Raw genomic sequence first — 115,343 nt, forward strand, 5'->3', positions numbered from 1 at the left:
CTCTCCATCCCAGCACGCTCCACTCCAACCGCGCGCCCTCATCGGAACGCCGGTTGGCTGCGTGTCACTCCATCCCGATCGCCGCATGACGATCGGTCGACGGGGCACTCTCGCGAACCACACCTCAGTTGTCAAGGTGCTCGCCTCACGGCGCTCGGGTCTTTCGTCGAACCCATCGTCATAGTATAGCGATGGGCGTGCCACGTTGTCAAGACCCGCTTCTCCAAGCCGCGTCATTCCCACGCGGCGAAGGTACATATTACTCGTCTCACCCTTCCCTGTCAAGGGCTACAGCGGGCGTCACTTCGCTCGCGTCTCTGCTTCGTCGAGCAGCCCCGCCTACCCAGCGCCTCAGGCCGAAAAGAGAGCTCCGGGCACGGGATCACCTACCGACCGCGACTGCCGCGGAATACCCCTCTCTCCGCAGAGAACAACACGATGACGGTTCCGCCACCACGCCGTCCACTCGCGACTTCTCCGCAAACGCGTCACCCGCACCTCGAGACGTGCCCAAACACGCCCACCTTTTGTGTCCCCAGCGACTACAGATAGCCGAAGCGTCACCGCGCTCGGCGCGCCATCCCCGATAAGACACGGAGTGTCAGCTTCTCGCTGATACCCCAACTTGCACACCCTCCGCACGTGTCAGCGTCCCTCGGAACAAGAACGCTGTCTGCCGATTCGCTGCCTCCATATCGAAGGGATGTAATGCCGACGTCGCATCCACAGGAATGATCACGTGATACCACCGGAGCGCCGCACTCGCCGCCGTATAGTGCACGCAGATCGAGGCGACCGTACCGCAGATGATCAAGTGTTCAATCCGCCGTAGCCGGAGCTCGTGGTCAAGCGGTGTACCATAGAAAGCGTCGTACCGCCGCTTCTGGAGGACAAGTTCACCGTCCTGGGGCGCAAGCTCGTCGACGAACTGCCAGCCCCATGTCCCCGCCAGGCAGTGCTCACCCCAGATCGGAAACTCGGGATCCCCTGGATAGTGGGTATCTTGGGTGAACACCGTGAACATTCGGTGCTCACGCGCCAGCGCGAGGAGATGCTGAATCTTGGGGATCGTGGCTGGAGCATCGGGGACAAACAGTTTCCCCTCCGGTTTCACGAAATCGTTCTGCATGTCAACGACAATCAACGCAGTTGTCACCGGGTCGATGAGAACTTCGGGCACAAGCTCATAGGCCGGGACTTCCACCGTGCGGCTCATGTGTCACCCTCCCTGTCTCGATCACACTGGCATTCCTCAGTCTCCGAGGCTCGGATCGTAATCTGCACTCCACTCGTGGAGCGTGCCAGACGGTCCCTCCCAGTACAGATTCCCAGCTTCATCCTGCCAGGTCGGCTCCGGATTCTCGCCGCTCAGCATTTGGCTCCACTCCTCGGCCATCCACGTGTTGAATGCGTCGTGGTCACTGTCGTAGGGGACTCCACCCCCGACATCTGGCAGATCCGACCAAAGATCGCTCGCCGAACCATCCCATGTCGCTCCTGCATAGGGATCTTGGAAATCTGCCAGCGGAACATCAGTCTCAAGATCACTCCAGTTCCAGGCCGCGGGCACACCAAAATCGTTCTTGCCCTGCCAGTACTCCTCCGTCCACACCTCGGGCACCGGACCACCTTCCAACGGTCCTGGCGAGGCAAAAAGTTCGCTTGTCACCTCCGGCAACACCGCTGAAATGTCTTGCACATAAAGCGCAAGCGCCCCATACGGTGCCACAAAACTCATGACGTACCCATTCCAACCATCAGTGACGATCCAGAGCACTCCTTCGTACGGCTGCCCCTGCTGCACCGCCGCGTACGCCAGTTGCACCGCCGGCCAACCATCCAAGGCGACCCAGCGGACGTCATAGGCCACGAGCGCCTCGTTCTGCTGCTGAAGCCTGAGATAGATGATCCCTGCATACTGCAACGGGTTCATCGGTTGCGGCAGCGGCTCTTGGAACCAAAACAAACCCGGTTGGAACGGCACTTCTTCGTTCGTATCTACAACAAGTGCCGATTGCCCCTGGGCTGTTTGCACCGTTCGCCAGTTGCTTGCCTGGATTCGAGTCGGCGTTGGAGTCGATGAGACGGAACGCCCAAGATACCAGAGACCTGCGGCTGCAAGAACACCCAGACATGTGCAGACGACAGCAAGCACAGCCCCAGCACTGAGAAACAGCCAACCGCGGCGCGACACCGCTACCCTCCCTTCCGGCTCTTCCTCCCTCAAGACGTGGGCGGTCAGCCAGCAGTATACTCTCGAGAAATCGCGGAGGTGACCATCGTGACAACCAAAAGTGACACTTCCGTGAAGGTCATCGAGGTCGGACCGCGCGACGGCCTGCAGAACGAACCACTCCCCGTCCCCACCGAGGTGAAGGTCGCCTTTATCGATGCACTGAGCGAGGCCGGTTTTCCTATCATCGAGTGCACGAGTTTTGTGTCGCCGGCTGCTGTCCCTCAACTCGCCGATGCTGAAGAGGTCATGCGTCGCATTCGCCGTCGCGCCGGAACACGCTATCTAGTCCTCGTCCCAAATGAGCGCGGACTCGAGCGCGCACTCGCCGTCGGCTGTGACGCGGTGGCACTCTTTGCCGCCGCAACGGAAGCGTTCTCGCAGGCCAACCTGCGGGCCTCAATCGCTGACACGCTCGCCCGGTACGCCACGGTTACGGTCCGCGCCCAGGCTGCTGGCTGCTGGGTGCGCGGATACGTCTCTGTTGCCTTCCACTGTCCGTATAGTGGCCCCGTCGCGCCTGAGCAAGCGATCACTGTGGCGCTTCGGCTCCTGGAGTTCGGCTGTGATGAACTCGCGATCGCCGATACCATCGGCCGAGCGACACCCGACGACGTTGCGCGCCTACTGGAAAAACTCCTCCGGGAAGTCCCCGCAGAGCGTGTGGCGGTGCACCTTCACGATACCACTGGGAAAGCCCTGGACAACGTGGCGGTCGCGCTCTCCGCTGGCATCCGCGCCGTTGATGCCGCTCTCGGCGGCCTCGGTGGTTGCCCCTTCGCCCCCGGCGCGCCCGGCAACTTAGCAACAGAAGCGTTGCTCGACTTCCTCGACACCTTGGGTTACGCTCATGGCATCGACCGACGAGCACTGCGAGACGCCTGGTTGACACTCCAGCAGGGCGCCCCAGAACTGGTCCAGCGCGGAGCAGCGCGAGCCAGCGCACGGTCGGTCGACCCAACTGTCGCGGAAGAACTACGGGAGGGCGGTGCGTGATGTCAAACTTTCCGCCATCAGTCGAGCGACAACTGCGGGATGAACCAGTCATCTGGCTTGCGACGGTACGGCAGGATGGTCAGCCCCAGGTTGTCCCGGTTTGGTTTCTCTGGGAGGGCCAGCATGTGCTGATCTACTCACTGCCACGGAGCCAGAAGGTTCGCAACATCCAGAGCAACCCACGCGTTTCTCTTCACTTTACCAGTGACCGGTGGGCGAGCCATGTGACGCGCTTCGATGGCTCGGCCGAGCTTGTGCCCGATCCTCCACCAGTGACCGCTGTTCCCGCATACCTCGCAAAGTACAGCGAGGCAATCACCCGACTGGGAATGACCGCACCCCAGTTCGCAGCTGAGTACAGTGCGCTGATCCGTGTCCGTCTAGAGCATTTGGTGCACTGGTAAGTATCTCAGTAGGGCCAAACGACAGGTTGTCCCGTCGCCGACTCTGCTCCCAATTGCTTGGCTGGGCAGTGTTCACTGGTGCTCCTGACCGGAGAAGCCCACGGGCATCGCTGGCGAGTCTTCCTGTGTGCGTGATCTCTCAAAGAGGGCGCTCGTCGGTCGTTTCGCTTGGCACGACGAAGAGGGGGACGCGCGTGGCAGTCACAAGTCGCTCTGTCACACTGCCCAGAAGCCAGCGGGTCATCCCGCCTCGCCCGCGTGTCGTCAGCACCACGAGGTCCGGCCGCTCGCGTTCCACCGCAGCGACGAGTTCCCTTTTCGGCTCCCCGCTCAACATTTGGATTCGTACGTCGAGATGGCCTGGCACCCGAGTCCGCACGTCCTCGAGATAGGCAAGCGCTTCCTGTTCCAGCTGGCGTACCATTTCTTGCGCCGCTGCTGCGATCGGTCGCCCACGCCATTCCAGCAGCACTTCGCGATAGGTCTCCGCAACTCGGACAAGGGTCATACGAGCCTGCGCACGCTCCGCGAGTGCGCACGCGTACGGTAACGCCCGTTCAGCACGCTCCGAACCGTCAAGTGGTACCAGCACGTGTTCTAAGCGCTCGAGTGGAGCACCACCCACACGGACCACCAGCACTGGACAAGGCGCCGTCCGAAGCACGCGATCGGCAATGCTCCCCAGCACTGCGCGGCCAAGTCCACCTCGACCATGACTTGCGACGACAAGCACGGGTGCTGGCCAGCGCGTTGCCTCCGCGACGAGTTCCTCTTCCGCTCGCCCCAGACGCACAACGGCACGCGCCGGTAGACCGAGTTGCTCAAGCACCGCCAGTTGCTCGGCAAGAAACTCTTCAGCTGCGACGTCAAGACGTGACTCTTCAGGGGAGAGCCAAACCACCTCACCCCGCATCGGGTCGTAGAAGGGGCGCATCGTCTCAAGCACGCGGACAACGACCACTGGTGCGAGAAAGAGCCGTGCGAGGAGCGCCGAGGCAGGTAACACCGCGTCCGCCGCCGTCGAGCCGTCATGAGCTGCAAGAACCGTTTCGATCATCTACGTTCCTCATTCCATCCTCACTCCGAAGAATAGGAGGTCCGCCGTCCAAAGGCAAAGGAGACGCTTCCCAACGAGCGCACATGGTCGTATGCTGGCAGTGGATCGCGTCTTTCACGGGGAAGGAGGGGAACCATGGTCCAGCAGCGGCGGATTGAAATCGATCCTCTGCGGCCACTTGCGACGCAACCTGGTAAGGGCCATAACCGCTGGCACGAGGCGATTCCACCTGCACTGGAAGTCGAACCGGGCGAACCGGTCGCACTAGAGACCTGGGACGCTTTCGACGCACAACTGTCGCCCCGCTCAACCATTCACGATGTCGCCAAAGCTGACCTGGGGCGCGTACACCCGCTCACCGGCCCGGTGTACGTCAAAGGCGCGCAACCAGGCGACCTCCTTGAAGTCAAGATCCTCGACATCGAAGCTGATCCATGGCGGCACTGGGGCTACACTGTACAGGTCCCTGGATTCGGTTTTCTCCGCGATCAGTTTCCGCAGCCTTATATCATCCACTGGCACCTTTACCCAAACTATGCTGAATCACCTCAGCTGCCGGGTGTGCGCATCCCTCGCTGCCCGCACCCAGGGACAATCGGCGTCGCACCGTCACGCGAACTCCGTGAGGAAGCAACGCGACGGGAGGCGGAACTCGCCGCGCGCGGTGGTTTCGCGCTTCCACCTGATCCGCAGGGGGCCGTTCCCTCAAGCGAGCCGATCGCGTCGGAGGGGCTTCGCACGATCCCACCGCGAGAGAATGCGGGGAATGTCGATATCAAGCAGCTGACTCCTGGGGCGAGTCTCTTCATTCCCGTTTGGGTTGAAGGCGCCCTCTTCTCGGTCGGTGATGTTCATTTTGCTCAAGGCGATGGCGAAGTCTGTGGTACCGCGATTGAAATGTGCTCGGTTGTCCACGTAGAGTTCCGCATTCACAAAGGAGAAGCACGCCGACGCGGTATCCGGACACTCCAGTTCCTGCGCGATGGCTACTTCACGGCACCAGAGATGGCGGCACCACGCCGCTTCTACGCAACAACCGGTATCTGTGTCCGCAATGGTCGTAATGAATCGGAAGATCTGACGCTCGCTGCACGCGACGCCTTGTTCCGGATGATCGAATATCTCCAGCGTCGCGGGTTCACCGCACAGCAGGCCTATGCGCTCTGCAGCGTCGCCGTGGACCTGCGCGTCTCGGAGACGGTCGATGTGCCCAACGTCATGGTGACGGCCCTCTTGCCGCTCGATATCTTTGTAGGGTAACCCATCGAGCGGTGCCTCACCTGCACCAGAGCGGAGGATGCAGCGCGGGGAGCCCCCCCGCGCTGCACACGGCCCGTGCCCCACCGGCGCCATAAGAATAGGTGGTGCAGTGGGGACTCAACTCACGAGACGCGCCGTCACGACGATTTCCCCAACACCGCCGAGTGCCTTTCCGACCGGGCACCACGTCTTGGTCTGCTCCGCGATCTCGCGAAACTTGGCCTCGTCGATGCCGGGGACTCTGCCCTCAGTCTCCAGCTCGATGCGGTCGATGGCAAACCCGCCCTCGACCTGCTGGATCCGCACCCGTGCGGTGGTTCGGATGTGCTCAGGGGTGTAACCGTGCTGCCCGAGGAGTGCCGAGAGCGCCATGCTGTAGCACCCGGCATACGCGGCCCCGATCAACTCCTCCGGGTTCGTTCCCGACTCGTCACCGAAGCGGGTTCCGACAGAGAAGGGAACCGAGAAGGCACCGCTTCCGACAGCCATTGTCCCCTTGCCGGTCTGCAGCGCCCCTTCCCACGTCGCCGTCGCCGTCCGCACCGGCATTGTCTTCCCCCTTTCAGTCGGCAGATTTCCAAACGCGAGCGGAGTATAACCTGCTCGCCGGCACTCCGCAACGTCACCGGAACAGGTCGCGCTCTGGGGGCATGACGAGCTCTCGAGCAGTGCCATCGCCCGGTTCATAGGCAAAGCCACGGATGATCGCCGCCGGACATCCCTCGGTCTTGCCCATCACCAGCTCCGCTGCCGCGGCAAGTTCGTCAGCAACCGCGATGACGGTGACCCGGAGCTCGTTGCCATGTGGGTCGCGCAGTCCCCGGTAGTCGCGCAGCGGCCGCAGACCGGCTACCCCAATAGCCACGTTCACGATCCCGTTCCGCCAGGCTCGACCGAAGGTGTCGGAGATGATGACCGCCGGTTCCCATCCCGTGAGCTCACACAGCTCACGCCGGATGGTAGCCGCCGACCGGTCCGGATCCAGGGGGAGGAGTGCGGCGTAGCCGGGGGTGACGTTCGAAAGATCGACGCCGGCATTCGCACAGACGAAGCCGTGACGCGTCTCGGCGATGATGAGACCGCGATCCATCCGCACGATCCGTACACTTTCGCGGAGCACGAGTTCGACCTGACGCGGATCACGCTCCCACCGTGCCGCGTACTCAATGGCCAGTGGTGAAGGCTCGACGTCAGCTAACCGGACAAGGCGACCCTCTGCCTTGGAGACGACCTTCTGGGTGACAACGAGAACATCGCCAGGTTCGCCAGCAAGGCTGCTCGCCGCCATTCCAGCCAGCACCAGCTCGGCAACGGAGTCCCCCGGACGGGCCTCCGGGATGCCTTGGATCGGGATGATGCGCAGTTCACCCGACCCCATCGCCTCAGTCCTGAGGGAAGCCGTGAGCGAGCACCCGCTCGATGTGAAGGAGCAGCGTGACCCGCCGCTGCGACCGGAATTGGGGAATCCACGACTCGGCTTCTCGCTCACCCACATACCGAACGGCCAGGCGCGCTATATCCGCCTGAGATCGTTCCGCATCGTCCACCAGCGTAACCCGACCGATGAGCGTCACATAACGATAGCCGTCCGCGACACAGAGGGAGGCACGTGGGTCACGAGCCAGGTCAGCAAGCTTGGCTCGCCCCTCCGCGGTATTCATCAGGATCGTCTCCTCGTCCACGAGCGCATACCACATCACCGACTGACGCGGGGTACCGTCTGGTGCAATCGTCGCCAGGATGCCAAAGCGCGGGGCGGTGAGAAACTCACGGAGTGTGGAACCGAGTTTGGACATCGCGCGCTCGTCCTTCCGCGTCGGACCATGCTCGCCAGCTCCGGAGGATGACACGATGGGGCCGTCAACGGCAACCCTGATCGGTGCTCATCAAAGGAGCGTCCATCACTGCGGAACGACGGGCGTTCTAACGGTACTGCCTGCTCACTCCTGACGTAGGCAGGAGGAACCCTCACGCAGTTCCACCTCGGCCGCAGCGGTTGGACGCTCGGGCGACCCGATTGTGGTCCAGTAACACTTGCACGCGACCACACGCTCAGCCATCATCCTGAGCGAAGGAGGACGCGTGGCGGATCACCTCCACCCCACCATCATCACACTCGACGGACTTCCCCTCTTCGTTCTGGCAGCCGGCGAGAACCGCCTGCCAGTGGTGATCTTGCACGGCTTCGCCTCGAGCGCCATCGCGTGGCAGCCGGTCATCCGGGCACTCGCCGCCGACCGCCTGGTCGTCGCCTACGATCGGCCAGGCTTCGGGCTCACGCGTGTCCCCATCGACCGCTGGCATGGCCTGGATCCGTATGCACCCTCAACGCAGGTGCCTATCGCGCTGGCGCTACTCGATCACCTCGGTATCGAGCGTTGCGTCGTGCTCGGCCACTCGATGGGTGGTCGGTTCGCCGCTGCACTCGCCCAGGCAGTGCCCGAGCGAGTGGCTGGGCTGGTTCTCGTGGCACCGGCGTGGGAGAGCCCGAGTGCACCCCGTCTTGCCCCGCTCGTCCGCAGCCCTGTCAGCTCCGCGCTTGGCCGTAGACTCCTCCGGCTAATCAGTCCACTTGCCCTCCGACTGGCTCAGCGAGCGATCTGGGCTGGTCCTCCCCCGGCAGGAGGCATCGATCAGAGCTCTGTGGCAGCGAGCCTGGTCGGATGGGATACAGCACTCTGGCGACTGACCGCAGCGACCCTCGCAGAAGCGCACGCGACGCCACCAGAAGCGCTGGTAGTCCCAACGCTCGTCATGCTGGGTGCGCGCGATCGCATCGTCCCCCCGTCACTGACACTTCAGCTAGTGGAACGGTGGCGCTTGCGGGGCTGCTCGGCGCGGGTGGAACACTTTGAGCGGAGCGGCCATCTCCCACACATTGAAGAATTCGAGCGGTTCATCGCGGTCCTCCGGACCTTCCTTGCGGAGGTGGAAGATGAGACGACTCCACATCGGTGAGCAGGCGCCGGAGTGGGAGGGAACGACTACGGCCGGCCAACGCATCGGTCGTGAGACGCTGCGAGGCCAGCCGGTCGTGATCGTACTCATGCGCGGGCTCCGTTGACCGTACTGCCGGCGGCATCTGGCGCAGTTGCGCCAGGACTATTCCAAGTTTCGGCAGCAGGGTGTCGAGATTGTGGCAATCGCCCCCGATGGTCCGCGCGCCCTCGTCCGCTACTGGGAGCAAGAGGGAATCCCGTTTCCGGGCGTCCCGGATCCGGAGCACCGGATCGCGGAGCGCTTCGGACAGGAAGTCAAGTTGACTCGCCTCGGGCGGCTACCGGCGGTCATCGTCGTCGACGCCGAGAGTATCGTCCGCGCCGCCTGGTACGGCGAGTCAATGCGCGACATTCCGGGAAACGATGAGCTGCTCGTGGCACTGTGTTCACTAGCCCAATAAGGGTTGGAGCTGACGCCCTACACGAGCACGATCGTGGACACCCCAGGCTGCTCATCGCACTTGCTCGGATACGCTGCGACGGCACGCGAGTGCTCTCCGAAGCGAGGTGCGCACGGGCCTGTGGGCTCCAGCAACCACGCTTGCGTTTCACAACCCCGGCCGCACGAGTGACCTGCCCCCACCGATCTCGGTGCCGAGGGGTGCTTCCTCCGCGCCTCCTCAAAAGGCCAAGTGCACTCCGCACCGGACATCTGCTCCGGAGGGTGACACAGCAGCGACTGCTCCAGACACTCAAACGCAGAGCACCTCTCCCGTTCCCAATAGTGAAATGCCGAGATTGACAAGTTCCACTGAGAGCACAACGCTGCATAATACGTGTGCTTCATGCCTAAATCAGGTTTCGGGACTAGTTGCCAGAGAGGAGTGCGGCTCAGCCCGTACGTATGGGGAGCGTAAAGAGTGGCCAAGGGCAGGAGGCAACGGACGATTCCCGGTACCGGCACGAGGCACAGAAGCTTGGCAGCTCTCCGACATTGGCCAGGTTGTTGGGAGGTAGCGGATGCGACGTCTTCGAAGTGCGTTGCCTGAAGGAAGCCCACGTTGGGCGGCACGCCTCGCCCATTGGCGCGTACTGGGTCTGGAGCCAGATGCGCTCGAGAAGCCGAAGATTGCCGTCGTGAACTCGTCAGCAGAACTCGCCGTGTGCTACAGCCACCTCGACACCGTCGCGCAGCGGGTCAAAGCGGCGATCCGCCGCGCCGGGGGTATTCCGTTTGAGATCCGCACGGTGGCTCCCAGTGATTTCATCACGAGCGTTGGCGCCGCTGGGGGATACATCCTTTCGGCCCGCGACCTCATCGCCTTCGACATCGAGGTGATGGTCGAGGGTGCGATGCTCGATGGGATGATCTGCCTCTCCTCGTGCGACAAAACGCTCCCCGGTCACCTGATCGCCGCAGCGCGACTGGACATCCCAACGCTGATCCTCCCCTGCGGTTACCAGCCCCACGGTCACTGTGCCGGTGAGCCCGTCGATGTCGAAGACATCTTCATCCGCGCATCACAGTACCTGATTGCCCCCGATCCAGACTTGCTTTCCTGGATCCGCGCTTGCGCGCCGTGCTCAATTGCAGGGCCTGGCGTCTGCTCCGGCCTGGGTACAGCCAACACGATGCACATGCTCGCCGAGGCCTTGGGAATGGCACTCTTTGGCACAACCCCGGTTCGTGCGCTCAGCCCCAAATTCTGGGAGACGGTCGAGCGTGCCGGATCACGTATCGTGGAGCTGGTGATGCACGATGTCCGACCGAGCCGCATACTGAGCCCGTCCGCTTTCCGCAACGCGATTGCAGTGCTTCTGGCGATCGGAGGATCCCTCAACGCAGTTAAACACTTGCAAGCTATCGCCACGGCGGGGAACATCGACATCGATGTGTTCGCAGAACTACAGGCGCTCTACGAGCGGGTACCGCTGCTCACCGAAGTGCGTCCGAACGGAACGACCTCGATTGAGGACCTCGAACGGGCCGGTGGCACCGCTGCAGTCCTCCGCGAACTCAGCCCGCTCCTCGACCTCCGCTGCGACACTATCGACGGCCGCTCCCTCGGGGAACTCGTGGGAAGCATGGAGTCGATCGATCCGCACGTTATCGGCTCACTGGCGTACCCGAAGCGTCCACGTAGCACCCTCATGCCGGTCGAGGGTTCGCTCGCTCCCCGTGGGGCGCTCGTCCGCTCGACCGCGTGGGTACAGGAGCGGCGTGACCGACGCTTCATCGGTCAGGCCATGCTATTCGACGATCAAAGCAGCGTTCTCGCCGCTCTAAAGGCACAACGCATTCCGCCGGGTACAGCAATCATCCTCCGCGGCCTCGGACCCCGCGGTCAGGCCGGCATGGGCATGGCGGGAACAGCGGCGCTGGCTCTGGCGAGTTCCCCCCTCGTTGAGAGCTGCATCCTCATCACCGACGGTCAGATCTCGGGGCTGATCAATCGCGGCCTCGTCGTGGCGGAGGTCACCCCTGAGGCCGTCAGCGAAGCGTCACCGCTCGGTCGACTGCGCGATGGAGACCGCATCGCGGTCGATCTCGAACAGCGGCGGGTCGATGTCCTCGTTGACGACACAATCTTGTGGCAACGCGAGCCATTTCAACAGAACGAGCCACCACCACGCGGATGGCTAGCGGTGTACGCGACGCTCGTGCGTGACGTCCGGGACGGGGCACTCGTCGATGGAAGGCGAGAGAGGAGGGAGTCATAGCTGCACGTTCGGTGGATCGCAATCCTGGTACCACCCTGCTGAAGGAGGATCGACCATGGCGATCTTGAGCCGTTGGCCACGAGCAATCTTCTACGACTCTAAGACGACGCTGTTCGACTGGGCGTGGAGCTGGCGGACCGCTGCTCGGCAGTACATTGATCAATACGGCCTCTCGCTGTCCGTTGACGACTTCGTGGAACAATGGGTCAAGTCCTTTGAGGGCTTTCAGCGAACCGCGGCATTCGGCAAGTACACGCCGATCACGCATGTCTCCATCAAGAACGCGCTAGCGATGACCTATCGCCTGCTCGGCATCGACGGCGACGCGGAGCGGGATATGGAGGTCTTCAAGGCTTTGCAATACGATGTCCCACTCTTTCCTGACACAGAGGAAGCGCTTACCGCCCAACAGGCACTCGGGGTCAAGATCATCATCTACTCTGACGTGGAAAGCGAGTATCTCGAGACGTACGTCCGCAAGTTCCAGCGATTTCGGCCGGACTTTGTCGGCACGACGGAACAGGCCGGTGTACACAAGCCGAACCCCCGCACCTACCGCTGGGTCTTGCACCAGATGAATCTCGAACCCCGCGACGTGATCTATTGCGCTGCGCCCGAGTTCGATATCCAAGGCGCCATGGCGACCGGAATGATCGCAGCAAAACTGTTCCGAAAGGAGGGACGGTTGTCAAAGGTGACCCATGCGCCCAGCGATCTTCTGCCCGATTTCGAGATCGAAAGCTTGTACGATCTCACAACGCTCATCGAGCTCAATCGCTACCCAGAGCGGTATCACCGAACCGATTAGGGAGATCCCGCATCATGCGTGATCTTTGGCGAGCCTGTTTCAAACGACTTGGAGGACACCTTGAGGGTCCGCGTGCCAAAGCTCGAACTGCGGCTCGGATCGTCGCTCCGTCAGTCGCAACGCCTGTGACGCTGTCCCGGATATGGATGTGCTGCTATCTGCAGAGACACTGAGCGAGCATCGTTCGTAGGACACGAGGGATGATGTGCGCCTGTACTTGCCCCCGTTACGATCCGCATGCGCGTTGCGCTGAACAACGCCCAGTGTGGGATGGGCGGATGCGACCTTGTACGCAAAAAGCGTCGGGCGATCTCCAACTTCGTAGCCAACGACCCGCCCAAAATGATGCTGAAACCTATCAGAACGCGGCGTGATCGCGGGCAGTACGGTGTTCCCAATGCGTTCCTTGAGAGTGATCTCCGTGCTGGTTCTGCTCAGCACGGTTAGTCTGAGGAAGGAGCGGACATGACGAACACCTCACATTTCGCGGTGATTCGGCGCGATATGCCGGACCGTCCGACCCTCCAAGCCGACGTCTGTGTCGTCGGGGCCGGGATGAGCGGTGTCACCTGCGCGACGCTGTTGGGTCGCCACGGTCGCACAGTAGTACTGGTCGACGCCTGCCCCTGGGTGGGCGGTCAAGCTGTGGGGGTCCCGATTGGGACGATCGGTGGGCTCTTTTCCTGCGGGCCGGATTCCTACCTCCTTACGACGATCTTTGCCACCGAATTGCTCGAGGAACTCGACCAACGCGACGCCGTCTTTTACCAGCGCTCGCGACGCGCGAGGACGGTCAATGTCGTCTACGACGACGTGGAGCTGATGCGCATTTTCGAGCGAAAACTCCGCCATGCAGGGGTGAGGATGATTCTCGGCGGCGTACTCGCCGCGGTAGAGCGCGAGGGACGCTTGATCCGTAAGGTCCGTCTTGAGACCCGGTTCGGTCCCTGCGACGTCGAGGCACGCGCCTTCGTCGATACGTCCGGTGACGCCGCCCTCACCTGGCTAGCCGGACTTTCCTGTCGGACGGCCATATTCCCAATCTTTGGAACGCAGATCGTCATCGTAGAGGGAGTCAATTACGACCATGTCCGTGAGCCTCATGAGGTGCAGTGGGAGGCTGAACGCCTTCTCAACGAGCGGGGACGGGACTACGGCCTCACCCGCGAGAAGGGGGTCATCTTTCCTCTGCCGAGCCGCAAGATGGCGGTGTTGAACGTGACGCATCTTGCCACCCCGCTGGATCCGGTTGCGTTCTGGGAGGCAGCGGCACCGGCTCGCGACGAGGGAGAGCAGGCCTTTCAACTCCTCGCGAAGGAGTATCCCGCAGCCTTCGGGCAAGCGCGCATCCGGAGTATGGGGCACCCTGGCATTCGGCAAACGCGCTCCATCGTCGGACGGTACATGCTCACGGCCGAAGACGTGGTAGCGGGGACACGTTTCGAGGACGCAGTCGCCCGCGTCGCCTGGCCGATTGAACTGCACGACACGGCATCCGGCTACCGGTGGGAGCCGTTTCCTGACGGTCATGTCCACTATGTCCCGCTGCGTTCGCTCATCCACAATGAAGCGGACAACCTGATCGCAGCAGGTCGTTGCGTCGATGCGGATCCCTACGCGTTATCCAGTATCCGCGTGATGGGGCCCTGCATCGCCATGGGTGCCGCAGCAGCAGAGGCCGTGGACCTTTTCCTCAATGGAATTCCATCCCTGCACGAGGTTCCCCCAACAGCCGTTCAGGAACGCGTGCGCCCTAACCTCGAAGGACAGATGGAGTGGCCCACTGAAGTCGCCACTCGGCCACGCGCGAGCGAGCTCGCGTGACGAAGCGACGGTGATGCACGTCTGGCCGTTGGACGGAATCGGAAATGGCCGCCGCTGAGCAGCGCCCTAGGAGCCTTCAGGACCTTCTCGACCAAACGCCCAAGTTCGTGGACTCCCTTTTCGCGAATCCGAAGGGGGTGCTCCGCGCGATCTTCCGCAGCTTCCCACCTGACCAATTACCGCCAGAATACACGAATTGGCGGGATGAGCAGCGAGCCCGCCGCCAGTCAGTCGCACTCCTCGACCAATCGTTCCATATGACACATTTGTGGCTCCGTGGACCGGATGCCCGAGCGTTAGCAGAATTTCTCGGGGTCAACACGTTCCGTCATTTCGGGCCTGGTCGAGCGAAGAACCTCGTTGCCTGTACGCCAGACGGGTATGTCATCGGCGATAATGTGCTCTATGGTCTCACCGACGAAGAACTGCTCTTCGTCGCTGGTGAGCCGGTTCTCAACTGGATCGAATACCATGCGCGAGCGGGAGGGTTTCAAGTCAACCTCGACCGTGACCCCTTGTGGACACTGAATTCGACCGGTCGTCGCTCCGTCTATCGCTTTCAGTTGGAAGGCCCTCGGGCACCGGAGTTCCTCGCATCACTTTGCATACATCCGTTCCCGGAACTCGGCCTCTTTCGCCACGCAGAAGTTCTCCTCGCAGGCTACCGGGTCCGCATTCTGCGACATAGTATGGCGGGTGTTCCGGGGCTCGAACTTTCAGGGCCGTGGGACGAGCGTGAGGGGGTGCGTAGTGCAATTGTCGAGGCTGGCCGGAAATTCGGCCTTCGCCTCGTCGGCTCCTTCTCCTACCTTTCGAACGGTGGGCTCGAGTCCGGTTGGATCCCACGCCCGCTCCCAGCGATCTACACGAGTTCAGCACTACGCCCGTATCGTGAGTGGCTTCCAGCGACCAGTTTTGAGGCAACGAGTGCGTTAGGTGGAAGCTTCTCATCGCCAACTCTCGAGGACTACTATCTTACCCCCTTCGAACTCGGATTAGGACATCTCGTGAAATTCGATCACGACTTTGTTGGCCGCCAAGCATTAGAAGCACAGGCCGCATCGCACTAAGGTCACTTTGGTTTGGAACCCGGACGATGCACTGCGAATTCTCCGCTCCTGGTGCGAGAACGGGCCAACAGGCAAATACCTCGATCTTCCTTGGCTACACTACGCGACGTGGCAATACGACGAGGTGCTCGACCTTCGCGGGAGCCGTATCGGCTTGGCTCTTTATGCTGGTTATAGCGCGAATGAACGAGCGATCCTGGCACTTGCGATTGTCGACGAGTCCTTCAGCCGCCCCGGAACCGAGGTCGTCCTCTCATGGGGGGACAGCGCTCCAGGGACGCCGCGCAACGCATGGATCGAGCAACATGACGTTCTACCGGTTCGGGCAACAGTCCATCCCGCCCCAATAAGTCAGGCAACTCGCAAGTACCGCACTCGTCTGCCAGGATCTTAAGAACGGTCGGTTCCTTTAGAGCTGCACTCCAGTAAGAGGCTCTCAGGCCATCCTTGAACTGGAGGCTACCTGTGTACGCAGCCACTGGCTCGAGATGATCGGGGTCACCGGCCTAGCGTGTGAGGATGCGCCTCCTCTCGGCTGCTGGTAGTGCCACCACTCCCCAGCACCTTTGATCCGGCAATCTACTATGGGCGTCGTGGCCCACTCGCAACCAGCCGACCTACGCTTGGCGAGCGCTGTTCCGACGACGTTCGCAACGCGGTACAACAGCAGGGCTTCGCTGCGGTCTCGTCGACACCAACACTGTCTTCGAAAATTCCACTGCTGCCGCGCCAGACAGACATGTACAAACGTCATGCGAGGGGCAGTAACGCCCGGGGTAAATGGATGCAGCTACGGTTTCAAGGACCTCGCACAACGACTGGAGTCACAGCTGGAGCTGCATTTGACTTCTCTTGGTCTCGCGACCCTTCCCCTGGTAGGCCGGGTGGGACTCGAACCCACAGCCCGCGGATTAAAAGTCCGCTGCTCTGCCAGTTGAGCTACCAGCCCCTACGTCTCCGGCAGACTGCCCGCCGGACTCATCCTAAGTGTAGCCGATCTCGGCCCCTGTGTGCATCCCTTCTCTCATCTCCGCGAGCACCGCACGCCAAGAGTTCTGCTGCTCTCGCCGCTCCTGTCGCTCACTTCACGACGTTGGAACTTAGACTAAAGAGCTCGCACGATGCCCGCCCGACGAGCACCTCTCGCACTTACTCAGCTGGCAGTCCGGCGCACGGATCCGTCACAGTCGCCGAACAGGGCAGGTCTTGCATCTGCTGTGGTCGACGCCGTAGAGCGCTACCCACATCACGCACTGCTTGTCGCCGCTACGGCGACACAACCGCTCCGCTTCGGGTAGTCTTGAGAAAGCCAAGGAAGGAGCCAGTGATGATGCCGCTCAATGAAACCCAGGCCCGCGCTCTCGCACTAGAGGCTCTCGATCAGCTCGGTGGACCACGCACCGTCTATCGATCACCCCGTCACCCATTTTCGCCAGCGGGTACCCGCACACTCCGGATCGGTGCATACGATATCCGCATCCGATACGGCGAAATCAGCTCACCAGCCGTGGTTGAACTGGCTGGATACGTCTTTGAGATCCGTGACGACGACCTTATCCTTTTATTCGCGCCCCCACAGCCATGAACCACCACCTGACGCGATTGCCGCTACGTCTTGCTCTTGGTGGGGGTCTCGCGACTCTCGTTGGGCTGCTCGCCTATCGATACCGTGCCCTCGACGGCGGCGGTGCACTAGCCGCAGCTGGGACCGGAACACTCGTCTTCGCCGCTGGTGGTCTGTCCTGGTCGGCTTCGATGTTCGGTTTTTTCATCGCCGCCAGCACGCTCACTCGTCTCGGTGGGACACGCAAGCGCTCCCTCGCCGCCCTCCGTCGCGAGGCGAGTCGACCACGGACCGCGACGCAAGTCTTGGCCAACGGCGGGGTTGCCGCCACACTTGCCGCGCTCCAAATCCTTCACCCCGGTGACCGCGACTACACGCTGCCCTATCTCGCTGCTCTCGCGGCCGCTTCCGCCGATACGTGGGCAACTGAGCTTGGTGTGCTGAGTCCCAGCCCACCACGCTCGCTTCGTACCGGACGTCCCGTCCCACCAGGTACCTCCGGTGCCATCTCCCCTCTCGGATCCCTTGCCATGGTCGCTGGTGCCTTCTTCGTCGCCCTCCTCGCCCCGCGCAGACTCCCACGCTGGCCAGTGGTCACGGCCGGGAGTCTCGGGGCCATCCTCGATAGCCTCCTTGGGGCAATGCTCCAAGCTCGCTACCACTGCCCGCACTGCCAATGCATCCTGGAAAATCCACAGCATGACTGCACCGGCCGTGTCCGACGTGTCAGTGGACTGCCTGGTATGACCAACGACCTCGTCAACGCGCTTGCGACGTTCGCCGCCGCACTCCTTGCGCTTTTGCTCACTCCAGGTCAAGAGAGGAGCCGCCGGAGCGCCTCCACTGGCTCGTAGCGCTTTCCGAGGAAGATCGGGGTGTCCAGCTGCGTATACTTCCGTACCTCGGCTGCCCGAAGACGCTGCACCATCGTGATTAACGTCCCAACGTCATCGTCCTCGAGAGCCACGATGAACTCCTGATCCTGAACACCAAAGGAATTGACCGTGTTGGTCAGCACACTCGGAAACTCGTCACCGAGCCGCCCATGCTCGGCCATAAGACGCCGTCGCTCCTCAAACGGCAAGAGATACCACTCTGGCGTCTTCACGAAGGGATAGACGCTGAGATACCGCTTCGGCGGTACTCCACGGAGAAACGCCGGGCCATGGGTCGGATCATACTGCGAGGATCCTGCCATACCGAAGTAGGCATAGCGGAGCTGCAGCGCTCGGCCAACCGCTGTTCGCCGCAGCGCAAGGGCGAGCTCCTGGACATCGGCTGGATCGTGCCCTAGGACCCACAAAATGAGATCGACATCCGGGCGGAAGCCCACCGAGAGATATGCTCCGCGGAGCTGCGTCCCCTCACTGCGTTCAAAGAACTGCACATAGTCGGCGATCGCCGACTCCACATCGCTCGGGACACGCTCGCGGTCCAGCGCGGCCAGCCAGAAGACGGTATAGCGTGGCGTCTTGCCCATCTTGTCGCTCCTCGCTCCGTCCCATTCCACGCAACGCGACTCCGCCACCTCGGGCAGATTCTGCCAAATCTCCCGAAATTGGTCGAGCCTCGAATTGATTCAGCGGACACGCTGTGCCCTTCGCCTCACAGGAGAGACGGAGACGGCCACCCCCCACCGTGGCGGGCAAGCGACCTCCAGAGGCCGCATGAAGCCAGCCGTCGCCCTGCAGACCATGCCGCCCCTTGTGTCGCCCTGCCAGGAGCGCAAGTGTCACAAGCGTTTCCCCTCCGCCTGCGCGGAGAAGCTTTGCAGCCTTTTCGTTGTCACTGTAACGGTGAGATTGGCCACACCGCAGGTGTTACCGCTGCGGCTCCGAGGCCGAGAGCACGGTCTCCTGGCTCGGGCCAACGACGACGATGTGTAGACGCTTTGGATCGAAGTAACGCAGCGCCGCGTCACGGACCATTGTCTCGTCGATACCAGCAAGGAGCTCGGGCAACCGCTCCAAATAGTCTAACCCCAGCCCATAGAACGCGAGGTCAAGCAGTGCCCCAGCCACTCCGCCGGCTGTCGCGAGCCCGAGCACAATCGTTCCAGCGAGCGCCGTCTTGGCGTCGGCAAGCTCTCGTGCTTCCGGCCCCTCGTCACGGAATCGCTCAATTTCTTCCACAATCTCCGCAATGACGCGCTCCACATGGACCGGCGCAACTCCTGCGTAGGCGCTCCAGTAGCCGGGTCCCACACCCGTCTCCAACGTGCTCGCCGCATAATACGCCAGGCCAGAGCGTTCACGCACCCGCGCACCAATCCGGCCCATAAGGCCAAGCCGTCCCAAGACAACATTGGCGAGGCGGAGTGCCTCAAAGTCCGGATGCTGCCGTGGCACCGCGACAATACCGAGCGCCACATCCGCCTGCTGCTTCGCTGGCAGCGACTCACTGCGACGCTGCCCCGTTACCGACGCTTCCACAGGCGGGATCGTCAGGCGCGGTGCCTCTCCCTGCCAAGACACCAGCGCCTGCTCAATCGACGCCCGCACCCGGCCAAGGTTTACCCCACCTGCCACCGCAACCACTGCCCCTGCCGGACGATAGAACGTCTCGTGAAAGGCCCGCACCTCTTCAGATGAGAGCGTCTCCAGCGTTTCCGCGGTTCCGAGCACCCGATGGTGATACGGATGACCAGGTGGGTAAATCAAAGCGCGCAACAGCGCATCGGCTCGCGCACGCGTGCTTTGTTCCGCTTGCCGTAAGGCAGTGAGCGCCTGCTGTCGAACGCTCTCCAACTGCTCGGCCGGGAATGCTGGCTCCAACAGCACTTCGGCAAAGAGCGGCAACGCCGCATCGAGCGCCTCGACGAGGCAGCTCAGGCTCACGTCAACAGCGTCCCGACCGACCCCGACTGTCAGCGTGGCACCCAGCCGATCCAGCTCCTCGTTCAGTGATGCCTCGTTGCGTCGCCGCGTTCCACGCGACAAGAGCTGCCCAGTCACAGAGGCGAGCCCCGGTCGTTTCTCATCGCGCGCGGCACCGGCTGGTATGCGGACGCTGACGACCGCCAGACGGCTCGCTGAGACCTCCTGCCCAACGAAGTACGCTCCGTTCGCCAAGTAGTCGGCAGTTGGTGCCAGCTGCACCCGTGGAAGCACAACCGGTTCGGCAGGATTGTCAGGTACCTCACGGAACCAGGACCGCGGCGCCACTGTCTCCGGCTCTGCCAGCGGGACGCATCGCGCTCCTACAACGCTTGCTTGTCCCAGGCTCCCCTCGTCTTCTGGGCTCGGCTCAAGCCAACCGACGGTGCGGTGCTCCGGTCGCAGATAGGTGTTTGCGACACGCAGGAGGTCGTCGCTCGTCACCGCCTCGATCTCCCACCACAGCTGTTCTGGTGAGCGCTCGGGACACACGACTGCGAGCGACCCGAGAAGTGCCGCGCGGCTCTGCGCGCTCTCATTTGCCGCAGCGAACTGGACCGCAAGCTGGCGCTTCGCGCGTGCGAGCTCCTCCTCACTGACCGGATCCTCTCGGATACGCCGCACCACGTCATCGACGAGCTGCTCGACGTGCCGCGGTTCAACCAGCGGGGTCAACGTCGCTGAAATCGTGAAGAGGAAAGGATCCAGAGTGAGCGACATACTCGAGACAGCGGCAGTACAGAGCCCTGGGGCGACAAGTGCACGGTAAAGGCGTGCGCTCCGTCCCATCCCACTACCGCCGAAGGCGACCGGCTTCCCACCCGAAAGCACCGCATCGAGCACAAGCAGCGCCGGAATGTCGGGATGCGATGCTGCTGGCACACGCCAGGCCATGAGTAGCTGCGCTGTCGGAGCTGGGCGGCGTACTGTCACCCGCCGCTCGCCCCACTGCTCCGGCTCAGTCACCCGCAGTGCTGGCGGCAGCCTGCCGGCTGGTATCCCACCAAAGTGGTGCTCGACTGCTTGGAGCGCAGCGACAGGCTCGACGTCACCGACGACAACCAGGATCGCGTTATTCGGCTGATAAAACGTGCGATAGTGCTGATACAGCTCATCACGGGTGATGTGGAGCAAGTCTTCCCGGTAGCCGATCACCGGATGCCCATACGGATGGGCACGGAAAGCTGCCGCGACAACTTCTTCGCGGAGATACGTACCAGGTTGGTTCTCGCTTCCGGCACGCTCAGAGAGAATGACCGTCCGTTCGCGTTCCACTTCCGCCGGATCGAAGCTCGCCGCGACCATACGGTCCGCTTCGATCTCGAGTGCGAGTTCCCATCCTGGCGTCGGCAGTGTCTCAAAGTAGGCCGTGTAGTCCAGCCAGGTGAAGCCATTCAGTATCCCACCCCAGCGGTTCACCTGCCGGAAGATCGAGCCGGGTGGGAAGCGCGGGGTCCCCTTGAAGAGCATGTGCTCAACCCAATGGGAGACTCCAGTCAGCCCCGGCGGCTCGTTTCGGCTCCCCACCCGGTACCAAATCCAGCACGAGACGACCGGCGCGTGCCGCAGCGACTGGACAAGAACGGTTAATCCGTTCTCAAGCCGCGTTGCGACAACGGGGGATCCTTCTTGCATCGCCTCGTACCTTCCATCTACTCCCGGCTGACGTCTTGCGCACTCGTCTTAGGCCTCCGCACGGAGTAACCGTCGCAAGACGTAGGTGAGAATCCCCCCATGGCAGTAGTACTCGATCTCCATCTCGGTATCGAGCCGAGCGATCGCCTGGAACTCAATGACCTTGCCGTCGTCGCGTTCAGCGCGCACTGTCAGGAGCTTGCGCGGCTCAAGTCCATCCGCAATACCCGTGATCGTGAAGCGCTCACTCCCGTTCAGGCCGAGCGACTCCGCGTTCTGCCCCGGCAGATACTGCAACGGCAGGACGCCCATGCCAACCAGGTTGCTGCGGTGGATCCGCTCAAAGCTCTCGGCAAGCACTGCCCGCACACCGAGCAGCATTGGCCCCTTCGCCGCCCAGTCACGCGAACTCCCGCTCCCGTACTCTTTCCCGGCAATGACGAGGAGTGGCGTTCCTGCCATCTGATAGCGCATCGCCGCCTCGTAAATCGTTACCAACTCCCCACTCGGGAAATGGGTCGTCCAGCCGCCCTCGCGCCCCTGAGCAAGCCGGTTGCGCAAGCGGATATTCGCAAACGTGCCACGCACCATCACCTCGTGGTTCCCGCGTCGCGCACCGTAACTGTTGAAGTCCTTCGGCTGCACGCCCCGCGCGATGAGGTATTGCCCGGCTGGGCTATTGACAGGGATCGAACCAGCCGGCGAGATGTGGTCAGTGGTCACCGAATCTCCCAGCCACGCCAGGACGCGCGCACGCTCGATGTCATGCAGCGGCGGTGGCTCAAGGGCAAGATCCTGGAAGAAAGGTGGCTCCTGGATGTAGGTCGAGTTCGGATCCCATTCGTAGAGGTCCCCAGTTGGCACCGGAAGGGAACGCCAGCGCTCGTCGCCGGTGAACACTTCCCGATACCGTTCGACGAAGAGCTCCGGTCCGATCGCTTTCTCCATTGCTTCGCGGATCTCCTCCGGCGTCGGCCAGACGTCGCGGAGATACACTGGTTCCCCGTTGGGGTCATAGCCGAGCGGCTCAGTCGTGAGGTCGATGTCCACGCGCCCAGCGATGGCGAAGGCGACAACCAGTGGTGGCGAGGCCAGATAGGCTGCCCGCACTTGTGGGTGGATGCGTCCCTCGAAGTTGCGGTTCCCGCTCAGGACCGCCGCGACGACCAGTTCATGCTCCTGCACTGCCTTCGCGATCGGCTCGGGCAGCGGCCCACTGTTCCCGATACAGGTCGTGCATCCGTACCCGACGAGATGAAAGCGCAATGCCTCCAGATAGGGCATGAGACCAGCCCGCTCCAGATAGGCTGTCACCACTCCAGAACCCGGGGCAAGGCTTGTCTTCACCGCCGGATTAGTATCCAGTCCACGCTCGACTGCCTTCTTCGCCAGGATGCCCGCCCCCAGCATCACTTCAGGATTCGAGGTGTTCGTACAGCTCGTGATTGCCGCGATCACCACCGAGCCATGGGTGAGTTCCACATGCCGCCCATCCAGATGGACATCGACCACCTTGCGTTGCTGGCCGACCGGCACAACCGGCTCGCTCGGCTCTTCCGCTTCGTTCACCGTCCCACCCTCCCAGTCGAACCGCTCCTGATCCGTCTGAGACTGGGAGAACTGTTCCGGGAAGGCCGCCCGCAGACTTGCTGGGAGCTCGGAGAGCCGGACACGGTCCTGCGGTCGACGTGGTCCAGCGAGGCTCGGCTCCAACATCGCAAGATCCAGCTCAACCACCTGATCGAACACCGGTTCAGGCCCATCGGCAGTGCGGAAGAGGCCTTGCTCCTTCGCGTAGGCTTCGACCAACCGAACGTGCCCCTCGCTCCGCCCAGTGAGCTTCAGGTAGCCGAGCGTCTCATCGTCAATCGGGAACATGACCGCGGTCGCACCCATCTCTGGAGCCATGTTGGAGATCGTCGCCCGATCCGGGAGGCTCAGGTGCCGCAGACCCGGCCCAAAGACCTCGACGAACTTACCAACGACTCCCACTTGCCGCAGAAGCTGCGTGATGGTGAGCACAAGGTCGGTCGCCGTCACCCCACCTGGCGGCTCATTGACGAGACGGAGCCCGACGACTTCTGGGAGGAGCAGATAGATTGGCTGGCCGAGGAGTACCGCTTCAGCCTCGATCCCACCGACTCCCCAGCCCAACACCCCAAGGGCATTGATCATTGTCGTGTGGGAATCCGTCCCAACAAGCGTATCTGGGAATGCAACCGCTTCTCCGTCATGCTGCCGCACCGCGACGACTGATGCCAGGTACTCCAGGTTGACCTGATGCACAATACCTGTTCCCGGCGGGACCACACGGAAATTGCGGAACGCCTGCTGTGCCCAGCGCAGGAGCGCGTAGCGTTCGCGGTTTCGCTCGTACTCTCTCTCGACGTTCCGCTGGAACGCCACCGTTGTCCCGAAGACATCGACCTGCACCGAGTGGTCAATCACCAGGTCGACTGGAACCAGTGGGTTAATACGCGCCGGATCACCACCAAGTCGAGCAACAGCGGTTCGCATCGCCGCGAGGTCAACGACCGCTGGCACACCAGTAAAGTCCTGGAGGAGCACACGGGCTGGCAAGAACGGGAATTCTCGGGCTGCCTTCTCACCCGGCCGCCAACTCGCCACGAGCGCCACATCCTCCTCACTGAATGGCGGCGTTCCCGCGTAGCGGAGAACGTTCTCAAGGAGGACTTTCACAGTGAACGGCAACTGCTCCAGCGGCACCGCGAGCCGGTCCGCGATCGCTGCCAGCCGGAAATAGGTCACACGCCCTTCTGGCGTCTCTAGCATGCCCCTCGCCCCAAACGGATCGTTCCCTCGCGTCACCATCGCCGCTCTCCCTCTACCGCTCCCGTCGATTCACTTACGACGTGAGGCCGCTCCTTGTCTTTCCTAACTCTACTCCGGATCGTCACCGCACGGCAGTCTCACAGCCACCGAACTGTCGAGGTCGATGTCTAAGTTTTCCCGACAGACACGGCGACCATGTTGCGTTACACTGACGTTCGCAGCGCCAGGCACGAACGGCTTCATGCCGAGAGGTGATCGGTGCGCTGCACTGAATTGCCGGCTCGGTCTTCCTCTCGAGTCGGTACACGAATACCCTCTCTGCACCTCCAGTTTCCCCCTCTCTACCCCTCTCTTCGGGGCGGTACCCACCAGGCCGCCCCGCCCTCATGCTTGGCATGCGCCATCACACCGTTAGCCACAGCGGGCTGCAACCCTCTTCACCCTCCGATACAGTGGTGTTCTTCCCTCTCTTGCCAAGGGAGGGTGACTCCCTCACCTCTCCTGCGCACAGTCAACGTCCCGCGAGCGGCAGAGACCGAGCGATCACCGCTGCGATGAGCGTCATCTCACGCCTCCATGGTCTGTTTTGCGAACAGATCACCGGAGAGGAGTACAGCGGCGTTCGGCCGCCCACATCTCCGTCTCACAGTTGGCGCCGACCGCCAGCAGTACGAGCTCCGGCACGTGCACTGAATGGAGAGAGGGAGAAGTCTCCGGAGTTGGGCGATCAGACCCGACTAGCGGGGTGTCGACGCAAGATATGACTCTGGATCCGTTTCAAAGAGCCGTCGACAGGCTGGGCAACAGAAGTAGTAGCGCTGGCCGCGATATTCAGCAACGTGACGTGTCGTACGCGGATCGACAGTCATCCCGCACACCGGATCGATTGCCTCGGCAGCTGCCTCTTCCGGCACGGCTGCGACTGCACCCTCGGGGCGCCAGGCACTGCGCCAATCCTGCTTGCGCGCAATAAGTTCCGCAAGCACACTGACCGCAATCTCCTCCGGGCTCGTCGCACCGATATCAAGTCCGGCTGGCGCCTTCACTCGCTCGAGCAACTCGCCAGGCACGGTCGACGCAAGTGCTGCGCGGATGGCCGCGAAGCGCTTCCGACTGGCGACAAGTTCTACCAGTGGTACCCCGGCGCGGAGTGCCGCTTCGATCGCGTCCTCATCGTAGGCCCCCAAGCTGGCGACGATCGCGACACTTGGTCGCCGTCGCGGTCGCTCGCCGGGGTCGAGGCCATCGACCCACTCGTTGGCCTCCGCCGGGGCACCTGGCGCCCCGGGCCGGAAGGCAACAACGTAGTACCCCATTGCACTGCCAAGGCGCAGGAGGGCATCAGCGACGGGACTTTCGCCGTAGATCAACAGTTGCGCCGCAGGAAGGAACGGTTCCAAGAAAATCTCCAAGGCTCCTTCGCTGTGGCAGGTCATCGGTGCCACCACCACTCCTGGTCGGATGGGCGCGCCTTCAGCTCCTGCCGGGTCGATGCGGAGGATTCGTGCCTGCCCATCATGCAGCGCAGCAATCGCTTCCCGCATCACCGCTGGCTGGGCACAGCTTCCACCAACCCATCCAAAGAGTGCACCGTCTGCGGTGACGATTCCCTTCGCCCCTGGTTTGGCTGACGTCGGGCTTTGACTCCACACGACGGTCGCAAGGACGAAGGGAATACCTCGCTCACGGAGCTCCACCGCGAGCATGAAAAGATCGCGCCCCAGTTGTGTCCGGTCACCACTTGAACGCGTCATCGCACACTGTTACTCGCTCGCCACCAAAAGTGGACAGTGGGAGGGAGCGGGAGACCACCCGCACCCTCCCTTCGGTCTTACTCCGCCACGCCCTTTTCCTGGAGGATACGGTAGACCTTCGCCGGCGTGATCGGGATATCGATGTGCCGCACGCCCAGATGGCTCAGTGCATCGACGACCGCGTTGACGATGGCCGGCGGCGCGCCAATCGTCGGACTCTCACCAACGCCCTTCGCCCCCAACGGGTGATGCGGTGAGGGCGTGACCGTCTTTGCCGTCTTCCAGTGCGGCGTCTCCACCGCCGTCGGCAGGAGGTAGTCCATAAAGGTACCGGTGAGCATCGTCCCGTTCTCGTCGTAGACAATCTCCTCGAAGAGCGCTGGCGCCATACCCATCGTCAGCCCACCATGGATCTGCCCTTCGACAATCATCGGGTTGATGATTGTCCCGCAGTCATCGACGGCGAGGAACTCGCGAATCTTGACTTGTCCTGTCCCGCGGTCAATGTCCACGACGCAGACATAGGCACCAAAGGGGAAGGTCAGATTGGGCGGATCATAGTAGCACTCCGCCTCGAGCCCCGGCTCAAGACCAAACGGGAAGTTGGTATAGGCTGCAAAAGCGATCTCCTGCATCGTCTTATAGCGGTCGGGTGCGCCCTTGACCCGGAAGGCGTAGTCTTTCCATTCCAGGTCATCCGGGCTGACCTCGAGGAGATGCGCTGCGATGAGTCGCGCCTTTTCGCGGATCTTGCGCGCTGCCACCGCTGTCGCTGCACCGGCCGTCGGGGTGCTCCGGCTGGCATAGGTACCTAGTCCGTAGGGCGCCGTATCCGTGTCTCCGTGCTCGACAGTGATGTACTCAACCGGAATCCCGAGCTCCTCGGCGACAATCTGTGCGAACGTCGTCTCGTGCCCCTGCCCTTGCGTCTGGACACCGATCCGCACGATGACGGCGCCGGTCGGATGCACCCGGATCTCGGCACTGTCAAACATCTTGATGCCGAGAATGTCGAAGGTATGCGATGGGCCGGCACCGACGATTTCGGTAAAGGTCGAGATTCCAATTCCCATCAGCTCGCCGCGAGCACGGCGCTCAGCCTGTTCCCGCCGGAGCTCCTGGTACCCGATCATATCCAGTGCTTTCTGCAGCGCGGCCGGATAATTGCCGCTGTCGTACTCCCAGCCGGTCGGCGACTTGTACGGGAACTGGTGTGGCTGGATGAAATTCTTGAAGCGGATCTCGGCCGGATCCATGCCAAGCTCATGAGCCAAGAGATCAACCATTCGTTCAATCGTGTGCACTGCTTCGGTCACGCGGAACGAGCAGCGGTAGGCAACACCTCCGGGCGGCTTGGTCGTATACACCCCGTCGACCTGAATGTGTGCCGCCTCCATGTCATAAGACCCAGTACAGACGCTGAAGAGGCCAGCCGGGAAACGCGAGGGATTCGCTGCTGCATCGAACGCGCCGTGGTCGGCCACCACGTGGACACGCAACCCACGGATCTTCCCATCACGGGTCGCAGCGAGTTCGGCGTGGATGTGGTAGTCTCGCGCAAAGGAATCGGCCTGCAGGTTTTCGGAGCGATCCTCGATCCACTTGATTGGCTTCTTGTGCTTCAACGTCGCATACGTGGCGATAACATACCCCGGATAGACCGGCACCTTCCCACCAAATCCACCGCCGATATCCGGCGAGATGATGCGGATCTTGTGCTCCGGAATGCCGGTCACGAGTGAAAAGACGGTGCGATGCGCATGCGGTGCCTGCGAGGTCATCCAGATCGTCAACTTATCGGTTGCCGGATCGTAGTTCGCCACACACCCACAGGTTTCAATCGAGGCCACATGGATGCGCGGGATGTACAGATCCTGCGCGACGACAACTTCGGCCTCTTGGAAGGCACGATCCGTCTTCTCTTTGTCGCCGGCCTCCCAATGCCAGATATGGTTCGACTTCTGCTCGCGATCCGGGCGGACCAACGGTGCATCAGGCTTCAACGCCTCGAATGGGTTGAGCACCGGCGGAAGCGGCTCATACTCCACCTCGACGGCCAGCACGGCATCCGCCGCAGTATAACGATCGGTCGCGATGACCGCAGCCACCTCCTGGGCGTAGTACACGACCCGGTCGGTCGGCAGCACCATTTGCCGGTCACCCATGAGTGTCGGCATCCAAGCGAGGTTCGCCTTCGCGAGTTCCTCGCCAGTAATCACATCAATGACACCCGGCATCGCTAACGCTTTGGAGACATCGATCCGCTTGATCCGGGCATGTGCGTGTGGGCTCCGCACGATATCCATGAAGAGCATGCCGGGCAACTTGATATCGTCCACGTAGGTGCCCTTACCCCGGATGAAGCGCGGATCTTCCTTGCGCTTTACGGGCATCCCGATCCCACGAACTGCTGTCGCTGTCATCGCTTCACGCTCCTCCCACATGGACGGTCGCGCCTTCGCGCATTTTGCGGGCTGCATACTGGATGGCTTTGACAATGTTGACGTACCCAGTACATCGACAGAGATTGCCGGAAATGGCCTTGCGGATCTCTTCTTCCGTTGGATCCGGATTCTCGTTGAGCAGTGCGACGGCGGTCATCATCATCCCGGGTGTACAGAAGCCACACTGGAGCCCATGCTCTTCCCAGAAGCCCTCTTGCACCGGATGCAGCTGTCCGTCGCGTTCCAAACCCTCGACGGTGAGAATTTCGCCACCGTCGACCTGCACCGCGAAGACCGTGCAGGACTTGACCGGCCGACCGTTCCAGAGCACCGTGCAAGCGCCGCAACTCGTCGTATCGCAACCGATATGTGTCCCGGTCAGATTCAGCACGTCGCGCAGGAAGTGCACCAGCAGCAACCGAGGCTCGACCTCGGCAGTATAGGTACGACCATTCACTGTTACCTGGATCGGCAACGTTTCCACCTTTTCCCCCTTTCAGGCATTCGCCTGAGCGCGTTCCAGAGCCCGGCGCAAGGCGCGCAGCGTCATCGTCCGAGCAACTGCACGCTTATAGTCCGCTGGCCCGCGCAAGTCGCTGACTGGATCGGTCGCCTGGGCCGCCAGTTCCGCAGCATGTCGGAAGAGTTCCTCGCTTGGTTGCTGGCCAAGCAGCGCACGCTCCGCATCGAGTGCCCGCAATGGCTTGTACGCCAGATTCGTAAGCCCGATGCCGGCCTGCGTGATCCGCCCCGCTTCGTCAAGCGCGAGGAACACCGCTGCCGCGGCGATCGCATAGTCGCCGACCTTGCGCTCAAACTTGAGATATGCTCCGCCCGATCGCGGCGGTGGGGCCGGGATGCGAATCTCCGTCAAGAGTTCGTCCGGTTGGAGCGCAGTCACGAACGTGTCAACGAAGAAGTCATCGATTGGGATAATACGCTCTCCGTTCGGTCCACGCGCGACCACCTGCGCGCGCAGCGCGAGCATCGTTGCCGGATGGTCATTCGCTGGATCGCCATGGGCCAAGTTACCACCGACTGTCGCGAGATTGCGGACCAGCGGGTCCGCGATCACTTCAGCCGTGTCGTGCAGGATGGGATAGCGTTGACGCACAAGCGACGAGCGCTCGAGCGTGGACTCCCGCACCAGTGCACCGAGATGGAGCATCCCGTCGCGCTCCTCAATGAAGTCGAGTCCAGGAATCGCATTGATATCAAGAAGATAAGTCGGCTCAGCAAGCCGAAACTTCATCATCGGGATCAGACTCTGCCCCCCACTCAAAATCTTCGCATCGGTTCCCAGTTGGGAGAGCAGTGCAACAGCCTCGTCCACGGAGCGAACCCTGCGGTACCGGAATGGCCCCGGAATCATCGTTCGGCTCCTTTCGTTCCGGATCGATCGCCGTGTCCTCGCGCTCCCGAGCGCAGCCACCAGCTGGGCCGACAGATGATCGGCCAGCGTACTAGAGACGCACGAACCTTTAGGGCTCGGCCACAACTGTGTTACTGGGTTCCTCTCCTCACAAGAGGAGTGTAACAGGCAGGCGCCGAGTGGGGAAACAGTCCGATCAGTGGTCTTCTCACCCTCCGTTCGGAGGGTAAGATCACCGGATCGGAGGAGGTCAGCGTCTCAAGGCGCAGGGTGAGGACGCATAAGTGTACTAGCCCTCTTGGTGTCTCGTGTCGAATCTTCCTCTTTCCGCGTGCGACACAGTGCCTGACGATACCGGTCATCACCAGCGCTGGCGCGCAACACAGCGAGAATCACACAATGAGGCGGTGATCCTACCCACCGCACCTAGCGTCCGCTTACTGCGCCGCAAGCGACACCGGCGCGGCAGTTCGCTCCGGCGCTGGGAAGTCAAGATGCTCTGCGAACCAGGCAAGAATGCGCGTCAAGAGGTCGCGCTGATGCTGCCGCTCTTCAAACCCGTGCTTCTCTCGGGGATAGGTGACCAGGGTGGCCGGCTTCCCGAGCAACTGCAGCGCTCGATAGAACTGGATACTCTCGCAGACACTGACGCGCTCGTCCTCTTCACCATGCGCGATGAGTATCGGCGTCGACACGCGCGATACATAGCGGATAGGTGACCGTTCCCAGTACGGTTCCGGATCCTCAGACGGAGTCTGCGCAAAATATGAGAGATTGGCAGAAGGAATATCACCCAAATTATTGTCGCTGATCAGATTACAGAGTCCGGCACCCATAAATGCGGCCCGAAAGCGATTCGTCTGTGTGACTGTCCAAGCGGTCAAGTAGCCTCCCCAGCTCCAACCGGAGACACCCAACCGCTGAGGATCAGCCAGGCCCTGTGCGACCAGAAAGTCCACCCCCGCGAGAACATCACGGAATTCTCCCCCGGCGACGTCACCGAAGAGCGCATTCACCCACTCCGTCCCTCGCCCGGTGCTCCCGCGCGGGTTCGGGAGCAGAACGGCACAACCGCGCGAGGCGAGTGGCTGGGCCCAGTCATGCCAAGAAGCGGCGAATTCATTGGCCCACAGGCTCGTTGGACCACCGTGGATCTGAACGACAAGCGGGTACGGGGGCTTTACTTCGCCCCGCGGCAAAACCAGCAGCCCCTGCACCTGGACGCCGGGGTCACTCTGCCACTCAATCACGCGTACAGGGCACAGCTTGGCTTCAATCTCAGCATGAAGCTGGGTAAGACGATGAAATTCTTCAGAATCAGACCCCTTCAGTGGATCAAACTGGGATATGTCGTGCGGAGCGCGCCACCCCCACACATCCGGCACGTGCTCCCCGTCCGACCATACCCCAGCCCACCGCTCACCATCCGCACTCCCGCTTACCGGCCCGTGCCAACTCCCTTCAACCCGCGGACACAGCAACTGCCGCTCTCCGTCCCACCCCAGGCGATAAACCCGCGCGTTCACCCCTTCATACCCAACCATGACCAGCTGCTCTCCACCACGGTAGGGGCCCAGATGTTCTACCGTTCCTGGATAGCTGGGTGTAAGGCACTCCGCCTCTCCTCCATCAACACGCCGCCGAAACACATACTCACCGTGCACCACTCGCCCAGCCGGCCCCCGATAGGCCAGCCACTCTCCGTCCGCTGACCACACGAGATCCTCTGCAAGCCCTCGCACCCGGAACAGCTCCCGGAAGCTGCCCCCCTCGACTTCTAGCTCGGCAACTGCGGTTTCCCGATTCAGGTCATCCACTCGCGGCGACCAGCTGATCGCGAGCGCCACACGCCGACTGTCCGGCGCCCACGCATACCCCCACACCTGGACCCGTTCCGGGGAGACCAGACACGCCTGCCTCGTCGCAAGGTCCAGAATCCAGAGACGCCGATACTTCCAATTGGTATCCCAGACCCACGCATCGTCGCGCCGCTCTCGACGCTGTTTTTCTTCCTCCGTCTCCGGCTCCACCATCAGGAAGGAGAGATACCGACCATCAGGCGCCCAGCGCAGTTCGGCGATTTCACCAGATTGCTCAAAAACGCGAATCGCCTCCCCACCGTCGCGCGGCATGACGTAGACACTCGCCTTCCCGCGCTCGGCACGGTCTGAAAGGAACGCCAGAAGCCGCCCGTCTGGAGACCAGCGCGGTTGCTCGTCGTGCCACAACCTACTGGTGAACTGCCGTGGCTCACCACCATCGAACGGCACTATCCAAATACTGCTCTCCCAGTGCTCTCCCTCTCGACTCACTGGCCGCACCACGTAGGCGACAAGCCCCCCATCAGGGGACATGTGCACGTCCGATGGCCGTCGCATTGTCACTAGTTCATCAACGGTGAGCAGATCACTCCGCATTTCCTTCTCGCCTGTCACCGACCCCTCCCTTCTCACGTTCCGGCAACCGGGTAAGGAGACACCCCTCCGTGCGGGCTCGGCCCTCCCAGGCCTCCCGTACGGCACGATAGTCCTCTTCCGTATCGATGTCTCGTGGCATTGGCTCGTCGAATTCCACCCACAGCACCCGATCCCGGTACCGATCCACCAGTTTCCACGCTGCCTTCTCCCCGCGGAGGGCTACCAGTTCCCCGAACAGCTCCTTCCCAAAGACGAGCGGATGTCCCTCCCCATCCCGGTACCGCGTCGCCGCGAGCGGCGCACCTGACGCAGACCAAACCTTCACCACCTGCTCTATCGTCTCTGCCCTCAGTCCTGGTTGGTCCCCTAGGACAATCACGACGCCGTCCAGCCGAGAGTCCCCCAGTGCCGTCAACCCGCTCCGGTACGATGCAGCGCAGCCCTCATTCTCAGCCTCCGGGAGCACCACGCGCGCACAACCGAGTGACTCACCTGGCTGCACACCCAATTGCTCCGCAACCTCGAGGCGCAGAACCACCACAACCGCCGTCAGGCTCGGCGTGCGACACACCTCGTCAATGACTGTCTCGATCAGCGTTCGGCTATCCCACGGCAAGAGCTGCTTTGGTCGGCCCAAACGCTCCGAACGGCCTCCAGCAAGGACAACTGCACCAATCCGCACAATCACCACACCTTTAGCTCAGCCAACCACGCCGGTTCGCGATCATCACCGCCTCGAGGCGATTCCGAGCTCCCAAGCGGCGCAACACCTCTTGGACGTATCCTTTCACAGTGTTCTCGCTCAGGAATAACCGTTCAGCAATCTCGCGGTTGGAAAGCCCTTGCGCCATCAGACGCAACACTGAGAACTGGTGCGGCGAGAGGGGTACCTCGCTCGGAGTTTCACGGCTTCGTAGCCGTTCGATGACAGCTGTCGCCACGCGCGGATCGAGCACTGCCTCGCCGCGAGCGATCGCCTTGAGGCTCTCCTTTAAGTCAAAGTGCACAATATCCTTCAAAACGTACCCTTGTGCCCCTGACACCAGACACCGGTAAACCAGTTCGTCCTCACCAAAGGCGCTCAAGATCAGGATGCGCACGCCGGGAACGCGTTCTCGAATGAGACGGCACACGTCATCACCCTGCATCGAAGGCAAGCGCACGTCGACGATCACGACGTCAGGCCGCAGCGTATCCACCATCGCCACTCCGCTCGGCCCATCCGCCGCCTCGCCGACGACCTCGAACTCTGGGTCTCCTTCCAGGATATGCTTGACCCCGCTGCGCACAATCTCGTGATCGTCAATGATCGCGATGCGGAGCGGTCTCTCCTTCATGTTTGCTCACCTACCATCGTGGTTCCGCCGGTATCACCACCCGGACCACAAAACCACCGTCTTCACCGTTTTGCAGGTGCAGCTCACCCCCCACTGACTCAGCCCGGCGCCGCATCGATCGTAGCCCCACATGCCCAAGCTGATTGGCGCATTGGGTGAGCAACGTTGGGGGCACGCCTCGTCCGTTGTCCTGGACCACCAGCGTCACCGTGTGGTCAGTGAAGTGCAGGCTCAAGATCGCCAGATCCGCTTCGGAATGACGCCGGACATTGGTGAGTGCCTCGCTCGCGATCAGGAGGATCGTATCCTCCAGAGTGTGTGGGAGACGTCGCGGCTTCCCTTCGAGGACCAGCTCGACCTGCAACTCCTCGCTCCGGTACGCCTCCACAAGCCGCCGGAGCTCTTCGACCAGTTCCCGCCCACTCTCCGGGAACTCCGCCAGGTCGTACACCACCCGGCGCACTTCGGCCGCTCCGCGGGCCGCGAGCTCGCGGATACGATCGAGGCTCCGTCGCACAGGCTCTGGTACACCTGGCTGCTCGCGACACCAAGTCGCCTCGATCCCGATTCCGAACATCATCTGTGCCACCCGGTCATGGAGTTCCGCTGCGATCCGGTTGCGCTCCTGGTGGAGCAGCGCTTCCACCCGAGCTGCATCGAGCCGCGCGTGCAGCTGTTGGAGATCCGCGATCATTTGCCGTTGCCGCTCGTAGAGACGCGCATTTTCGATCGCAACCGCTACTTGATTCGCGAAGGTACTCAAAAGACGCTCGTGCCCTGCATCGTATCCACCCGGACGATTGGCAACCCCAATCATTCCGATCGTCTGCTCCCGCACTCTCAGCGGTACGCCAAGAAACGTCTCTACCGGCGGATGACCGCGCGGTGCGCCACGATGCAACGGATCGTTCCGTACATCGTTGGAAATATTCGGCCGGCCTTCGAGGATCACGATGCCGAAGATCGTTCGCCGAATCGGAATTTTCCGAAATCGCTCATAAAAATCTGGTCGATCTGGCACGAAGCCGCGGATTGCGGCCACATCCATCGTCTCGGGTCCGTCGACGAGCCCCACAAAGCCGAAGGTGGACGCGGTCAGTGCCAAGCAATACTCGAGCGCCCGGTCCATGACTGCGCCGAGCTCCCGCAATCCGGCAATTTCGACCGAGATGGCGTAGAGCGACTCCAGTTGCGCTTGCCAATCGTCACGGTCGGCCAGGGGGACTCGACCCTGCGAGCGCTCGATCATTGGCCACCTCCAGCACCCCGCAGTGTACCATGAGGTCGGCGAAATGCTGCCGTGCTCCGGACATTACTTGCGGAACACGCTGCGCAGTGAGATGCGCGGGACGGGAAGGGAGTTGGGATATGTCCGCACGCGATTGGCTCCACGAGCGGCTAGCCGATCGACCTCTCTTCGATCACTCCTGCACCCCGCCCCAGCGGCTTGCTTCCCGCATCCCTGCCGGATATTTCCACCGTTGCTTCCTGCCTGACGCTCTGCCGGACGCACAGCGCTCGGCTCCTTTTACGCTTCCCTATCGCCTCGCACTTCGCTGGCTCGCTGAACTCCTTGGTTGCGACCCAACCGAACAAGCTGTCCTTGCCGCCCGTGCTGAACGCTCTCTTGATGAGTACGAACGGGTCCTCGCGGATGACGCGCGCCTTGGCCCTTGTTGTGCCATCGTTGCCGAAGACGAAATGACCCGCTCCCCTACCGAGTGGGCAGCGATCATCCAACGCCCCGTCGGATCTCTCGTTCCGATCGAGTCGCTTGCCGAACGGCTCCTCCCGCACTGCTCCTCCTGGGACGAACTCCGTACCCTTTTCGCGCAATCCCTCGCCGAGGCAGTCGGTCGCGGCGCGCTCGGCTTTGTCAGCGACTTCCCGCAGCGAACGTCGCTCGCCATCCAGCCGGTGGATGTCGCCACGGCCGACCGCTCGTTTCACGAAGTCCGCGCCGAGATCGACGCCGGTTCATTTGGGCAGCTGCAGCATCGGAGACTCCTCTCCGCACTGTTCTGGGTCGCGCTCGAGGTCGCCGCAGAACTGAGCCTTCCCTTCCAGATTCTTCTGGCTCAGGGATCAGCCCGAGATCCCCACGCAGACGATCCGTCGCTCTTTCAGATCGTTCTCGATGAACCACGCTATCAGCACGTCCCGCTTGTCTTCGTGAGTGCCGTTCGCCTGCATCCGCACGCACTCGTCCTCGCCCGCCGCTATCCGCACCTGTACCTTGATCCTGGTCCAGCATTCTTGAGCCGTCCTAGCGAGGCACCTGTGCTGCTGCGCGAACTCCTCGCGAGTGTCCCCACGACCAAGCTGCTCGCCTCTACGGGTGGCCAGTTCCTTCCAGAGCGCCAATGGTTCGTCGCGCGGATCTGGCGCCACGCGATCGTCCGTGCCTTCGGCGCATTGATCGATGAGGGGCTCTTAACGCTCGCCGACGCTGAGACGGATGCCACCTTGCTCCTTTACGGGAATGCCCAGCGCATCTATCGTTTCCCATCGTAGAAGCAGGGGGTCATGTATGCGCACTGAACTTGAGCACCGGCTCGCCCGCTCACGCTCGCTCCTTGCCGAGCATGGCATCGATGCCGCGCTCATCGGTCCCTCCGCAGACTTCCGGTATCTCACTGGGCAACCAGCAAGCCCGAGTGAGCGACTGCTCGCGCTCGTGCTTCCCTGCGACGGTGAGCCGGTTCTCGTCGTTCCAGAACTCGAAGCGCCACGATTCGCAGAGGTGGGTGTTGGCACCGTACTGCGTTGGAAGGACGGCGAAGATCCTCTTCAACTTCTCGCGTCTCAGCTCGAACGATTCGCTGCGCACACAATCGGCATCAACGATGAGTTTTGGGCCGCATTTCTCCTCCCTCTTCAGGAGCAGCTGCCGAATCGCCGCTTCGTCCGTGTCAGCCCTCTGCTCCAGACCCTCCGCATCGTCAAGAGCCCTGCTGAACTGGTCCTCCTCCGCGAGGCCGTCGCTCGCGTCGACGCCGCCTGGGCACGCTTCTGCGCGAGCGAGCAGCTCGTCGGGAGAACAGAACAGCAGATCGCGTGGCGTCTGACCGAACGGCTACTCGAAGCGGGACTTGACCACGTCGAATTCTGTATCGTCGCCAGCGGCCCGAACGCCGCCTCACCGCACCATTCGACCAGTGATCGCATCGTCCAACCTGGTGATCCTGTGGTCATCGACATTGGAGGTCCATACCAAGGCTACTACGCAGACATGACGCGGACGCCGGTCGCTGGTTCGCTCCGCGACCCCGATTTCGCAGCCGCGTACGAGGCCGTGCTTGAAGCACAACAGGCTGCCTTCGCAGCCATGCGTCCTGGCGTGCCCTGCGAGGAGATCGACCAGATCGCCCGTGAGGTGCTCGCCCAACACGGCCTCGCCGAAGCGTTCATTCACCGCCTCGGGCATGGACTGGGGCTCAGCGTTCACGAGCCTCCGTATCTCGTCCAAGGCAACCGGGACATGCTGCAGCCCGGGATGGTCGTGACCGACGAGCCCGGCGTCTACTTTCCAAACCGCTGGGGACTCCGCATTGAAGACGTCGTTATCATCACAGAAGAAGGCGCAGAGCGACTTACCGCCTCTCCCCATGAGTTGCTTGAGCTGCCGTGACACATTAACGCGCCGTATGCTTGTCAGCGACCGCAACCGCATTCCCGCCGCGCCGCTTGGCAGCATACAGCGCTTCGTCGGCCGCACGGAGCAGCATGTCTGGCGTATCGCCATGCTGTGGAGAGACGGCAATGCCCAACGAGATTGTGAGATGAACAAGCTCATCACGAACCTGGAACGGCAAACCGGCTATCGCGTGACGCAGTCGCTCCGCAACTTCTTCCGCCACCTCGAGATTCACGTCAGCGAGCACCACTGCGAACTCGTCACCCCCGTAGCGCGCGACGAGATCACTCGGGCGCAGCGACTGCGCGAGGCGTTGCGCCACCGCTTGTAGCATCGAGTCTCCAAAGAGATGCCCCTTCTCGTCGTTGAGGGTCTTGAATCCGTCAAAATCAATGAGGATCACCACTACGCTCTCCACCCGGCGATCGCGGAGTGCACGTCGCAGGTGCTCAAGCAGTGCACGCCGGTTCGGCAATCCAGTCAGCGGATCACTCAGTGCCTGGCGCTCTAGCTGCTCCGTCAGTTCCACTTGACGCATCAGGAGCTCCAGATGTACGGCAATATTCAGTGCCAACCGGAGATCCTCCTGGTCAAGCCGGTGTCCCCTCCTGCTCTCGATGTTAAGGACACCAATCGGCTTACCATTCCGGCGGAGCACTGCCACCACTTCGCTCTCCATCGGGAGATCCGGCTGCGGATCGAAGTAGTCCGGATCCTGGCGCACATCCACCACCAACTGGGCCCGGTTCTCCCGCACTGCTCGACCCGTTACTCCTCGATCGGCCCGCCATTCGTTGTAGGTCAGGCCACCTTCGACACGAACTGCCCGCCCCACGAAGCGCGACCCATCCGGGCTGAGCAAGGCTAAGCCGACCAGCCCATATCCGAACTCCCGTTGTAATCGATCAGCCACTATCTGAAAGGCCGCATCGAGATTGCGGTCCTCACTAACCATCCGCGTCAAATCGTGCAGCAGCTCAAGCTCCATCAGGCGACGCCGTTCCAGTGTCACGTCCTGAAGGACAAGCTGTACCTGCGGCTCCCACCGAGCACCGGTTCCAGGAAGTTCGACAATCCGCGCATGAAACTCAAGAATCCGAAGCCGCTTGTCAAGGGACAGCACCGGGATGACCGCCCCAACAGATGGTGCCCCCACTGGACGCTGACACCACTCGTCCCATGGTAGTGGAGCAAGAGTTCGGACCACCTCTGGCAGTCGTACACCAAGAAGGCGCTCCGGACGCTCATAACCGAGGAGCCGAGCCGCCGAACCATTCGCCAGCCGCACACTTCCATCCATTGCGCACAGGAGATTCCCAACCGGTTGCTCCTCAACAAGCGCACGATACAGTTGCTGGTTCAAGAGGAGTTCCCGGCGAGTTTCAGCGACCGTCCAGGCCACTGCCAACGCTTCGGCTGCCGAGTCGTACAATTGCATATCAGCACGGTCGAAATCTTCCATCCGCCGAAGATAGACTGAGAACAAGGCAACGACCCGTCCGGCGCGCCGGATCGGCACTACGATCCCTGCCTCGAGCCCGGTCTCGCGGCGGATTTCTGGGGCTGTGACCACTCGCTCATCACTGGATCCTTCCCGCATATCGACAGGTCGGACAGCTGACTCCAATACTCGGTGCACGAGCTCCGCCGCTCGCCCATGCGCCTGCCGCTCGACCTCACGTAGAAACGCCGCTGGGAGCCCGATGGCACCCGCATTGAGAAGTGCGTCGTTCTCCCAGTCGACCCGCCATACCGCCAACGCCGGAACTTCGAGAATTCTCTGCAGAAGCAGAAGACTCTGCATCAGCCACTCGGGTGTCAGTTCAGCCAGCAAAGTGAGGTCGGCTTCCACCTGCCGCAACGCATTGAGCTTGACAAGCTGACGGCGCTCCCGATCGCGCTCCCGCTCCAGTACCGACTTGGCCAATGCGACGATCCGCTCCAGGTCGACGACTGTGATCGGATCGTACAGCACTGCACCACAGCCAGCAGCCAAAAACTCCGGCGTCGTCCCTGACTCACCGTGCACCATCGCCACGAACAAGAGCCCGGACCGTGCCTGCGTCGAGAGGTCGAGCGCATAACGGCTGAGCTGCGCTCCATCAACCAGAACAACGGTCGGTTTCTCAACAAGTGCCGAGGTGAACGATTCAGGCCATTCCTCCAGCGTCACCACTTGGCCGACCCCAAGTGCTTCTGCCAAACGCACTACGGCAGCTCGTCGCACTGGATCTTGGTCGATAATGATCAGATTGAGATCGCTCGACCTCTCCACGTTTATCGCCTCATTTCCCGGCGCAAGTGATCTCGGTTCCACCGAGCGTACTTCCATCTTACCCGACCATTTGTCAGTCACCACTAGGACTTTCTTCCCAAATCGGACAGCGTTCCTGATCGTATGCCTGCCGGAGCGCTGCTGTGTTCACCGTGCATTCTCGCGGGATGCACCTCAGTGAGTTCCTCACCGCGGTATCGCCACAGATCGAGCGCCCACCAGCGACTCGCGAGCGCGACCACGACACATCCGATCCCACCCAACGCCATCGCACCCGCTGGCCCCACAACGCTGGCAAGGAGACCCGCTTGGAACTGCCCCAGGCGTGGCCCACCAGCAGCAAAGACCGAGGCGAGTGCACCGATCCGGCCACGATAGGCATCCGGCGTCGCCAGCTGCCGGACGGTATGCCGTAGCGCCATACTGACGGCATCGAGCCCACCAGAGAGAGCGAGCAGCGTGAGGGAGAGCCAGAACGAGCGGCTCACTCCGAAGAAGGCAAGGGACGCACCGTACCCCACAACCACCCAAACCATCACTCGCCCGGGATGCTTCGGCATTGAAAGGAACGCAAAAAGAGCTGCTCCCGCAATAGCGCCGATACTCGGCGCGGCAAAAAGGAGCCCGAGGCCTTCCGGTCCCACTCCGAGCACGTCCCGGGCAAAGACTGGCAGGAGCCCCGTCGCAGATGCCAGAACAACAGCGAAGAAGTCGAGCAGCATGAGTTGCCAGAGGACGGGCCGTCGCCGCACGAAGGCGAGACCATCCGTAAACGCTTCCCAACCACGCCGTTCCGGTTGGGGAATCGGAATGTCGCGCCGCATCAGCAGGAGAGCAGCCACGACAGCGAAATAGCTCAGCGCATCAGCCCAGAATGCTGCCGCAACCCCCAACCGCGCGATCACGAGGCCACCAAGTGCAGGTCCAGCGACCGCCGCAACGTCCCACGCCAGCACGTTCAGTGTCAAGGCGTTCGCCAATCGCTCGCGTGGAACTAACGCCGGAATCAGGGCCTGTCGGGCTGGTGCATCGAACGCCATCGCCGCGGCAGAGGCAAAAGCAAAGGCGTACAACAGTGGTAGTACTGTCCACCCCAAGCTGACACAGACGGCAAGGCCGGCCAACAACGCCGCCGCAACTGTCTGCGTCACCAGCAAGAGTCTCCGGCGATCCACTTGGTCGGCCAGTGTCCCGCCGAACAGTGAGAGGCTGATCGTCGGAATCGCGCGCGCCAGCGCGATACCACCGAGCTGGGCCGGCGAGCCAGTCAGCTCATACACGAGCCAGCTCAGCGCGACTGTCTGCATCTGTGTGCCAAGCATGGAGACAAATTGCCCGGCCCAGAGTAGGCGGAAGTCACGGAAGCGCAAGGCAGCCAGCGCTTCCGTCCACCGAACAGCCACCGCCCTCCTCCCTCCAACCATAGTCGGTAGAGCAGCGTATCATGAATACCGCCTACCGGGTTGGTACACTCCGATGGGTTGATGGGAGGAATCTTCAGTGCAGCCAGGTGTCATACGCGTCGTACTCTACACAATCCTCGGTGCCGCCCTGACGGTGCTGGTCATTGGTGTACCCACTGCCCTCGTGCCGAATCCGATCTTCGGGCGGATGATTCCACCTGACACGGTCGACTATCTCGTGTTTGGCATCACGGTCGTACTGGCCGCGGCGCTGGCTGCTACCTACGCTTGGCCCGCTGCCTGCCCACTTCCGGAGCGTCGGCTTGTCGCTGGCACCATTACCACCTACTTTGCCGTTGGCTGCCCCACGTGCAATAAGCTGGTCTTGCTGCTTCTGGGTAGCGGTGGGGCACTGCAGTGGTTCGCACCGCTCCAACCGGTGCTCGGGCTGTTGGGAATCGTGCTCCTGGCATCCTCGCTTGTCTACCGGGCACGCGTGATTTGGCCCACCCGCATGGGTCACGCAGATTCGGTCGAACCCTCTGTCTAACCTGTACTCACCTCGGGTTAGGTCTGCCGAGCGCCTTCTCGCCAGCCCTGCCTCGCTTCCTTTCCCCCGGCTCGCGGCCGGCGTGTCCGCCAATCCCACACGGCACGCTTTTGAATACCAGCCGTCATCGCATGTGACCCGCTCTCGCCACCACTGCGCGGTCTCTGTGAAACTCACCGTTTCGACCGGTACGTCTGCGTTTTCCACGGCACGCCCACTGGCAGAACAGTAGTTGCCGCAAACCGCGTTCTGCTCCGCTGACGTTGCCCAACACCAGAGAGCCCCTGTCCGCTTTTCTGTCCACTTTGCTCGGCAGGCCACTCACACCACCATCAGCCAAGAGGCATTTCCCATGGTAAATGCTGGATGTTCAGCCACTGGAGACGACTGCCGGTTAGATCTGCTCAGGGGAGCACGTACCGTATTCGTCCCCCGCAACCTGCGGGATGGTTCCTGACGCGAATGGCGCCATGCGCACGGCAACCCCGCCGCACTACACAACCTTGCACGCCACTGAGAAGCTGCGTATACTCTTCCTGGTGGTGAGCGGGTCATGGGCCGCTAGCTCAACTGGTAGAGCAGCTGACTCTTAATCAGCGGGTTGGGGGTTCGAGTCCCTCGCGGCCTACCGCAAAAAATCAAGGAAATCGCCCCGGGCCACCCCGGGGCGAACGGTTTCTGACGACCAATCTGACGACCATACCGCGGGCGGGTTACCCGCGTGCTCCCACTTCGGCACGAACCTCCTCACGAAGCCGGCCCGCGACGAACTGTGCAAGCCGCTGCAACACGCGGTCAAGGCGTTCCTCATCTGGGACGGAGAAAAGCGCATCAGACGGTATAGTCATCGCTCCCCATTCCCAGCTACACTTGTCGTAGAGGGGGTTGACCATGAACGCCCAAGACACCGACACGGGTTACAAACGACCGCTACATGCCGACATAGAGCACTGGGATCCGTACCTAGGGCACTGGCCTTGGCCAACGAAAACTCGGACCAGATCTCCGGGAAGACATACAGCGCCCGTAGCAGGATCCTGGGGCCCATCTCTCGCTGCCCATGCCGGATCCGGGACCGTGCTGGTCCAGAAATCCCAAGCACTTTGGCCATCTCGGCATTGTTCAGTCCCATCTCCTCCTGTAGCGCGACGAGCTTTGCCGTTATCACCCTCATACCGCTCCTTCCTGTGCCCATCGTACAATACAGTGTGCTTTACGTCCAGTCCGCGGTGGTTCGAGATGTCGAGAGAATCGTGTAGCCATTGCCGATGGCGCGATGCGGCTACAAGCGTGGGGTGGCCCACGAGTCCTCGACTGATCTGATGCATGGAAGGAGGCTGCCATTATCGGTCATGCCGTACGTCTTGCACAACATTCCCGATCCAACTGCACGAAAATCGCGTACCGTCCGTCACTGGATTCCCCTACCGTTGAAGGTATGAAACGGGAGCGACGACCAGAGGACGTCTCATTTGGAAAGCGCCTGAGGCGATTTCGTGAGGCTCTCGGCCTCAGTCGCAAGGAACTGGCTGCGTTCGTTCATGTCAGCCCGGATACCATCGCTGTCTACGAGAATGGTTGGCGCGGCCCGAGTCGCGAGGTCCTGCAACGTCTCGCAGACGCCCTCGGTGTGCGGACTGATGCCCTCCTTGGATCCGAACCAGAAGAACAAACTCTCAAAGCACTCCACCTCCGCCGCGGAAAGGAACTCATCGGCCGCGCCGACACTTATTACGAAAATCTGCTAGAATTGTTTGAGTTTCGCGAGTGGATCGAGCAAAGCCGGTTACCAACTCATGTCCGATCACACCTCATGCGTGCGATCGCAGAGGCTATCCAGGAGTACGAGGCGCTCCAGGATAAGGACACGCGGGACCGTAGCTAATAGGGGGTAACGCGAGCATACATCTGCGCGGCGATGCGCTACAACGGCTCCAGGAGTTCATCGGCCGCTACGACCTGCACCGTCGCTGCTCCCTACCGGTTCCCATCGAAGAGGCAGCAGAAGCCGAGGGGTTTCAGCTCCGTATGACGCCACGGCTCTGGCCACTGAACGGGTTCGCCATCACGATCGGTCCAGTCCGCCGCATGGAGATCAGTGCCGACCTCTCTCGTTCCTGGCGCCGTTGGGTCATCGCGCACGAGCTGGCACATGTCATCCTGGGAGATCCCTCGGTCCTCCATTTGTGCGCAGCCGACGATTCCCTGTTGACTCACTGGTTGCGCGAGCGGATCGAACGCCGAGCAAACCATGCTGCAGCCTACCTCCTGATCCCTGAATGGGTCGTTCGTGAGACACGGAGCCTAGAGCAAATTGCGGCGCGCTGCTCGGTGCCAAACACCCTTGCCGCGATCCCCCTACTCGGTGAACTTCCGAGTTCACTCGCACATGACCTGAGCCAGCCGATTATGCAGGCACGGCGTCGACACACGGACACGGTTCTGGTCCAGGATGTCTCCGCGGAGGTGTGTCATGTCTGAGCAAGCCCGAGAACTCTATCTCCCAGAGCATCTCGTTCGCACCTTGCCATCCGCGGTCCGAAACACGCTCTGCCGCCTGCCAGCGGAACGACAACAAGAATTCGTCGACTATTACCGGCGGCGCCGTAAGAGCCTCGGTACGGCATACCTGCTGTGGCTTCTGCTCGGTTGGCATTACGCCTATCTTGGACGCTGGGGTTGGCAGATTCTGTTCTGGCTGACCGCCGGCGGCTTCCTCGTCTAGTGGTTCATCGACCTCTTTCGCCTCCCCAGTCTCGTCTCGCAGTACAACGAAGAGGTGGCTACCACTATCGTGCGCGATCTGGCGATCATGAGTCAGGTCTAAACCTAGGTGAACACCGTACTACATTGGAAAGGCTGATTAGTGAATGCCACGCCGTGGCCGATTTGAGGGGACACTCTATCACCGTGCCGATGGTCGCTGGGAGGCGAAGGTCGGTCTGGGTTTCATCAATGGTCGTTGGGTCCGCAAGTCGATCTACGGGCGCACCCGACGGGAGGTCCAAGAAAAACTCACCATCCTCCTTGCAAACGTCCAACGCAGCCTACCGGTCCTCGACGAACGCACAACCGTCGGCGAGTTCCTCACCCAGTGGCTCACTGCCATTCGCACCCGCCTGTGCCCCAAGACCTTTCGGTCCTACGAGCAGATCGTTCGTTGACACCTTGTCCCCGTGCTCGGCGCCATACCACTTGCCAAGCTGCAACCGCACCGCGTGCAGTAGTTCGTGTCGTCACGGCTTGAACGTGGTCTGTCCCCACGAACGGCGGACTATTGCCGCATCGTCCTCCGTGGTCCGCTCAAGGACGCGGTCAAGAGGGGCTCTGTTGCCTGCAACTTTGTTGCACTGACGGATCCACCGCAGCGCGATCCTGCCCAGCATCGCGCCTGGATTGTCGAAGAGGCACGCCGTTTCGTCGCTACCGTCCGCGGGGCTCGACTCGAGGCGCTCTATACCGTCGCGTTGGCATTGGGCCTTCATCAAGGCGAGCTGCTGGGGCTCTCATGGGACAATGTCGACCTCGAGCACAGGCTTCTGTGCGTCATCCAACAGCTGCAGTGGATCGGGAGGAAACCAGTGTTGCTACCACTGAAAAGTGGCTCGTCAGGACGCTTGCTTCGGGTTCCTGAGGCCCTGCGCGCTGCGCTGCGCCGTCATCGCGCTCGGCAGCGCGAAGAGCGCGACTGGCTGCTTGTCCGGCGTGGATTGGGTACAAATGGAACCTCGTGTTCACCACCTCCCGTGGTACGCCCCTGGATCCCAAAAAGGTCTGCTCCTAGTTCCACCGTTGGTGCATGCGTGCGAAAGAATGGCTCGTAGCGGAGCTGACTCAGTAAGCCAAGCAAACATCATGGCATTGGCAACCATCCCTATGAACTCAGGCCGATTGATCGCGCTGAAGGTCTCATCGAACTTGGCGAGTACCGCATTGATGCCTGCAGGACGACCACTCCCAGCCAAAAGCTCGACAGTCTCGAGCAGCTGCTCGATCACGTCGGCCTGGTCAACAACCCGCACCAGAAGACGCTCCAGCCGTTCCTGCTGCTCCGGAGTTCCATGGAGACCCATAGCCATCTCTTACCCACTCATGACACCCCCTAGTGCCCGAAGAGGTTCGCAAACCGGTACCGCTCAAAGCCGACCTTGACCGCTCGAAAGGCCCGCATCCCACCCAGCAACCAGCAATCCGGTACTGTTGAACGGCCAAAAACCTTATCGGTAAAGTTGCACCAGACCGCGGCGCCGATATACCCTGTATCCATCACGCAGATTCCCACCATCTTGTACAACTCGCCAAGGAACGCCCCACGCTCCCGATCAATGATCTGGCCGATCACATGCTCTGCTTGGAAGTGTGCAAAGACACCGGCCATACCGAGCCTGATCGTGGGGGCTACCACATCGCCGATTCCCCACACCGTCTCGAACCGAGGTGAACGCATCGAGGGAAGCAGAACGTCCATGTAGCCGTCCGCTGTTGTCAATAGCGAGTTCCTTATCGCCATCGCCTCGGGGCTCCGATGATGTGGCACCACGATGGCAAAAGTTGTACGCTAACTCCCGCCCGTCAGCCGCAACAATCACCCTTCTCCCAGGATCGTCCCGCACGTAGACGAAGCCCCGTTCAAAGTGCACCCCAAAGTCGTTGAGGAACCGGCGGAATCCCTCCACCATCTGCGGGCCGAACGTCTCCATCGGATCTTTCCAGGGATGGAACACCGTGATGTGCGTGCGCTCCACCACCCCGCGCTGCTCAGCAAGGTACTTCAGCATAAATGCGACTTCGAACGGCGCCGGCGGACACCGATACGGCCAGGAGAGCGGTCCTACCACCACCCGCCCACCAGCGAAGGTGCGCAACCGCTCGCGAAGTGCCAGCGCTGGGGCAAGCTCCCACGGGGCCTCGCATCCAGCCACGTCCGGCGTCTGCACGAGCTCCGCCCCTAACGCGACAATCAGGTAGTCGTACTCTACATTCCCCTGGTCGGTCTCGACGGTCTGCGTCTCCGGTCGGATACCTGTCACAGTCGCTCGCATAACACGTGTCCCGTAGCGTCGCTCCAGGGCCGCTAACGGGCGCCGAATCTCCTCTGGCTCCCGCTTTCCGACCGCTACCCAGAGATAACTGGGACGAAACTCGTGCCACTCGCTCCGGTCGATCAGCACAACCTCAAACTCGCCCGGTCGCGCCCATTTGCCAAGCCGACTGGCGGCAACTGCCCCACCTGACCCTCCTCCGAGAATGACGACGCGTTTCATAACCACCCCTCTCAAGACCCACGCGCCTGAGGGCTCCGGCTACTCAACAGACGGGGTTTCGCACTTTATCTTCACCGGATCCTTCCGCTCTCGCAGCATAAATCGTGAGAACCAAAACGGCAACGCGTTTGAGTGAAGGCGTTGTGTCGTCATTGGGTAATCAATCGGAAAGAGTGTCTTCATGAGCACCGGTGGAGCCCCATCCCGTGCCATGGAAAGGCAATATGCTTCCGAACGCAACGATCTCACCCACTGCGGAAGAAGTTGATCTGACGGGTTTCCTTTTGCCCGGCCGACGAACTACTCCACGGCGTTTTCCTCATTTGAGAGGCACCCTGAAAAGACTCTTCTCGCGGTTTCGCTGGTTGCTCACACCAGCTGCAATCCCAAAGCAGTCTCTTCACGAACCAGTCGTGACGTCGCTTTCCTACTTGCATCCCCCAATCCCCTGCACGGGAGTGACGCGATACACTCGTGCTGCAGTGTTCATCAGCCCCGGAGATCCCCGAACACCGACATAGCCGCAGGCTCTGCCCGTGAATGGTGGGAAAGGCGGAGACCGATAAGCCGGATGATTGTCTTCCCGAGCGACAGTATCGAGACACCCGGCCACCTCGCACTTCCAGCATGAACCCCCATGCCAGGCGTCGTCGTGATTCAGGAGTGGTGGGGGCTTGAACCGCAGATGAAAGACGTCACTGATCGGTTCGCTGCCGAGGGTCTCGTCGCCCTTGCACCCATCCTCTACCATGCCAAGATCGGGACGGAGCTTGACGAGGCGCGTCATCTGGCCATGGAACTCGAGGGCGAGCAGGCAGTCGCAGAACTCGTTGCGGCAGCTCGGTTCCCCTTTCCCGCGACGATGTCGTTGGCTCCACCGTCAACGTGGTCGACTTCTACACGGGTGGCACGCTTTCCTTACTCGCCACCTACGCGAGTGCCTTCTTCGGGACTCCCGCCGTCTTTACCTGGGCGTAACCCCAATTCGATCGAACAAGTGCGATCACTGCATTGCCCACTGCTCGGTCGCTCCGGCGAGGCGGATCTGGATATTTCGCCGAGTGAGGTAGAACGACTTCGTCGTTTCCTCGAGGCCGCGGCCACGCAGTTTGAACTCTAGAGCTACTCAAGCGCGCCACACGCCTTCTTCAATGACACGCGTGCCAGCTATCGTCCTGAGGCTGCAATCGAGGTATGGCGTCGTACGCTCGTCTTTCTCCGGCGCCATCTGGCCCGCTGACACACACTCGTGCGCCGTGGCGGCCATCGGCAGAGCCGGATCTCCTTTCTCGAACAGTGGTAAAAGGCGACGGTGCCACACTGGTGAGCTCACCGTACTGCCCCGGAAGGCACCAAGAAACTCGCAATCTTCAACACCGCTCCTCAGCATTTCTCGCGTGCGGTTATTCGAGGTATCCCTCCTTCGAACCACCGACCACTGCAACTGAAACCGGTTGCTGCCACCAGAAGCGGATCTCCGCTCGTGAGAAATTCCGTTGGCCGCGTCTCGTCACTGCGAATCCGCACCAAGCGCATCGGCCATTCACAAGAAAGAATGCGCACTCCCTCAGGAAAACTCCCATACCAGTCGTCACGCTTGGGGTGGCACAATGCACACAGCGGACTGCTGCGTTGGTTCTCTGCGGGAGGCTATCGCATGACGAACCGCTGGACCATAACCCGACGCCACTTCCTGATCGGTCTCGCCACGATGCCCGTCCTTGTTGCGTGTGGGCAAGGATCCTCCTCCAGTGATTCGGAACTCGTCGCGTGGCCTTCCCGGGATCGCTGGCCACCGATCTTCTACCAAGCCTCACCGGAAGCCCAGGAGGCGTACCGTTACGCGGCTGCACACCCCGAAATCCTCCAGTACTTCCCTTGCTACTGCGGCTGCGGTGAGCAGGGACACCGCTCGGTCCTGGACTGTTCGATTGAGGAGTTCCGTCCAGACGGTTCGGTTGTGCTGGGTCGCATGACCTTTGGCTGAGCGATCTGCATCGACATCACGCGTGACGTGATGCGGCTCACAGCTGAAGGGCGACCACTTCGGGAGATCCGTGCCTATATTGACCAGACCTACAGCAGCTACGGTCCTGGCACGGACACGCCATGGCCGCCATGAGGTGACTGACGCCGTTGCATCCCGATCCGCAGGACCGCCTGGTGCTTCGCCTTCGCGGCTCTCCGGGCAACCCAAAGAGGGATCAACGTCCTGTTTGTCTGCTCCACTCTGCGGCATGCTGCCACGGAACACCTCGTGGCAGCATGCGCTCTCCGGCATTACCTTGGTCACCTACCTCCACCCAGCATGACCTGATCGCCGCCGGTGCGGGGGTCGCTCATGGCGCATCGTCCGCATAGTAGGCAAGACCAAGCAACCCCGGGCCGGTGTACAGGGCCATCGCCGGGCTGAACGAAGTCACATACTGCTCAACCGTTCGGAAACGCTGCGCGATCTCGTGCGCCAACGCCTCGGCCTCCCAAGGCGTACCGGCGTGCAGCACCGCAACGTGCAGCGGACGGTCACCAACGTCGCGCTCCATGCGACGCAGCATGGCGTCAATGGCTCGCTTCCGAGTGCGCACTCGCTCGAGCGACACGATCTCACCGCCCCGCAGGGTGAGGATCGGCTTGACCTGTAAGAGATCGACCGCGAGCTTGGCAAGCCAGGGCGCACGTCCGCTACGCACCAGAAAACTCACCGTCTCCAGCACGGCGAAGAAGCGCAGCCGCGGGCGAAGCTCTTCGACCCGCTGCACAACTGAACGCAGACCGGCACCACGCTCGGCACAACGCGCCGCCTCGAGAACCAGGAAACCCTCCGCCATCGTCGCTGCACCACTGTCGATCACTGTGATCGGCACGCCGGTCACCATGCCGGCCGCCGCAACGGCAGCCTGGTACACGCCAGTGACCCCCGACGAGACATGAATCGAGACAATTCCCTCCACGGTTCGACTCAGCGCCTCGTAGACCTCCACAAACTCACCAACCGCCGGTTGCGACGTCGTGACAATCTCCCCCGCGGCCAGCCATGCGAACGCTTCCTCAACCGAGACATCGACCCCATCCCGGTAGACGCGCTCGCCTCGCACGATGCGTACTGGAACGACTCGGATCCCGTACCGCTCGGCCAGCTCTGCAGGCAAGCAAGCGACGCTATCGGTGACAATCCCGAGCATCCGTCACTACTCCCCCACCTCCGGCGGCCACCGTTCCTCGTCCCGGTCGTACCAGAAGCGTCGCCAAAGCACCTCGCGGCGGAGCGCTGGATCTCGTGGTAACCTTCGGCGGTTCGCCTCCAGCCGCTTGAGAACTGTGATCAGCAGCATGCCAGCGCTGCCACGTAGGGCAGCATCTGACCCGCCACTGAAAATGATGACCCCAGGAAGTACTGCCAGTCCGAAGAGCGCCAGGACAGGCGTTCGACCTACCAGACGCCCAATCGCAAGCGCTGCCAAGAGGACGAGCACTCCTGCCGGAAACACCACCAGAAGCATCCCCAGAAACGGACTCAGGCCGCGTCCCCCGCGAAGCCCCAGCCACGGAGACCAGTTGTGCCCGATCACAGCTGCCAGCCCACAGGCGACCGCCATCCCCGCTCCTCCTCCAAACTGGTACGGCAGGTACGCAGCCAGTCCACCCTTCGTGACATCGACGAGCCCAACAGGCACGATGGCCCACCGTGCCACCGCGTAATACACGCCCGATCCACTGACGGTCGGAAACCGTTCTCGAAGGTCAGTTCCTGCGAGGAGATATGCCGCGATCTGGGCCGTCGGAATGGAACCGAGCAGAAATCCGGTGACCAGCAGGACAATCGTGTCCATATCGGCACCACATCTACGAAGAACGCCATATATAGTATAGGAGATATGGTGAATGCTCGGAACTAGTGTGAGGGAACTCTCCCTGACTCAGCCGCTTGAGGAAGAGGAGCGGCCGATGTCCGAGCAAGAGAAAGACGAAACCGCGATGATCAGCCAGGCTCCTGCGCTCGTATGGGATGAGGCAACTTTTCTGGCTGCATTGGATGCGGCAGTGACGGCCCTCGGCGACCATGCTGCCAGCCTCGATGCGCTCAATGTTTTTCCAGTGGCCGATGGAGACACCGGTACCAACCTCCTCCTGACTGCACGAGCAGCACTCCGCGCCGCACGCAACGTGGCAGGTGAAGGGCTGCCAGCAGTCACGGAGGCTGCGGCGCGAGCCGCCCTGCGTGCGGCACACGGGAATTCCGGTGTGATCTTGAGCCAGGTTTTCCGCGCCCTCGCGGAGACGACGCGAGAACATACGGTACTGGACGCCTTCGCCTTCAGTGACGCGCTCACTCGCGCTGACGCGCTCGCCCGTCGTGCGCTGCTTCATCCCATCGAGGGCACGATGATCACGGTGCTGCGTGCTGTGGCCGAAACAGCGGTACGCGTCGCTGAGACAGGGGGCACACTTGCGGACCTGTTCCTAGCCGTGCGGAGGGCCGCCGTCGCAGCAGTCGCTCGGACTCCCGAGTTCCTCACGGTGCTGCGCGAACGTGGTGTGGTTGACTCAGGCGCCCAGGGTCTCGCGGTGATCTTCGACGCCTGGACAGCATTGGCCTGCGGTGAGGAGATGGAGCTCCGACCGCTCCCTGTCCCATCGAAACCAGTTCCTCGATCAGATAAGCCGACAACCGGTTATTGCCTGAACGCGCTCCTGTATTGCGATGGCACCCCGCGCGAAAGGATCGCACAGGAACTCGCTCGCTACGGAGAGTCGATTGAGGTCATCGGTGACGGCGATCTCCTGCGTGTCCATTTACACACCACCATGCCGGACACGGTACAGGGGTTCCTGCGTCACGTGGGTCAGATACGGTCGATCATCATCGACAGTTTTAGTGGCGAGCCTGCTGTGGTTCCCCTCACCGAGCCTCGGCAGTCCATCCTTGTTGTCCTCTCAGCCGCCCCTGGGATCGTCACCTTGGCGCATCGCCTTGGGGCATACGGGATCACGACGAACCGGAAGCCCCTGTCAGCGAGTTCGCTCATGAGCCACCTCGCCAAGCTCCCTGTGGAACAGATCGTCGTGCTTCCTAGTAGTGACACCGACGTGGAGATGGCACAACAAGCCGCACGCACGCTTCACCCACGACTCGCTGTATTGCCTGTGCGGTCACTTGCGGCACAGCTCGTGGCTCTTTCCTTCCTTGACCCAGAACGCGACCTGGACGAGACAGTGCGAGAGATCCAAGCTGTATTGGCCCGTCTGCGTACGGTTGATATTCTGGCGAGTACAACTGGTCGTGACGGGGGAGACAATGTCCTAGGTCGCATGACTAGCCTCCCAGCAGTAGCACTCCAAGCACTTTCCTCTCTTGATCCCGAGGATGCCGAGCTGTGCTCCATCGTCATCGGGGAGACCGTCGGCCGTATCGAGCCCGTTCGGCAGGCTATCCTGGAACGCTGGCCACACCTGCAGATTGAGCTCTTCTGGGGGCATCAGCCTGCTCCACCCTTGTCTATCGCCCTCGAATGACGCCACGCAAAGTTACTGCTGCCCCTTCTCGACCGCAAACGCGACGCAACTTCTCATGCAGGACTCGGTAAATTACACACCAACAGTGTGCCGCTCTTTTGCTCGTCCTGAGTCCTCGCTCGAGGCGCTGCACCACTACTTTGGTGAGAGACCGCAACTCGGGAACGCTGCCGCCCATTCTCTGTGCGATCCATGAGAGTACTCAGCGTAGGAACACGCTCCCGAATACTGGCGGCGAGATCATCATCCGTCCGAGATCACCGGTACCCCGTGGCGAAGCACGGCCCTGAAGACCAAGTAGACACCAAAACACACCCAGGCATCCGCAAACTGACTCATTCTCAGCTCAAGCGAGAAAGAGGGGGTTGTGACAGTCCCTGCAGCGCTCACTAGACTGGTGACGACTTATCTGACGACTCGATGAGAGGTGAAGTGGCGAATCTCGTACGGCGTGACGGAAGGGACGAGACGAGAGTATGGTCTCGGCTGCTGTACCGCGAGTCGCCGCTCGGCGCAGTGTTGTAAGACGTGTACGCTGGGAAATTTGGCTCCTCCTTCCGGCAACGCTGTATATCTTCCTCCTCATCGGCTTTCCCCTCGTTCTTTCGATCTATTACAGCCTCAGCCACATCTCTGTTGGACGGCGGGACTATTCGTTCGCTGGTCTCGCCAATTTTGGTGCAATTCTTGCCGATGAGATCTTTCGACAGGCGCTGAGGAACACCGTGCTGATCACGATCGTGGTGTTGATTGCTGTTCTCGTTCTTTCGACCATCCCCGCTACCGCGCTGGCAGAACGGTTTCCAGGTAAACCGGTCATCCGCTATCTCTTGCTTCTCCCCTGGGCATCCCCGGTTGTGATGAGCACTATCGCGTGGAAATGGATCTTTGACTCGCAGTACAGCGTCATTAACTGGATGGCCCGCAAGCTCCATCTTCTTGGCCCCTATGAATTTCCCCAGTGGCGGGGGATTCCGAGTCTTACCATTATTTCGATCATCATCGTGCAGGTCTAGCGCATCCTCCCCTTCGCGACTGTGATCACGCTCGCAGGAACTAGTGCCGTGCCTCGAGAACTCATCGAGGCCGCACTCGTCGATGGCGCAGGCTTCTTCACACGTCTTTTCCGGATTACCCTACCGCTCGTTCGACCGATCCTCGGTGTGGCGATCCTGTTTACGGCTCTCTTCACCTTCACCGATATGGCGGTCGTCTGGATCCTGACTCGCGGTGGCCCTTATGACACAAGTCATGTGCTGTCCAGTTGGGCTTTCCAGGTCGGGATCGTCGCCGGTGATCTCGCACAAGGCGCGGCGATCGCGCTCTTCATGCTACCGGTTCTCGCCATCGTCGCTGTGTGGGTCCTGCGGTTGTCGCATCGGGAGGTGACAGAGTGACAGCGACCGCCGACATCCGGCGCTTATTTCTGCGGCTCTTGCTTGTCGCTGTTCTGGCAATCTTCCTAGCGCAAGCACTCTTCCCCTTTGTGTGGATGGCAATCACTGCTTTCAAGCGCGATAGCGATCTCTACAATCCGACGAACAATCCTTTTCTCTTCAACGAGCCACCAACGCTCGCGCACTTTCGTCTTCTGTTTAAGGAGACGATGTTTCCTCGTTGGATTATGAATACGGCAGGGGCTGGGCTGGCTGCGGTTCTGATCACACTCGTTTTGGCGCTCCCAGCAGGCTATGCACTGGCGCGCCTCCGCGGACGGGTGGGGCAGAACCTGGGAATCGCGGTCTTCCTCACCTACCTCATCCCGCCGACACTACTTTTCCTCCCGCTTTCGCAGATCGTCAGCAGCATCGGGCTGCTGGACAATACGTGGTCGCTGGTCCTCACCTATCCCAGCCTCGCGGTTCCCTTCGTCTCCTGGCCGCTCATGGGCTTCTTCCGCTCCCTCCCGCAAGAACTAGAAGAGGCAGCCTTGGTCGACGGCGCAACACGCTTCACCGCTTTTTACCGTATCCTGCTGCCACTTGCCGTCCCGGGAATCTTGACCACTGTCATCTTCACCTTCACGCTCGCCGTCAACGAATTCATCTACGCGCTCACCTTTGTCTCGATCTCTGGCCTGAAGACGGTGAGCGTCGGCGTACCGACCGATCTCATTCGTGGTGACATCTGCTTCTGGGGTGCCATCATGGCCTCGGCGCTTGTCGTCAGCCTTCCCGTCGCCTTGCTCTATAACGCGTTCCTCGACCGATTTGTGGAGGGTTTGACCGCCGGTGCCTTGCGATGAAGTCTGGGGGTTTGGCTATCCAATCGGATTGGGTTCGGTGTCGTTACGTGAGGAGGGTCGAGCCATGCATCGCTTCACCCGGCGTCACCTGCTTGTTTTGTTGAGCAGCATGGCTGCCGCCGGGCTGCTGGCCAGCTGTGCTGGCGGCCAAGCAACGCCGACCTCAGCCCAAGCTGGTGGACAAGCGACTCCGACGCGCGCCCGCTGCTAGTCCAACGGCTGCCGCCCAGGCCAGTCCAACTGCGCCCAGTGCTACTCCAGCGGTTGCAGCGACACCGACGCGATCCGGGCCGGCCACGCTCAAGATCTTGCAGTAGAGCCACTTCGTCCCGGACTATGACAAGTGGTTCGACCAGTGGGTCCAAGAGTGGGGCGCAAAAAAAACAACGTTCAAGTCGTCTCTGACGACTCACCTACGCCGATATTCCTGCTCGGGCTGCCGAAGTGTCAGCACAAAGTGGTCACGACCTATTCGCCTTCGGGTTCCCACCCTCACAATACGAAACTGAAGTCGTTCCGCTGAACGACCTGATCAAAGAGCTGAAGCAGGAATACGGGGGCTATTACCCACTCCTTGAGCGCTCCTGCTACAACCCCAAGGCCGACGTCTGGTACAGCTTCATGGCCTTCTGGGCTGCTGACCCGATTCTCTACCGAAAAGACCTCTTCGACCAGGTTGGGAAGACGCCTGACACGTGGCAGGACATCCTCGAGGCCGGCCATCAACTCAAGCAGATGGGGAATCCGATCGGCATCGGTTTCTCGCCGGAAATCGATACCGGTATGGCGATGCGTACGATTATGTGGGGCTTTGGCACGTCGATCCAGGATGCGAATGGCAACGTGGTCATCAATAGGCCAGAGACACTTGAGGCCCTAAAGTTCGCCAAGCAGCTTTTCCAAGACGCCGAAACCGAAGAGGTGCTGGCGTGGGACGCAACCTCAAATAACCGGTTCCTTGTCTCCGGACGCGGCGAGCTAATCCTCAATGCAATTTCGGCCACGCGCACTGCCGAGGCAACATACCCTGACCTTGCACCCAAAATCGCGATTGCCAAGACTGCCGCAGGCCCCCGCGACCGGAAGGGTAGCGCACACTGGTATAACTGCTTCGTCATCTGGAAATTCTCCCCCAACGTCGATGTTGCCAAGTCGTTCTTGAAGGATCTGGTTGCTGCTTACCAAGACGCTTTCAAAGCCTCCAAGTTCTACAATATTCCTTCCTTCCCCAAGGCGGTTCCCGACTGGCAACAGCAGGTCCAGAATGATCCCAAAGCGAATCCACCAGACAAGTACGCTATGCTTGCGACCGCTCCCGATTGGACAGTGAATGTCGGCTGGCCTGGCTACATGAACGCCGCCGAGGCAGAAATCTTCGATCGTTGGATCATCAACGATCTGTTCACCAAGGTGGCCACGGGCAAAGCGTCCCCGCAAGATGCTCTCGCTGAGGCAGAGCGTCAGATTCAAGATATCTTCAAGAAGTGGAAGGACCGCGGCCTCATTTGACCGGCACCACACGAGGCGCGTGTGGCCGCCCTGGGTGTCCAGGGCGGCCTCATATTTCTGTCTTCTGCTTTGCACTCCCAGTCGGCGCGACGACTTGTACCACCAACGCTGGCCGCGTCCGCCCCGCGGCGAGTCTCAACACACGCCGAACCGCGGGGGCCGACTTCGCTCCAGATGGCCTATCGTCATCAACAATACTTGTTCTGTCGCCTCCTCACACGCAGAACAGTCTATGGCCTTTTCCGAGGCACAACGCAAGAGGCTCGGCATCTCACCCACCGATCCACAGCTCAGTTCAAGGCCCTGTTGGGGAAAGCGAGTCTATGCAACGCTCACAGTGCTTGCGCCTTACGGCCTGTACGGCAGTCACCGCCGCCAGCCCTTCTTTTGCCATTAATCCCCTTGCAATGAAGAACCCCTCCGCTCGCGTCCACGCAACCAGCGAACGAAGCGCAGCCAGGCCAGCTCGCGCTCGCTGAAACGCGGTACCTGTTCGGGGCTCACGGGTGTCTCAACAATTCGACGCCGCGGCAACTGTGCCGCTAAGCTCCACGCGACCGCATCGGTCCGCTCGCCTAAACGGAGACGTGGGACAAGGACTGTTTCCCCACCGTCAGTGAGGAGCACGATCCCGTCACGTACTTCGGCCCACCCCACCACCGGTACGCCACAACGCCACAGCGCTGCGATCAGCTCACTCAGCCCCGTCGTCCGCACCGCTCCACCCGATTCCATCGGACGCCCTTCTTACTCGAGAGCGTCGGCAACGCTCGAGTGGACCATGTTAGGACATTTGTACTGTTTCCTGCAGACCCTTCGCCTGCGCTGTACCGGACTCAGTAGGTTGTCCCTCGCCAGAGTCACCTTTCCCCTACGCCTCCACAACTGGAATAGCCAGCCCCGCTGCTCCGGGTCGAGACCCCACGGCATCCGGATAATAGCGGTGAAGAATCATCAGCCCAATGGCGGCTCGCCGCACCCGCTCCCGACCCAGTTGCACTGCAAGGTCCTCAAGGTGCCTCCCGGACGGATAGATGTTCGGCGCATTACGAAGCCCAAACTTGAGGTAGACCGGTGCGCACACCCGCACCAGTTCGGCAATCTCGTAATGTCTTACGAACCCGCCGACGTCATCCGGCACCTCAACATACACATCAAGCGGAACGTCGACCGCTGCGCGGATCGCTGCGAGCTGCGCCAGCGTGAGGTCGGTCACCACGTTGTAGGTATCGGCTCCGAGCTGCACGAGCAGCTTGACCGACGCGGGGTTCGCTGCACCCATGAGGACACTGACCTTGAACTGCATGTCCCGTGGCAGCTCACCAGCGCGTCGCATCTCGCCCGCCACCCAGAGCGCACCCTCGTCGGCCAGGAGGACACTGCGAATCCCTCGTTCGGCCGCCCGCCGCACGTCTTCAAGGCAATGCACGAGCTGTTCTTGGCCGCGCAGCTTGGCGCTCACCATCGCCCCCACGCTTGCTCGCGCCATTCCGCCGATGTCCCATCCCGCACTTGGGCGCGCGAAGAGGCTGAGTTCCATCCCCTCCGCGGCTGCGAGGTACCCCATTTCGCGGATTTCCTCATCAGTGAGCAGCATGACGCCGCTTCCCTGCGAGATGCGGTGCACGACGACGCCGTAACGCCTCGCCTCTTCAATGACCGCGGCGAGTACACGCGGCCCCTCCGTACTCGGAATCTCGACCCGGTACTGCGCACCGTCGGGAAACCGTTTGGTACTCGTCGGTAGTTCGTGCAGATCGCCTCGTGGCAGCCCCAACCGCTCCAAGAACGCTCGCGTCCGCTCCACCCTTCGCCACCCCCATGCGCCTTAGCTGCGAGCGCGCCGCACCCGCGCTCGTCGCCGCTTCTGCCAGATATCAAGCGCAACTGCCAAGATGATGACCGTCCCCGTCACCGCCTGCTGCGCGTACGTGCTCACGCCCAGTAAGACCATGCCGTTCTCCAGCACACCCATGATCGCCGCCCCAAGCACGGCCCCAAGAACCGTTCCCTCGCCACCCATGAGGCTCGTTCCACCGATGATTGAGGCCGCGATGACCGGCAGTTCGAACCCCAGTCCCGCCGACGGTTGTGCCGATACAAGTCGGGCAACGAGGATCAGTCCAGCCAGTGCAGCCAGTGTGGAACACAGGATGTACACCAAGAGCCTCACCCGTTCGACCGGAATGCCCGCCAGCCGGGCAGCCTCTGGGTTCCCCCCGACCGCGTAGATGTACCGCCCATACGTCGTGAAGCCGAGGAAGATCGTCCCAAGGATGGTCAAGACGACCATGATGACGACTGGAACCGGTACGATCCAAATATATCCTTGACCAAGCCAGATGAAGGCTTGGTAGTCGTAGGGAACCGTCACTGGATAGCCCTTGGTCAACACGTAGACGAGGCCCCGCCCGATGCTGAGCGTCCCCAACGTCGCGATGAAGGGCGGCAGCCCCACGCGCGTAATCAACAGGCCATTAACGAGCCCGACCAGGGCGCCCACAGCGAGGCCAGCCAGCACCGCCACCGGCAATGGTGCTCCGCGCTCGAGCAACATCCCGGTCGAAAGGCCAGCGAGCGCCAGCACCGAGCCGACGGAAAGATCGATTCCACCGGTGAGAATGACCATCGTCTGACCGATGGCCACGATCGCCGTGAGCGAGAAGGCCCGTGCCACACCAAAGAGGTTCCCCGTTGTCAGAAATGCGTCAGTGGTCACGGAGAGGAAGAGGCCGAGGACGAGCAGCGCAACCAGGATGTTGAATTCCCGCAGCCCGGTCAACCGCTGCAAGACCCGGCGGCCCCATGTTCCTGGCTTGACCGGTGACCACACGGAGGTTCGTTCGGCTTGGCCGATCTCCGCTGTGACGGCTTCCTGTCGTGGCGCACGCGGATCCATCGCCTCACCGCCCCACTGTCTGTACCGGCTGGACGAGTACCGGTCGCGCAACCTGGAGGACCAAGACGTTCACCGGCAACTGCCGGTCATGCACATACCGCACCAGTGCGCCTGGATCAGCCAGATTCGCGGCGAACATGTCGTAGTGCAACGGCACCAGGAGCTCCGCACCGATCCCAACGGCGAGGTGGGCGGCTTCCCGCACGTCGAGGTTGCCAACGATGTCCTCGCGCTCCCGGAACCAATCGCGGCCATTGATCGGTAACAGCACGATCTGCGGTCCGAGCGAGCGTAGCGCTTCTTCAAGCCCCTCATACGCGATCGTGTCCCCCGCATGGTAGAGCCGCACACCACCGAAATCCACGACATACCCCAGAAACCGCGGCACCCCATCCACCTCGCCAAAGCTGTAGGCATCAGCAGTATGGAGTCCGTGTTTCGCCGGCACTGGCCACACAGTCACGCCGGCCAGCTCATACGCACGGCCAGGGCGCACGCCGCGCACCCGTCCTTCCGGTACACCCGCCGCCACGAGCTGCGGCATAACCGGTTCCGGGCAGGCGAAGAGCGCCATCGGCGCAGCCGCTGCGATCCCAGCACACGCCGCACCATCAAGGTGATCCCAATGCTCGTGCGTCACGAGCACAAGATCAACCATCGTGAGTTCGTTAGGAGTTATTGGCGGTGGTACCAACCGATCAGGATGTGGTGAGAGAAACGGATCGATCAGAACAATACGGCCCCCACCTGCCAGCGCGACGCTCGCCTGTCCCAACCGCACCAAACCGACGGCATGCTCGCGCGCTGCGAGATCACCCAGCATCTGACCAAGCGTGCCCATGCTGCCCCCTTCAGGAGCGCTCCGCCTGCCGACGGTGCCAGTCTTCGGCGAAGAGGTTGAAAAAGACACGCCGGCGCGGGTACCGCTCGAGCACTGCGTGATCGAGTTCCACACCAAGCCCTGGTCCGCTTGGCAACGGGAAGTAGCCGTCCACGACCTCCGGCACCCCCGGTGCAGCGGCCTTCACGTGTGCCTCGGCGAAGTCGTTGAAGTGCTCCTGAATCTTGAAATTCGTCGTACAGGCCGCTAGGTGCAAGTTGGCAGCTGTTCCCACCGGCCCACAGACGTTGTGCGGCGCAACCAGGATGTAATAGGCGTCCGCCCAGGCTGCCAGCTTCTTCGTCTCTAGGAGCCCGCCGAGGTGCGTGATGTCCGGCTGGATAATGTCCGCTGCCTGCAGTTCGAACAACTCGCGGAAGTCGTAGCGCGTGTGGATTCGCTCTCCAGTCGCTACCGGTACGGAGACCTGCTCCGCCACCTTCTTCAGCGCCGCGAGGTTGTGCGGAGGAACCGGCTCCTCGATCCAGCCAGGACGGTATGGTTCCAGTAGTCGCGCCATCTCAACGGCGGTCACCGGGTTGAAACGCCCATGCATCTCGATCAAAATCTCGACGTCTGGCCCAACGGCTTCCCGCACTGCCTCGACTAGGGCAACCACTCGCCGCTTCTCTTCCAGGTCGAGCTCGTAGTATCCCGCACCGAACGGATCAAGCTTCAGTGCTCGGTACCCACGCTCAACGACTCGTCGGGCCGCCTCGGCGAACTCCTCTGGTGTTCGCTCAACGGTGTACCAGCCGTTGGCATACGCCTTGATCTGGTCGCGCACCGCACCACCGAGCAGCTGGTAGACTGGTAGACCCAGTGCCTTCCCCATGATGTCCCAGCACGCGATTTCGATGGCCGCAATGCCGGACATCATTATGTAATCTGGTCGCGCATAGTCATTGCGCATCATCCGGAAGACTAGGTCCTCGATACGGAACGGGTCACTCCCCAGCACGTGGTTCGGGACCGCCTCGGCCAGGTAGCCCAGCAAGGCATCCGTGTGATTCAACATCCGGGCTTCGCCGACCCCAGTAATGCCCTCGTCGGTGTGGACTTCAACGAAGGTCAAGTTGCGCCAGGCCGTCCCCAACACGTACGTCTTCACATCGACAATTCGCACGAGTCGCTCCTTCCCTCACACTGTCACCTGGTGCCCCGTCGCCGCAGCCAGGACGCCCTCTTCCGTCGCCTCCTCGCGCGGGAATTCGGCCACAATGCGGCCACCACTCATGACCAGAACCCGGTGACTCATACTCAGCACTTCCGGAAGCTCCGACGAGATCAGCAGAATCCCCATACCGGCCTCGGCGAGCTCGGCAATGAGTGTGTGAACCTCCGCTTTCGCCCCAACGTCGATCCCACGCGTCGGCTCGTCGAGGATCAACACCTTCGGATTGGTCGCCAACGCCCGCGCTAACACAACCTTCTGCTGGTTCCCTCCGCTCAGATTCATCACCCGCTGCTCAAGTGACGGCGTTCGGATCCGGAGACGTTCGACGAAAAGCTGGGTGATCCGCTCCTCAGCACGGCGAGAGGGAAACCCCAACCATCCTAGTTGTGCGAGGACCGGCAAGGTCACGTTCTCCCGCACCGAAAGGATCAGCACCAGCCCCTGCAACTTGCGGTCCTCCGGGACGAGGACGATCCCGTGTCGTGCGGCATCGCGCGGATTCCGGATCGTCACCAACCGACCATCGATGCGGATCTCCCCACGATCGACCGGGTCCACCCCAAAGAGGCACCGTGCGAGCTCCGTGCGTCCAGCCCCGACGAGCCCAGCCAAGCCAACGATCTCCCCTCCCCGCACCCTCAGGCTGACGTCATGCAGGACACCCGAGCGACAGAGGCCGCGCACCTCTAACCGAATGGGACCAGGCGTCGAGCGGACCGCCCGGTAATACGCCGAAAGATCGCGTCCAACCATCATCCGAATCAGTCCCTCACGCGTCGCCTCACCGATTGGCAGCGTCCCCACTACCCGGCCGTCACGGAGCACCGTGACCCGATCGGCGAGGGCGAAGATTTCCTCCAAGCGATGGGAGATGTAGATGACTGCGACACCCTGTGCGCGTAAGCCACGCAAAATTTCAAACAGTCGCTCTGTTTCTTGGAGCGAGAGCGAACTCGTCGGCTCGTCGAGGATCAACACCCGCACGTCTTGCGAAAGCGCTCGCGCGATTTCGACCAGCTGCTTCTGGGCCACGCTCAACTCGCGGACTTGCCACTGTGGGTCGATTCGGACACCGACACGCTCCAGCACGCGCGCCGCGTCGCGCCACAGGCGCGGCCAGTCCACGCTTCCGGGAAGCCCCGGCCGCTCCGGCAGTCGCCCAAGGAACACGTTCTCCCCGACCGACAAGGTGTCGATGACGCTGAGCTCCTGGTAGATGATCCCAATACCTTGCGCGAGAGCCTGACGCGGATCGGAGAATCGAACCCGTCGGCCGTCGAGCAGGATTTCTCCTTCGTCAGGCTGGAGCGCACCGGAGAGGATCTTCATCAGCGTCGATTTCCCCGCCCCATTCTCCCCGACGACTGCCAGTATCTCTCCGGGCGAGACACACAGCGACACGCGCTCCAAGGCGACGACACCGGGGAACCGTTTACTGATGTTGCGCGCTTCAAGGACCGGAACGGTCATCGCTTCCCCTTCACCGTCATAGCGGTGGGCCAGGGGCGCTCCAGTCCCCTGGCCCTGATGGCTCACTTCGTGTAGCTGTTGAGGTTCTCCTTCGTCACAACAGTGACGCCGGTATCGATATTCTGGAACGGAGGCTTGGCCTTTCCAGTCAGAATGTCATAAGCCCACTGCACGGTCAACACACCCATCTGAACCGGACGCTGCACCATCGTTGCTGCGATAATTCCTTCGTCAATCGCCCGCTTCGTCTCCTCCAAATCGTCAAAAGCGACGATGACCAGCTTTCCGATCCGCTCCTGAAACTCGGGCGACTTGAGCACTTGGGCAAGTGTTGGCCCACCCGTTGCGCTCACGCAGGCGATGCCATTGAGATCCGGATGTGCCCGCAGCATCGCCTCACTGACCGAGAGCCCCTTCTGGAGATCATCGTCGGTAGCCTGGACGTCAACGACCTGAATGTTCGGTCCGACCCCTTCCTTGAATCCCTCAATACGCGATTCAGGTTGAGCGCACCAAGCCCGCCAGTGATGATCCCGACCTTCCCTTGTCCGTTGAGAAGTTTGACCATCGTCCGGCCAGCAGCTTTGTTATCCGTGCCGATGTACATGACACGCTGGCTGTTCGGGGAATCCGCGTCGAAGGTCATCATCAGAATGCCCTGCTTCATCCCCTCAGCGATAACCGGCTCGACCGACTTCGGCTCGTTCGGCGAGATCGAGATGGCATGCACCTTCTTGCGGATCAGGTCCTCGATCATCGAGACCTGTTGGGCTGGATCGGCCTGCTGTGGCGCCACCCACTGGAAGTCCACGCCCAGTTCCTTGGCCTTCTGCTCGCCACCCTTCCGAACATCCTCAAAGAACGGGTGCACGAGCTTCGGCACCATCGCGACCGTGATCTTCGTCCCCGGGGCGACTGTCGGGACCGGCCCGGCTGCAGCCGCAGTCGTCGGTGTTGCGGCTTGAGCCGGCGTTGGACTCGCCGCCGGCACGGCCGTCGGCGTGGCCTGGCCACCCCCGCATGCACCGAGAAGCGACAGTCCCGCACCACCAACCAATACCGAACGCAGCAGCTGCCGCCGCGTTACGAGTCTCCGCATCGTCCGCTCATCCATGACCATCTCCTCCCGACTCGTCGATACTTTGCCCATCGAGTCATCAGATCGCCTGATGACGTGATGCTCGATCTCCAACGTCACCTCCCCCCACTACGACTCAGCTGTCAGCGACGAGCGCCGAGTGCCACGGAGGCAACTCTGGCTGCCAGGTCCCCTGCGAAATCTCCCGGTACCCGAGCCGCTGCGAGAGTTCCCGCGCTCCCTCCCAGACTAAGCGTGAAAGCTCCAAGAAGCGCTCCGGCGTATCACGCACGACCGGGAACGAAATACTCATCGCCGCCACCATTCGGCCGCGATGGTCGTAGATCGGCGCCGCCACACAGCGGACATCAGGGTTGGATTCGCAGTTGTCCCACGCGATCCCTCGCGCCCGCGTCCGTGCCAGCTCTGCCCGTAGAGCATCCACCGAACGGAGACTGTTTCGCGTCATGCCCGGGAGCTCCCGCACACCGGCAAACCGCTCGGCAAACTCCTCTTCACTCAGGCCGGAGAGCAACATCTTGCCAACCGCGGTGCAGTGTGCCGGTAGTCGGCGACCGATCGCTGAGACAAGGCGCAGTGCATTCGTACTGTCCACCTTGGCGATGTAGAAGACGTCCGTCCCCTCCAGCACTGCGATGTGCACTGTCTCGTCACAGGACGCTGCCACCCGACGCGCCACGATCTGACCTTCGCGCGCGAGATCCAGCCCAGCCGCATAGGCATTACCGAGCTCGAAGACACGGACATCCAGCGCGTAGCGGTGTGGGTTCCCCTCAATCGGCCGCAAGTAACGACGAGCGACGAGTGTCGCAACGAGCTCATGTGCCGTACTGCGCGGCAAATCCAGCGCTCGCGCAATCTCCGGCACAGAAAGCGACTCCGGCTGGGGAGACCGCAAGAAGAGCTCGAGGATGTCTAGTGCTCGTTCAACTGCGGGTACGCGTCGCGGCATTTCCGTGTGTCCGATATTTCAGACACTATCCGACAGGTCGTCTCTCGTCTGCGCACAGTCTAGTGCTACAGGAAGGGGCTGTCAACCCTTCCCTGACAGATTTGCTACGTGCCAGGGGAGAACAACCGGCCAGCAACGCTTGACTTCCGCTGGAGTACGACCAGGGCGAGCACTCACGCCAATATTTCCTAGAGCGCTTCAGGCGCAGCTCCAGTACTCCTGAAAACGATCAGGGCGCCGTCACGGCGAGCACTGTTGGACTGCCACTGCGCTCGTGCTCCACGCGGATGACCCGCTCTCGAAACCGGTCTTCTGTCTTCTCAGCACGGGGAATGGGGTATCGTCATGCCGATCCTCTCCGCAACCCAGGCGTGCACCCCCGTAAGAGCGTGTTGCGTTGTTACCAGCATCCAGATCGCAACTGCGGGAACACCGGAAGGTCGGTAAATGCGGTGCCTCAAGCTGCAGCTCGCCTGCTCCCGAAGGTATCACAGGAGGATCAACAAGACCGATCTTGGCGCCGCGAGGATCCGTCCTCGGCGCTCACTCGGTTCGACCGCCCCGCATCGGGCAGAAGCACCAAGAGTGACCTGGTTCTGCAGTGTAGCAGCCATCCAAGATCCACGAATTCGAAATCGCATCCCCCGCTGGTGTTCCAGTGACAGGGGACGAGTCAGAGGCACGAAGAGCAGCAACTCAGCAGCACGGTCCAGGGGCCGGGCTCGCAGACGTCCCTTTGCGTCTCGCATGAAGCGCTGTAACGCGCCAGTGCAGGGGATATGGGAACGAGATCGCCAAGCAAATGATCGCGCAAGGCGCCAGCCTATTGGAAACGGCAGGCCATCAACGCCACGGTCTCCGCGCGCCAAACTCGATGGAATCGTCTGAGGAATGCCTCTTGACATCCGCTCCACCAGCCATTATTGTGTCTCCTGGCAGCGTGAGTACGGTACACAAGCCGGACACGGCATTGTCTGCAGTGTCTGGCTCGTTTCAGTTTTGGGTCAGGTCATCGCTCGCTCGCACGCAGGAACAGAGGACTGCCTACTGCGTGCATTGGGTTAGCTTTCGATTGGGGAAGGATCGAGCATTTTCGTCGTGGTGTGCCGGATCTGCAGTGTATGCACGGGACTCACAGACCCTCCTTGGCCGGTTGGGAAATCCCGGCCGCCACCTCGCCGCTCGCAGTTCCGATTCTGGTTGCGAAGAACCAGGAAGGAGCGAGCGGGACGATGAGCAGCCACACCAGCGGTCTTTTGAGCCTCGCCGAACTCACACAACTGGTGGAGTCCGGTGAGATCGACACCGTCATCAACGCCATCTGCGACATGCAGGGGCGCCTGATGGGGAAGCGCGTGCGGGCCGACTTCTTCCTCGACCATGTTCGCGAGCACGGTACCCACTTCTGCACATATCTCCTCGGAACCGACATGGAGATGACCACTCCGGGTGGTTACCGCCTCATGAACTGGAAGACCGGTTACGGCGACTGGGTCGCCCGTCCCGACTTTGCCACGCTGCGGCGTATCCCCTGGCTGGAAGGGACAGCGCTCGTCCTAGCCGATGCGGTCGACGAGGAGACCGGCGAACTCATCCCGGTTGCCCCACGCACGATTTTGCGCCAGCAGGTCTCGCGGGCCAGCGCTCTGGGCTTCCGTGTCATGATGGCGAGTGAGCTCGAGTTCTATCTCCTCAAAGATTCCTATGACGAGGCCCACGAGAAGGGGTACCGCGCTCTACAACCCTTCGGCTGGTACAACGAGGACTACCACCTTTTCCAAGGCACCAAAGCTGAACCAATCTACCGGCAGATCCGCAACCTCATGACCGCCGCCGGAATCCCCATTGAGTTCTCCAAGGGGGAAGCCGCTGCCGGCCAGCACGAGATCAATATCCATTATGCTGATGCGCTCGATTCAGCAGATCGCGCCATTCTCTTCAAGCACGGCGTCAAAGAGATCGCCTATCTCAACGGCCTCTCCGTCACCTTCATGGCCAAGCCGCATCATACCTGGACCGGCTCGAGTTCACACATCCACCTGAGCATCTGGGACAGCAATGGCGAGCGAAACCTCTTCTACGATCCTGACGGCCACCCCTACCACATGAGCCGCCTCATGCAGCATGCCTTAGCTGGTCTCATCGCGCACGCCCGGGAGCTCTCACTCTTCGTCGCCTCGAACGTGAACTCCTATAAGCGCTACGCTGTTGCCAGCTGGGCTCCGGTCAATGTTGTGTGGGGGCGCGACAATCGCACCTGCGGCTTCCGCATTGTTGGACACGGCCAGTCGTTGCGCATCGAGAGCCGCATCCCCGGCGCCGACGCCAATCCCTACCTTGCCTACGCCGCCATGATCGCCGCGGCGCTTGACGGCATCGAGCGCGAGCTCCCACTTCCACCAGAGTACCGCGGCAATGCGTACGAAGCCCGCGACGTCGTCCGTGTGCCACGAACGCTCGCCGAGGCAATGATGGAATTCGACCGCTCGACATTCGCTCGCCAGGTCTTTGGTGATCTCGTCGTCGACCACTACGTCAACATGGCGCGGGTAGAGCAAGAGGCGTTCGATGCGGTGGTCACCGATTGGGAACTGTACCGCTACTTCGAGCGCGGCTAAGGGAGGGAAGACGATGGGCACACGGCTGGCCGGCAAAGTCTGCATCATCACGGGAGCGGGTTCCGGGATCGGTCGTGAGTCGGCACTCCTCTTCTCCCAGGAAGGGGCGAAGGTTGTAGTCGCCGACCTGAATGTGGCGGGTGGTGAAGAGACGGTCCGTCTGATCCAGGAGGCTGGGGGTGAGGCGCTGTTCGTCCGCACCGACGTCACGAAGGCAGCCGAGGTCGAAGCCTTAGTCCGCACCGCCGAGGAGACCTACGGCAAGCTCGACGTCATGTTCAACAATGCCGGGATCTTTCCCGACGAGGATGGCTCGGTGGTCGACACGCCCGAAGAGGTCTGGGACCGTGTCATGGCAGTCAACCTCAAAGGCGTCTTCCTCGGTTGTAAGTACGCTATCCCAGCCATGCTGCGCGCCGGTGGCGGCTCGATCATCAATACCGCGAGTTTCGTCGCCATCATGGGAGCCGCTGTCCCCCAGATCGCCTACACCGCGAGCAAGGGGGGCGTGCTGGCCATGACGCGCGAAATCGCCATCGAGTTCGCACGGAAGAATATCCGGGCCAACGCCCTCTGTCCTGGACCAGTCGACACCCCGCTTCTGCGATCGATTCTGGCGGATCCAGCCAAGCGGCAACGTCGGCTGGTGCATATCCCGATGGGTCGCTTTGCCCAAGCACGGGAGATCGCCCAGGCTGCGCTGTTTCTTGCCTCAGATGAGTCGTCCTACGTGACGGCAACCGCCTTCCTTGTCGACGGTGGTATTACTGCTGCCTACATCACACCAGAGGATTGAAGCCGCAAATCTTTTGAGAGGAGGGGAGCCATGGGAGAGAGCATCGAACGCGGCGGTGTGCGCTATGAGAAGGTTGGGCAGGACTACCTTGAGCAACGGAAACTACGTCGGCACGCCAACTGGGTGTTACTCTGGGCCCTCGGTGTCGGCGCAGTCATTTCTGGAGACTTCTTCGGCTGGAACTTTGGGCTCGACGCTGGCGGCTTCGGTGGGCTCCTGATCGCCACGGTGCTCATGGCGATCATGTACCTCTGCATGGTTTATAGCATCGCTGAACTCAGTACGGCACTGCCCCATGCCGGTGGCTTTTATTCCTTCACCCGCAGTGCTTTCGGCCCTTGGGGCGGATACTTGGTGGGCGTTACCGACACCATTGAGTACGTCATCACCCCAGCAGTCATCGTAGTCGGTATCGGCGGCTATATGAACACACTCTTCCCGTCGGTCCCCGTCTGGATCTGGTGGCTCGTCTTCTACGCCATCTTCGTGGGCATCAACATTGCTGGAGTAGAGATTACCCTTCGGGTCGGTTTAGTCGTGACCATCCTCGCCATGCTTGTGCTGCTGATCTTCTACATTGGCGCGGTCGCCTCCGGCGCCTTCAGCTGGGATCTGGTTTTCAACATCGAGCCCGATCCAAACCGCGCTGGCAGCTCCACGTTTCTTCCAAAAGGCTTTTTTGGGATTTTTGCCGCTATCCCCTTTGCTATTTGGTTCTATCTCGCGATTGAGGAACTCCCGCTCGCTGCCGAGGAAACCCATGATGTTGTGCGGGACATGCCACGCGGTCTGATCACCGGCATCTTCACATTGCTTGCCCTCTCCGTGTTCACCTTGATCTTCAACTCGGGCGTGAATGGTGGCGCCGCCCAAATTGGTGTCTCGGGTGCACCGCTCGCCGACGGCTTCGTTGCTGTCTTTGGAAGCGGTGCAACCACCACTGTCCTCACGCTCATCGCCTTGACTGGGCTCATTGCCAGCTTCCATACGATCATCTATGCCTACGGTCGCGTCATCTTTGCGCTCTCACGCGCTGGCTACTATCCACGCTTCCTGTCTGTCACTGGGCGCAAGACCCACACACCGCACCGTGCCCTCATCGCTGGTGCCATCATCGGGCTGCTCTGCGCCTTGATCATTGATCGCTTCGGCACCGGGATTGTGGGAGCTGCACTCTTGAACATGGCCGTCTTCGGCGCAGTTATCTCCTATGCGGCAGTAATGCTTGCCTACATTCGCCTCAAGGTCACTCGTCCGGAGCTCCCACGCCCCTATCAGAGTCCCTTCGGGATCCCCGGTGCGGCAATCGGCGCAATCTTGGCAATCGTCGCTCTACTCGCAACCTTCTCCATCCAGGACTACCGTCCTGGCGTCTTGGGAGTCGCCTTCTTCCTGGTGATCGCGATCCTCTACTTCGCCCTGTACTCCCGTCACAAGTTGGTCGCCCAGGCACCGGAGGAGGAGGTCGCCCTGATCCTGGAGGCGGAGAAAGAGCTCAAGCACCAGTACGTCGAGCTCGAGTCAGAGGAAGAGCGCTTGCGCCTGGAACAGCGTGAGGCGAGGGACCGCTGAGGCACGACGACATCGCATCTTCTCGCCGGCAACAACTTGTTCTTCGTGATCGTGTCGCCTCGTGAAGCCCGCTGGCTCGGCGTGGCCTCTCGCGCCGAGCCAGCGCCATCCCAACTGCCGGAGCTCCCTCTGCCGCAGATCTCCGTTCTGTCTTCTTCGTCGTAACCACCGCTACCTCTTCACCGAATAACCCAAGAGGGTACTGATGAGGAGCGGCTGTACTCGCTTCACGCGCATGAAGTCTGCGCTGAGGCTACGCCACTCCTGGCGCCATAACGGTGCCACGCTGGTTGGGGGCGAAGAGATCGTAGAGGATCTCATCGCACTCCACCCTCGCTCCTTGCTCCGCTCTGGAGGAAGACCGGGGCATCAGCACGAGAAGATGACTGCCGCATCGTCCAGATCAGGCGGCAACATGCTCGATCGGCTGCAAGATCAGGATGCTTCGTTGGGACAATGTGAGATTGGTAAGGAAGACTCGCGTCCTTCACAAGACGCTGCCTACCCCGTGGATGAGCCAGCAGCAAGCTTGCCGTTCCCCTTCCTCCGACGTATGCTGCTGAGAGATGGAGGGAGAGGATCCGGTGGCGACCTTGGCTGACCGCTTGCTCCAGACACTCAAGAAGCACCGCTTTCAGCCAGTCACCCTGGAAGGGAACGGCTACGTCCTCGAAATCCGCCCCTATCATGGCAAGCTCGAGGCGGGCTTTATCCTGTGGCGCATGGAGGCGGGGCAGCTCGTGCCGGTGGCGAGCGGACATACTGAGAACCGGCATCTCCTGTCCGCCGAGGGTTTCGCGCTCCAGCTCCCACCCGATGTTGAACGCACTATTGCAAGCTTGCTCCAGCGCGGGCGATGATCCACGGGGACCCTCGGACGCTCGCTTCCTGTTCTTCGACGACTCGCGTCCATATCACCATACACAGTCTGCATGCATCGGACACCGCGCAGCAGCCTCTACGAAGGAGCGACTCAGCCTAGAACACGAGGAAGAACGGTGCTGGTTCGTGTCATCCCCGGAGCTCACGGAACTGCGGCTCATCTGCGACGAGCCTCAACGCGATGTCAAAGACGAGCACTGATCTGCCCCCACCACAGGAGCTCCGGGACCACGAGTGACATTCGCCCCCTGTGACTCTATTCCGCTGAGACCGAGCCTGGCACCATCCAGCAGCGGTAACCGGTGATCGTCATTTCCTCGCCTCTGAAAGTCAGATGCCCCTTCCTCCAAATACCCCGCTCCACGGTTGCCAGAATTGTCACCAACCACACGCCAGCTCCTCGTCATGCCCCCAGAGTCACCGGCGAATCTTCTCAGCGCTTGAATTCAATCGCCGCTCCCAGGAGACACCCGTCCGTCCTGCTCCCTGTCCGCCCAACTGTCCCTTCGCTGCCCCTGAAGCAGGGCAACGCACACCGGCTCCACGAACATCGTCCGCTGCCCGCCGCAGGAGGAGCCCGGTCAATCGACACGTGACACCAGGCTGGCCTCTTGCACAATGCTCGCGGCTGCCGTAGAGTCGGGCAGCGGACCGGAAGGGAGGGGGAAATGCGATGTAGGGGGTTACCGGTCTTCTCCGTCGAGCGTGGTTCCAGATCCTCGTGAGCGGTATTGTCCTCTTCTATGCCCTGAACCGCGTCCTGCAAGCGACTCAAAATCCGAATTTTGTCCCCACGCTGCTCGTTCTCGGTGCCTTCCTCGTGCCGGTTGTCCTAGTTCTCTGGGTCTACGAGCACCCACTCCCCGAGCCGATCCCCGCGAGTCCGGTCGTCTGGAATTTCCTCTGGGGTGGTGCGCTCGGCGTCATCGTCGCCGGCACGCTGGAATACGATACCTATCGGGCACTCGGCGTTCTCCCGCTCCTCGCCGTCGGCTTCATTGAGGGGTCGGCCAAGCTGCTCGTGTCCATTGTCTTTTTCCTCGGCTGGCGATACCGGTCGGAGATGGCTGGACTCTTGTTTGGATTGGCAAGCGGAATGGGATTCGCCTCACTGGAGACACTCGGATACGGCTTTACGGCGCTTCTCGCCTCACGTGGAAACATAGGCTTGGCTGAGTTTGTCCTACTCGTTCGTGGCCTTCTCTCTCCGGCAGGTCATGCGGCCTGGACTGCACTCGTGGCCTCCGCCCTCTGGCGGGAGCGCGCTCGTCACGGCCATGCCGGGCTGATCCGGGCGACGCTTGGTGCATTCCTCCTCGCCGTGGCCTTGCACACCCTTTGGGACACGTTCCAGATCATGAGTAGTGCGACTTTCGTCGATTGGCTCGGGGTCGAGCTGGTTAGCGGATTTATCGCCCTGCTCAGCATCACGTTGCTCGTCCGCCGCTATCGCGAGGCACGGCGTCAGGCTGTGGCCGCCGCCAGTGCCGCCAACGGATCCCACCGGAACGGATCGCCTTCGTAGACGGTCCGCCGTGCTAGACACCGCTCGACGAGTGCGGCCACGTCGTAGGCACGTTCGGCCGCTTCCGCCTGCTCGGTCGTCACGCGGGTCGCCGGATGGAGCGGGACGAAGACCGTGCAGCAGTCGTCGTCGGGGATACGGGAGACGCGCTCTGTCCCAATCCGCACTGCCTCGGCGATGATCTCGTCCTTATTGTTTCCAACAAGAGGTCGGAGTAACGGAAGATCGGTCACGGCACCAATCGCCCGCATATTCTCCAACGTCTGCGAGGCGACCTGGCCGAGACTCTCGCCGGTCACAATCGCTCCTGCGCCTTCCTCTCGGGCAATCTCCGTTGCAAGACGCAGCATAAGTCGCCGGTAAAGGACAACTCGCAACGATGCCTCAGCAGCCAACGCGATCTCTCGCTGCGCGTCGCCGATCGGCACGATCACCAGGCGGTTGTAGGGTGGCTGATAGCGCGAGAGATGTCGCGCGAGCTCGACGACCTTCTCAATTGAAATCGGTCGTACATACGGATAAGCATGGAAGTGGACGAAGGTCACAAAGCACCCGCGCTTCATCAGCCGGTAAGCTGCGACTGGCGAGTCGTACCCACCTGACAGGAGCGCAACGACGCGCCCGCTCACCCCCATCGGAAGCCCGCCGGGCCCCGGTAACGATTCACCGCTCACCAGTGCTCGATCGTAGAGCACCTCAACTTGGTAGGTAACGTCCGGACGTGTGAGATTGACGGGGGCACCAGTCCGCCTCTGCACAAAGCGCCCGAGTTCTCGCTCCAACTCTGGCGAAGTGAGGGGGAATGCCTTGTTTGTCCGCTTGACCCGAATGCGGAAGCTTCCCGGCGGTGGTCCCTGGCGCTCCAAGAGTTCGGCTAACCCTTGCTGCATTGCCTCGACGGTCAGCGCCGTCTCGAGACCAAGCGAGAAGTTCGCCACGCCAAAGACCCAGCGTAGCCGTTCTGCAACTTCCGGCCAAACCGAGGAGTCCTCCAGTCGAATGATGTAGCGCAGTGCGCGCTCTTGGAGGCGCGAGACGGGAAGATCGCGCAGCGCATAGCGAAGATTCTCGTACAGTGCACGCTTAAAGAAAGGACGGTTCTGCCCCTTCAGCGCCAATTCATGGACACGCGCGATGATGAGCGACGTCATCTGTCGGCTCATCGCTCACCTCCCGCGCCTCTCTCCCCAGCGCCGTGCGGCCGCTCCGAGCCTTTGGAACTCACTCGATACCGAGCCGCGCTCCGACGAGCTCGAGGAGTTCAGCGTCTTCCGGGAAGCGCTTCTTCGCCAGCTTGGAGAAGGCCAACTCGCCATCCACCCAGACCTCAAACCGACCGCCCGACGAGGGAACCAGCGTAATCTCGGCGAACTGGAGTTCGTATCGATCCAGCAGGAGTTCCACCGCACGGGTGGCACGTCCACGATACCCTCAACTCGTGCAGTACTCGATGCGAACCTGATGTCCCACTGTACCCCCTTCGAAGTCTCCAAGTGAGCCATTATACCCTTCTCCTGGGGAGGGAATCCTCACCCAGCGAGGGTGCCCTCTGCCTCACCGTGCTGACGGCGCAGCGCAGGCTGTCGCGCCTGCCGGTTCAAGCGTGGCACAGTTCTGTGCATGCACTGCCTCTTGCAGCACAGCGAGCTCGGCGTGAATCGAGACTACCCGACCAAGCTCTGGCGGTGGGCCTTCACAGTGCAACGCGTCTGCACTCCATCCACACCCCCAGCGGTTATCACTCACGACTGGTGGAGCTTGCATGCGCATCCCCAATGGCAAAAGGTCACTCACCACCACGGCCGACCAGCGCGACACGCAGCCCTCGGGACCGGCATTCTGTACTCTGATGCGGAGTGTCGCTCTCCATCGTGGCGTGGTACTGAATTCCTCACCAAGCTGAATCGCCTTCTCGAACCCAAACAGACAAGTGACTGGCGTTAGCGTGGCTGTCGGAGTGGGTAGCAGAGCACTCAAAGACACGCACCGCGCATCGTTCGCGGGGTCAGTATCTCCACTGACAGTAACGCGGGCACAATTCTCAAGCATTACGCCCGGTTCCACTGCTGCTGTGAAAACGAAATTGGCTGCATAACCAGGTGCCAGACTCTCCCCCGCGGTGCATGTTGTCCCGACGCAGTGCCAACCGCCCTGCCCACCCACTTCTGTCACCTGAACCTCAGCAAGCTGCCGCATTCCAACGGGCAGAGGATCGCTGACAACTGCGCCAGGAGAGCAGCTCCCGCTCCCCTGATTCCGCACTGTCAGGGTCACCACGACATTCGTCGTGCCAACCTGTTGGAACAACGACTTCTCCAGGGTGAGGTCACAGTAGCCTGCGGGTGTCGCTGGTGGAGGCGGTGGCTCGGTTGGTGTTGCCGTGGGCTGTCCTCGCGGTGGGATTCCGGGGGATGGAGTCGGAATCGATGGCTGCTCGGCCGCCACGGTCGCAGTGCTGGCCGGTGTCCCCCCCGGGACGACGAGCGTTAGCTCCGGGGTAAACGTTGGCACAGCCGTCGGACTCGGGAACGGTGTCGGGCGATTTGACGATTGCGTTGGGCTCCCGAAATCTGCTGTGCCGGTCGGCGTCGACACTGGTCCGATCGTTACGGGCGGCGTGTCACGGGCAATCAGTCTCCCCTCACACGCCGCCAGCAGGAAGGTCAGCAGCATGACAGTGAGGAAACGCACTCCCGTGTTCATCCGAGCCCTGCTTGTCACCCGATTCCTGTACTCAGATTGCTTCCGGAACGCACACCTCCACCCACATCATCTTGGCAATGATACTGTGTCGCCTCGCGACGGTCGCAAGAAGGTGAACTCCACAGCACCCAACCGTACCAACCCTCCAGGGATCTCTCAAAAGGCAGGTATCCAGCTTCACTGCACGGTCACGCAAAAGACATTGTTCCCTGGCGTTGGATCTTGCACGCCGGGGAGAAACGCCCGCACGCAGTTGGTCGCTGGCTTCTGAGTGACTGTTGCCGTGAAGGCGAACTGCACAGCCGATCCTGGCGCCAGTGTGCTCGTTGACGTGCAGGTCCCTCCTGAACCAGAGATGGTGCAGCTCCAACCACCGGGCGGCGTAACAGTCAACGGCCCACTGAACGTCATCGCTCCTTGGCTCACAAAGTCCGTGACCTGTACCCCCGCAGGGCACGGACCGCTCCCCTGATTCGAGACGAAGAGGATGACGGTATAGACCCCAGGCTGGTTCGTCGGCTGCATCACCTTATCGACAACAAGATCACAAATGCCGCTCGGTGTGGGCGTCGGCTGTGGTGTCGGCGTGGCAGTGGGCACCAGTGTCGCCGTTGGAGTGGGCGTCGGCTGTGGTGTCGGCGTGGCAGTGGGCACCAGTGTCGCCGTTGGAGTGGGCGTCGGCTGTGGTGTCGGCGTGGCAGTGGGCACCAGTGTCGCCGTTGGAGTGGGCGTCGGCTGTGGCGTCGGTGAGGGAGGCGGCACTGGTGTCGCGGTCGGTGTGGGACTCGGGGCCGGCGTGGCCGTTGCCGTTGGCAAGGGAGTCGGTGTCGAAGTTGGCAGCGGGACCACGGTGACCGCTGACCCACCAGGGCTCTTCTTTGGTGTCGGTGTTGGTGTGGGTAGCGGCTTTGGAGTCCACTGAAGGACGACTGTGGGAGGAATGACGATTGTCGGCGAAGGAGAACCAGCGGTATCCGTATCGATCGCCGTCGCCGGGCCGTGTGGAGTCGCCAAACCAGCAGTTGGCACCGGTACTTTCGTTGGTGTCGGGGCCGGTGCCGGCACACACACAACGAGGGTCAGCGATAAGACCTCGGTGCTGTCATGAACTTCGATATCAAGTTCACCATACGTATTCAGATCAGCCAGTGGCACACTCGTCGAGCTTATCGGACTCCAGCCATTCGCTGTGATCATGCTGTATCCCCCCATGGTCACTTGCACGAAGTTTGGAACAGTGCTTGCTGTCCAGGGGGATCCAAGAATAGAGGAGAACTGCCACCCGTCCGTTATGACAGACGGGTAAAGATGGTAGCGGATACGGATACCGTCATCCGAAGCTGCCCACGTAGCGATCGGACGAGCAACAACGGTTACCCAGTAGTAGACCACCGAACCAGCGCCCGGAATATTGGTGAATGTATGGAGCACCAGCTTGCCCGGCGCCGCTGGACTGGTCGGGAGCTGCGTGTAGTGCGGTGGATTGTTCAGGTCGCTAACCAGCTGCGGCCGTGGTTGTAACGGCCCCGGGCCAACGGTCATTGACAGTGGAGTCGCTCCGGGCGGGCAACTTGCCTGCGGCCCAACGATCGGGACCGTCGGGGTCGGTGTTGCCAGTGACCCACCTCCCAGCCAGCCGCACGCACCCAAGATGAATGCGATGGTCAGACCTGCCACAGCAAAGCCCCATGACCATGGCTGTTTCATGTCATCCCCCCAGGTTTGGTGAAGTCGTCCATTCCTGCTCTGCTCAGCGAAAATCGCAGCACTTCGACCAGGAGGCTTGGTCATGGAGCGATGTGCCTCGATCTCCCGCGTGTGCAGAGACGAATGGCCTTCTTGCCAGCTTTCCTCTGTATTGGCGGTTCGACGCCCCCTAAAATGGCTCCCACTCGTACGAATCAAAGCCGAAACGCTTGAGGTTCAAAGGCGCACATCGAGCAGTCGCAGGAAGCGTCGAGTACTCTGCATTCACCCCCTTTCCATCGTCAAGCAGCGAGCATCATGAGCACCCCACGGCAACATCTCGCACCAGGTATCGTTCATTGGGTTACCATCGCCCGTGTTTGCCACTGTAGCACAAAGCGTGATTGTGCCATTGAAAGTTCCCATTGCCTGAAAGCCCACCTGATACTGGGAAGCGAGAGGATTTCCAAGCAAGCCATTGACTGCCCCGCAGCTCGTACCCGTGCACGACCAGCATCCCGTGCCGTTGTCCTCGTACGCCGCACCCAAAGCGCCCAGCGCCGGTGATCCGGGAGGGTTTATGGCAAATTTCACCGTGGCCCCCGTCGGGCAGAAGCCACCACCAACATTCTCAAGCCCTACCCTAATCGCGTCGATTCCCGGAACAGTCTCTAACAGCTCGATGTTCACTGCACGATCGCACGCAGCGCCTGTTGGACTCACGGAGGTGTCGCCGCTTGATGGTGAGGTAGCCGTGGGCGAGAGAGTCGGCGACGGCGTTAACGTCGGGGTCATCGTCGCAGGCGTAGCTAGGACTACCCGCCAGGTTGTCAACGCAGGTGTCACGGGTGCAGTTGACGCCGCCGGAACGGTCGTGGTCACACTGATTGTGGCATCCGAGGCACTCGATCTCGTCGGGGTGGGCGGACTCCCACTGGGAGTAACCAAGAAGGACGAGCCGGCCTTCGGCACCACCGTGCGGTCTCCACGAGGGCTCGCTGCGGTCGGTGAGGCTCGCTTCAAATCCGCCGCAGGCCCAGACATCGTTGAACACGCTGAACCGCCACACGCTGTAAAACCAACAAGATGAAGGAGCGCGACCGCACGCGAGCAAGCAACCGACAACTGCATCTTGCACGACCTCCTCGTCTTTCGGCGCCCTTCGCATCGCGGTCGCGTCACGTTGTGCGCCGAAAACCTTGCCTCTCTCGGTAACACGAACCTATGGCCGCTCCAACACCCCAGTGACAGGACGATCGTAACTCAGCTTCTCTATCTGCCCGCCAGAGACCCTCAAGGATACTTTCAGCACGCCACCCTTACGCGACGGAGCAGTCTTGCTTCGTAGACGAAGAAACCACCGGTATAGCGCCAACAAAGAGTACCTCCTGCTCCCAGCCCACGGACCATCAGCATCGGGAGCCACTCGTGCAGCTTCGTCTATCAACGCTTGATTCCCTGCAGCATGGGCCCACCTCCCAACAGCACGTGCAATGCTCAAACGCTCTGCACCGTCCTGGTCTCTGTCGCTCACGCCCGCACCGACTGTCCGCCCACACTCTCTTCGGATCAGGTCCGTCAACTTTGGCGCGCCTACGAGCGGATCCTGACAGAACCACTGCTGCGCTTTTCACCCCTTTCAACGTTGGAGGAGGCCCAACGCTTACAAGCCCGCACGAGCCGAGGAGTGAGCCACCTGTCGCATCCCTGAGGAGTACGCTCTCGCAGCGACACGCTGCTTTATTCCCCGCCGGGAAAACCGCCGGTCATGAGCTGCATTTCTTCACAGCAGCTTCCTTACCCCCGACAAGAGAGCCGTCACAGCGACCTGCTTCTGGGTCTGTGCGGGGAGCAAAGAAGAGGTCCCACTCGGCGATATCTCGCCTGCCAGCGCCAAGGAAGGGCCATGAATCGGCCTGGACGCCGATGTTGACAGAGTGACCACGGAAGACAGGGACCGTCCCGGTACGGGGCGCTGCTGCTCTTGGGCAACACCGCACAAAGGCGAATCCGTTCGCAGGCTTTATCGGAACTCGGGTTCAGCCGCACTGGAGCTCGAGCGTGTGCTCCTGACCACGTGCAACCTCCAGACGTCGAGTTCCTTGGTCGAGGAGCGGAATACCGTCCCAGGTCACTGCAGAGAGGGGTGCGACGAACTGAATGTGCACGGGCACGCCAGCAAGCGCAAACATCGCCCCCTCACGGGTGACAGTCACCGGGAAGCTTCCCACGGGGAGTCGGAAGCGGGTCGGTTGCTCTTGTTTGAACTCCGCTGGAACACCCAAAAGCTCCGCCACCAAGGCAGCCGGACCATCCCATTCCAGGGTCAGTGGTGAACATCCGCGGGTCACGGCCGTTACGGGTGCTGTGCCCATTACAAGCCAACCACCAACGGCACCGACAACCATCACGATGGCTGCAATCGTTCCCAGAAGCGCTTTGCCAGTCCCGCTACCAATGAGCCAGTGTCGAAACTGCTGGACCGTCGTCGGAACACTGCTCATCGGCACGGCGCCCAACGCCTGCTGCACCGCAGCATCCATGGTGGCACGAAGCTCCGGAGAGGGCATGATCGGAGCCAAGGCGGGAAGGAGTTCTGCCGCGGTCACCACGCGGCGACGATTCCGCTGACAGATTTCACACTGCTGGACATGACGAGCCACCGTCCGACGCAGCTCCGGTGTCAATCCGGCAGGCAACTTCACATCGCCCAGCAGATGGTCAAGTTCAGAACACTCCTGCCGACCATGCCGCGCCAAGAGAAGGACCGTGAAACTCTCCTCGAGGGCATCACGCAGTCGGCTCAGCCGCGTATTGATGGCCCCACGCCGCGCCCCCACCGCCTGGGCCACCTCCGCGGGCATCAGATCCTGTCGCAGTGAGAGATCGAGCAGTGCGTAGTCATTCGGATTCAGTCCACGCGCCGCCTGCCACACCAGCTCCGCGAGCTCGGCCCGCTGAGCGGTCTCTTCCGGCTCCGCCTCGGGACCAGTTGCTGGGAGTTCTGGCTCCCATTCCTCACCCTCAGGTGTGGTAAGGCGTGAGAAGGTCGTCGTCCGTTGACGACGCAGATGGTCGACTGCCGTATTTCGGGCAATCGTGAAGAGCCAGGCGCGGAGTGAACCGTGGAAGCGGCGTGCCCGCAGGCTGGTGAGCGCCTTGACGAACGTCTCCTGAGTGACATCAGCTGCTACCTCACGGTCACCGACGAGCCGCGCCACGAAGTCGTACACCCGATTGACGTAGCGTTCATAGAGGATGGCGAACGCTTCCGAACTTCCAGCCAGGTACGCCTCAACCAGCTGATCATCAGTGGCTGTACGGAGATCAAACTTGGGCACAGCCATCGCGTCGTCTCTCAGTTCCCTTCTTGGTTGCTCTCCCTCTCCTTGAGCCCGACAATCCTACCACCCCGAACGGAGAAGTTTGTTCTTTCACAGCGGTGCTTGTGACACCAACGCAGACAACTGGCACTGTATTCCATGTCACAGTGATCGGGATACTTCCCATTTTCGGTTTGCCACGGATCACCCACCATGCGGATGGGTCTCCTGGCCAAGACAGACGCCCATCAACATCACCGCAGAAGCGCAAACGGCTCGCCATCCCTTGCTGAGCGCGGTATCCTTCCCCGCTTGGGAAGAGAGTGTCAGTGCCCGGCGGCGGGAGGAGTCATGATGCGCATCATGAAGTTCGGCGGCACGTCGGTCGGGAACGCCCCAGCAATTGAGCGGGTGGTCCACATTCTTCGCGAGGCTTACCAGACTGACGGACGACTTGTGGCAGTCGTTTCCGCCATGAGCGGCGTGACCAATCAGCTCATCGCCGCCGCTCAGACGGCCGCCGAGGGCGACGAACGCGCAGCGGCGGAGCTGCAACGCGAACTCCTGGAGCGGCACCAAGCCGTCGCCGCCGAACTCATCCCGACCCCCGCACGTCGTGAGGCCACTGTTGCCCGCTTGGCCGACCTCGCAGGCCGTTGTGCCCGCCTCGTCGAGTCGGTGCACGTCCTGCGAGATCTTTCGCCACGTGCCCAGGACTGGATCGTCTCCTTTGGTGAACGCATGAGTGCGGTCCTTGTCGCTGCCGTGCTGGAAGAACGGGGTATCCCAGCTGTCCCTGTTGACAGCGACAAAGTCATCGTCACTGACGATCACTTTGGGAGCGCCAATCCGCTCCTCGAGGAAACACGCGCCCGCGCCGAGGCGGCACTCCTCCCTCTTCTGGAAGCCAGGAAACTCCCCGTCGTCACCGGCTTCTTCGGCGCAACGCCGAAGGGCGCCGTCACCACGCTCGGCCGCGGTGGCTCCGATTTCTCCGCCTCAATCCTGGCACACGCTCTTGAGGCCGACGAGGTTTGGATTTGGACCGACGTCGACGGTGTCATGACGGCCGATCCGCGGCTTGTCCCGAGCGCCCGCACACTCCCTGCGATCTCTTTCGCCGAAGCGACGGAACTCGCCTACTTCGGCGCCAAGGTCATTCACCCGCGGACGATGCAGCCGGCCGCCGAGCGTGGCATCCCAATCTGGATCAAGAATACGTTCAACCCCGAGCATCCTGGCACGCGTATCGGCCCAGACACCAGCATGAACGGCTCGGTAGTCAAGGCCATCACCGCCATTCCGGGCGTCAGTGTCGTAACCGTCGAAGGCTCCGGCTTCCTCAGCGTCGCCGACGTCACTGCGCGCGTGTTCGAGACTATCGGACGCACCGGGGTCAATGTCTTTATGGTTTTCCAGGCCTCCTCGCAGCACAGCCTGGGCTTCGTTGTGCGGCGCACCGATGCGAGCAAGGTTCTGCGAGCACTGGAACGTGAGTTCGAACTTGACCTTCTCAAGGGACGCGTCGCCCGGATCTGGGAAGAACCCGGAATGGCAATCGTCGCGGTCGTTGGTGCTGGGATGCGCGGCACCCCAGGTGTGGCCGGCCGCGTCTTCGGAACACTCGGCCAGCACAGGATTAATATCGTGGCGATCGCCCAGGGCTCCTCAGAGCTCAATATCTCGTTCGTCATCCGGGAGGATGAGGTCGCACGGGCCGTGCCAGCAATTCACGATGCCTTCGGCCTCGGTGGCTCGCCGGCTGACTGATCCTGATCTCTGGCCATCTCCTCCCCCTGCTCGCGACGCCACGACCATAGTGCCCAGCCGATGAGCAGAGCCGGGAGGACAACAAATCCGAACACAAAGACCAGCGTACCTGGGCTCGTCCAGTCGATCGTCACCGCTCCTGACAAGACTCCTCGTCTTCCTTTGCCCAGCTGCTGCCAGCGAGCCAGGCCTTTCCAGGATAGCTTCAGCCTCGCCGCTCTGCTCGGACCCGGTGCACCTCGCATTCTTGGCTCTCCGTCCTTTTGCCTTCGGCGACACGCCTGAGCCCTTACACCCGCCCCCATGCAATGCCTGCCTGCGTCATCGGTCGGCTCCCGCCGGCACACAACACGCCCTCCTACAGAAGGTCGTGAACAGGAAGTTCAGCCGCTGAAGCACACGCATACGCTTCAACTGCCTCACGACTGTCCGTTTCCACAGCATCCCTCTCTTCCGAGACGGCATTCTCTTCTGACAGAGTCGTGCTTTCCACCGCCGTTCACTCGTATTCACGGTAAGCCCTCTCCGGTACGCAGCTCTCCACAGGAGGACGGCGCCCGGTCTCTCGTGCAACGTCACGTCCGTACCGGGAGGCCAACGTTGTGTGCAAGACGATAGAGCCGTCCGACGCTCGACGCCCTCGGCTGATCGCTCCTGAAGGAGCAGTGGAAGGGATACAACGTCGCGACCACGTGGACGGCGAATCGGGGAAACGAGCTACCAGCCAAGACGTGGAGCGCTCGGACCATTGCCTAAGCCAAAGGTCTTACTCGGCAGAGAAACCGAAGATGGGTGATCACGTCAAGACGTGATCGGCCGCAATGTGAGGCCTGCAGAGCCTCTCCTGCGCAAAGCACTGAAGATTCAACGCCCAATGCAAAGACCCGAATCGACACATCTTTTCTCAAGCATGGAACGCACAACCCGGGTACCATTCCCGTGAAACGGGCTGCTCACCGAGGGATGGGATGATGGACACGCTCGCACTGCTCGCCCTTGTTCTCCTCCTCGCTGGGCTGCTGACCGGACTTGTCAGCGTGCTTCTCCGACAGTTCGGCATTGCCCCCGCTCGCCCTGACGAGCGCGCCCGGGGGATCGAGCTGCTGGTCGAGCGGCTCCGTGAGCACTTCGAGGCGCGCCGTTAGCCGTCCTGGTCTTCGTGTTGCTCCGGTTCCGGGTCGGCTGCTTGAGCCTGTCCACGCTGCTCCTCGCGCTCCTCGCGGCGTCCAAAGTCGCGCATGCGCTCGGCATAGTCACGGAGCCGGTCCATGACTCGCCGATGTACCGTACCCTCAGGGTAGGTACCATCTGGCTGACGTTCTCCGGCGGGCACTCCTGTGAGGATCTCGATCCCCTGGTCAACCGTCTCCACCGCCCAAATGTGGAAGCGTCCCTCCGCCACTGCCTGAATCACTTCCTCGTCCAGCATCAGGTGCTGGACATTCGCTGCCGGGATGATGACACCTTGCTCCCCGGTCAGCCCTTGCTCTTTACAAACAGCAAAGAACCCCTCGATCTTCTCATTGACCCCACCGATCGCCTGGATCTCCCCGTATTGGTTCACCGAGCCGGTCACTGCGATCCCCTGCTTGATCGGTAATCCAGAGAGTGCAGAGAGGAGTGCATAGAGCTCGGTCGAGGAAGCTGAGTCACCTTCAATCTCCTCGTAGGCCTGCTCAAAGGTGATCGAGGCGCTGATAGCCAGCGGGAAGTCCTGCGCATAGGCACCAGCGAGATAGTTCGAGAGAATCAAGAAACCCTTGGAGTGGATGGGACCGGAGAGCGCAATCTCCCGCTCTATACTGACCAGATTTCCACGTCCCAGTGAGACACGCGCCGTCACCCGTGAGGGTTTGCCAAACGCAAAGTCACCGAGCTCGATCACCGCCAGCCCGTTGATCTGACCGACTCGCTCACCTCGGGTCAAAATCTTTAGCGTCCCCTCAACAATTAGTTCACGCACCCGCTCGGCTATGAGATCGGAGCGATACCGCTTCTTGCGGATCGCAGTCTCCACGTCTTCGGCCGTCACGATGTCCCGGCCGGCCTTTCCTGCCCAGTAGCTGGCTTCGGCGACCAGATTACCGATTTCGAGCAGCTGCGACGAGAGCTTGCGCTGGTGCTCTACTTGTCGCGCCCCATACTCGATGACCCGAGCAACTGCACTCCGGTCAAAGTGCCGGAGCCCCTGCTCCCGCACCACGCGGCTGATGAACGCCGCATAGCCCATGACATGCTGGTCGCTCCAGTCCATATCAGGCGCAAAGTCAGCCCGCACACGGAAGAGCTCCCGGAAGTCATCGTCATATGCCGAGAGAAGGTAGTACAGAAGCGGCGAGCCGAGGAGCACGACCTTCACGTCAAGCGGAATCGGGTCGGGACGAAGTGCAGCAGACGGCAGCACCGCGTACTGCTGACCAAGGTTCTCAATGACCACGCGCCCCGTGATGAGCGCCCGCTTGAGCGCATCCCAGGCAAACGGGTTCGAAAGAAGCTCAACAGTATGAAGGACAAGATAGCCCCCGTTCGCCCGGTGCAACGCTCCAGCACGGATCTGGCTGAAGTCCGTCACCATCGCACCGAAGGTCGCGCGATAGTCGATCCGCCCAACCAGGTTGTAGTACGACGGATTACGCTCAAAGATAACCGGCGCGCCGCGCGTCTGGCTATTGTCCACAAAGACGTTCACGCGATAGCGCGCCAGATGCTCCTGCTGCTGGAGGGCTTGGAGCTGGGCAATTGGCGCCGGCACACCAGGAAGCTGCGGTGGGAAGAAGTCGTGGAGATGTTCCGGGATGTCCTCTCGCACTTGCTCAAGAAACTGCAGCACCTGCGGCAAATCGTGATAGCGTTCGCGGAGCTCTTCAAAGAGCCCACCCACCGCAAAGAGTGCGACCTCACGGTCAAGCTGACGCAAACGTTCTGCGGTCTCCCGCTCCAGGCGCCGCACTTCACGCAGAGCATCTGCGACTCGATCGTGAATTTGGTGATTCCGGCGCTCGAGCTCCGCGCGCACTGGCTCCGGGAGCCGCTCGTACTCTTCTGGCGCGAGCGGACGCCCCTGAACCACTGGAACGCTGATGACACCAGCCGGCGTGAGCTCGACCGCAAAGCCCAACTGCTGTGCGAAGTGTTGCACTCCTTCCCACAGACGTTCCCGCTCCTGGTTGAGTCGTTCCACAATAGCACGGCGTCGTCGGTCATACTCCTCGCTCTCGAACGCTCGCGGGATCGCTTGCTGAGCTGCGCGGAGAAACTCGTCCATGTCGCGCGCGAGCTGCGCCCCACGTCCAGCAGGCAGAGAGATCGCGACCGGTCGCTCTGGATCCTGGAAGTTATGCACATACACCCAGTCGGGTGGCGTCGGACGCGTGGCCGCGATCTGCTCCACGAGGCGCAACACCGTGCTTTCGCGTCCTGATCCAGGCCGTCCCGCCACGTAGACGTTGTATCCATAGGTTGGAACCTCGAGCCCAAACTCAAGTGCCTCCAGCGCTCGTGGCTGTCCCACTGTCCCCGCGATCGGCTCAACGTCAGCCGTCGTCTCGAAGGGCAACATAGCTGGATCAAGGCGCCGTCGTAGTCGCTCAACCGGGACCCTAAGCTCGGTGAGAACACCGCCAGTCGGCTCCTGCATGTCAACCCCCCCTTCCCAACATCTAGGCTGACATTGCGCTCTTCAGCCGGACGCGCCCGGCGGTGTCAAGAAGAGTCCCACCACGGCTGACGCCACATACGCGAGCACAGCAACGAGCACGGCGCGCAGCGTCCCCACCAAGAGCGTCTCCCGCAGGGCAATGAGCGACGCGAAGAAGACCCAGACGAACGCGAGCGGCACAACCACGATCTGCAGCGCCGGCACCACGCCGAACACAAGAAGCAGCGAAGGGGTGAGCGCAAAACCGAGCGTCCGAACGAGCGCCCCCAGCGTTGCGTCGGTTGCCGGCCCTGGTAGTGCCTTGGTTCCAAAGATGTATGCTGCAACGACAAAGATGATCCAGGAGACATAGGCAGATGCCGCGAGAACACCAAATGCCGTCAGGCCTCCGGTAGGAAGCCCAACCACCCCCGCAGCCAATGCACACAGTGCTACAACTAAAAGCGCCGGGACCGTTGCTGCCGGATCTTCCTTCAATTCCCGGTAGATGGCCGGGTCAAGCCGCAGGGCACCGATAATCCGCCTGAGCATCTCTCCCCTCGTCCACTAGCGCCGCTCACGCGGCCAGCCATATTCCTTCACGATCCAGGCATAGAGCGGGGGTACATCGAGGAACTCAACCCGAAGGCCAAGTGTCCGCGCCTCAATGAGGAACGACTTTAAGCGCTCCGGATCACGATAGAGCCGTTCCGGCGAGTCGGCGAGAACGACCGCAATCTCGCGAAGCCACATTGCTGTCCGCAGCCCCTTGAGCGCCGGCCGCTCTTCCGGAAACTCCGGGAGAATCTCGCGAAAAACGCGTGCGACCGTGTACCTCGCCTGTTGTGCGTAGTTCCGCAGTCGCCGCTCCTGCTCGGCGAGCTCGTCTTCTGGCGCCGGCCGCCGCTTTGCTTCTTTCGGATCGCTTGGCACGCGGGCCGAGAGAAAGAGCGCTGCTGTCTCGCCGCTCATCGTCCGACTCGTTTCATCGGTAGCACACCAACCGTTCAGCCGCGCTCACCGTGGTAGATGCCGCGGTACCCTTCGGTGACCGGCTGCTCGAGCCGGTGAAACACGAGCTGCGCCACCCGTGCCCAGCGCTGCAGTCGGAACCCCGCTGGGTTGTACACCACCAGTAGGGCCACACCCTGCCCGCTGTATCCAGCATCCCATACAGCGGTGTGCAATGCCACTCCACAACGGAGCAGACTTGATCGCGGTCGCGCATACGCCATACAGTCACGCGGCAGCGAGACGGTTTCAGTGAAGCGCAAAAGATATGGCCCCGGCGAAAGCTCCCACCAGCCTTCGGCATCTGGCTCCAGCGGCTCGAACATCGGCAAGCGTCGCTCCGCCTCGTGCACCCCTATCTGGCCAAGCCCGGCGAAACGGGCCACCGCCGCGGCGGTGAGATCGATCCCATGTGGCTGGAGCTGCTCTTCCGGTGCCGGGAGCTCTTGTACGAGCGGTGGATCGCCCGCGAGCAGCGCAGCCAGTTGCTCCCGGCTCAGCACTCCGTCACGCTCCGGCATCGCGAACCTCCAAAACCATCGGCTGAGCACGGAAGGGATGACCGATCTTGCGGATCGTTCGCTGGTGCTCTGGAAGTTCCGCCCAAAGATGGAGCGGGCTTGGCTCCGTTCTTGGCAGGATGCGGCCATTGACCATCGTTACGGTGTTGATGAGCAGTTGACGGCCCTGGCGCGCCTGCAGAGCAACATCATAGAAGGTGAAGTTCCCATCGATGAGGCGGAAGAGTGCGATGTCCGCCGGTGTCCCCTCGGCCAGACACCCTAACTCGGGTCGGCCAAGAAGCTGGGCCGGCCGCACTGTCACCCGCTCAATGACTTCAGGCAAGCTCAAGCCCAGAGCCAGGAACTTGGAGAGCGTGGTCGGTAAGTCGAACATCGGTCCCTGGATCGCCAGCTGATGGATATCGCTCGAGATTGTGTCCGGCAAGATCCCTTCAGCCAAGAGTGCCTCGGCTACCGTAAAGTTGAACGATCCAGCGCCGTGTCCAACATCAAGCACCAACCCTCGCTCGCGTAGCGAGCGAATGGTGGGATGAAGCTTCCCCTCTGGCGTGAGGATACGCATAGTAGCGCCGGTGAAGCAGTGAGTCAGGATATCGCCCGGGCGCAAGAACGCTGCAACCTCGTCGATCGTCGGTGGGCCATCGCCAATGTGCACCATCAGGGGCACACCGAGCTCGTCGGCGAGTTTGCGCGCCAACTCGAGCGGCCGGATACCGACACCCCGCGTGGTGTTTGTGTCGATGCGCGCTTTGACCCCAAGAATCACATCTCGATTGGTCTCGATCATCCGCGCTGCCAACTCCACGTCACAGTAGTCCAGATTGGCAAACTCCCAGGTCGGTGCAACCAGCCCAATCGAGGACAGGTTCAGGAACGCAAAGATTCGTACCCGACTCGGCTCAATCACGTAGCGGCGCAGCCCCGGGAAGGTGTACGCACCAGCACTCCCGACGTCGAGCCATGTCGTGACGCCGGTCCGGGAAGCTACCGGATCAGCCTCGATCCCCCAGTAGGTCGCTCCCCAGTAGACGTGTGTGTGCAAATCGATCAGTCCGGGAGTCACCAACTGTCCACGCGCGTCCACCACCTGCTCAGCTACGGAGCCGGCAAGTGACGGAGCGACGCGGGCAATACGCCCTTGGCGAATTCCGATATCGAAGCGACCAAAGCGCCCCGTTCCCGGATCAATCAGATCCCCGCCGAGGATCAGTGTGTCGAAGTGTTCTCGCTGCTCCTCCAGCATGACGGCATTCCTCGCTTTGCCCGTTTCATCCTCCTGACCTGCCTTGGATCCCTCGAATCCACTGAGACCGGCAAGGCGCAAGCCTGGCTCACTACCCTTGAGGCAATGCTCGCCCATCCGGGCACCGACCGTCAATGAGGAGGCGTGCATCGCCGGTCACAGTATTCCGTCGGCAGCAGTCCTCCCACTGCCCCCCGTGACAACGCGAAGCATGCAGGCACACCGCCAAAGCCTTCGTCACCCTCTTGACACCCGCATACTTTGCCAACTATAGTGCTGGGAAAGCTCACGGCTAAAGCGACAAGCGAGAAGGGACGGTCACCCATGTCGCGCGAGCGGTTTCCGTACCCCTGGGAAGTGCCGACACCCCATGGTGCCGAGGGCTGGGAGGAGATGTACCCATACTACCTGATCTCCCGACCCGAGACACACGAAGTCGAGCGAAAACTCTTTTGGATCGCCGATAAGATCCACAATCCGTACGTCTGTGTCCCGTTCGATATCCTGCCTCATGAGGCTTGGGGTGTTGCCATCTCACAGTATACCAACCGTACGTTCGTCATTCCCGGCGCTCGGGGGATCGAGCGCCGACTCATCAATGGCTATCTCTACCTGGGCTTCGTCCCAGTTGAGGATCCGCAGGAGATCGAACAGCGTGTTGCCTATTTCCAACGCCGTGCTGGGTACTACTATGAGCATTGGAATCAGCTCTACGAGCAGTGGAAGCGTGAGCTTGAGGGCATTATCCACGAGATGGAGCAGCTGAGTTTCCAGCCGCTCCCGGAGTTTGAACCAGAAGAGGACGTGTTCACCCGCAAGCTTGGGCGCTCGCACCACTTTTACCACACCTATCGAGCCCTAATTGACCGCGTCTTCCAACTCTACCAGCGTCACTTTGAGTTCCTCAACATCGGCTATGCGGCCTATCTGACCTTCTTCTCGTTCTGCAAGCAAGCGTTCCCCGAGATCTCTGACCAGACAATCGCTCGGATGGTCGCCGGCATCGACGTTATCCTCTTCCGTCCCGATGACGAACTCCGCAAGTTGGCAACCAAGGCCCATCAGCTCGGCCTCAGCCAACGCTTCTTGGCCACCCCCATCGACCAACTCGACCAGCTGCTCACCACGCTCGGCGATACCCCGGAAGGGCGAGAATGGCTTGCTGCCTTCGAGGCAGCCAAAAATCCCTGGTTCTACTACTCGTCCGGGAGCGGTCTTTACCATGACCACATCTCCTGGATTGATGACCTGCGCCTTCCGCTCGCGACGATCCGCGACTACATCAAACAACTCACCACTGGCCAATCAGTCGAGCGTCCCTTGGAGCAACTCCGCGCGGAACGCGAGCGGATTGCAGACGAGTATCGGCAACTTCTTCCCTCCGATGCGGAGCGCCAGCAGTTCGATCAGCTTCTCCAACTCGCACGCACCGTCTTCCCCTTCGTCGAGGAACACAACTTCTATGTCGAGCACTGGTCTGGAACAATTTTCTGGCGCCATATGCGGCAGCTGGGCCGGATCCTGGCCGATGCTGGGGCAATCGACCAGCCGGGTGATGTCTTCTACTTCAACCCCTACGAACTCGAGCGCTTCCTTTTCGATTTCACCTCGGCCTGGGCCACCGGCATTCCCGTGCGCGGTCGGCAAGAGTGGAAAGATCGCATCGCACGCCGCAAAGAGATCATCGCTGTCCTCCGTGAGTGGACACCCGTCCCCTGTCTCGGTGATGCTCCTGAGACCGTGAGCGATCCCTTTGCGATCATGCTCTGGGGAGTCACAACCGATCGGGTACGGGAGTGGCTTCGCGGAGAAGTCGGCGGCGGAGCTGTTCTCACCGGTGTTGCTGCCGCTCCAGGCATTATCGAGGGACCTGCCCGGGTCGTCCGTGATGAGAGTGAGTTACCGATGGTGGAAATCGGTGAAATCCTTGTCTGTCCGATCACTGCACCGTCCTGGGGGCCAACGCTCGCGAAAGTCAAGGGTGTCGTGACTGATATTGGTGGGATGATGAGTCACGCCGCGATCATTTGCCGTGAGTACGGTGTCCCGGCAGTCGTCGGCACGGCTTACGCCACAACAACCATCCGCACTGGGCAACGGATCCGGGTCGACGGCAACCGCGGAGTCGTCGAAGTGCTCGAGGCATGAGGGATAGGATCGCGATCCGTAGGAGACACCCGCCATCGTCATTCCACAGCGGAATACCACTGCATGACGCGAAAGGACGAAGACACCGGATGCCGCAAGAGCGACGTTTGACTACGAATGCTGACGACCAGCGGCGAGCGGTCATCCTCCACGGACGACCGCTCGTCCTCGATGTCGATGGGACCCTGATTCTCGCCGACTCCGAACAGTGGAATGACCCGCGCCCCCTGCCCGGTGCGAGGGAGTTCCTCGCAAGACTGCGCAAGAAGGGCCGACCGTTCCTGCTTCTGACGAACGGAACCGCACGGCCACCTGATGACTACATCGGGCGCCTGCGTGCAGCCGGCCTCGATGTCAGACCCGGCGAGCTGCTCACCCCCGCTGTCGTCGCCGCGGAACTCCTCACCCGCAACCACCCTGGAGAACCGGTCTTTGTCCTCGGCGACAAGGGAGCACGTCAGCCCTTACTTTCTCGTGGTATTCGGGTACTCGACCGCCGGGAGGCGACGACCGCGCGTGTCGTCTTCGTCGGGTGGGCACCGGCGTTAACGTACGAGGACTTGACGGCAGCTGCACGAGCCATTTGGGGAGGGGCCGAATTCTGGACGGCGGTCACCGCACGGGCACTCGCAGCGCAAGGGGGACGCGCGCCGGCGATGGGCGGAGCTCTCATGGCGGCCGTTGCTCACGTCACCTCGACGCTACCCCGCCTCATCGGGAAACCGGCACAAGAGGCGCTTCAGGTCGCGGCCCGTCTACTGGGATTCCCGCTCCGGGACCTGGTGATGGTTGGAGACGACCTCGAGATCGACGTCTCGATGGCGCGCCAGGCCGGGTGTACCGCGGTGCTCGTACGGACTGGGACGGACCGGGACGCGCCGGAGGACGTCGCTGACCTGAGCGTGACAGACCTGTCAGAACTCCTTCCCTTCATCTAAGGGAGACGAGTGGTCTCCCGAATAGCACTGTGAGGTAGGCGGAAAGAGTGAGATGAGAGGGGATAGTCAGGATGGCCCAAGAGCGAAAGCGCCGGACGCTCCAGGAACTCCTCGACAGCGTCCCGAATATCGTCGACTACCTGTATGCCAATCGGAAGGGTTCGGTCACTCGCGATGCCGTCCAACGACAACCGCCACCGCACGTCTTACCCGAGTACACGAACTGGCGCGACGAGCAGCGCGCGTGGCGGGAGACAGTTGCGCTCTATGATCAGTCATTTCATATGACGACGAGCATCCTGCGTGGCCCGGATGCGTTGCGGCTTGTCTCATACCTGGCCGTCAATAGCTTCCGCACCTTTGGCCCGGGTCGGGCTCGCCATTTTCTCGCTGTGAGTCCACAGGGCTATTACATCGGAGACGGCATCCTCTATTGCCTCACGCCGGACGAGCTGTTCCTCGTCGGTCGTGCAGCAGGCCATAACTGGGTCCAGTTCCACGCTGAGACCGGCGGCTGGGACGTTGCCTACGAACGTGACGAGATCTTCACACAAAATCCGACCGGCCGTCGGACAGTCTACCGTTTCCAGGTCGAAGGGCCTCATGCGTTCGCGCTTCTCGAACATCTCACCGGCGCACCGGTACCGGAGACACGCTTTTTCCACATCGTCACCCTGCGCATCGCCGGCCATGAGGTCTGGGCGCTGCGCCACACCATGGCGGGCGGCCCCGGCTTCGAACTGTTCGGTCCGTGGGATGAGGGACCAGCAGTGAAGCAGGCGATCATCGAGGCCGGCCATCGTTTCGGTCTCCGGCAGGTCGGTTCGCTCGCCTACTTCACGACGGCGTTCGAACTTGGCTGGATCCCTCGCCCACTTCCCGCAATCTACACCGGGGACGAGCTCCGTCCCTTCCGTGAGTGGTTACCAGCGACTGCCAACGAAGCCACCTGGGCACTTGGCGGTAGCTTCGCCTCACCACGCGTGGAGGACTACTACCTGACACCTTGGGAACTGGGGTACGGGCATCTGATCAAGTTCGATCACGATTTCATCGGACGTGCCGCCTTGGAGCGGATGGCGAACCAGCGCCACCGCGTGAAAGTCTCCCTGGTCTGGGATCCCGACGATGTTGCTCACGTAATCCGCTCCTACATGGATACAGACCAACGACCAGCGAAGTACATCGAGTTTCCGCTCTCAACCTATGCCACTTGGCAATATGACGCCGTTCTCGACGACCAGAAGCGCAGTATCGGCATCTCCACTTACGTCGGCTTCAGCTGGAACGAACGGGCAATGGTTTCTCTCGCTGTCCTTGACCCCGAATACACCGCACCGGGGACGCGTGTCACTGTGCTGTGGGGTGAGCCGGACGGGGGAGCTCGGAGTCGTCCCTGGCTTGAGCCGCACCGCCAGGTGGAGATCCGCGCGACCGTCGCGCCGGTCCCACTCAGCGAGTATGCCCGGGCTCACCTGGCAGCGGCTCGACGCGGGCGCTAAGGATGTGGATCCGCTTGTAAGAGGATGGATTCCTCGTGCGGTCTGGCAACTCGGCTGCTCACTCAAGTCTCAGCAGCGGGGGATCCAGTCATGGAACTTGCGTGCCGCACCCACTCTACGAGCTCCTCGACCCGTTCGCAGTGGGTACCATACCAGTAGACTTGCCCACAGCCGGAGCATTGCCAGAAGGCCTCCGCGCGCGCCCAGCTCCGCGGCGACACTTTCCCACCCACCGCCTCGCGCTCCACCTGCTCCAAGATCCCGTTGCACCGCGGACACCGTGTGAATGGCTGCAGGTACCGAGCCAGATCAAACCGACGCACCACCTCAAGCAGCTGCTCGCGTGGGAGGACAGCACGAATCCAATATCCATGCGTCACCGCTCGTCGCTTGAGGAGCTCGCGGTCCCGCGTCAAGAGGATCCGCCGTTCACTCGCCGCATATGCTGCGAGCGTCGCATCGTCCAACCGGCGATCATAGCGCGTATCAAATCCCAGCAGCCGCAGGTATCGCGCCAAACGGCCGAGGTGCACGTCGCAGAGGAATCGCGGCTCCCGGAGCGGACGGGGCCGCAACCGCTGCACTGGGCTGATATCGATTGACTCGAAGACGGGATAGATACTCACACGGTCACCGCTGGCCAACTGCTGCGTCCAGGCAGCCGGCTCACCGTTCACCAGCACCAGATCGACCTCGGTACGCGGGATGCCGAGCGCCTCAACGAGCTCCCGCACCGTACAGGACAGCGGCAGCGGTCGCTCGAAGGGAACCTGCCGCAGCGGGGGCGGTAGGTGGTCGTTAAGTTCCGCATAGACCCGCACCGTGACGGTACCGCTCGACCAGCGCATCGAACCCTCGCTGTCCCGCCTCAGCAAGAGGGATCACGGTGTCAGACCAGTCGATGACTGAAGAAGCTGCAACGCTCTCAACTCCACCGACCAGGCACCTCGCTCCCCATCACACCGCCCTCGATCTGATGCCGTCGGCGAGCCTCCAGGCATCATCGTTCCACGCTGGCACGCATGAGAGCATCACCCGGTACGGGACGCTTCAGCTGGCGACCTGTCGAAGAGTCGAGCATGCTGCTCACGCACCACCGTGCAGCGTCCAATAGGCCTCGAGGTACCCCAACGCTGCGTCCACCGACGTCGCCCCAAGTGCTTCGGGTTTTACCACGTCGATCTGCACTGCCCGAACCAGTTCTCGCTCGAAGGAGAGCCAACGGGTCTGACGAGCCTGCAGATCCTGCTCATCTCCTGTCACTATCTCGTAGAGGCGCTCCTCTGCCAGCTCCCGGGCGGCCACGCTCGGATAGAACTGCTCCCAGTAGACCGTCGGGCCAAACGTCGCGACGTAGGTTTCCACACGCGGATCGCGCATCTGCTCGGCGAGCGCCCGGTCGCGCGCAACGCGTTCCGCGATGGTCGCTTCATCCGGCCAGACACCGCGCTCAATCGCCGCCGACTCCAGGGCACGGTCACGGATTAACCTTGCCAGCGCCACGGTACGCGGTCCGCTCCGCTCGATCAGCTCACGGGTGCGGCGGAGTACTGCCACCTGGGTCGTGTCCGTTGTCTCCTTCTCGGCTTCTCGCATCCAGCTCACATTCGCGTTCACCCACTGCTCCATCTCGGCCAGTTCGGCAGCCGTGATCGCTCGACCGTTCACCAGCACCACTGCCTCAGTGTTCTCGTTGCGTCGCTCGTCCGCAGCCCGGCGGACGAAATCAAGTCCGGGCACCGTGCCCGGCAACGCCGCAACGACGGACACCAGGCCAACGACGAGCACTCCAGCGAGCGTAAGGAGAAGGGCGAACTGCCACCGCATCAGAAGCCTCCGTATCTGAGGTTACCAAAGATTCCATGTGCGGCCAAGAGACACACCACCGTGACACCCTGCCGCATCGCAGAAAAGGAACCCCCAAGTACCGCGGTCCTGCGCTCAACGGAGCGGATCAAATGCCCCAAGATACTGGGATGAAGTCGTGCAGCCACCAGAGGCAGCTCCGCCCGGAGCCATCGCTCCACAACCGATCAGGCTCCAGGCGTACGCCGGTACTGTGCGCCGCACCTGTCCATCGTGGAGAAAGTACAGGACAGTACCAAGCGAGCGGATATCGCCGGTCGGATTCCGCACCCAAACCATGCTCTCGTGTAGCGTCAGGATATTCGCCTCGCGCATGGGGTTCCACGCTGTTCTCCCGGAATAGTTACCGAATAGTACCAAATGCCACCACCAGGCTTGATACCGCTCGCCGACCACTCAGAGAAGAGGTGCCCAGAGGCACCGCGTGACACTGCGGTGGAAAGTGCAAATACTAAGAGAAGACTCAGGAGGATCACAACCCCTCGAGTAACCCGTGACCTCACTCACCCCCTGATCCTGGTCCCGCGTGTCCATCTTGACCAAGAGCTTAGCAGAGAGAGAGATGTCAAGAGCCCCGCGAGAGGCGATGGACAGCGCCCACCGGTGAAAAGTCACGAACCGGCCGGCGATCGCGTTTGGCGCTGCCAAGCAGTCCCGGGGTCGGACACGAGCGCAATCTCGTCCCCGACACCCAGAGCCTTGATGGCTACTCTCAACAGTCAGCGCATTCAGACTCTGCACCTGACTACCGGTATTCCGGAAACCCTGTCAAAGCAACCTACCGATCGTTATGGTACCTGCTGCAGCCTGCTCTGGTTCCAGAGTTCTTCCACACGTTCAGGTTTCAACGCTCCCGGCTGCAGCGTTTCCACACTGGCCGAGCCTGCTGCAACCGCCAACCGTAACGCCTCCTCCAGCGGCCATCCTCGTCGAAGCCCGACTGCGAATCCGGCCACAAAGGCGTCCCCAGCTCCAATTGGGTTCCTTACCTCTGCCTGAGGAGCTGACACGAACCAGAGACCATCTGCCGACGCCACTGCGGCCCCGGCTACTCCTGCTTTCACAACCGTCGCATGCCGAGTTCTTCCAGCCAGTGCTTGCGCAGCCGCCAGCGCCCGCGCCTTGAGCTCCTCCCGTCTCGCTGTCACCAGTTCCTCACCAGCTCTCCCAAGCACCGTTTCTGCCTCAAAGACATTTGGCGTGACGATGTCCGGCTCGGCGTCGAGCGCGGCTGCGAGTGCTTCCCCTGTTGCGTCGACGATGATCGGCAGATGGTGTTCATGGGCCAAGCGCACACACGTCGCATACACCGCGGGTGGTAGGCCCGGTGGCAATGAGCCACTGACGACAACGAGGGAACTCCCAGACAACTCAGCAACGAGCAGTTGCAAGAGTGGATAAACCAGGTCCATCGCGAGATCTGGCCCTGGTTCATTGAACACTGTGACTCGCCCTGAGTCTTCAATCACAATGGTGTTGACGCGCGTTTCCTGCTCGATCCACAGCGGTCGAAGCTCTAACCCCTCCCGCTGCGCGAGTTCCGCAACCAGCCGACCGATCCAGCCACCGAGGATCCCAACAACGACTGCGCGTTCCCCAAGCGCTGTCGCCGCCCGCGCCAGGTTCAGCCCCTTCCCACCCGCCGAACGTTCCACTGTACGAAATCGCATGACGGCACCCGGTTCAAGTTCGCCAAGGAGTCCAATGCGATCGAGTCCAAAATTCGGCGCAAACACCACGATCTTTGCCATCACCCTCGCCCCCAGCCATCACGCAAGAACGACAAAACATACCAACGCCCCGCGCCCAATGTTCTTGCGGTAAAGTTCCTTGACGTTCGTGCTCGCTTCTCTCAACACACTGGACTGTCTCCGGAAACAATCCGAGTCCGACTAGAGAATCATTGCAGCCACCTACAGTAACGCAGAACTGGAGTACGGTCGAGCCTCCTTCTGCACTCAGCATGGCGGGAGACGAGCGACAGTCCAATCATTCCGCTACGGCAAACCTGTGCCGCTCCCTCTTCAGGCCACGGACCGAAAGCTGGTGACTGAGCGAGCGCCATCATGGCATCGATGCCCAAGCCCCTGAACGTCACTCTGCCGCCAGGGAAGGAAGCCCAGAGCTCTGCAGTTCTGCCATGGGCACCCTGAACACGCTCTTCGAAGCGCGCTCACCCCAGTGCGATCCGCTATACTAACGCAGCTGTCCGCAGTGTCGAGGGGAGGGAAGCGGTGCAGGCAACGACACTGCTCGCGCGACCAGTCCGAAGACTCGATGGGGAAGCCAAGGTACGGGGGATCGCTCGCTACACCGATGACCTCCACCTCCCTGGCCTTCTGCACGCTCGTCTGGTGACAAGTCCTTACGCCCACGCTCGCATCATCCGCATCGACACGAGCGCAGCCCGTGCGATCCCTGGCGTCGTTGCCGTGTTCACGGGCCATGACTTGCTCCCGGTCGGCCCCGAGCCAGCCGAGCGGGCGCGTCACCTCCTCGCACGCGACAAGGCTCTCTACGCAGGCCAGCCCGTGGCGGTTGTCATTGCCGATTCGCCCTACGCCGCTGCTGACGCCGCCAGCCTTGTTACGGTCGAGTACGAGGTGCTACCTGCTGTGACCGATCCACTCCGGGCCATGCGACCAGACGCACCGGCGATCCGCCCGAAGGAACTGGAGGGTGAGTGGGCTGAAGCCGGGATGCATGCAACGGTCGCGGGAGGCCAAGAACTCGACGTCCGTCGCCTGCCTGCCAATGTCACTAATGCCGTCCGTTTCCAGCGCGGCGCCGTCGAACAGGGATTCGCTCAGTCCGATGTAATCATCGAGCGCACCTATCGGACACCGTTTGTCCACCAGGCCTACATCGAGCCGCATGCCTCGGTCGCCATCCCCCGACCAGACGGCGGTGTGGCGATCCACACCACGACCCAAGGCATGTTCTATTGCCGGAACGTCACCGCGACGACACTCGGGCTGCCGCATGAGTTGGTCACGATTGTTCCCATGGAGGTTGGCGGCGGCTTCGGTGGCAAGACGGTGCTTCTCGAGCCACTCGTCGCCGCCGTTGCCCTGCGTTTGGGGCGGCCCGTCAAACTCACGCTGACACGGACTGAGGAGTTCTTGCTGGCCACGCCGGCACCGGCGGCGATCTTCGAATTGCGCGGTGGTTTGCGACGCGACGGGACACTCACCGCGCTCCAGGCACGCGTTGTCTTCGACTCTGGTGCCTATCCTGGTGCACCGGTCAACATCGCGCTTCTTCTCCTCGGTGGGACCTATCGCTGGGAGCACCTCGATCTCGTCGGATATGAAGTGTTGACCAACAAACCGGGCACCGGCGCCTACCGCGCCCCCGGTGTGCCCCAGGCGACCTTCGCGGTGGAGCAATTGGTCGATGAGCTCGCCCAGGCCATCGGGATGGACCCACTGGAGCTCCGACTCCGCAACGCCGCCCGGGCCGGCGACCCACAACCGAACGGCGTCCCGTGGCCACCGATCGGGCTCTTCCAGGTGCTTGAGCGCGTCCGCGACCACCCACTCTGGGAAAACCGGCAGCGTGTTCCCAACGAGGGGTGGGGTATCGCCGTCGGTGGCTGGCCAGGCGGCATCGAGCCCTGTGCAGCGAACGTCCGTCTCAACCACGACGGGACATTTACTGTCACACTCGGTGCCATCGATATCACCGGTACGCATACCGTCCTCGCGATGATCGCCGCAGAAGTCTTGGGCCAGCCACTTGAGCGCGTGCGCATCGCACTGCTGCCGAGCGACGCTGCCCCGTATGCGGGGATGAGCGGCGGCAGCAAGATCACCTACACCGTTGGGCTAGCTGTCAAGGCAGCCGCCGAGGAGGCGCGACGCCAGCTCCTGGAGATTGCTGCGAACGAGCTTGAGGTTGCACCGGAAGACCTGGAAGTCGTTGAGGGCGCCATTCGTGTGCGAGGCGTTCCCAATCGCCAGATGACACTCCAGCAGATCGCGGCCCTCAGTATGGCTTTCGGCGGTCGTTACGCACCGGTGTACGGAACAGGCCGGGTCGCAGTCACGCAGCAGTCGCCAGGATTCAACGCCCAGATCGCGCACGTGCGAGTCGACCCCGAGACAGGGCAGGTCGAGCTCCTCGATCTCGTCGCCATTCAGGATGTTGGGCGTGCGCTCCATCCGGCACTCGTCGAAGGACAAGTCCACGGTGGCGCAGCACAGGGAGTTGGTTGGGCATTGCACGAGGCGATGCGCTGGGACGAGAGCGGCCAACCGCTGAACCCGACGTTCCTCGACTACGATCTGCCAAAGGCAAGCCAGCTCCCCTCCTTGCAAGTCGAACTGGTCGAAGTGCCCTCACCGATTGGCCCCTTCGGGGCAAAGGGTGTCGGCGAACCTCCAGTTACCCCAACGGCCGCTGCGATCGCCAACGCCATCGCCGACGCCACCGGCTTGCGCTTCACTGAACTCCCGATCCTTCCAGAGCAGGTATGCGCGGCACTTACTGGTCTTAAGCGACAGTGACGTACCACTGCCCGTGGGGAGGCCCGAAGGGAGCGGCCGCAAAGAGCCGGCGGCTTGTTGCATCGCGCTCAGACAACTGGCGCTCAAGGTATCTGATTTCTTCGGGGCTACGGAGCAAGTCGTACGATTACGCTTGACATCGCGAGCCCGGACGCAGTCCCTTCGAACACAGCAACCAACCCGGGAGACCAGCCATGCGCCACAGCCGCGGTACCTAGCGGAGCGGCACCGTCTGCCATCGTCCCTGTTCCAGTACGAGGAGTTCCTCGTAGCCAACCGAACGGAGGAGCTGCGACGCCTCCTCAAACCCCGCTGCCACCTCCGCGGGCTGATGCGCATCTGCCCCAATTGTTACTGGAATCCCGAGTTCCCAGCATCGGCGCAGGATCCACTCACCAGGATATGGGGCGCCAATCGGCCGTCGCAGCCCAGCGGTATTGACCTCAATTGGGATTTCGGCCCTTTTGATCGCAAAGAGCGCGCGCTCCACAGCCTCCTGGTACCAGGACTCCGCCTCACGGAAATACCACTCCCCGACGTTCCACTGCTTTACTTTGTCCAGATGCCCCACTACCACCGGTATCCGGAGTCCCTGGGCCCACGCAGCAAGCTGCTCCATCAACCGGTAATAGTCCTCGACCAGCCGCCGCACCTCACCCCCATAGACGACATCCACTTGTTGCGCAAACGACTCTGCCGACTCATCAACCGCCCACGGTTGCCCTTCCGGGTCACGGCCAACAAAGTGGAGGCTCACCACCGCATAGTCCAGCTGGGCTGAAAGGACATGCGCTCGCTGGAACGCGGCTCCACCTGGTACCAGTTCAGCATCCAAGTAATCGAGTTCCACACCGACCCACACTGGGTAACTGCCGCGCCAGCGCTCCTGTACCAGACGCGCCTTAGCGACGTACTCCCGGAATCGTTCAAGAGTCATGGTCCAGCTACACGCGAAGGGAACCGGTGCGTGTGAGGAGACACCGACCGCCGCCAGCCCTGCCGCTTGGGCCGCCGCCACGAAGTCCTCGACCGTTCCCAATCCATCGCAGTACCCCGGGTGATTATGGTAACTTCCTCGCATCGCTCCTCCATTTCCCGAACTCATACTCGCCGAACGGATACCGTAGCCTCTGCGCGCGGCATGACCTCACACGCATGCGGCGGATTCCTAGCCCACACCCCAATCCACCAACATTCTCCAACACAACTGTAACCCCTATCTCTCATCGTCCACGCTCGATCCTCTGGCGCGGCCTCGATTGACTCCGGCTACACACGATGGCATGCACCGCCACACGGGACAAGTCTCTGAACGTTCATACCCCGAACAGTTCCTTCGCAACGCGTGTCAGAACACGCCTGGTTACCGGAAATTCCTCTTACAGCATCGCTTCTCATCCTCAACCCGCCGACAAGTCCAAACGGATAACCCACCACGCAAGAACCCTCGGGTAGGCGAGGGAGCTCCATGTCACCGCTTCACACGATACGACCACACGGATATCTTGCGCTGAGTCACGCCGCCAGTCACAATCGCACAGACAGGGGGACAATCCATGGGGGGCAGCAGTGCACCGTCACCATGATGAATCGTCTGTTCGCCACACCGAAGCGTATTACCATCTCGTCCTCGAGCGTATGACTCCCCGGGCGACCCCGCCTTTCGAGTCTGCCGAGATGCAGGAACGCGTCTGGGGACGCCGCTGGGGTGTTGAGAACGACGTCGGGCATCTTCGACTCTGCGTTCTACACCGACCCGGCGATGAGATGCACGCGATCGACCCGACCGGTCGCTACGACCCGACGATCGGTGCATACATCGATGAGGACGAGCAGTGGTATTGGCGTGACACGATGCCCCCCGACCTCATCCGTATGCAGGCCGAGCACGACGCCTTGGCCGCTGCACTGCGTGCCGAAGGCGTTGACATCGTCTATGTCGACTGTCCACCGCGTGATCCGCATGCCGTTTTCACGCGTGATATGGCAGTTGCTGTGAAAGGCGGCGCCGTCGTCTGTCGACTCGGCCTGGTCGGTCGCCACCCTGACTCCGGCCGGCGTGGGGAGGAGCGATACATCACGCGGCTCCTTGTCGAGCTCGGTATGCCGATCCTCCACACGATCCACGGTCACGGACTTTTGGAAGGCGGCTCGGTCTGTTGGTTGAACAGCTCCACCGTGGCGGTCGGCATGTCCTATCGGCAGAACGAGTCAGGCGTCCGCCAGCTGGAAGCGGTGCTGACCGAGCAAGGGGTCCGTGTGATCCGCGTCCCATTGCCCGGCTACGCTCTTCATCTCGACGGTGCCTGCGTCATGGTCGACTATGATAAGGCGCTCATCAACGTGACGCGGCTTCCCTACTGGTTCCTCGACACACTCCGTGAACTCGGCATCTCTCCAATCCACGTCTGGCCCACTGAGCCGCACGCCGTCAACTGTCTTGCCGTGCGGCCCGGGCGCGTCATCATCCCGGCTGGCTGCCCACGCACACGCGAGCGGTTAACCGCTGCCGGTATCGAGACGATTGAAGTCCCCTACGACGAGATCTTAAAGAACGGTGGTGGCATTCACTGCTCGACGCCCCCCCTCATCCGCGACCCATGAGGTGCCCTCACCAGGCAGCGAGAATCGAGCGTATCCACGGTAGATAGGAGCCACGCGCCTGGTTCCGTGGATTCAGTCGACGGAGACGGTCGCTTCACGCGTCCGTGCGCCAGGCTGGTACAGGCAAAGTGGATCACTCTAAAGGGTCCCCTGCCCCCGCCCATACACGGGCTCGCGAGCCTCACACATGAAGCGGAACGCACAGCGTCCACACTTGCCGCGGAACTGATCCGGGTCACGCAATGCAATGATGAGGGGATGACTCCGGGAGAGATGAACCACTTTTGTACGCACATCACCGACCGGCAACCGGAGAAAGCCCGCCGGATACACTTCGCCGGTATTCAAGATGAACAGAATCCCATTGCCGCCTCACTCCGCACCAAAATCGGCGACGACGATACGCCCAGCCGCGCTCGTCGCTGCACCGCCACCCGCCGGTACCATGGCGCCTCGGTTGTCTTCATGGCGAACGGAACCTGCTCAGTGACCTCAGCGAGCCAGGTGAGCACAGCCTCCGCTTCATCCGGCGTGAGCGGCGACAGTAGACGCCCGCGGCCTCCGCGCAGAAGGCAGAAGAGCCTCCAACGCTCGACTCCGAGCTCCCAAACACACTCGAGCATGGCGGGCAGATCATCCCCCGGGAACGGCACAGACGAGCGCGTTCACCTAAAGGGGAGGCCGAGTTCACGCGCTGTGCGCGCGGCTGTGAGTGCCTAGACGAAACTGTCCTCCACACCACGCAGCGAATCATGTCGCTCTGCTGTCGATCCATCCGGGCTCCAACGTCGTGCTCCCTGCCTCGCGGAGACAACGAAGCAGAGGAGGTGTCAGTGCAGATGTCCCGCTCGACGTGATCGAGACTGCAAAGCCACGTTCGCGAGCTCCAGCAATCAGCTTGAAGCGATCCGGACGAGCCAGCGGATTGCCGCCTGACAGCACCAAAGGCGGCAACAAGTAACCAAAACCACGCAGCGCATCGGGACGCTACAAAACTTCGTTGGTTGAGAGCAGGAGCGGATGGCGCCAGGGAACGGCTTCCGCTCGGCAATGACGACACGCCAACGAGCACGCCCGCGTCAGCTCACAAGACATCAGAAGTGGGCATGCAGCACACTGTAGCGTCGCGCTCTTCGCAACGACGTTTTAGAACAGGACAGCATCCACAACCATCGCTGCGAAGAGTAGCCCAAGATACTGCATCGAGTAGAGGAAGACGCGCTTCGCAAGCGAATCACTCCGTTCGCGGTAGAGTCGCGCAACAAGCCAGAGGAAACGTGCTCCCAGTACCATTGCAGCGATGAGATAGGGAAGCCCGAGGACACCAAGCGGATAGAAGAGCAGGCTGGTGAGTACCATGGCAATGGTGTAGAAGAGAATCTGCCGCCGCGTCTCTTCTTCGCCACGAACTGCTGGTAACATCGGCACCCCTGCAGCGGCATAGTCACCGCGCTTGTAGAGCGCCAGCGCCCAGAAGTGCGGCGGTGTCCAGGCAAACACCAGCAGAAACATCAAGATGGCCGGCAGCGCCACCTGCCCCGTCACCGCTGCCCAACCGACCAGCGGCGGTACGGCTCCGGCTGCTCCACCAATCACAATGTTCTGTGGTGTGCTCCGCTTGAGCCAGATGGAGTAGACAAAGACATAGAACAGGTTCCCTGCCAGTGAAAGGAGCGCCGCTACTGGATTCACGAAAGCAGTGAGGACATAGACAGCCAGGACGCTCACGGTCACACCAAAGATCAGCGCAAACTCCGGTGCCAGCCGACCACTTGGCAATGGTCGTCGCCGCGTCCGCGTCATGATCGCATCGATATCTCGATCGACATAGTGATTGATTGCCCCAGCTCCACCCGAGGCAAGCGCTCCGCCGATGAGCGCCCAGAACAGCGTGCCAAGGGCTGGTACCCCCTGTGCTGCGACGAGCATGGCGCAGAGCGTGGTGAGCAAGAGTAAGACCATCACACCTGGCTTGGTGAGGACGAGGTAGTCACGCAGGACTTCACGAAGGGGGCGACCCGACCGTACGCCACGTGCCGTTCCCGTCGCGGCAGGTACCACTTCCGCCAGTGGTGTCGCTCGATCGACCAGCGCTGTCAACACGAAGAACACCCAGATGACCGTCGCCACCGCCAGGTGTGCGACGCTCACCGCCGGATGCAGCCGGAACCAGATGTTTGCTGCCCCTACCAAGACTTGCGCCACCATCAGTGCGGCAGCAGCCAGCGAGAGACCGACCACCCACGGCGCATCACTGCGCAGACGGCGCACTTGCCAAGCCAGTACCAGGACCAGCAAGACAGCAACCAGTGCGATCAGACGATGTGTCAGATGCACATCCACATTGGTCCAACCGGTCGGAAACCAAAAACCACCACAGAAAGGCCATTCCGGGCACGCATAGCCGGCACCACGCTTGGCAGTATAGGCTCCGCTAAGCATCAGCACGAAGACCGCACCGATCGAGGCGAAGATCCACGATCGGACTGGCGAACGCACCGCGCGGCGAGCGAGCTCCGGCCACCACGTTCGGAAGGCCAAAATGACCGCGACCCCAAGGTAGCTCAACGCCACGCCGAGATGCAGTGCGACGATCGCCGCTTCCAGATGCGTCCACACCGTCACCGCCCCCAGCAGCGCCTGGATGATCACCAGCCCCACCGCGACGAGCGGCAACCGCCGTAGCCATGGGTCCGCCGTTCGGAGGCGCCAGCCGGCTAGCGCGACCGCTCCGGTGAGCAGGATGACTCCGAGTGCAATCAGCCGATGCACATATTCAATCCACGCGAGGAGATCCCATCCAGGGATCACTTGCCCATTGCACAGCGGCCACTCTGGTCCACAACCGAGCCCGGCCCCGGTAACTCGCACCGTCCCACCCACGACGATCAAGAGATACCCCGCGATCGCCACCGCCAGCGTGAGCCAACGCATTCGCTGGCTCCCCACTTCGACTGCGCTGTGCATCGCTGCCCCCGAGAATGCGTTGTCACCCGACATACGACACTCGCCGTTAGTCTACTACAACGAGCGTAACCGAGAAATCCGCCGAGTGGTGTCAGGGATCACCCGATCTTCCACGGCACGCGGCTCAACTCAAACCACGAGAAACCATACAAGAAGATAAACAGGATCAAGAACACGACCGAGATGACTAACGTGCCAGGCACCTCGAAGGTTCGGTGTGCAGCCGCAGCCGCCGGTTCTCCGCTACCACCGGCAATGGCTGGATAGGGGCTGAACGCTTCGGGGACGATGCGCCCGACGGCTGGCCGGGGAGTGCGGTGACCCACAAAGACCGTCGCCACCGCAACCGCGACGAACATCGCCCCGCCGATGACTGCAATAATCCCCCCGATACCCATCATCGCGAGGAACACTGCAATCTCCGGCCGCAGTTCTTGCAAGTTCACACCGAGCACCGGCGCGGTTGAGAAGGTGATGTCCCAGTGCCGCCGCGGAACGCCCCAATGCCCAGCCAATCCCATCCCAAGACCAAGGATGAGCATGCCGAAGCCATAGACGTATGGCTGCCACTGCGCCAGCCGCCGGAACAGCAGCTGACGCTGGAAGATGAGTGGAACAAGGTAGTACGCAATCCCCATGAACGCCGACGTCGTCCCCGCGACGACCGTCATGTGGAAATGCGCTGGAACAAGCAATGTATTATGCGAAATCATGTTCACTTGCGGCCCACCAATGATCACCCCGCTGATCCCGCCTAAGAGCCCAAAGAGAATCATGCTCACGACGAGCGCAGCGAACCCCGGCTCACCCCACGGCGCTCGGCGTAGCCACTCGAAAAGACCACGGCGATACCCTCGTTCGCGCAGGGCCAGCTCCATCGAGGCTGGGATACTGAAAGCATGAATAAGACTGCCCATGACTGCCGCGTACATGAAGTAGCTCGCATTGACGTTCTTGACCCAGGTTCCCAGACCTGGATCGACCAACAGGTGGTGCATCGCCCCCATGTTGATGAAGAGGACGTAAAGCACAATAGCGATCCGGCTCAACCCTTCGTTCACTGGCCGCGCACCGGTCGTTAGGCTCGCCAGCCCGTACCACACGCCAACCATAGCGGCAAGATTCACCTGTTGCGCGCCATGGCCCAGCCCCCAGTACAGCAATCGGTAGATTCCTGGATCGACCTCCGGAATGACTCCCAGTGTCCAGAGGAACACCGGGAACAAGGCGAGTGCACCGGAGAGCAACGACCAGAGTGCGATGATCGCCGCCCCCATCAACGCGAACGTAAAGAGCGGCAAGCTCCCAACATCGCCGCGCAAGCGTGCTGCAACAATGTTGACAAAGAAGTGTACGACCGCCAGGATAGCTCCCACCGCGAAAACAAGCACTGCCGCGTAATACCACGGCGTCTCAGCCCGGAGTGGCGGGTAAGAGGTGAACATCACCGTCGCCTGGCCACTCAGCATCAGCACAGTAGCGATGACCGAGCCCCCAAGCATCATCACGTAGGCAACCCAGCTCAGCCACGGAATAACCATTCGTGTACTGAGGAGAACGGTACTCGCAAAGATCAACCCCGCGACCTCGAAGAAGAGGATCCAGAAGATCAGCATCACCACGCCATGGGTTGAGAGGAATTCATAGAACAGCTTCGCGGCGAGGAGATGCACAGCCTGCCATCGCGTCAAGGTGATGAGCAAGGCCAATACACCCCCAATCGTGAGATAGACCACCGCCGTCACCGCGTTCAGCATGATCAGTCGCTCGGCCGAGCGATCAACCGACAGACCCGTTATCTCGCACCGTCGCATCATTGCTGCTGTCGCCATCGTCCCACCTCACTCTGTCACGATGATCCGGCCGATCATGAGATGGTGGCCCAGACCGCAGTACTCATTGCAGATTAGTGGAAACTCTCCCGTCTCTTCGGGCGTCAGTTCCAGCACCGCGACATACCCCGGCAAAACCTGCACGTTGATGCTGTGAGGCGGCATCACCAGCGAGAAGCCATGTTGCACATCGCGCGAACTGATCAAGAACCGGTAGGTCTCGCCGCGCTTCAGTTGGACCACTGGTTGCCACGCAAAAGCGCGCGCATCCAGATACACATCACCACCCGGCGGCGGTGCGACCACTGGCACCCCGTCACGCTGTCCAATCTGGTATTGCTGGATGAACGCCTCCGCCTGTGAGGCAAAGGTCACCGGATCGACCCGATACGAGTGAAGGCGGTTTTGTTCTTCCCCGATAAGCGGCCAGACGAACGCGATCATCAGGAACATCGCAATGCCCCAGATGACCGTCAACCACACCCAGAGCCGCTCGTCACGGCCTAACCCCTCCCACCAGACACCGCGCGGTTTGGCAAGCGCGCTGACTCGGCTCGCCATTTTCACACCTCCCGCCGAGCGCCCATCACCGACCAAAGAGCGGGATGAACCCCAGATCGATCAAGCCCCAGATCAGGTAGAAGAGCGTCGGCACAACCAGCCCTGCCATCAAGATCAGAAAAATGTCATCCAACAGCACCTGTGGCCACGGAACACGCTCCGACCGCTCCTCGCGCCCTTCCATCGGCGCCTCCTTTCGTGTCTCACGCCTCTACGCATACTGTAGGAATACAACTCGATCCGTCAAGGGGGAGCACCGTTCGGGACGTTACAAAAACGTGACAATCACTTTATGAAACATCCATGTTCTATAACCAGAGGAAACAGAGAAATACCCATCGGAGCTATTCTTTCCCACTACCACTTCACCATACGTTTCTTTCCGCGACCTCATATGGCTACTCTCGCTCCTGTAATTCGCGATTTGCCTTAGACACGGTCCCCAAAGGCAAAAATATCCCCGAGCAACGAGCACTGACTCCTGAGCCTACTAGGAGTCGTGAACCTTATCCCAAACCAGAAGCATCCACACTGCTCGGAACGAATTGCAGGGGGAGAAGATACGCACGGCTACTCAAGACGACGGACTGAGGTAGACCGAGTCGCACACCGCCGCCTTTCACCAGCAACAGGTAGGCCCATGCATTGATGCCCGCGTGACACGGGTCTGGCTCAACCCGGTCATCAATGGACTCAAATCCAGCTGTCGCGCCTTATGGAATACGCTCGCCTTGGTCGATTCAACCGCTTAACTGCGCCCGGGTGTGAAGAGTTCGCAAGTCGAAGGAGAAATGTGGCTCCCCTGGTGAATCGACACGATCAATACTCGCTCACAATCAAGAGACCAGTCATCTCTCTGAACGCCGGGCCACAGAGTTCCGTGCAGAGGAGCCGGTATTCCCCCGTTCGTTCGGGACGAATGGTGATGATCGCGACTGTTCCCGGAACCACCCGAACGGCCAGCCGCCGTTCGCCCAAATCGACGAGGAGTCCGTGTGTCACATCACTGGCCGAGATATACAGTCGATACTCGGCTCCACGTCGGAGCTTCAGTATCGGGTACCAGCCATCAGATCGCCCGATAAGATACGCCTCCCCACCCGGTGGAGCGACAATCGGGAGTCCGTTGTGCTCACCAACCCGATACGCCGCAACGAACGTCGCGACCCGCTGCTCGAAGCGTTGCGGATCCTCTTGTTGCCAGCGGATGCCATCTGCGCTCCGTGCCATAACTGGTGCAATAACTCCGAAGCCTATGAAGGCAAGCGGGACCACGAACAGAGCTATGGTCGCGACCGAAAGGGATACCCGCCTGAGGTTCGGACTTCCCGCGACAGAGCGCAGCGCGCTGGGTCGCGCTGCGCGAAGAAGGAGCGCGAGAAGGACTGCTGCATAGAGCCCTCCACCACCCACCCACATAATTGCGCCGCCAAGCCGCTGGTCAGCCAGTGGGTCGATCCCCCACAGAGCGGCCGCCTCGGCGTACACACCGTAGAGGGGGCGTGGCGCGAGGGTCACGGTCGCGCAGACCAGATCCGTCGCCATCCACGTCGCGAACACAAGAAGCACAGCCGTCTGCGGAGAAAACCGGCGATGCCGTGGGAGCGGATCCAGCAGCACCGACCAGAACAGAAATGCGCCTCCCAGAAAGCTCACGTGCTCGACCTCATGAAGGAAGGGGACGCGCACTGCTGCATCATAGAGCGGAGGGTAGTGCCAGAGTGCAAAGGGCCCCGTCGCTGCGAGGAAGGCGGTCACAGGATGCGTGAGCACACGCAACAGTGCCACAAGACGCCGTTGCTGGACAAGCCAACGCAGTGTCCCGGCCGGCAAGCCCCGCAGGAACGTGCGGGCCGGTTGCCCCAGGGCGAGTAGCGGTGCCGCGACCAACATCAGGAGCGTATGCTGCACCATGTGCACGCTGAACCGCACCGTATTCCCGTGGTCGGGGGGACCCATCAGAGCAACCGCGACCACTTCCAGACCGCCCAGGAAGGCGATTGCACGCCAGCGTGAGGGGACGAGGCGCCCTGCACGCCGGGCTCCCCGACGAGCAGCCCCATACGCAACTGCCAGACTCAGGAGAAGGACAGTCAACGGCGGATCGAGGTGCCAGGCTTGAACAAGGTCGGTCGACGTGACAGTGACGTGTAAGAGCGGAAGGAGCGGCGCCAGCATTTTTCGCTCCTCAGAGAAGGCGCCGCCCGCGGGAACCACACGCTAGCTCTTCGGGACAGGTTGTCCCATTCGCTCTTCGAGCGCTCGAATCGCTTCGCGGTCCCGCGTGATCAGCGTCTCCAGATAGGCCCGCAGGGTCATCCGCCCGCGGGGCGTCTCGAACTCCTCCTGCCACACCTGATCAGGAAGATCGCGCACCATGGCGAGGGTCGCCTCGCGCGCCGTCCCAAACTGGCTCAGTAGCACCGTCGGAGTCAGTCCCAAAGCTGTTTGATGGACAGTCAGGAGCGGTTCCCCCTCGTCATCGAGGATCGTCCGCTCACCGCCTCGCAGCATCTCCTTGATCGCCTGCGAAGCATTCAACTCACGGTTGCGAAGTTGGTAGAGGATCCCGAGCGGACTTGATGGGTCGTCGATCGAACCCGACCCCGCGTTCATTGCCGCGAGCATCGGCCGGAAACGCTGGTTGAGCTCCCGGTACGTGGCAATCAACGCTTCAATCACGTCTCGATCGGCCATCGACGTCCCTCCACCACCGCCCGGATTCCGACGATCGCTGTCTACAATAGCGGAAAGTGGAGACAACGCGCAAGTTGTCCACATCACGTCAGAGGTCGCGATAGCACCTCGAACTTGCGCTATTCCCGGAGATCTCGTCCAACACCCGAGCGCTTGACCGGGGACTCACGTGATGCACCGGCATCCCGATCAGTGCTTCTGTCCAGCTTCTCGAAGGCTCCACCCGGGACGACGTTCGTACCCACTGTTCTCGATTTCAGTAGCACGTCACTCCTGTTCTCCTATCCTGCACGAGTACGTTGCTCTTGGGGCAGCATCATGCTACGATCCGTTCAGTCAGCAAGCGGTTCACCGCTAAACAAAAACGCGAGGAGGTACTTGATGAAATCCCGAGCGGCAGTTCTGTACGGCCCGACTCGCTCTTTCAGTATCGAGGAGATTGAGGTCGATGAACCGAAGGAGGGGGAAGTCCTGGTCAAACTGGTGGCGACCGGGCTCTGTCACTCCGACTGGCACTTCGCCACGGGAGCTGCACCAGTGCGCTTCCCAATGGTCGTGGGCCATGAAGGCGCAGGGATCATCGAGAAGGTCGGGCCCGGTGTCACCGACCTCAAGCCTGGCGACCATGTCGTCCTCTGCTACATCCCAGCATGTGGCAAGTGCCGCTGGTGCTTGAGCGGGCTCGCTGCCCTCTGCGATCGCGGTATCCTCCTCACACAAGGTGCCCAACTCGACGGTACCTTCCGCTTGCACAAGGACGGGCAGGATATCGCCCAGTTTGCGCTCGTTTCGGCGTTTAGCGAGTACACGGTCTGCCCGGTCGACTCGGTCATTAAGATCGATCCGGATCTCCCGTTGGATCGGGCATGTCTGGTCGGCTGCGCTGTTCCCACCGGCTGGGGTGCCGCCGTCAACCGCGCCCGGGTCCGTCCCGGGGAGACGGTGGCGATCTTCGGCACCGGCGGTGTCGGGATGAACGCGGTGCAGGGTGCCGCCATGGCCGGAGCGGAGAAGGTGATTGCGATCGATTTGGTCGATTGGAAGTTGGAGAAGGCCAAGGAGTTTGGGGCCACCCACACCATCAACCCCACGCGGGAGGATCCGATCCAGCGGATTATGGACATCACCCACGGCGTCGGCGCCGACGCCACCATCTTGACTCCAAGCTTAGTGACGCCCGCGCTTTTGGCGACTGCCACGCGTGCGACACGCAAGGCCGGTCGGACAGTCATCGTGGGGGCCATCGGCCGTGATCCGAATGAACCGGAGACTCCTCCACTCGACCTTATGTTCATGCTCATGGCAAAGGAAGTCTTCGGGACAATCTTTGGCCATAATGTGCCACGCATCGACATTCCTCGCCTTCTCGCGTTGTACCGTGACGGCAAGCTCAAGCTCGACGAGCTCGTGACGCGACGCTATCGGCTTGACGAGATCAACCAGGCCTATCATGACGTCGAACAAGGACGCGTCATCCGCGGCGTGTTGATCTTCGACTGAGAGAGAATTTCTCGGGAACGGTCTCCTCCCTGGGCAGCGGGAGATTGCTGCCCAGGGAAATGCTGTGTTACGGGTCGCATCGGACAGGACAGTCACCCCCATGCTAAGATCGCTTCGAGGAACCGGCACTCTTCCGAGTGCCACCCGCATCAGGCACTGTTCGACAGGTAGGCAGACGATGGCTCCGACGACGCCAAATCGGTCGACACCGTTACGTTGTCCACTCTGCCGCCGGGAGCTCCAAGACGTGATCATCCGCCAGATCGGTCGGGTCACGGCCCAGCTCCCGTGGCAGCTCCACGCCGGACGCTGTCCCGAGCATGGTTGGTTCCAGACGGAAGTGATCAGTCGTCCGCCCCGCGAGATCTTCCCAGTCAGCCGCCCGGGCGGGATCGCCCGCCGCATCGTGCTTGACGACAAGGAGATCTATGCGTTCCCGACCATTTGGAACCGACTCGACACGCGGCAGGAGGTCGACCCCTTCGATGCCCGATTTTGGGAAATTGACTGGGAGCGATTAGGCGTCCGCCCCCCAACCATGACACCGACTGCCGATGTCGTCGAGACGGTCGGGCGGAGCAAGCGCCATGCCTGAACTCCCAGAGGTCGAGGCAGCCCGGCGCGGCATCGCTGAGCAGCTCGTTGGTCGGACCTGTACTGGCTACGAGCTCTATCGCCCACGACTGATTGTCGCACCATCGGGGCTGACACTCGACGCGATCGTCGGCCACCCACTGGAAAGCGTCGGTCGCTGGGGAAAATATCTCTGGCTCGTCTTCCCCTCCTGTGCACTCCTTGTGCACTTGAAGCTCACCGGTCAGCTCGTTGCGCGCGGAAGTAGTATCCCCGGCTTTGCCGCCGGGCATCCCGTTCCCCCTTATGACGCACCACTTCCACACAAGTCGACCGCTCTCCGCATTGACTTTGCGCCGGATGCACACCTGTTTCTCACTGACGTGCGCCACTTCGCCCGTGTCCAGCTTCTTCCACCGACTGAACTCCCAGCAACGTTGCAGGCACTACGCCTCGGCCCCGACGCCCTCAGTCCAGACTTCACGCTTGACACCTTCCGCACCGCGCTCGCCCGCCGGCGTGGGATACGTCTGAAAGCAGCACTGCTCGATCAGCGGATCGTCGCCGGGCTAGGCAACATTTACGCCGACGAGAGCCTGTGGGTTTCCCAGCTGCACCCCGAGCGGCCAGTCATGACGCTGACCGACGAGGAAATTACGCGGCTCTACTGGGCGATCCATGAGGTGCTGAAGATCGCAGTTCCACTCGGAGGAGCAAAGATCCTGAACGGGCGAGCGGTTCCCCCGGTCGGCGAGTTTCCCTACGTCCATGGTCGGGCCGGGCAGCCCTGCATCCGCTGTGGCACCGTCATCCTCAAACGCACTGTTGCCGGTCGCGGAACCTACTTTTGTCCGCGGTGTCAGTCAGCGAAGAAGCCAACGATGGAACCAAGCCCTGAACTCTCGGCACGAGCAGCGTCTTGACATTCCTTTAAGCACTCTCGTGCCGAGCAGCTCCCACAGGCTGCGCGTGCCCATTCGCCTCGTAGACCTCGCGCTTGAGCACGCAGATGAACGGGAGATTACGGTAGAGTTCTCGATAGTCCAGACCGTAGCCAACAACGAACTCATTCGGTATGGTGAATCCCACGTATTTCACGGGGACTGGAACGAGTCGCCGCTCCGCCTTGTCCAGCAGCACACAGATCTCAATGCTCGCCGGATTCCGTTCGCGCAGCGTGCGGAGAATGAAGTCGAGCGTCAGCCCCGTGTTAACAATGTCCTCGACCAAGAGGACATGCTTGCCGCTGATATCGAGATCGAGATCCTTCCGAATGGCAACCCCTTCCCGAAGATCGCGTGAGAGCTGCAGGTAATCGATCGCGAGCGGCCGCGTGATCGCACGTGCAAGGTCGGCAAGGAAGAATGTAATCCCCTTGAGCACGCCAACGAGCACGAGCGATTCCCCTGCATAGTCCTCGGAGATTTGGCGGCCGAGCTCGGCGACTCGACGCTGGATCTCAGCCGGGCTCAGGAGTACCCGCTCGATCTGATCTGGCCGGAGTGAAGTGATGTCGACGGAACCGTACCCAAAGCGCGACAAGATCTCATGATAGTCCTTACGATAGAGAAGGACAATATTCACATGTGGATAGAGCTCTTTGAGACGTCGCACCTTACGGTGCTTGCGCGTCACGAGGCTCTGCTTCATCGTGGTGAGTTCGACGTAGAGATCTTGCTCGGGGAGGTAGAAGTCCGGGGTGAACTGCTCGGCAATCCGCCCATCCTGCCAGCGAAGGGGAAACGAACGCGGCTCGTATTCCCAAGCGATACGGTAGAAATCGAGGAACGCTGCAAACTCTGCTTCAGCCGGATGCGCAAAGCGTACCCGTTGTGCCCGCTCTTCCGGGGCCACCAGCAGATGCTGCACCTCTGCTGTCATCAGCCCTCCTCATTGCCGACTTTCCCACTTGCACTTCTCCTACTCCTCCCCGCTATCAGTATAGCACAACGCAGGCGGCAAAGAGCATTCAAAGGTCAGTGCCATTTTGGCACCATTCTCGTACGGACGCCACGAACCTACTTCTCATCCTCTGTGGGCTGGGATCACACCGTCAGTACCGTCATGACTACACCGGAAGCTGTTCAAGACCACACCAGTGCCCGACGGGCACGTACCCCGTGTGCATCGCCGCTCGGTCTGGCTCGCCCACAGCGCCTCAGACGGAAACCTACTCCTCAGCCGGCAACCCATAGCGGTGCCGTGCCTTGCTCGTCACCGTGATCCGGTCTCCGGATTCACCAGGCTTCCGCGCGATGAACCCTCGACGCGCCTGCTCGGCAACCCATACGTCGTCAAATCCGTACCGCTCTGCCAATGCGACGAACGCCTCAACCGAGAGTGACCCCGCTTCCACCGCCTTTCGATACAACTCGCGCCGGCGCACCTCATCCTCGGAGTCCGGTCGCAGGAGCAGGCGCCCAACCGGATGACCACCCGATCGTAACGAGGCGATCACCTCCGGCAGGTCGCTCACTTGAACGTTCCGGTAAATCCAGCCGTGTGGATACACGACGATGTTCGGCCCCAGATCACAGAGATCGATCGAATCGCAGGTATTCACCATGATCTCGGCATCCAGCCCCGCTCGCTTGAGTTCAAGTCGGAGCCGTGCTGCAACCTGTTGCGCCCCCTTCTGTGTGCAGTGGTTGGCTGTGCAGACCAGCACGTGCGCTCGGCACCAGTACATGTGCGTGTCCTCTCAAGCTACGACATTCCAAAGATTCATGCTCCTGAGCGACACAAAGTGCCCTCTGCGCCTCTGGAAAGTGTAAATCTGCTGCGCCCGGTGGATCTCCTTCTTCAGCCCCCTGTCTTCCCCCTCTACTGAAGGCCTCGCCCCACTTGATCCAGCGCCACTTTGCCACTCTACTCCGCGCTCCGCACCCGCTGATGACGCGGCGACTCACACCAGGCCGGCTCCTGTCAGCGGCGCAGAGACACCGTACCTGCCGACTCCAACTCCAGGCCGAGCGCCAGCCAGCGCGAGGCATGACGGTCCGCAAGCGCACTTGAAAGCCAAAGGGGACACCCCGCCCGACGTCGGCGATCATCCGTTGTTTCCCCGGCAACGACGAGGACGCAATGGAGGTGACCAGTACTTTGACTGCTGGGAAACGCCACTGCGTGACGCTGCACGGCCCCGCCTCTCACAAAAGATCAGCCAACTTGTCCGCCCCCGGGAACGCAGATATGCGGCACCCGACGCAACACCGAACTTCTCGGGGATCAACTCCTGCCCCGTGATAACGCCTGCAGATCGCACTGATCCAGCACGGGACCCTTCGCAGAATTCAATCGCGACACGGACAGCGCTGTCAGCCATACCGGTACTGGACGCCAAAGCCGCCTCTCGGATAGGTCCAGGCAATGTTCCGGAACTCAAAACAGACAATGCGGCACGTACCGCACTCGACGCATCCCTCATAAGAGAACTTGACTCGGCCATCCGGCAGTGGCGTATAGCACGCAGCTGGGCAGCACACGATGCATTGTTGACGCTCGCACTGCAGACAGAGATCGGGGTCAATGATCCAGATATGGGCGCGTTCACGGTCGACATGGTAGGGTGTCGTGGCGAGCTTGCGCTCGAGCCCGGCACGGTCCTGGATGGGATCCATCACTCGTACCATCGATGATTTCCTCCTCGACCGCCCCCAGTCTAACACGAGGGCTGACGGGACTGCCTTTCACTCTTGTTCATGCCAGCGTTCTCTCTGCGGAAACACTCGGAGAGCGGTCACCAGAGCCAGCCGCCTCCCGCACCCTTCCTCATTCCCTCATCCTCCCCGAGCCAGCGTTTTGCTGTCTCAACAGGGCTTTCACCATGCTGCCGCCACGGAGTACACTCTGCGAGCCGGGGCTTTCCGGCCCCGTTGAATGAAAGGCGGCACGATCAATGTCCAATGCGGTCACTCCTCCTGAACGGATCTGTATCTTTTGCGGTTCCCGTCTCGGCAACCGGCCAATCTATCGTTTG

Annotated in this window: 101 protein-coding genes, 2 tRNA genes and 4 pseudogenes (1 of these 107 running past the window's edge); 47 read left to right on the forward strand and 60 right to left on the reverse strand. The window is 61.5% G+C overall.

Annotated features, from left to right (window positions below; all coding sequences use genetic code 11):
* The 3 genes from NET03_RS09655 to NET03_RS09665 all read right to left on the reverse strand — a co-directional run.
* The coding region (locus NET03_RS09655; RefSeq protein WP_252128709.1) for a hypothetical protein at positions 1-258 on the reverse strand (258 nt) is incomplete at its 3' end.
* Between the two features lie 343 nt (positions 259-601).
* Complete coding sequence (locus NET03_RS09660) at positions 602-1,216, reverse strand: cysteine hydrolase family protein (protein WP_252128710.1); 615 nt, start codon at positions 1,214-1,216, stop codon at positions 602-604.
* Positions 1,217-1,252: 36 nt separating this feature from the next.
* Positions 1,253-2,194, reverse strand: coding sequence for a hypothetical protein (locus tag NET03_RS09665; protein WP_252128711.1), 942 nt, complete (start codon positions 2,192-2,194; stop codon positions 1,253-1,255).
* An 87-nt stretch (positions 2,195-2,281) separates the two neighbouring features.
* Here NET03_RS09665 and NET03_RS09670 point away from each other — a divergent pair, with 87 nt between their 5' ends.
* Complete coding sequence (locus tag NET03_RS09670) at positions 2,282-3,229, forward strand: hydroxymethylglutaryl-CoA lyase (protein WP_252128712.1); 948 nt, start codon at positions 2,282-2,284, stop codon at positions 3,227-3,229.
* Complete coding sequence (locus NET03_RS09675; RefSeq protein ID WP_252128890.1) at positions 3,229-3,633, forward strand: TIGR03667 family PPOX class F420-dependent oxidoreductase; 405 nt, start codon at positions 3,229-3,231, stop codon at positions 3,631-3,633. The genes NET03_RS09670 and NET03_RS09675 overlap by 1 nt, the downstream gene beginning before the upstream one ends.
* A 139-nt stretch (positions 3,634-3,772) precedes the next feature.
* Here the strand turns inward: NET03_RS09675 and NET03_RS09680 are convergent, their stop codons facing one another.
* The gene (locus NET03_RS09680) at positions 3,773-4,690 is read right to left on the reverse strand and encodes a universal stress protein (protein WP_252128713.1); all 918 of its coding nucleotides are present in this window, start codon (positions 4,688-4,690) and stop codon (positions 3,773-3,775) included.
* 135 nt (positions 4,691-4,825) lie between these two features.
* Here NET03_RS09680 and NET03_RS09685 point away from each other — a divergent pair, with 135 nt between their 5' ends.
* Positions 4,826-5,950 carry an acetamidase/formamidase family protein gene (locus NET03_RS09685; protein ID WP_252128714.1) on the forward strand — a complete coding sequence of 375 codons (1,125 nt, stop codon included), beginning with the start codon at positions 4,826-4,828 and terminating at the stop codon, positions 5,948-5,950.
* 117 nt (positions 5,951-6,067) lie between these two features.
* On the opposite strand, the gene NET03_RS09690 is transcribed toward NET03_RS09685, so the two are convergent.
* The 3 genes from NET03_RS09690 to NET03_RS09700 all read right to left on the reverse strand — a co-directional run bounded on the left by NET03_RS09690 (position 6,068) and on the right by NET03_RS09700 (position 7,746).
* On the reverse strand, positions 6,068-6,499 hold the full coding sequence (locus NET03_RS09690) for an OsmC family protein (RefSeq protein WP_252128715.1): 432 nt from the start codon (positions 6,497-6,499) through the stop codon (positions 6,068-6,070).
* Between the two features lie 73 nt (positions 6,500-6,572).
* Entirely contained in the window at positions 6,573-7,328 is a 756-nt protein-coding gene (gene cofE, locus NET03_RS09695; RefSeq protein ID WP_252128716.1) for a coenzyme F420-0:L-glutamate ligase, read from the reverse strand.
* 4 nt (positions 7,329-7,332) lie between these two features.
* Positions 7,333-7,746, reverse strand: a complete 414-nt coding sequence (locus NET03_RS09700) for a PPOX class F420-dependent oxidoreductase (protein WP_252128717.1) — start codon at positions 7,744-7,746, stop codon at positions 7,333-7,335.
* A 286-nt stretch (positions 7,747-8,032) separates the two neighbouring features.
* On the opposite strand from NET03_RS09700, the gene NET03_RS09705 reads away from it, so the two are divergent.
* From NET03_RS09705 to NET03_RS09740, 8 genes and pseudogenes are all read left to right on the forward strand, one after another.
* Entirely contained in the window at positions 8,033-8,908 is an 876-nt protein-coding gene (locus tag NET03_RS09705) for an alpha/beta fold hydrolase (protein WP_252128718.1), read from the forward strand.
* A complete protein-coding gene (locus NET03_RS09710) occupies positions 8,886-9,014 on the forward strand; it encodes a peroxiredoxin family protein (RefSeq protein ID WP_252128719.1) in 129 nt (42 codons plus the stop codon). Before NET03_RS09705 ends, NET03_RS09710 begins: the two co-directional genes overlap by 23 nt.
* A 12-nt stretch (positions 9,015-9,026) precedes the next feature.
* Positions 9,027-9,350: pseudogene (locus NET03_RS09715) on the forward strand (peroxiredoxin family protein); the annotation flags it as partial.
* Between the two features lie 559 nt (positions 9,351-9,909).
* Entirely contained in the window at positions 9,910-11,610 is a 1,701-nt protein-coding gene (locus tag NET03_RS09720; protein WP_252128721.1) for a dihydroxy-acid dehydratase domain-containing protein, read from the forward strand.
* A 55-nt stretch (positions 11,611-11,665) separates the two neighbouring features.
* Complete coding sequence (locus NET03_RS09725; RefSeq protein WP_252128722.1) at positions 11,666-12,418, forward strand: HAD family hydrolase; 753 nt, start codon at positions 11,666-11,668, stop codon at positions 12,416-12,418.
* Positions 12,419-12,883: 465 nt separating this feature from the next.
* Positions 12,884-14,242 (forward strand): FAD-dependent oxidoreductase, encoded by a 1,359-nt coding sequence (locus NET03_RS09730; protein ID WP_252128723.1) that lies wholly within the window; start codon positions 12,884-12,886, stop codon positions 14,240-14,242.
* Positions 14,243-14,379: 137 nt separating this feature from the next.
* A complete protein-coding gene (locus tag NET03_RS09735; protein WP_252128724.1) occupies positions 14,380-15,312 on the forward strand; it encodes a hypothetical protein in 933 nt (310 codons plus the stop codon).
* A 7-nt stretch (positions 15,313-15,319) separates the two neighbouring features.
* Complete coding sequence (locus tag NET03_RS09740) at positions 15,320-15,706, forward strand: hypothetical protein (RefSeq protein WP_252128725.1); 387 nt, start codon at positions 15,320-15,322, stop codon at positions 15,704-15,706.
* Positions 15,707-16,185: 479 nt separating this feature from the next.
* On the opposite strand, the gene NET03_RS09745 is transcribed toward NET03_RS09740, so the two are convergent.
* Positions 16,186-16,261, reverse strand: a tRNA-Lys gene (locus NET03_RS09745).
* Between the two features lie 378 nt (positions 16,262-16,639).
* Between NET03_RS09745 and NET03_RS09750 the strand changes: the two genes are divergently transcribed.
* The gene (locus NET03_RS09750) at positions 16,640-16,897 is read left to right on the forward strand and encodes a protein-L-isoaspartate o-methyltransferase 1 (RefSeq protein ID WP_252128726.1); all 258 of its coding nucleotides are present in this window, start codon (positions 16,640-16,642) and stop codon (positions 16,895-16,897) included.
* Positions 16,894-17,730: a DUF92 domain-containing protein gene (locus NET03_RS09755; protein WP_252128727.1), complete on the forward strand. Its 837-nt coding sequence runs from the start codon at positions 16,894-16,896 to the stop codon at positions 17,728-17,730. Before NET03_RS09750 ends, NET03_RS09755 begins: the two co-directional genes overlap by 4 nt.
* On the opposite strand, the gene NET03_RS09760 is transcribed toward NET03_RS09755, so the two are convergent.
* The 11 genes from NET03_RS09760 to NET03_RS09810 all read right to left on the reverse strand — a co-directional run bounded on the left by NET03_RS09760 (position 17,691) and on the right by NET03_RS09810 (position 34,753).
* Complete coding sequence (locus tag NET03_RS09760) at positions 17,691-18,356, reverse strand: chlorite dismutase family protein (RefSeq protein WP_252128728.1); 666 nt, start codon at positions 18,354-18,356, stop codon at positions 17,691-17,693. The genes NET03_RS09755 and NET03_RS09760 overlap by 40 nt on opposite strands.
* A gap of 340 nt (positions 18,357-18,696) precedes the next feature.
* Positions 18,697-21,387, reverse strand: a complete 2,691-nt coding sequence (locus tag NET03_RS09765) for a M16 family metallopeptidase (protein WP_252128729.1) — start codon at positions 21,385-21,387, stop codon at positions 18,697-18,699.
* 48 nt (positions 21,388-21,435) lie between these two features.
* Entirely contained in the window at positions 21,436-24,219 is a 2,784-nt protein-coding gene (acnA, locus tag NET03_RS09770) for an aconitate hydratase AcnA (protein ID WP_252128730.1), read from the reverse strand.
* A gap of 698 nt (positions 24,220-24,917) precedes the next feature.
* Positions 24,918-25,934, reverse strand: a complete 1,017-nt coding sequence (locus NET03_RS09775; RefSeq protein ID WP_252128731.1) for an XdhC family protein — start codon at positions 25,932-25,934, stop codon at positions 24,918-24,920.
* Positions 25,935-26,011: 77 nt separating this feature from the next.
* Positions 26,012-28,357, reverse strand: coding sequence for an aerobic carbon-monoxide dehydrogenase large subunit (locus NET03_RS09780; protein WP_252128732.1), 2,346 nt, complete (start codon positions 28,355-28,357; stop codon positions 26,012-26,014).
* A 4-nt stretch (positions 28,358-28,361) separates the two neighbouring features.
* Positions 28,362-28,862: a (2Fe-2S)-binding protein gene (locus NET03_RS09785; RefSeq protein ID WP_252128733.1), complete on the reverse strand. Its 501-nt coding sequence runs from the start codon at positions 28,860-28,862 to the stop codon at positions 28,362-28,364.
* A gap of 12 nt (positions 28,863-28,874) precedes the next feature.
* Complete coding sequence (locus NET03_RS09790) at positions 28,875-29,750, reverse strand: FAD binding domain-containing protein (protein WP_252128734.1); 876 nt, start codon at positions 29,748-29,750, stop codon at positions 28,875-28,877.
* Positions 29,751-30,187: 437 nt separating this feature from the next.
* A complete protein-coding gene (locus NET03_RS09795) occupies positions 30,188-32,185 on the reverse strand; it encodes a S9 family peptidase (protein WP_252128735.1) in 1,998 nt (665 codons plus the stop codon).
* Positions 32,157-32,849: a nucleotidyltransferase family protein gene (locus NET03_RS09800; protein ID WP_252128736.1), complete on the reverse strand. Its 693-nt coding sequence runs from the start codon at positions 32,847-32,849 to the stop codon at positions 32,157-32,159. The genes NET03_RS09795 and NET03_RS09800 overlap by 29 nt, the downstream gene beginning before the upstream one ends.
* Positions 32,850-32,862: 13 nt before the next feature.
* A complete protein-coding gene (locus NET03_RS09805; protein ID WP_252128737.1) occupies positions 32,863-33,504 on the reverse strand; it encodes a response regulator in 642 nt (213 codons plus the stop codon).
* Between the two features lie 10 nt (positions 33,505-33,514).
* A complete protein-coding gene (locus NET03_RS09810; RefSeq protein ID WP_252128738.1) occupies positions 33,515-34,753 on the reverse strand; it encodes a GAF domain-containing sensor histidine kinase in 1,239 nt (412 codons plus the stop codon).
* 119 nt (positions 34,754-34,872) lie between these two features.
* Here NET03_RS09810 and NET03_RS09815 point away from each other — a divergent pair, with 119 nt between their 5' ends.
* Positions 34,873-36,018, forward strand: coding sequence for an amidohydrolase family protein (locus tag NET03_RS09815; RefSeq protein WP_252128739.1), 1,146 nt, complete (start codon positions 34,873-34,875; stop codon positions 36,016-36,018).
* A gap of 16 nt (positions 36,019-36,034) precedes the next feature.
* On the forward strand, positions 36,035-37,135 hold the full coding sequence (locus tag NET03_RS09820) for a M24 family metallopeptidase (protein WP_252128740.1): 1,101 nt from the start codon (positions 36,035-36,037) through the stop codon (positions 37,133-37,135).
* Positions 37,136-37,139: 4 nt separating this feature from the next.
* On the opposite strand, the gene NET03_RS09825 is transcribed toward NET03_RS09820, so the two are convergent.
* Complete coding sequence (locus NET03_RS09825) at positions 37,140-39,416, reverse strand: diguanylate cyclase domain-containing protein (RefSeq protein ID WP_252128741.1); 2,277 nt, start codon at positions 39,414-39,416, stop codon at positions 37,140-37,142.
* An 83-nt stretch (positions 39,417-39,499) separates the two neighbouring features.
* The gene (locus NET03_RS09830) at positions 39,500-40,819 is read right to left on the reverse strand and encodes an MFS transporter (RefSeq protein WP_252128742.1); all 1,320 of its coding nucleotides are present in this window, start codon (positions 40,817-40,819) and stop codon (positions 39,500-39,502) included.
* A 97-nt stretch (positions 40,820-40,916) separates the two neighbouring features.
* Here NET03_RS09830 and NET03_RS09835 point away from each other — a divergent pair, with 97 nt between their 5' ends.
* Complete coding sequence (locus tag NET03_RS09835; RefSeq protein ID WP_252128743.1) at positions 40,917-41,369, forward strand: hypothetical protein; 453 nt, start codon at positions 40,917-40,919, stop codon at positions 41,367-41,369.
* Positions 41,370-41,924: 555 nt separating this feature from the next.
* Positions 41,925-41,997: transfer RNA gene (locus tag NET03_RS09840), tRNA-Lys, on the forward strand.
* 85 nt (positions 41,998-42,082) lie between these two features.
* On the opposite strand, the gene NET03_RS13615 is transcribed toward NET03_RS09840, so the two are convergent.
* Positions 42,083-42,217 carry a hypothetical protein gene (locus tag NET03_RS13615; protein WP_286207375.1) on the reverse strand — a complete coding sequence of 45 codons (135 nt, stop codon included), beginning with the start codon at positions 42,215-42,217 and terminating at the stop codon, positions 42,083-42,085.
* A gap of 590 nt (positions 42,218-42,807) precedes the next feature.
* Here NET03_RS13615 and NET03_RS09845 point away from each other — a divergent pair.
* The 4 genes from NET03_RS09845 (at position 42,808) to NET03_RS09860 (ending at position 44,533) form a co-directional block, all read left to right on the forward strand.
* Positions 42,808-43,254 carry a helix-turn-helix domain-containing protein gene (locus NET03_RS09845; RefSeq protein ID WP_252128744.1) on the forward strand — a complete coding sequence of 149 codons (447 nt, stop codon included), beginning with the start codon at positions 42,808-42,810 and terminating at the stop codon, positions 43,252-43,254.
* A 143-nt stretch (positions 43,255-43,397) separates the two neighbouring features.
* The gene (locus NET03_RS09850; RefSeq protein WP_252128745.1) at positions 43,398-43,850 is read left to right on the forward strand and encodes an ImmA/IrrE family metallo-endopeptidase; all 453 of its coding nucleotides are present in this window, start codon (positions 43,398-43,400) and stop codon (positions 43,848-43,850) included.
* Complete coding sequence (locus tag NET03_RS09855; protein ID WP_252128746.1) at positions 43,843-44,094, forward strand: TM2 domain-containing protein; 252 nt, start codon at positions 43,843-43,845, stop codon at positions 44,092-44,094. The genes NET03_RS09850 and NET03_RS09855 overlap by 8 nt, the downstream gene beginning before the upstream one ends.
* A gap of 145 nt (positions 44,095-44,239) precedes the next feature.
* A complete protein-coding gene (locus NET03_RS09860) occupies positions 44,240-44,533 on the forward strand; it encodes a hypothetical protein (protein ID WP_252128747.1) in 294 nt (97 codons plus the stop codon).
* A gap of 570 nt (positions 44,534-45,103) precedes the next feature.
* Here the strand turns inward: NET03_RS09860 and NET03_RS09865 are convergent.
* The 3 genes from NET03_RS09865 to NET03_RS09875 are packed head-to-tail and all read right to left on the reverse strand — an operon-like array spanning position 45,104 to position 46,633.
* On the reverse strand, positions 45,104-45,448 hold the full coding sequence (locus NET03_RS09865) for a hypothetical protein (protein ID WP_252128748.1): 345 nt from the start codon (positions 45,446-45,448) through the stop codon (positions 45,104-45,106).
* 23 nt (positions 45,449-45,471) lie between these two features.
* Positions 45,472-45,711 carry a hypothetical protein gene (locus NET03_RS09870; RefSeq protein ID WP_252128749.1) on the reverse strand — a complete coding sequence of 80 codons (240 nt, stop codon included), beginning with the start codon at positions 45,709-45,711 and terminating at the stop codon, positions 45,472-45,474.
* The gene (locus NET03_RS09875; protein WP_252128750.1) at positions 45,692-46,633 is read right to left on the reverse strand and encodes an NAD(P)/FAD-dependent oxidoreductase; all 942 of its coding nucleotides are present in this window, start codon (positions 46,631-46,633) and stop codon (positions 45,692-45,694) included. Before NET03_RS09875 ends, NET03_RS09870 begins: the two co-directional genes overlap by 20 nt.
* A 637-nt stretch (positions 46,634-47,270) precedes the next feature.
* Between NET03_RS09875 and NET03_RS09880 the strand changes: the two genes are divergently transcribed.
* From NET03_RS09880 to NET03_RS09885, 3 genes and pseudogenes are all read left to right on the forward strand, one after another.
* Positions 47,271-47,753: a dienelactone hydrolase family protein gene (locus NET03_RS09880; RefSeq protein ID WP_252128751.1), complete on the forward strand. Its 483-nt coding sequence runs from the start codon at positions 47,271-47,273 to the stop codon at positions 47,751-47,753.
* A gap of 12 nt (positions 47,754-47,765) precedes the next feature.
* Positions 47,766-47,873 (forward strand): annotated as a pseudogene (locus NET03_RS13840) (dienelactone hydrolase family protein); the annotation flags it as partial.
* 471 nt (positions 47,874-48,344) lie between these two features.
* A complete protein-coding gene (locus tag NET03_RS09885) occupies positions 48,345-48,755 on the forward strand; it encodes a PCYCGC motif-containing (lipo)protein (RefSeq protein ID WP_286207386.1) in 411 nt (136 codons plus the stop codon).
* Between the two features lie 217 nt (positions 48,756-48,972).
* On the opposite strand, the gene NET03_RS09890 is transcribed toward NET03_RS09885, so the two are convergent.
* Both NET03_RS09890 and NET03_RS09895 read right to left on the reverse strand, forming a co-directional pair.
* Entirely contained in the window at positions 48,973-49,815 is an 843-nt protein-coding gene (locus tag NET03_RS09890) for a DegV family protein (RefSeq protein WP_252128752.1), read from the reverse strand.
* 6 nt (positions 49,816-49,821) lie between these two features.
* On the reverse strand, positions 49,822-50,463 hold the full coding sequence (locus tag NET03_RS09895) for a glycerol-3-phosphate acyltransferase (protein ID WP_252128753.1): 642 nt from the start codon (positions 50,461-50,463) through the stop codon (positions 49,822-49,824).
* Between the two features lie 115 nt (positions 50,464-50,578).
* On the opposite strand from NET03_RS09895, the gene NET03_RS09900 reads away from it, so the two are divergent.
* The 6 genes from NET03_RS09900 to NET03_RS09925 all read left to right on the forward strand — a co-directional run bounded on the left by NET03_RS09900 (position 50,579) and on the right by NET03_RS09925 (position 55,901).
* The gene (locus NET03_RS09900; RefSeq protein WP_252128754.1) at positions 50,579-52,147 is read left to right on the forward strand and encodes a DAK2 domain-containing protein; all 1,569 of its coding nucleotides are present in this window, start codon (positions 50,579-50,581) and stop codon (positions 52,145-52,147) included.
* Positions 52,148-52,623: 476 nt separating this feature from the next.
* Complete coding sequence (locus NET03_RS09905) at positions 52,624-53,163, forward strand: carbohydrate ABC transporter permease (protein ID WP_252128755.1); 540 nt, start codon at positions 52,624-52,626, stop codon at positions 53,161-53,163.
* A gap of 3 nt (positions 53,164-53,166) precedes the next feature.
* On the forward strand, positions 53,167-53,544 hold the full coding sequence (locus tag NET03_RS09910; RefSeq protein WP_353655813.1) for a carbohydrate ABC transporter permease: 378 nt from the start codon (positions 53,167-53,169) through the stop codon (positions 53,542-53,544).
* Entirely contained in the window at positions 53,541-54,392 is an 852-nt protein-coding gene (locus NET03_RS09915; protein ID WP_252128757.1) for a carbohydrate ABC transporter permease, read from the forward strand. The genes NET03_RS09910 and NET03_RS09915 overlap by 4 nt, the downstream gene beginning before the upstream one ends.
* A 64-nt stretch (positions 54,393-54,456) precedes the next feature.
* Positions 54,457-54,603, forward strand: a complete 147-nt coding sequence (locus NET03_RS09920; RefSeq protein WP_252128758.1) for a hypothetical protein — start codon at positions 54,457-54,459, stop codon at positions 54,601-54,603.
* A 233-nt stretch (positions 54,604-54,836) separates the two neighbouring features.
* The gene (locus NET03_RS09925) at positions 54,837-55,901 is read left to right on the forward strand and encodes an extracellular solute-binding protein (protein ID WP_252128759.1); all 1,065 of its coding nucleotides are present in this window, start codon (positions 54,837-54,839) and stop codon (positions 55,899-55,901) included.
* Positions 55,902-56,294: 393 nt separating this feature from the next.
* Here NET03_RS09925 and NET03_RS09930 read toward each other — a convergent pair whose 3' ends face one another.
* The 8 genes and pseudogenes from NET03_RS09930 to NET03_RS09970 form a co-directional block, all read right to left on the reverse strand.
* On the reverse strand, positions 56,295-56,636 hold the full coding sequence (locus NET03_RS09930) for a hypothetical protein (protein ID WP_252128760.1): 342 nt from the start codon (positions 56,634-56,636) through the stop codon (positions 56,295-56,297).
* Positions 56,637-56,772: 136 nt separating this feature from the next.
* Positions 56,773-57,708: a U32 family peptidase gene (locus NET03_RS09935; protein ID WP_252128761.1), complete on the reverse strand. Its 936-nt coding sequence runs from the start codon at positions 57,706-57,708 to the stop codon at positions 56,773-56,775.
* A gap of 21 nt (positions 57,709-57,729) precedes the next feature.
* Positions 57,730-58,800 (reverse strand): ABC transporter permease, encoded by a 1,071-nt coding sequence (locus NET03_RS09940; RefSeq protein WP_252128762.1) that lies wholly within the window; start codon positions 58,798-58,800, stop codon positions 57,730-57,732.
* Positions 58,801-58,804: 4 nt separating this feature from the next.
* Positions 58,805-59,641 carry an MBL fold metallo-hydrolase gene (locus NET03_RS09945; protein WP_252128763.1) on the reverse strand — a complete coding sequence of 279 codons (837 nt, stop codon included), beginning with the start codon at positions 59,639-59,641 and terminating at the stop codon, positions 58,805-58,807.
* 10 nt (positions 59,642-59,651) lie between these two features.
* A complete protein-coding gene (locus NET03_RS09950) occupies positions 59,652-60,806 on the reverse strand; it encodes a mandelate racemase/muconate lactonizing enzyme family protein (RefSeq protein ID WP_252128764.1) in 1,155 nt (384 codons plus the stop codon).
* A 15-nt stretch (positions 60,807-60,821) separates the two neighbouring features.
* Positions 60,822-62,327, reverse strand: a complete 1,506-nt coding sequence (locus NET03_RS09955; RefSeq protein WP_252128765.1) for a sugar ABC transporter ATP-binding protein — start codon at positions 62,325-62,327, stop codon at positions 60,822-60,824.
* Between the two features lie 62 nt (positions 62,328-62,389).
* Positions 62,390-63,477, reverse strand: a pseudogene (locus NET03_RS13845) (sugar-binding protein).
* A 64-nt stretch (positions 63,478-63,541) separates the two neighbouring features.
* Positions 63,542-64,378 (reverse strand): IclR family transcriptional regulator, encoded by an 837-nt coding sequence (locus tag NET03_RS09970; protein WP_252128767.1) that lies wholly within the window; start codon positions 64,376-64,378, stop codon positions 63,542-63,544.
* Positions 64,379-65,610: 1,232 nt separating this feature from the next.
* On the opposite strand from NET03_RS09970, the gene NET03_RS09975 reads away from it, so the two are divergent.
* From NET03_RS09975 to NET03_RS09995, 5 genes are all read left to right on the forward strand, one after another.
* Positions 65,611-66,996: a glutamine synthetase family protein gene (locus tag NET03_RS09975; protein ID WP_252128768.1), complete on the forward strand. Its 1,386-nt coding sequence runs from the start codon at positions 65,611-65,613 to the stop codon at positions 66,994-66,996.
* 13 nt (positions 66,997-67,009) lie between these two features.
* Positions 67,010-67,792: a glucose 1-dehydrogenase gene (locus tag NET03_RS09980; RefSeq protein ID WP_252128769.1), complete on the forward strand. Its 783-nt coding sequence runs from the start codon at positions 67,010-67,012 to the stop codon at positions 67,790-67,792.
* 30 nt (positions 67,793-67,822) lie between these two features.
* Complete coding sequence (gene eat / locus NET03_RS09985; protein ID WP_252128770.1) at positions 67,823-69,364, forward strand: ethanolamine permease; 1,542 nt, start codon at positions 67,823-67,825, stop codon at positions 69,362-69,364.
* Positions 69,365-69,948: 584 nt separating this feature from the next.
* Positions 69,949-70,224, forward strand: coding sequence for a hypothetical protein (locus NET03_RS09990; protein WP_252128771.1), 276 nt, complete (start codon positions 69,949-69,951; stop codon positions 70,222-70,224).
* 743 nt (positions 70,225-70,967) lie between these two features.
* On the forward strand, positions 70,968-71,771 hold the full coding sequence (locus tag NET03_RS09995; RefSeq protein WP_252128772.1) for a PrsW family intramembrane metalloprotease: 804 nt from the start codon (positions 70,968-70,970) through the stop codon (positions 71,769-71,771).
* Here the strand turns inward: NET03_RS09995 and thiI are convergent.
* The 4 genes and pseudogenes from thiI to NET03_RS10015 all read right to left on the reverse strand — a co-directional run bounded on the left by thiI (position 71,711) and on the right by NET03_RS10015 (position 76,181).
* Positions 71,711-72,934 carry a tRNA uracil 4-sulfurtransferase ThiI gene (gene thiI, locus NET03_RS10000; RefSeq protein ID WP_252128773.1) on the reverse strand — a complete coding sequence of 408 codons (1,224 nt, stop codon included), beginning with the start codon at positions 72,932-72,934 and terminating at the stop codon, positions 71,711-71,713. The genes NET03_RS09995 and thiI overlap by 61 nt on opposite strands.
* Positions 72,935-72,992: 58 nt before the next feature.
* Positions 72,993-73,190 (reverse strand): annotated as a pseudogene (locus NET03_RS10005) (Rdx family protein); the annotation flags it as partial.
* A gap of 135 nt (positions 73,191-73,325) precedes the next feature.
* Positions 73,326-74,474, reverse strand: a complete 1,149-nt coding sequence (locus NET03_RS10010; protein ID WP_252128775.1) for a hypothetical protein — start codon at positions 74,472-74,474, stop codon at positions 73,326-73,328.
* Between the two features lie 177 nt (positions 74,475-74,651).
* The gene (locus NET03_RS10015; RefSeq protein ID WP_252128776.1) at positions 74,652-76,181 is read right to left on the reverse strand and encodes an autotransporter; all 1,530 of its coding nucleotides are present in this window, start codon (positions 76,179-76,181) and stop codon (positions 74,652-74,654) included.
* 733 nt (positions 76,182-76,914) lie between these two features.
* Between NET03_RS10015 and NET03_RS10020 the strand changes: the two genes are divergently transcribed.
* Entirely contained in the window at positions 76,915-77,250 is a 336-nt protein-coding gene (locus tag NET03_RS10020; RefSeq protein WP_252128777.1) for a hypothetical protein, read from the forward strand.
* A gap of 949 nt (positions 77,251-78,199) precedes the next feature.
* Here the strand turns inward: NET03_RS10020 and NET03_RS10025 are convergent.
* Positions 78,200-79,507 carry a sigma-70 family RNA polymerase sigma factor gene (locus NET03_RS10025; protein ID WP_252128778.1) on the reverse strand — a complete coding sequence of 436 codons (1,308 nt, stop codon included), beginning with the start codon at positions 79,505-79,507 and terminating at the stop codon, positions 78,200-78,202.
* A gap of 330 nt (positions 79,508-79,837) precedes the next feature.
* On the opposite strand from NET03_RS10025, the gene NET03_RS10030 reads away from it, so the two are divergent.
* Entirely contained in the window at positions 79,838-81,253 is a 1,416-nt protein-coding gene (locus NET03_RS10030) for an aspartate kinase (RefSeq protein WP_252128779.1), read from the forward strand.
* Between the two features lie 968 nt (positions 81,254-82,221).
* Positions 82,222-82,398 carry a hypothetical protein gene (locus tag NET03_RS10035; RefSeq protein WP_252128780.1) on the forward strand — a complete coding sequence of 59 codons (177 nt, stop codon included), beginning with the start codon at positions 82,222-82,224 and terminating at the stop codon, positions 82,396-82,398.
* Here the strand turns inward: NET03_RS10035 and NET03_RS10040 are convergent.
* The 5 genes from NET03_RS10040 to NET03_RS10060 are packed head-to-tail and all read right to left on the reverse strand — an operon-like array spanning position 82,395 to position 87,668.
* The gene (locus NET03_RS10040; protein ID WP_252128781.1) at positions 82,395-84,890 is read right to left on the reverse strand and encodes a Lon protease family protein; all 2,496 of its coding nucleotides are present in this window, start codon (positions 84,888-84,890) and stop codon (positions 82,395-82,397) included. The genes NET03_RS10035 and NET03_RS10040 overlap by 4 nt on opposite strands.
* 42 nt (positions 84,891-84,932) lie before the next feature.
* Positions 84,933-85,442, reverse strand: a complete 510-nt coding sequence (locus NET03_RS10045) for a YIP1 family protein (protein ID WP_252128782.1) — start codon at positions 85,440-85,442, stop codon at positions 84,933-84,935.
* 15 nt (positions 85,443-85,457) lie between these two features.
* Entirely contained in the window at positions 85,458-85,862 is a 405-nt protein-coding gene (locus tag NET03_RS10050) for a recombinase family protein (protein WP_252128783.1), read from the reverse strand.
* A gap of 35 nt (positions 85,863-85,897) precedes the next feature.
* A complete protein-coding gene (locus NET03_RS10055; protein ID WP_252128784.1) occupies positions 85,898-86,422 on the reverse strand; it encodes a deoxyuridine 5'-triphosphate nucleotidohydrolase in 525 nt (174 codons plus the stop codon).
* Complete coding sequence (locus NET03_RS10060) at positions 86,409-87,668, reverse strand: amidohydrolase/deacetylase family metallohydrolase (RefSeq protein WP_252128785.1); 1,260 nt, start codon at positions 87,666-87,668, stop codon at positions 86,409-86,411. The genes NET03_RS10055 and NET03_RS10060 overlap by 14 nt, the downstream gene beginning before the upstream one ends.
* Positions 87,669-87,992: 324 nt before the next feature.
* Here NET03_RS10060 and NET03_RS10065 point away from each other — a divergent pair, with 324 nt between their 5' ends.
* The 3 genes from NET03_RS10065 to NET03_RS10075 all read left to right on the forward strand — a co-directional run bounded on the left by NET03_RS10065 (position 87,993) and on the right by NET03_RS10075 (position 92,256).
* Positions 87,993-89,816, forward strand: a complete 1,824-nt coding sequence (locus NET03_RS10065; protein ID WP_252128786.1) for a PEP-utilizing enzyme — start codon at positions 87,993-87,995, stop codon at positions 89,814-89,816.
* A gap of 89 nt (positions 89,817-89,905) precedes the next feature.
* Positions 89,906-90,754: an HAD-IIA family hydrolase gene (locus tag NET03_RS10070; RefSeq protein WP_252128787.1), complete on the forward strand. Its 849-nt coding sequence runs from the start codon at positions 89,906-89,908 to the stop codon at positions 90,752-90,754.
* Between the two features lie 71 nt (positions 90,755-90,825).
* Positions 90,826-92,256, forward strand: coding sequence for an aminomethyl transferase family protein (locus tag NET03_RS10075; protein WP_252128788.1), 1,431 nt, complete (start codon positions 90,826-90,828; stop codon positions 92,254-92,256).
* Between the two features lie 62 nt (positions 92,257-92,318).
* Here NET03_RS10075 and NET03_RS10080 read toward each other — a convergent pair whose 3' ends face one another.
* The 4 genes from NET03_RS10080 to NET03_RS10095 all read right to left on the reverse strand — a co-directional run bounded on the left by NET03_RS10080 (position 92,319) and on the right by NET03_RS10095 (position 95,873).
* Positions 92,319-93,104 (reverse strand): Mut7-C RNAse domain-containing protein, encoded by a 786-nt coding sequence (locus tag NET03_RS10080; RefSeq protein WP_252128789.1) that lies wholly within the window; start codon positions 93,102-93,104, stop codon positions 92,319-92,321.
* A gap of 238 nt (positions 93,105-93,342) precedes the next feature.
* Entirely contained in the window at positions 93,343-94,083 is a 741-nt protein-coding gene (locus NET03_RS10085) for a hypothetical protein (protein WP_252128790.1), read from the reverse strand.
* Positions 94,084-94,197: 114 nt separating this feature from the next.
* Positions 94,198-94,437 (reverse strand): hypothetical protein, encoded by a 240-nt coding sequence (locus tag NET03_RS10090; RefSeq protein WP_252128791.1) that lies wholly within the window; start codon positions 94,435-94,437, stop codon positions 94,198-94,200.
* 473 nt (positions 94,438-94,910) lie between these two features.
* On the reverse strand, positions 94,911-95,873 hold the full coding sequence (locus NET03_RS10095; protein WP_252128792.1) for a 1-phosphofructokinase family hexose kinase: 963 nt from the start codon (positions 95,871-95,873) through the stop codon (positions 94,911-94,913).
* 483 nt (positions 95,874-96,356) lie between these two features.
* On the opposite strand from NET03_RS10095, the gene NET03_RS10100 reads away from it, so the two are divergent.
* Positions 96,357-98,630: a xanthine dehydrogenase family protein molybdopterin-binding subunit gene (locus NET03_RS10100; protein WP_252128793.1), complete on the forward strand. Its 2,274-nt coding sequence runs from the start codon at positions 96,357-96,359 to the stop codon at positions 98,628-98,630.
* 214 nt (positions 98,631-98,844) lie between these two features.
* Here the strand turns inward: NET03_RS10100 and NET03_RS10105 are convergent, their stop codons facing one another.
* Complete coding sequence (locus tag NET03_RS10105; RefSeq protein ID WP_252128794.1) at positions 98,845-99,711, reverse strand: histidinol-phosphatase; 867 nt, start codon at positions 99,709-99,711, stop codon at positions 98,845-98,847.
* Between the two features lie 488 nt (positions 99,712-100,199).
* Here NET03_RS10105 and NET03_RS10110 point away from each other — a divergent pair, with 488 nt between their 5' ends.
* Complete coding sequence (locus NET03_RS10110; protein WP_252128795.1) at positions 100,200-101,234, forward strand: dimethylarginine dimethylaminohydrolase family protein; 1,035 nt, start codon at positions 100,200-100,202, stop codon at positions 101,232-101,234.
* Between the two features lie 344 nt (positions 101,235-101,578).
* On the opposite strand, the gene NET03_RS10115 is transcribed toward NET03_RS10110, so the two are convergent.
* From NET03_RS10115 to NET03_RS10145, 7 genes are all read right to left on the reverse strand, one after another.
* The gene (locus NET03_RS10115; RefSeq protein WP_252128796.1) at positions 101,579-101,857 is read right to left on the reverse strand and encodes a hypothetical protein; all 279 of its coding nucleotides are present in this window, start codon (positions 101,855-101,857) and stop codon (positions 101,579-101,581) included.
* Positions 101,858-102,380: 523 nt separating this feature from the next.
* Positions 102,381-104,168: a heme o synthase gene (locus tag NET03_RS10120; RefSeq protein WP_252128797.1), complete on the reverse strand. Its 1,788-nt coding sequence runs from the start codon at positions 104,166-104,168 to the stop codon at positions 102,381-102,383.
* Between the two features lie 131 nt (positions 104,169-104,299).
* Positions 104,300-106,033 carry a cbb3-type cytochrome c oxidase subunit I gene (locus NET03_RS10125; protein ID WP_252128798.1) on the reverse strand — a complete coding sequence of 578 codons (1,734 nt, stop codon included), beginning with the start codon at positions 106,031-106,033 and terminating at the stop codon, positions 104,300-104,302.
* 9 nt (positions 106,034-106,042) lie between these two features.
* A complete protein-coding gene (locus tag NET03_RS10130) occupies positions 106,043-106,594 on the reverse strand; it encodes a cupredoxin domain-containing protein (protein ID WP_252128799.1) in 552 nt (183 codons plus the stop codon).
* A 25-nt stretch (positions 106,595-106,619) separates the two neighbouring features.
* Entirely contained in the window at positions 106,620-106,778 is a 159-nt protein-coding gene (locus tag NET03_RS10135; RefSeq protein ID WP_252128800.1) for a hypothetical protein, read from the reverse strand.
* 635 nt (positions 106,779-107,413) lie between these two features.
* On the reverse strand, positions 107,414-108,772 hold the full coding sequence (locus tag NET03_RS10140) for a cytochrome c oxidase assembly protein (protein WP_252128801.1): 1,359 nt from the start codon (positions 108,770-108,772) through the stop codon (positions 107,414-107,416).
* A 42-nt stretch (positions 108,773-108,814) separates the two neighbouring features.
* Positions 108,815-109,291 (reverse strand): hypothetical protein, encoded by a 477-nt coding sequence (locus tag NET03_RS10145; RefSeq protein ID WP_252128802.1) that lies wholly within the window; start codon positions 109,289-109,291, stop codon positions 108,815-108,817.
* 381 nt (positions 109,292-109,672) lie between these two features.
* On the opposite strand from NET03_RS10145, the gene NET03_RS10150 reads away from it, so the two are divergent.
* From NET03_RS10150 to NET03_RS10160, 3 genes are all read left to right on the forward strand, one after another.
* Entirely contained in the window at positions 109,673-110,791 is a 1,119-nt protein-coding gene (locus tag NET03_RS10150; protein WP_252128803.1) for an NDMA-dependent alcohol dehydrogenase, read from the forward strand.
* A 178-nt stretch (positions 110,792-110,969) separates the two neighbouring features.
* Positions 110,970-111,386: a hypothetical protein gene (locus tag NET03_RS10155; protein WP_252128804.1), complete on the forward strand. Its 417-nt coding sequence runs from the start codon at positions 110,970-110,972 to the stop codon at positions 111,384-111,386.
* Positions 111,379-112,287 (forward strand): Fpg/Nei family DNA glycosylase, encoded by a 909-nt coding sequence (locus tag NET03_RS10160; protein ID WP_252128805.1) that lies wholly within the window; start codon positions 111,379-111,381, stop codon positions 112,285-112,287. Before NET03_RS10155 ends, NET03_RS10160 begins: the two co-directional genes overlap by 8 nt.
* A gap of 7 nt (positions 112,288-112,294) precedes the next feature.
* Here the strand turns inward: NET03_RS10160 and hpt are convergent, their stop codons facing one another.
* The 3 genes from hpt to NET03_RS10175 form a co-directional block, all read right to left on the reverse strand.
* Complete coding sequence (hpt, locus tag NET03_RS13850) at positions 112,295-113,245, reverse strand: hypoxanthine phosphoribosyltransferase (protein ID WP_353655812.1); 951 nt, start codon at positions 113,243-113,245, stop codon at positions 112,295-112,297.
* A 289-nt stretch (positions 113,246-113,534) separates the two neighbouring features.
* Complete coding sequence (locus NET03_RS10170; protein ID WP_252128806.1) at positions 113,535-114,053, reverse strand: (2Fe-2S) ferredoxin domain-containing protein; 519 nt, start codon at positions 114,051-114,053, stop codon at positions 113,535-113,537.
* Positions 114,054-114,681: 628 nt separating this feature from the next.
* Positions 114,682-114,996 (reverse strand): ferredoxin family protein, encoded by a 315-nt coding sequence (locus NET03_RS10175; protein WP_252128807.1) that lies wholly within the window; start codon positions 114,994-114,996, stop codon positions 114,682-114,684.
* Positions 114,997-115,262: 266 nt separating this feature from the next.
* Between NET03_RS10175 and NET03_RS10180 the strand changes: the two genes are divergently transcribed.
* Positions 115,263-115,343: the 5' end (the start) of an LOG family protein gene (locus NET03_RS10180; protein ID WP_252128808.1), read on the forward strand. It continues 525 nt past the right edge of the window; only the first 81 of its 606 coding nucleotides appear in the window; its start codon is at positions 115,263-115,265; the stop codon falls past the right edge of the window.

Origin of the sequence: Thermomicrobium sp. CFH 73360 (assembly GCF_023806465.1) — a bacterium.
In the GTDB taxonomy this organism is placed as follows: Bacteria; Chloroflexota; Chloroflexia; order Thermomicrobiales; family Thermomicrobiaceae; genus Thermomicrobium.

Coding starts and splice junctions, on each gene's coding strand:
- NET03_RS09900 (WP_252128754.1), top strand. CDS start 50,579: ATGTCCGAGCAAGAGAAAGACGAAACCGCGATGATCAGCCAGGCTCCT.
- NET03_RS09850 (WP_252128745.1), top strand. CDS start 43,398: ATGACGCCACGGCTCTGGCCACTGAACGGGTTCGCCATCACGATCGGT.
- NET03_RS09880 (WP_252128751.1), top strand. CDS start 47,271: ATGCCAGGCGTCGTCGTGATTCAGGAGTGGTGGGGGCTTGAACCGCAG.
- NET03_RS10090 (WP_252128791.1), bottom strand. CDS start 94,437: ATGCGCGAGGCGAATATCCTGACGCTACACGAGAGCATGGTTTGGGTG.
- NET03_RS09685 (WP_252128714.1), top strand. CDS start 4,826: ATGGTCCAGCAGCGGCGGATTGAAATCGATCCTCTGCGGCCACTTGCG.
- NET03_RS09930 (WP_252128760.1), bottom strand. CDS start 56,636: ATGGAATCGGGTGGAGCGGTGCGGACGACGGGGCTGAGTGAGCTGATC.
- NET03_RS09720 (WP_252128721.1), top strand. CDS start 9,910: ATGCGACGTCTTCGAAGTGCGTTGCCTGAAGGAAGCCCACGTTGGGCG.
- NET03_RS09700 (WP_252128717.1), bottom strand. CDS start 7,746: ATGTCCAAACTCGGTTCCACACTCCGTGAGTTTCTCACCGCCCCGCGC.
- thiI (WP_252128773.1), bottom strand. CDS start 72,934: ATGAGCCGACAGATGACGTCGCTCATCATCGCGCGTGTCCATGAATTG.
- NET03_RS09975 (WP_252128768.1), top strand. CDS start 65,611: ATGAGCAGCCACACCAGCGGTCTTTTGAGCCTCGCCGAACTCACACAA.
- NET03_RS09970 (WP_252128767.1), bottom strand. CDS start 64,378: ATGCCGCGACGCGTACCCGCAGTTGAACGAGCACTAGACATCCTCGAG.
- NET03_RS10155 (WP_252128804.1), top strand. CDS start 110,970: ATGGCTCCGACGACGCCAAATCGGTCGACACCGTTACGTTGTCCACTC.
- NET03_RS10140 (WP_252128801.1), bottom strand. CDS start 108,772: ATGCTGGCGCCGCTCCTTCCGCTCTTACACGTCACTGTCACGTCGACC.
- NET03_RS09860 (WP_252128747.1), top strand. CDS start 44,240: ATGCCACGCCGTGGCCGATTTGAGGGGACACTCTATCACCGTGCCGAT.
- NET03_RS10125 (WP_252128798.1), bottom strand. CDS start 106,033: ATGGCGACAGCAGCAATGATGCGACGGTGCGAGATAACGGGTCTGTCG.
- NET03_RS09940 (WP_252128762.1), bottom strand. CDS start 58,800: ATGGATCCGCGTGCGCCACGACAGGAAGCCGTCACAGCGGAGATCGGC.
- NET03_RS09945 (WP_252128763.1), bottom strand. CDS start 59,641: ATGGGCACGCTTGGTCAGATGCTGGGTGATCTCGCAGCGCGCGAGCAT.
- hpt (WP_353655812.1), bottom strand. CDS start 113,245: ATGACAGCAGAGGTGCAGCATCTGCTGGTGGCCCCGGAAGAGCGGGCA.
- NET03_RS09810 (WP_252128738.1), bottom strand. CDS start 34,753: ATGATCGAGCGCTCGCAGGGTCGAGTCCCCCTGGCCGACCGTGACGAT.
- NET03_RS10160 (WP_252128805.1), top strand. CDS start 111,379: ATGCCTGAACTCCCAGAGGTCGAGGCAGCCCGGCGCGGCATCGCTGAG.
- NET03_RS09890 (WP_252128752.1), bottom strand. CDS start 49,815: ATGCTCGGGATTGTCACCGATAGCGTCGCTTGCTTGCCTGCAGAGCTG.
- NET03_RS10080 (WP_252128789.1), bottom strand. CDS start 93,104: ATGCGCTGGTCGAGCGGTACCGTCACGGTGCGGGTCTATGCGGAACTT.
- NET03_RS10025 (WP_252128778.1), bottom strand. CDS start 79,507: ATGGCTGTGCCCAAGTTTGATCTCCGTACAGCCACTGATGATCAGCTG.
- NET03_RS10045 (WP_252128782.1), bottom strand. CDS start 85,442: ATGCTCAGGCGGATTATCGGTGCCCTGCGGCTTGACCCGGCCATCTAC.
- eat (WP_252128770.1), top strand. CDS start 67,823: ATGGGAGAGAGCATCGAACGCGGCGGTGTGCGCTATGAGAAGGTTGGG.
- NET03_RS10040 (WP_252128781.1), bottom strand. CDS start 84,890: ATGCAGGAGCCGACTGGCGGTGTTCTCACCGAGCTTAGGGTCCCGGTT.
- NET03_RS10095 (WP_252128792.1), bottom strand. CDS start 95,873: ATGGCAAAGATCGTGGTGTTTGCGCCGAATTTTGGACTCGATCGCATT.
- NET03_RS10120 (WP_252128797.1), bottom strand. CDS start 104,168: ATGCGTTGGCTCACGCTGGCGGTGGCGATCGCGGGGTATCTCTTGATC.
- NET03_RS09920 (WP_252128758.1), top strand. CDS start 54,457: ATGCATCGCTTCACCCGGCGTCACCTGCTTGTTTTGTTGAGCAGCATG.
- NET03_RS10150 (WP_252128803.1), top strand. CDS start 109,673: ATGAAATCCCGAGCGGCAGTTCTGTACGGCCCGACTCGCTCTTTCAGT.
- cofE (WP_252128716.1), bottom strand. CDS start 7,328: ATGGGGTCGGGTGAACTGCGCATCATCCCGATCCAAGGCATCCCGGAG.
- NET03_RS09790 (WP_252128734.1), bottom strand. CDS start 29,750: ATGATTCCGGGGCCATTCCGGTACCGCAGGGTTCGCTCCGTGGACGAG.
- NET03_RS10105 (WP_252128794.1), bottom strand. CDS start 99,711: ATGCGAGGAAGTTACCATAATCACCCGGGGTACTGCGATGGATTGGGA.
- NET03_RS09895 (WP_252128753.1), bottom strand. CDS start 50,463: ATGGACACGATTGTCCTGCTGGTCACCGGATTTCTGCTCGGTTCCATT.
- NET03_RS10075 (WP_252128788.1), top strand. CDS start 90,826: ATGGCCCAAGAGCGAAAGCGCCGGACGCTCCAGGAACTCCTCGACAGC.
- NET03_RS10035 (WP_252128780.1), top strand. CDS start 82,222: ATGATGGACACGCTCGCACTGCTCGCCCTTGTTCTCCTCCTCGCTGGG.
- NET03_RS10085 (WP_252128790.1), bottom strand. CDS start 94,083: ATGCGGTGGCAGTTCGCCCTTCTCCTTACGCTCGCTGGAGTGCTCGTC.
- NET03_RS09750 (WP_252128726.1), top strand. CDS start 16,640: ATGATGCCGCTCAATGAAACCCAGGCCCGCGCTCTCGCACTAGAGGCT.
- NET03_RS09710 (WP_252128719.1), top strand. CDS start 8,886: ATGAGACGACTCCACATCGGTGAGCAGGCGCCGGAGTGGGAGGGAACG.
- NET03_RS10065 (WP_252128786.1), top strand. CDS start 87,993: ATGTCGCGCGAGCGGTTTCCGTACCCCTGGGAAGTGCCGACACCCCAT.
- NET03_RS09820 (WP_252128740.1), top strand. CDS start 36,035: ATGCGCACTGAACTTGAGCACCGGCTCGCCCGCTCACGCTCGCTCCTT.
- NET03_RS10175 (WP_252128807.1), bottom strand. CDS start 114,996: ATGGTACGAGTGATGGATCCCATCCAGGACCGTGCCGGGCTCGAGCGC.
- NET03_RS10130 (WP_252128799.1), bottom strand. CDS start 106,594: ATGGCGAGCCGAGTCAGCGCGCTTGCCAAACCGCGCGGTGTCTGGTGG.
- NET03_RS09730 (WP_252128723.1), top strand. CDS start 12,884: ATGACGAACACCTCACATTTCGCGGTGATTCGGCGCGATATGCCGGAC.
- NET03_RS09765 (WP_252128729.1), bottom strand. CDS start 21,387: ATGCAAGAAGGATCCCCCGTTGTCGCAACGCGGCTTGAGAACGGATTA.
- NET03_RS09875 (WP_252128750.1), bottom strand. CDS start 46,633: ATGAAACGCGTCGTCATTCTCGGAGGAGGGTCAGGTGGGGCAGTTGCC.
- NET03_RS10170 (WP_252128806.1), bottom strand. CDS start 114,053: ATGTACTGGTGCCGAGCGCACGTGCTGGTCTGCACAGCCAACCACTGC.
- NET03_RS10115 (WP_252128796.1), bottom strand. CDS start 101,857: ATGCTCGAGTGTGTTTGGGAGCTCGGAGTCGAGCGTTGGAGGCTCTTC.
- NET03_RS09815 (WP_252128739.1), top strand. CDS start 34,873: ATGTCCGCACGCGATTGGCTCCACGAGCGGCTAGCCGATCGACCTCTC.
- NET03_RS09775 (WP_252128731.1), bottom strand. CDS start 25,934: ATGACGCGTTCAAGTGGTGACCGGACACAACTGGGGCGCGATCTTTTC.
- NET03_RS10030 (WP_252128779.1), top strand. CDS start 79,838: ATGCGCATCATGAAGTTCGGCGGCACGTCGGTCGGGAACGCCCCAGCA.
- NET03_RS10055 (WP_252128784.1), bottom strand. CDS start 86,422: ATGCCGGAGCGTGACGGAGTGCTGAGCCGGGAGCAACTGGCTGCGCTG.
- NET03_RS09805 (WP_252128737.1), bottom strand. CDS start 33,504: ATGAAGGAGAGACCGCTCCGCATCGCGATCATTGACGATCACGAGATT.
- NET03_RS09905 (WP_252128755.1), top strand. CDS start 52,624: ATGGTCTCGGCTGCTGTACCGCGAGTCGCCGCTCGGCGCAGTGTTGTA.
- NET03_RS09845 (WP_252128744.1), top strand. CDS start 42,808: ATGAAACGGGAGCGACGACCAGAGGACGTCTCATTTGGAAAGCGCCTG.
- NET03_RS09955 (WP_252128765.1), bottom strand. CDS start 62,327: ATGACCGTTCCGGTCCTTGAAGCGCGCAACATCAGTAAACGGTTCCCC.
- NET03_RS09660 (WP_252128710.1), bottom strand. CDS start 1,216: ATGAGCCGCACGGTGGAAGTCCCGGCCTATGAGCTTGTGCCCGAAGTT.
- NET03_RS10015 (WP_252128776.1), bottom strand. CDS start 76,181: ATGAAACAGCCATGGTCATGGGGCTTTGCTGTGGCAGGTCTGACCATC.
- NET03_RS10070 (WP_252128787.1), top strand. CDS start 89,906: ATGCCGCAAGAGCGACGTTTGACTACGAATGCTGACGACCAGCGGCGA.
- NET03_RS10060 (WP_252128785.1), bottom strand. CDS start 87,668: ATGCTGGAGGAGCAGCGAGAACACTTCGACACACTGATCCTCGGCGGG.
- NET03_RS10145 (WP_252128802.1), bottom strand. CDS start 109,291: ATGGCCGATCGAGACGTGATTGAAGCGTTGATTGCCACGTACCGGGAG.
- NET03_RS10010 (WP_252128775.1), bottom strand. CDS start 74,474: ATGAACACGGGAGTGCGTTTCCTCACTGTCATGCTGCTGACCTTCCTG.
- NET03_RS10135 (WP_252128800.1), bottom strand. CDS start 106,778: ATGGAAGGGCGCGAGGAGCGGTCGGAGCGTGTTCCGTGGCCACAGGTG.
- NET03_RS09855 (WP_252128746.1), top strand. CDS start 43,843: ATGTCTGAGCAAGCCCGAGAACTCTATCTCCCAGAGCATCTCGTTCGC.
- NET03_RS09780 (WP_252128732.1), bottom strand. CDS start 28,357: ATGACAGCGACAGCAGTTCGTGGGATCGGGATGCCCGTAAAGCGCAAG.
- NET03_RS09755 (WP_252128727.1), top strand. CDS start 16,894: ATGAACCACCACCTGACGCGATTGCCGCTACGTCTTGCTCTTGGTGGG.
- NET03_RS09680 (WP_252128713.1), bottom strand. CDS start 4,690: ATGATCGAAACGGTTCTTGCAGCTCATGACGGCTCGACGGCGGCGGAC.
- acnA (WP_252128730.1), bottom strand. CDS start 24,219: ATGGTGACGCGAGGGAACGATCCGTTTGGGGCGAGGGGCATGCTAGAG.
- NET03_RS09675 (WP_252128890.1), top strand. CDS start 3,229: ATGTCAAACTTTCCGCCATCAGTCGAGCGACAACTGCGGGATGAACCA.
- NET03_RS09980 (WP_252128769.1), top strand. CDS start 67,010: ATGGGCACACGGCTGGCCGGCAAAGTCTGCATCATCACGGGAGCGGGT.
- NET03_RS09690 (WP_252128715.1), bottom strand. CDS start 6,499: ATGCCGGTGCGGACGGCGACGGCGACGTGGGAAGGGGCGCTGCAGACC.
- NET03_RS09865 (WP_252128748.1), bottom strand. CDS start 45,448: ATGGCTATGGGTCTCCATGGAACTCCGGAGCAGCAGGAACGGCTGGAG.
- NET03_RS13615 (WP_286207375.1), bottom strand. CDS start 42,217: ATGACTATACCGTCTGATGCGCTTTTCTCCGTCCCAGATGAGGAACGC.
- NET03_RS09725 (WP_252128722.1), top strand. CDS start 11,666: ATGGCGATCTTGAGCCGTTGGCCACGAGCAATCTTCTACGACTCTAAG.
- NET03_RS09760 (WP_252128728.1), bottom strand. CDS start 18,356: ATGGGCAAGACGCCACGCTATACCGTCTTCTGGCTGGCCGCGCTGGAC.
- NET03_RS10050 (WP_252128783.1), bottom strand. CDS start 85,862: ATGAGCGGCGAGACAGCAGCGCTCTTTCTCTCGGCCCGCGTGCCAAGC.